The 115,343-nt window shown below is 56.4% G+C and carries 92 protein-coding genes, 1 tRNA gene and 3 pseudogenes (1 of these 96 cut by a window edge); 42 read left to right on the top strand and 54 right to left on the bottom strand.

The annotated features are described in order from the left end of the window. The first annotated feature begins 137 nt into the window (after positions 1–137). The gene (locus JTM80_RS05270) at positions 138–1,172 is read left to right on the top strand and encodes a hypothetical protein (RefSeq protein ID WP_205370728.1); all 1,035 of its coding nucleotides are present in this window, start codon (positions 138–140) and stop codon (positions 1,170–1,172) included. A gap of 127 nt (positions 1,173–1,299) precedes the next feature. Here JTM80_RS05270 and JTM80_RS05275 read toward each other — a convergent pair whose 3' ends face one another. Further along, positions 1,300–2,154, bottom strand: coding sequence for a M56 family metallopeptidase (locus JTM80_RS05275; RefSeq protein WP_172354599.1), 855 nt, complete (start codon positions 2,152–2,154; stop codon positions 1,300–1,302). Then, positions 2,145–2,570: a BlaI/MecI/CopY family transcriptional regulator gene (locus JTM80_RS05280; RefSeq protein WP_172354597.1), complete on the bottom strand. Its 426-nt coding sequence runs from the start codon at positions 2,568–2,570 to the stop codon at positions 2,145–2,147. Before JTM80_RS05280 ends, JTM80_RS05275 begins: the two co-directional genes overlap by 10 nt. Before the next feature lie 505 nt (positions 2,571–3,075). On the opposite strand from JTM80_RS05280, the gene JTM80_RS05285 reads away from it, so the two are divergent. Continuing rightward, positions 3,076–3,612 carry a pentapeptide repeat-containing protein gene (locus JTM80_RS05285; protein ID WP_205370729.1) on the top strand — a complete coding sequence of 179 codons (537 nt, stop codon included), beginning with the start codon at positions 3,076–3,078 and terminating at the stop codon, positions 3,610–3,612. Between the two features lie 151 nt (positions 3,613–3,763). On the opposite strand, the gene ilvD is transcribed toward JTM80_RS05285, so the two are convergent. Then, positions 3,764–5,449 carry a dihydroxy-acid dehydratase gene (gene ilvD, locus JTM80_RS05290; RefSeq protein ID WP_172354593.1) on the bottom strand — a complete coding sequence of 562 codons (1,686 nt, stop codon included), beginning with the start codon at positions 5,447–5,449 and terminating at the stop codon, positions 3,764–3,766. A gap of 386 nt (positions 5,450–5,835) precedes the next feature. On the opposite strand from ilvD, the gene JTM80_RS05295 reads away from it, so the two are divergent. Beyond that, positions 5,836–6,675: a pentapeptide repeat-containing protein gene (locus tag JTM80_RS05295; protein ID WP_172354591.1), complete on the top strand. Its 840-nt coding sequence runs from the start codon at positions 5,836–5,838 to the stop codon at positions 6,673–6,675. Between the two features lie 149 nt (positions 6,676–6,824). On the opposite strand, the gene hmpF is transcribed toward JTM80_RS05295, so the two are convergent. After that, positions 6,825–8,585: a pilus motility taxis protein HmpF gene (gene hmpF, locus JTM80_RS05300; RefSeq protein WP_172354589.1), complete on the bottom strand. Its 1,761-nt coding sequence runs from the start codon at positions 8,583–8,585 to the stop codon at positions 6,825–6,827. A gap of 1,427 nt (positions 8,586–10,012) precedes the next feature. Between hmpF and JTM80_RS05305 the strand changes: the two genes are divergently transcribed. The 9 genes and pseudogenes from JTM80_RS05305 to JTM80_RS05345 all read left to right on the top strand — a co-directional run bounded on the left by JTM80_RS05305 (position 10,013) and on the right by JTM80_RS05345 (position 23,700). Continuing rightward, complete coding sequence (locus JTM80_RS05305; RefSeq protein ID WP_205370732.1) at positions 10,013–11,326, top strand: response regulator; 1,314 nt, start codon at positions 10,013–10,015, stop codon at positions 11,324–11,326. 259 nt (positions 11,327–11,585) lie between these two features. Beyond that, positions 11,586–11,951: a response regulator transcription factor gene (locus JTM80_RS05310; protein WP_068508027.1), complete on the top strand. Its 366-nt coding sequence runs from the start codon at positions 11,586–11,588 to the stop codon at positions 11,949–11,951. A 35-nt stretch (positions 11,952–11,986) separates the two neighbouring features. Then, complete coding sequence (locus JTM80_RS05315; protein WP_172354585.1) at positions 11,987–12,517, top strand: chemotaxis protein CheW; 531 nt, start codon at positions 11,987–11,989, stop codon at positions 12,515–12,517. An 88-nt stretch (positions 12,518–12,605) separates the two neighbouring features. Continuing rightward, a complete protein-coding gene (locus tag JTM80_RS05320) occupies positions 12,606–15,512 on the top strand; it encodes a methyl-accepting chemotaxis protein (protein WP_205370733.1) in 2,907 nt (968 codons plus the stop codon). A gap of 162 nt (positions 15,513–15,674) precedes the next feature. Next, positions 15,675–20,966, top strand: coding sequence for a response regulator (locus JTM80_RS05325; protein WP_205370734.1), 5,292 nt, complete (start codon positions 15,675–15,677; stop codon positions 20,964–20,966). A 144-nt stretch (positions 20,967–21,110) separates the two neighbouring features. Further along, positions 21,111–21,611 carry a helix-turn-helix domain-containing protein gene (locus JTM80_RS05330; RefSeq protein ID WP_172354232.1) on the top strand — a complete coding sequence of 167 codons (501 nt, stop codon included), beginning with the start codon at positions 21,111–21,113 and terminating at the stop codon, positions 21,609–21,611. A 20-nt stretch (positions 21,612–21,631) separates the two neighbouring features. Continuing rightward, a complete protein-coding gene (locus tag JTM80_RS05335) occupies positions 21,632–21,805 on the top strand; it encodes a hypothetical protein (protein WP_205370735.1) in 174 nt (57 codons plus the stop codon). 74 nt (positions 21,806–21,879) lie between these two features. Continuing rightward, positions 21,880–23,192: pseudogene (locus JTM80_RS05340) on the top strand (NF041680 family putative transposase). Between the two features lie 118 nt (positions 23,193–23,310). Further along, a complete protein-coding gene (locus JTM80_RS05345; protein WP_172357732.1) occupies positions 23,311–23,700 on the top strand; it encodes a transposase in 390 nt (129 codons plus the stop codon). A gap of 131 nt (positions 23,701–23,831) precedes the next feature. Here the strand turns inward: JTM80_RS05345 and JTM80_RS05350 are convergent, their stop codons facing one another. Both JTM80_RS05350 and trpD read right to left on the bottom strand, forming a co-directional pair. Continuing rightward, positions 23,832–24,263 (bottom strand): DUF4279 domain-containing protein, encoded by a 432-nt coding sequence (locus tag JTM80_RS05350; RefSeq protein ID WP_172357730.1) that lies wholly within the window; start codon positions 24,261–24,263, stop codon positions 23,832–23,834. Positions 24,264–24,671: 408 nt separating this feature from the next. Further along, positions 24,672–25,790, bottom strand: a complete 1,119-nt coding sequence (gene trpD / locus JTM80_RS05355) for an anthranilate phosphoribosyltransferase (RefSeq protein WP_172357728.1) — start codon at positions 25,788–25,790, stop codon at positions 24,672–24,674. Positions 25,791–26,220: 430 nt separating this feature from the next. Between trpD and JTM80_RS05360 the strand changes: the two genes are divergently transcribed. Both JTM80_RS05360 and aspS read left to right on the top strand, forming a co-directional pair. Next, a complete protein-coding gene (locus tag JTM80_RS05360) occupies positions 26,221–26,937 on the top strand; it encodes an alpha/beta fold hydrolase (RefSeq protein ID WP_172357726.1) in 717 nt (238 codons plus the stop codon). A gap of 587 nt (positions 26,938–27,524) precedes the next feature. Then, positions 27,525–29,312, top strand: coding sequence for an aspartate--tRNA ligase (gene aspS / locus JTM80_RS05365; protein WP_172357724.1), 1,788 nt, complete (start codon positions 27,525–27,527; stop codon positions 29,310–29,312). Between the two features lie 131 nt (positions 29,313–29,443). On the opposite strand, the gene JTM80_RS05370 is transcribed toward aspS, so the two are convergent. Further along, complete coding sequence (locus JTM80_RS05370) at positions 29,444–32,722, bottom strand: AAA family ATPase (protein ID WP_205370736.1); 3,279 nt, start codon at positions 32,720–32,722, stop codon at positions 29,444–29,446. 625 nt (positions 32,723–33,347) lie between these two features. On the opposite strand from JTM80_RS05370, the gene JTM80_RS05375 reads away from it, so the two are divergent. After that, on the top strand, positions 33,348–33,794 hold the full coding sequence (locus JTM80_RS05375) for a Fur family transcriptional regulator (protein ID WP_172357720.1): 447 nt from the start codon (positions 33,348–33,350) through the stop codon (positions 33,792–33,794). Between the two features lie 161 nt (positions 33,795–33,955). Here JTM80_RS05375 and JTM80_RS05380 read toward each other — a convergent pair whose 3' ends face one another. Then, on the bottom strand, positions 33,956–34,894 hold the full coding sequence (locus JTM80_RS05380; RefSeq protein ID WP_172359019.1) for an aldo/keto reductase: 939 nt from the start codon (positions 34,892–34,894) through the stop codon (positions 33,956–33,958). 261 nt (positions 34,895–35,155) lie between these two features. On the opposite strand from JTM80_RS05380, the gene JTM80_RS05385 reads away from it, so the two are divergent. Both JTM80_RS05385 and JTM80_RS05390 read left to right on the top strand, forming a co-directional pair. Next, positions 35,156–36,343 carry a glycosyltransferase family 4 protein gene (locus JTM80_RS05385; RefSeq protein WP_205370737.1) on the top strand — a complete coding sequence of 396 codons (1,188 nt, stop codon included), beginning with the start codon at positions 35,156–35,158 and terminating at the stop codon, positions 36,341–36,343. A gap of 265 nt (positions 36,344–36,608) precedes the next feature. Beyond that, positions 36,609–38,084 carry a phospholipase D-like domain-containing protein gene (locus tag JTM80_RS05390; RefSeq protein WP_205370738.1) on the top strand — a complete coding sequence of 492 codons (1,476 nt, stop codon included), beginning with the start codon at positions 36,609–36,611 and terminating at the stop codon, positions 38,082–38,084. 44 nt (positions 38,085–38,128) lie between these two features. Here the strand turns inward: JTM80_RS05390 and nusA are convergent, their stop codons facing one another. The 11 genes from nusA to JTM80_RS05440 all read right to left on the bottom strand — a co-directional run bounded on the left by nusA (position 38,129) and on the right by JTM80_RS05440 (position 48,333). Then, positions 38,129–39,673 carry a transcription termination factor NusA gene (gene nusA / locus JTM80_RS05395; protein ID WP_172357714.1) on the bottom strand — a complete coding sequence of 515 codons (1,545 nt, stop codon included), beginning with the start codon at positions 39,671–39,673 and terminating at the stop codon, positions 38,129–38,131. Between the two features lie 150 nt (positions 39,674–39,823). After that, entirely contained in the window at positions 39,824–40,288 is a 465-nt protein-coding gene (gene rimP, locus JTM80_RS05400; protein ID WP_172357712.1) for a ribosome maturation factor RimP, read from the bottom strand. Positions 40,289–40,553: 265 nt separating this feature from the next. Next, complete coding sequence (locus JTM80_RS05405; RefSeq protein WP_228721643.1) at positions 40,554–41,819, bottom strand: metallophosphoesterase; 1,266 nt, start codon at positions 41,817–41,819, stop codon at positions 40,554–40,556. A gap of 14 nt (positions 41,820–41,833) precedes the next feature. Further along, positions 41,834–42,829 carry a phosphate ABC transporter substrate-binding protein gene (locus JTM80_RS05410; RefSeq protein WP_205370739.1) on the bottom strand — a complete coding sequence of 332 codons (996 nt, stop codon included), beginning with the start codon at positions 42,827–42,829 and terminating at the stop codon, positions 41,834–41,836. A 462-nt stretch (positions 42,830–43,291) separates the two neighbouring features. Then, positions 43,292–43,555, bottom strand: a complete 264-nt coding sequence (locus JTM80_RS05415; RefSeq protein WP_205371278.1) for a DUF6439 family protein — start codon at positions 43,553–43,555, stop codon at positions 43,292–43,294. 184 nt (positions 43,556–43,739) lie between these two features. Next, a complete protein-coding gene (gene uraD, locus JTM80_RS05420) occupies positions 43,740–44,243 on the bottom strand; it encodes a 2-oxo-4-hydroxy-4-carboxy-5-ureidoimidazoline decarboxylase (RefSeq protein ID WP_225906766.1) in 504 nt (167 codons plus the stop codon). 162 nt (positions 44,244–44,405) lie between these two features. Further along, positions 44,406–45,371 carry a GNAT family N-acetyltransferase gene (locus tag JTM80_RS05425; protein WP_172357708.1) on the bottom strand — a complete coding sequence of 322 codons (966 nt, stop codon included), beginning with the start codon at positions 45,369–45,371 and terminating at the stop codon, positions 44,406–44,408. Between the two features lie 318 nt (positions 45,372–45,689). Next, positions 45,690–45,815 (bottom strand): hypothetical protein, encoded by a 126-nt coding sequence (locus JTM80_RS22955; RefSeq protein ID WP_255548878.1) that lies wholly within the window; start codon positions 45,813–45,815, stop codon positions 45,690–45,692. 460 nt (positions 45,816–46,275) lie between these two features. Further along, the gene (locus JTM80_RS05430) at positions 46,276–46,425 is read right to left on the bottom strand and encodes a hypothetical protein (RefSeq protein WP_172357706.1); all 150 of its coding nucleotides are present in this window, start codon (positions 46,423–46,425) and stop codon (positions 46,276–46,278) included. A 347-nt stretch (positions 46,426–46,772) separates the two neighbouring features. After that, on the bottom strand, positions 46,773–47,318 hold the full coding sequence (locus JTM80_RS05435) for a hypothetical protein (protein WP_228721642.1): 546 nt from the start codon (positions 47,316–47,318) through the stop codon (positions 46,773–46,775). Positions 47,319–47,481: 163 nt separating this feature from the next. After that, positions 47,482–48,333: a hypothetical protein gene (locus JTM80_RS05440; protein WP_172357704.1), complete on the bottom strand. Its 852-nt coding sequence runs from the start codon at positions 48,331–48,333 to the stop codon at positions 47,482–47,484. A gap of 272 nt (positions 48,334–48,605) precedes the next feature. Here JTM80_RS05440 and eat point away from each other — a divergent pair, with 272 nt between their 5' ends. Continuing rightward, on the top strand, positions 48,606–50,144 hold the full coding sequence (eat, locus tag JTM80_RS05445) for an ethanolamine permease (RefSeq protein ID WP_172357702.1): 1,539 nt from the start codon (positions 48,606–48,608) through the stop codon (positions 50,142–50,144). Positions 50,145–50,252: 108 nt separating this feature from the next. Here eat and JTM80_RS05450 read toward each other — a convergent pair whose 3' ends face one another. The 6 genes from JTM80_RS05450 to JTM80_RS05475 all read right to left on the bottom strand — a co-directional run bounded on the left by JTM80_RS05450 (position 50,253) and on the right by JTM80_RS05475 (position 57,387). Continuing rightward, complete coding sequence (locus JTM80_RS05450) at positions 50,253–51,551, bottom strand: adenylate/guanylate cyclase domain-containing protein (RefSeq protein ID WP_172357700.1); 1,299 nt, start codon at positions 51,549–51,551, stop codon at positions 50,253–50,255. A 204-nt stretch (positions 51,552–51,755) separates the two neighbouring features. After that, positions 51,756–52,298, bottom strand: coding sequence for a cofactor assembly of complex C subunit B (locus JTM80_RS05455; RefSeq protein WP_172357698.1), 543 nt, complete (start codon positions 52,296–52,298; stop codon positions 51,756–51,758). A gap of 490 nt (positions 52,299–52,788) precedes the next feature. Continuing rightward, the gene (locus JTM80_RS05460; RefSeq protein WP_068514009.1) at positions 52,789–53,163 is read right to left on the bottom strand and encodes a PadR family transcriptional regulator; all 375 of its coding nucleotides are present in this window, start codon (positions 53,161–53,163) and stop codon (positions 52,789–52,791) included. 608 nt (positions 53,164–53,771) lie between these two features. After that, positions 53,772–54,377, bottom strand: coding sequence for a response regulator transcription factor (locus JTM80_RS05465; RefSeq protein WP_205371283.1), 606 nt, complete (start codon positions 54,375–54,377; stop codon positions 53,772–53,774). Positions 54,378–54,607: 230 nt separating this feature from the next. Then, entirely contained in the window at positions 54,608–56,050 is a 1,443-nt protein-coding gene (locus JTM80_RS05470; protein ID WP_205370740.1) for a di-heme oxidoredictase family protein, read from the bottom strand. A 20-nt stretch (positions 56,051–56,070) separates the two neighbouring features. Next, positions 56,071–57,387 (bottom strand): imelysin family protein, encoded by a 1,317-nt coding sequence (locus JTM80_RS05475; RefSeq protein ID WP_225906767.1) that lies wholly within the window; start codon positions 57,385–57,387, stop codon positions 56,071–56,073. Between the two features lie 166 nt (positions 57,388–57,553). Here JTM80_RS05475 and JTM80_RS05480 point away from each other — a divergent pair, with 166 nt between their 5' ends. Beyond that, positions 57,554–58,252 carry a Fe2+-dependent dioxygenase gene (locus tag JTM80_RS05480; protein ID WP_172357696.1) on the top strand — a complete coding sequence of 233 codons (699 nt, stop codon included), beginning with the start codon at positions 57,554–57,556 and terminating at the stop codon, positions 58,250–58,252. Between the two features lie 49 nt (positions 58,253–58,301). Here JTM80_RS05480 and JTM80_RS05485 read toward each other — a convergent pair whose 3' ends face one another. Beyond that, a complete protein-coding gene (locus JTM80_RS05485; protein ID WP_172357694.1) occupies positions 58,302–59,354 on the bottom strand; it encodes a Fe(3+) ABC transporter substrate-binding protein in 1,053 nt (350 codons plus the stop codon). A gap of 592 nt (positions 59,355–59,946) precedes the next feature. Between JTM80_RS05485 and JTM80_RS05490 the strand changes: the two genes are divergently transcribed. From JTM80_RS05490 to JTM80_RS05510, 5 genes are all read left to right on the top strand, one after another. Then, on the top strand, positions 59,947–60,855 hold the full coding sequence (locus tag JTM80_RS05490) for a hypothetical protein (RefSeq protein WP_172357693.1): 909 nt from the start codon (positions 59,947–59,949) through the stop codon (positions 60,853–60,855). Between the two features lie 201 nt (positions 60,856–61,056). Beyond that, positions 61,057–61,533, top strand: a complete 477-nt coding sequence (locus JTM80_RS05495) for a cupin domain-containing protein (protein ID WP_172357691.1) — start codon at positions 61,057–61,059, stop codon at positions 61,531–61,533. 224 nt (positions 61,534–61,757) lie between these two features. Beyond that, a complete protein-coding gene (locus tag JTM80_RS05500) occupies positions 61,758–62,930 on the top strand; it encodes a HAMP domain-containing sensor histidine kinase (RefSeq protein ID WP_172357689.1) in 1,173 nt (390 codons plus the stop codon). Between the two features lie 328 nt (positions 62,931–63,258). Next, positions 63,259–63,402: a hypothetical protein gene (locus JTM80_RS05505; protein WP_172357687.1), complete on the top strand. Its 144-nt coding sequence runs from the start codon at positions 63,259–63,261 to the stop codon at positions 63,400–63,402. Positions 63,403–63,610: 208 nt separating this feature from the next. Next, on the top strand, positions 63,611–65,314 hold the full coding sequence (locus tag JTM80_RS05510) for an EAL domain-containing protein (RefSeq protein WP_172357685.1): 1,704 nt from the start codon (positions 63,611–63,613) through the stop codon (positions 65,312–65,314). A gap of 417 nt (positions 65,315–65,731) precedes the next feature. Here the strand turns inward: JTM80_RS05510 and crtR are convergent, their stop codons facing one another. Then, positions 65,732–66,748, bottom strand: a complete 1,017-nt coding sequence (gene crtR / locus JTM80_RS05515) for a beta-carotene hydroxylase (protein ID WP_172357683.1) — start codon at positions 66,746–66,748, stop codon at positions 65,732–65,734. A gap of 857 nt (positions 66,749–67,605) precedes the next feature. On the opposite strand from crtR, the gene phoU reads away from it, so the two are divergent. Continuing rightward, positions 67,606–68,187, top strand: a complete 582-nt coding sequence (gene phoU / locus JTM80_RS05520; RefSeq protein WP_255548879.1) for a phosphate signaling complex protein PhoU — start codon at positions 67,606–67,608, stop codon at positions 68,185–68,187. A gap of 382 nt (positions 68,188–68,569) precedes the next feature. On the opposite strand, the gene JTM80_RS05525 is transcribed toward phoU, so the two are convergent. Further along, the gene (locus JTM80_RS05525) at positions 68,570–68,767 is read right to left on the bottom strand and encodes a hypothetical protein (protein WP_172357679.1); all 198 of its coding nucleotides are present in this window, start codon (positions 68,765–68,767) and stop codon (positions 68,570–68,572) included. 305 nt (positions 68,768–69,072) lie between these two features. On the opposite strand from JTM80_RS05525, the gene JTM80_RS05530 reads away from it, so the two are divergent. Genes JTM80_RS05530 through JTM80_RS05540 form a run of 3 tightly spaced genes read left to right on the top strand, consistent with a single transcriptional unit; the run spans position 69,073 to position 72,034 of the window. Next, a complete protein-coding gene (locus tag JTM80_RS05530; protein WP_205370742.1) occupies positions 69,073–71,466 on the top strand; it encodes a ribonuclease R family protein in 2,394 nt (797 codons plus the stop codon). Positions 71,467–71,470: 4 nt separating this feature from the next. Beyond that, a complete protein-coding gene (locus JTM80_RS22960; protein WP_205370744.1) occupies positions 71,471–71,602 on the top strand; it encodes an AAA family ATPase in 132 nt (43 codons plus the stop codon). Positions 71,603–71,620: 18 nt separating this feature from the next. Beyond that, positions 71,621–72,034: a hypothetical protein gene (locus tag JTM80_RS05540; RefSeq protein ID WP_205370746.1), complete on the top strand. Its 414-nt coding sequence runs from the start codon at positions 71,621–71,623 to the stop codon at positions 72,032–72,034. Between the two features lie 30 nt (positions 72,035–72,064). On the opposite strand, the gene JTM80_RS05545 is transcribed toward JTM80_RS05540, so the two are convergent. The 8 genes and pseudogenes from JTM80_RS05545 to JTM80_RS05580 all read right to left on the bottom strand — a co-directional run bounded on the left by JTM80_RS05545 (position 72,065) and on the right by JTM80_RS05580 (position 81,196). Continuing rightward, on the bottom strand, positions 72,065–73,174 hold the full coding sequence (locus tag JTM80_RS05545; protein ID WP_172357675.1) for a D-alanine--D-alanine ligase family protein: 1,110 nt from the start codon (positions 73,172–73,174) through the stop codon (positions 72,065–72,067). Between the two features lie 128 nt (positions 73,175–73,302). Beyond that, positions 73,303–73,788: a transposase gene (locus JTM80_RS05550; protein WP_172357673.1), complete on the bottom strand. Its 486-nt coding sequence runs from the start codon at positions 73,786–73,788 to the stop codon at positions 73,303–73,305. Between the two features lie 181 nt (positions 73,789–73,969). Continuing rightward, a pseudogene (locus JTM80_RS05555) lies at positions 73,970–75,282 on the bottom strand (NF041680 family putative transposase). A 375-nt stretch (positions 75,283–75,657) separates the two neighbouring features. Continuing rightward, the gene (locus JTM80_RS05560; RefSeq protein WP_172357671.1) at positions 75,658–75,963 is read right to left on the bottom strand and encodes a helix-turn-helix domain-containing protein; all 306 of its coding nucleotides are present in this window, start codon (positions 75,961–75,963) and stop codon (positions 75,658–75,660) included. A gap of 148 nt (positions 75,964–76,111) precedes the next feature. Beyond that, positions 76,112–76,708, bottom strand: coding sequence for a DJ-1/PfpI family protein (locus JTM80_RS05565; RefSeq protein ID WP_172357669.1), 597 nt, complete (start codon positions 76,706–76,708; stop codon positions 76,112–76,114). A gap of 300 nt (positions 76,709–77,008) precedes the next feature. Then, positions 77,009–78,301 (bottom strand): methylglyoxal synthase, encoded by a 1,293-nt coding sequence (mgsA, locus tag JTM80_RS05570; RefSeq protein WP_172357667.1) that lies wholly within the window; start codon positions 78,299–78,301, stop codon positions 77,009–77,011. 262 nt (positions 78,302–78,563) lie between these two features. Next, positions 78,564–80,798: a glycoside hydrolase gene (locus tag JTM80_RS05575; RefSeq protein ID WP_172357665.1), complete on the bottom strand. Its 2,235-nt coding sequence runs from the start codon at positions 80,796–80,798 to the stop codon at positions 78,564–78,566. A 167-nt stretch (positions 80,799–80,965) separates the two neighbouring features. Further along, the gene (locus JTM80_RS05580; RefSeq protein ID WP_068511468.1) at positions 80,966–81,196 is read right to left on the bottom strand and encodes a NifU family protein; all 231 of its coding nucleotides are present in this window, start codon (positions 81,194–81,196) and stop codon (positions 80,966–80,968) included. Between the two features lie 272 nt (positions 81,197–81,468). On the opposite strand from JTM80_RS05580, the gene JTM80_RS05585 reads away from it, so the two are divergent. After that, the gene (locus JTM80_RS05585; RefSeq protein ID WP_205370748.1) at positions 81,469–82,236 is read left to right on the top strand and encodes a hypothetical protein; all 768 of its coding nucleotides are present in this window, start codon (positions 81,469–81,471) and stop codon (positions 82,234–82,236) included. A 30-nt stretch (positions 82,237–82,266) separates the two neighbouring features. Further along, complete coding sequence (locus tag JTM80_RS05590; protein WP_172357663.1) at positions 82,267–82,821, top strand: DUF4231 domain-containing protein; 555 nt, start codon at positions 82,267–82,269, stop codon at positions 82,819–82,821. A 271-nt stretch (positions 82,822–83,092) separates the two neighbouring features. On the opposite strand, the gene JTM80_RS05595 is transcribed toward JTM80_RS05590, so the two are convergent. The 6 genes from JTM80_RS05595 to JTM80_RS05620 form a co-directional block, all read right to left on the bottom strand. Then, complete coding sequence (locus tag JTM80_RS05595; protein WP_172357661.1) at positions 83,093–83,737, bottom strand: HAD-IA family hydrolase; 645 nt, start codon at positions 83,735–83,737, stop codon at positions 83,093–83,095. 262 nt (positions 83,738–83,999) lie between these two features. After that, on the bottom strand, positions 84,000–85,190 hold the full coding sequence (locus tag JTM80_RS05600) for an NAD(P)/FAD-dependent oxidoreductase (RefSeq protein ID WP_205370750.1): 1,191 nt from the start codon (positions 85,188–85,190) through the stop codon (positions 84,000–84,002). A 72-nt stretch (positions 85,191–85,262) separates the two neighbouring features. Beyond that, positions 85,263–86,444 (bottom strand): ABC transporter permease, encoded by a 1,182-nt coding sequence (locus tag JTM80_RS05605; RefSeq protein WP_172357657.1) that lies wholly within the window; start codon positions 86,442–86,444, stop codon positions 85,263–85,265. Then, positions 86,441–87,754 (bottom strand): efflux RND transporter periplasmic adaptor subunit, encoded by a 1,314-nt coding sequence (locus JTM80_RS05610; protein ID WP_205370752.1) that lies wholly within the window; start codon positions 87,752–87,754, stop codon positions 86,441–86,443. Before JTM80_RS05610 ends, JTM80_RS05605 begins: the two co-directional genes overlap by 4 nt. A gap of 188 nt (positions 87,755–87,942) precedes the next feature. Beyond that, positions 87,943–88,167, bottom strand: coding sequence for a hypothetical protein (locus tag JTM80_RS05615; RefSeq protein ID WP_228721640.1), 225 nt, complete (start codon positions 88,165–88,167; stop codon positions 87,943–87,945). A gap of 55 nt (positions 88,168–88,222) precedes the next feature. Continuing rightward, positions 88,223–89,038, bottom strand: coding sequence for a YaaW family protein (locus JTM80_RS05620; protein WP_172357653.1), 816 nt, complete (start codon positions 89,036–89,038; stop codon positions 88,223–88,225). Positions 89,039–90,102: 1,064 nt separating this feature from the next. On the opposite strand from JTM80_RS05620, the gene JTM80_RS05625 reads away from it, so the two are divergent. Both JTM80_RS05625 and JTM80_RS05630 read left to right on the top strand, forming a co-directional pair. Beyond that, positions 90,103–90,495, top strand: a complete 393-nt coding sequence (locus JTM80_RS05625) for an AbrB family transcriptional regulator (protein WP_172357651.1) — start codon at positions 90,103–90,105, stop codon at positions 90,493–90,495. Between the two features lie 558 nt (positions 90,496–91,053). Continuing rightward, positions 91,054–92,367: an NF041680 family putative transposase gene (locus JTM80_RS05630; protein WP_205369514.1), complete on the top strand. Its 1,314-nt coding sequence runs from the start codon at positions 91,054–91,056 to the stop codon at positions 92,365–92,367. Positions 92,368–92,550: 183 nt separating this feature from the next. Here JTM80_RS05630 and JTM80_RS05635 read toward each other — a convergent pair whose 3' ends face one another. After that, entirely contained in the window at positions 92,551–92,832 is a 282-nt protein-coding gene (locus tag JTM80_RS05635; RefSeq protein ID WP_172357649.1) for a hypothetical protein, read from the bottom strand. A 413-nt stretch (positions 92,833–93,245) separates the two neighbouring features. Beyond that, positions 93,246–94,832 (bottom strand): hypothetical protein, encoded by a 1,587-nt coding sequence (locus JTM80_RS05640; protein ID WP_205370754.1) that lies wholly within the window; start codon positions 94,830–94,832, stop codon positions 93,246–93,248. A 213-nt stretch (positions 94,833–95,045) separates the two neighbouring features. On the opposite strand from JTM80_RS05640, the gene rplU reads away from it, so the two are divergent. Both rplU and rpmA read left to right on the top strand, forming a co-directional pair. Continuing rightward, the gene (gene rplU / locus JTM80_RS05645) at positions 95,046–95,459 is read left to right on the top strand and encodes a 50S ribosomal protein L21 (protein ID WP_172357645.1); all 414 of its coding nucleotides are present in this window, start codon (positions 95,046–95,048) and stop codon (positions 95,457–95,459) included. Positions 95,460–95,540: 81 nt separating this feature from the next. Continuing rightward, positions 95,541–95,813: a 50S ribosomal protein L27 gene (gene rpmA / locus JTM80_RS05650; RefSeq protein ID WP_205370756.1), complete on the top strand. Its 273-nt coding sequence runs from the start codon at positions 95,541–95,543 to the stop codon at positions 95,811–95,813. A gap of 223 nt (positions 95,814–96,036) precedes the next feature. On the opposite strand, the gene fabG is transcribed toward rpmA, so the two are convergent. Next, entirely contained in the window at positions 96,037–96,786 is a 750-nt protein-coding gene (gene fabG, locus JTM80_RS05655; protein ID WP_172357641.1) for a 3-oxoacyl-[acyl-carrier-protein] reductase, read from the bottom strand. A 275-nt stretch (positions 96,787–97,061) separates the two neighbouring features. On the opposite strand from fabG, the gene trxA reads away from it, so the two are divergent. After that, positions 97,062–97,379 (top strand): thioredoxin, encoded by a 318-nt coding sequence (trxA, locus tag JTM80_RS05660; RefSeq protein WP_172357639.1) that lies wholly within the window; start codon positions 97,062–97,064, stop codon positions 97,377–97,379. On the opposite strand, the gene JTM80_RS05665 is transcribed toward trxA, so the two are convergent. The 4 genes from JTM80_RS05665 to JTM80_RS05680 form a co-directional block, all read right to left on the bottom strand. Next, positions 97,376–99,073, bottom strand: a complete 1,698-nt coding sequence (locus tag JTM80_RS05665; protein WP_172357637.1) for a glycosyltransferase family 39 protein — start codon at positions 99,071–99,073, stop codon at positions 97,376–97,378. The genes trxA and JTM80_RS05665 overlap by 4 nt on opposite strands. After that, positions 99,070–100,263 carry an aminotransferase class V-fold PLP-dependent enzyme gene (locus JTM80_RS05670; protein ID WP_172357635.1) on the bottom strand — a complete coding sequence of 398 codons (1,194 nt, stop codon included), beginning with the start codon at positions 100,261–100,263 and terminating at the stop codon, positions 99,070–99,072. The genes JTM80_RS05665 and JTM80_RS05670 overlap by 4 nt, the downstream gene beginning before the upstream one ends. An 18-nt stretch (positions 100,264–100,281) precedes the next feature. Beyond that, positions 100,282–100,353 (bottom strand) — tRNA-Asn (locus tag JTM80_RS05675). Positions 100,354–100,540: 187 nt separating this feature from the next. Then, positions 100,541–101,110 carry an NYN domain-containing protein gene (locus JTM80_RS05680; protein WP_172357633.1) on the bottom strand — a complete coding sequence of 190 codons (570 nt, stop codon included), beginning with the start codon at positions 101,108–101,110 and terminating at the stop codon, positions 100,541–100,543. 366 nt (positions 101,111–101,476) lie between these two features. Here JTM80_RS05680 and JTM80_RS05685 point away from each other — a divergent pair, with 366 nt between their 5' ends. Then, complete coding sequence (locus JTM80_RS05685; RefSeq protein WP_172357631.1) at positions 101,477–102,043, top strand: DUF3172 domain-containing protein; 567 nt, start codon at positions 101,477–101,479, stop codon at positions 102,041–102,043. 105 nt (positions 102,044–102,148) lie between these two features. Here the strand turns inward: JTM80_RS05685 and JTM80_RS05690 are convergent, their stop codons facing one another. After that, a complete protein-coding gene (locus JTM80_RS05690) occupies positions 102,149–103,558 on the bottom strand; it encodes an amidase (RefSeq protein ID WP_172357629.1) in 1,410 nt (469 codons plus the stop codon). Positions 103,559–103,887: 329 nt separating this feature from the next. Between JTM80_RS05690 and JTM80_RS05695 the strand changes: the two genes are divergently transcribed. From JTM80_RS05695 to JTM80_RS05715, 5 genes are all read left to right on the top strand, one after another. Further along, positions 103,888–105,402 (top strand): DnaJ domain-containing protein, encoded by a 1,515-nt coding sequence (locus JTM80_RS05695; RefSeq protein ID WP_172357627.1) that lies wholly within the window; start codon positions 103,888–103,890, stop codon positions 105,400–105,402. Positions 105,403–105,591: 189 nt separating this feature from the next. Continuing rightward, the gene (locus JTM80_RS05700; RefSeq protein WP_205370758.1) at positions 105,592–106,089 is read left to right on the top strand and encodes a GbsR/MarR family transcriptional regulator; all 498 of its coding nucleotides are present in this window, start codon (positions 105,592–105,594) and stop codon (positions 106,087–106,089) included. Positions 106,090–106,214: 125 nt separating this feature from the next. Then, on the top strand, positions 106,215–107,546 hold the full coding sequence (locus tag JTM80_RS05705; protein ID WP_205370760.1) for an efflux RND transporter periplasmic adaptor subunit: 1,332 nt from the start codon (positions 106,215–106,217) through the stop codon (positions 107,544–107,546). A gap of 9 nt (positions 107,547–107,555) precedes the next feature. Beyond that, complete coding sequence (locus JTM80_RS05710) at positions 107,556–108,773, top strand: ABC transporter permease (RefSeq protein WP_205370762.1); 1,218 nt, start codon at positions 107,556–107,558, stop codon at positions 108,771–108,773. A 125-nt stretch (positions 108,774–108,898) separates the two neighbouring features. Further along, a complete protein-coding gene (locus JTM80_RS05715; RefSeq protein ID WP_068511525.1) occupies positions 108,899–109,618 on the top strand; it encodes an ABC transporter ATP-binding protein in 720 nt (239 codons plus the stop codon). A gap of 176 nt (positions 109,619–109,794) precedes the next feature. On the opposite strand, the gene JTM80_RS05720 is transcribed toward JTM80_RS05715, so the two are convergent. The 4 genes and pseudogenes from JTM80_RS05720 to JTM80_RS22615 form a co-directional block, all read right to left on the bottom strand. After that, positions 109,795–111,171, bottom strand: coding sequence for a UDP-glucose/GDP-mannose dehydrogenase family protein (locus JTM80_RS05720; protein ID WP_172357621.1), 1,377 nt, complete (start codon positions 111,169–111,171; stop codon positions 109,795–109,797). Positions 111,172–111,435: 264 nt separating this feature from the next. Then, on the bottom strand, positions 111,436–112,398 hold the full coding sequence (locus JTM80_RS05725; RefSeq protein WP_172357620.1) for a UDP-glucuronic acid decarboxylase family protein: 963 nt from the start codon (positions 112,396–112,398) through the stop codon (positions 111,436–111,438). A gap of 465 nt (positions 112,399–112,863) precedes the next feature. Continuing rightward, a complete protein-coding gene (gene psbM, locus JTM80_RS05730) occupies positions 112,864–112,980 on the bottom strand; it encodes a photosystem II reaction center protein PsbM (RefSeq protein WP_068511535.1) in 117 nt (38 codons plus the stop codon). 379 nt (positions 112,981–113,359) lie between these two features. Further along, positions 113,360–113,653, bottom strand: a pseudogene (locus JTM80_RS22615) (2Fe-2S iron-sulfur cluster-binding protein); the annotation flags it as partial. Between the two features lie 278 nt (positions 113,654–113,931). Between JTM80_RS22615 and psbB the strand changes: the two are divergent. Continuing rightward, positions 113,932–115,343: the 5' portion of a photosystem II chlorophyll-binding protein CP47 gene (psbB, locus tag JTM80_RS05740; protein WP_172357619.1), read on the top strand. It continues 121 nt past the right edge of the window; the window shows 1,412 of its 1,533 coding nt (coding positions 1–1,412); its start codon is at positions 113,932–113,934; its stop codon lies beyond the right edge, outside the window.

The raw sequence follows: 115,343 nt of genomic DNA on the forward strand, positions 1-115,343 counted from the left end.
CGCAAGGGTTGCTCTACCTCTGAATCAAACTCTTAGCAAAAACTCCTATGACTATGCAGCGCCACTCCTCCAGTGAGTCACAGCTTTCCTGTCCGGGCTGCGGTGCGTCGCTAGAGTTTAATCCTAAAAGAGGACAGATGGAGTGTCCTTACTGTGGTCGGCGAGAGGCGATCGCCCGAAACAAGACCTCCCTGCTGGCAGAGCAATCCTTTGAGGCTCACCTGAATGAAAAGCATACTCAACTGGCCGCTCTGTCCGGGCAGGCAGTCGAAGTGCAGTGTCCAGGGTGCCGCGCTCGGTTTACGTTTGAACCGCCGACGGTGGCCGGGAAATGTGCGTTTTGCAACACCAATATCGTGGCGCAGCCCCGTACTGCTAGCCCGGTGGTCACTCCTGGAGGGGTGGTACCGTTCACGATTGGCCAAAGGCAGGCCCGAGAGAAAGTGAGCGAGTGGCTGCGCCAGCGCTGGTTTGCGCCAAAGGGGCTGAAGCGCTTGTCTCAACACGCGGGGTTGCAGGGCATTTATTTGCCATTCTGGACCTACGATTGCAAAACCTGTAGTCAATATCGCGGGAAGCGGGGCGATCGCCACACAAGGACTGAAACTTATACCATGACTGATAATGATGGGAGAACCATTACAGACACTCGCGAAGTCGTAGAAACCCATTGGACTCGTGTATCAGGAAGCGTGGATTATGCCTTTGATGATGTTCTTGTGGCAGCGGCTGAATCAGTTGACCAAAATCACTTGCGAGCTGTTGAGGGATGGGATTTGTCTGAATTAGCGCCCTATAACGCTTCTTACTTGTCAGGGTTCAAGGTACAGCGATATCAGATTAATCTCAAAGAGGGTTTTGAGCGGGCAAAGAAAAAGATGGAGACTGAAATTCGTAGGGCTGTAGAGTGCAAAATTGGCGGCGATGAACAGTGTATCGATTCCCTCTCCACCTCCTATTCCCTCTCCACCTCCTATAGCGACATTACCTTTAAGCACATCCTTCTGCCAGTATGGACGGGGGCCTACGAGTTCAAAGGACGGCGCTACACAATCGTGGTGAACGGGCAGTCTGGAAAAGTCTGTGGCGATCGCCCCTTCAGTTGGCTCCAGATTGCGTTGGCGATTCTCGTTGCAATCGTCATACTCGGAATTTTAGTCAGTGTTCTGTAGCCAGGAGCAAGTGTCGGAACAGATAGAAACTGACTAGAAATAACTGACTAGAAATTGCCCAACTCCAAAGTAGCTGACATGCCATCTTGTGGGCATCACTGCCGCAAAGCAAGTCCCCGAGCAAGATCTAGTGATGTATCAATAGCGTGCAGAGGGGAAGACCCGATGCCAGGAGCCACAGCCAGGGGAGGCGATCGCGCTCTGGGAAACTTGCCAGGTTACCCTCGGCATCGGGCAACAGCGCCTCAATCCGCTCCGCCAGACGGCAGGGTGATGTGGCTTCGCCAAAAGCCGCGCAGGGAAAGTCAACCTCTGTCAGCGGCGACCTCACCACCTGCACCAGCGACTCTGCTAGCAGCAGCGGGTCAACATGCTGAGCCGCCCAGCGATCGGCGCGGAGTTCTCGCAGTCGCAGCAGTTCTTGCCAGAGGGCTTCAGTGTGGGGAAGCCAGGCCGTAAGACCGCGCAGCCAGCCCAGCCAGAAAAACCAGAAGGTGTCGCGATAGTGGGTGTGGGCCTGTTCATGGGCCAGCACAGCAGTAACTTGCTCGGCAGAGAGCGTTTCTAGCAACCCCCGACTAACGACCAGTTCGGGTTGCCAAAAACCAACCTGCGCCGCAAACAGAGCAGGCGTGTCGAGCAAACGAGCAGCAAGCCCGTGGGTTTCCACAAACGGCAGAGTTTGCAACGTGCGGCGCAATCGCCCCACCTGCCTGCCCAGCCGCAGCAGCATTCCGCCTGCAAGGGTCAAACTGCCGACAGCTAGAACCCAGCCCAGAGAGCCGACGGACAGCCCTAGCATATGCCCCTCGCGGCCCATGCAAAAAACGGCGACGACCGTACACAGCAGCAGCAGCGGCGCAAATAGAAACGGCCCCAGCGCCGCAGTCCACCGGTGGGCAGGCGCGACAGAACGGTGCTTAGCAATCAGGCGCGAGAGGATAGCCAGGGCGATCGCCCCCAAAATCAGCATCAGGTGCATGACTCCCCCTCCCGCTTTTGCCGTGCGGCCTTCAGCCGTTGAGTGATGGCATCCAACTGTTCCAGGCTGGCAACATCTAGGTCATCTGCAAAAGCCGCCACCACGTCGGGACTGCTGACGGACAAGAAGCGATGCAGATGCTCGTGTGCCTGGAGCATCTGCGCCTCTTCTCGCGACACTAGCGGCCGCCAGTGAAACGCCCGCCCGTGGCGATCGCACGCCAGCCAGCCCTTGCCCGTTAGCCGATTCAGCACCGTGGTCACAGACGCATACGCCAACTCCCGATTTGGGTCTGCCAAGATGCGATCGTGTATCTCCTTAACCGTTGCCGATTCTAGCTGCCACAGGATTTCTAAGATCTCGCGCTCCAACGGCCCCAGAGAAAGCTGACGGGGGCGAGGTTCGGGTAATGCCATACGCACCTAAATTTAGAAGTCTAAATCTGCTGATGTCAAATGATGTTAAATGCTGTCGAACAGTGTTGAATCAGAGTCGAGCGAATGCCGAAATGATCTTGAGAACACCTTTACCGTCCTCAGTTTAGCCTAAAAACTATCTCCGTTTTGTCAACGGGATGTCAGGACTTCGGCGCAGTATCGCTGCTGCAAATTTGCAACAAATTAAGCCAAAGATGAGCTTGAAAACAGATATTTTTGGGAGGAGCATTCGGAAGACAAGTGGTGGCTTGCGCTATTGATCTGAGGATAGTTGACAGAGTTTATTGCATAAACTTATAGCTTGTATAGGAATAGATAAACTCACTAAGAAAACTAAAAGAAGATTAAGTAATCTATTGATCGGTTAGGAGTGTTTGTAAACTCTTGTAAAGGAGTGAACTGAACTATTGCAGGCAGTTTCAGCGCTGTGGCGATCGCCGTTGCAGCGCTGGGTTCTGCTGGATAAATGCCTATTATGGAACGAATGTCAGTTGAAACGCTTTTAGCGGAATATGCTGCGGGAAGACGCGATTTTAGCTATCTCGATTTAAGCCAATCTGACCTATTTGAATGCAATTTACAAGATATCAATCTCCAGGGCAGCAACCTCAGACAAGCTTATTTGGCCTATGCCAATCTCAGTCGCGCAAACTTGCAGGGAACTCAACTGCAAGCTGCGGAATTGGGTAATGCGCGGCTACAATCTGCCAACTTAAAACAGTCGTCGCTCGATCGGGCAAACCTATCGCGCAGCATTCTCTGCTACGCAGATTTGGCGGAGGCATCGCTCCAGGAAACCAATTTCCAAAGTGCTGACTTGCGCTACTCTAACCTGGCTGCGGCAAACTTGCAGGCGGCAAACCTAGTGGGGGCAGACCTCCAGCAAGCCAAGCTAGAGGGGGCGAATATTGGCCAATGTAATTTGTTTCGTGCCCAGTCGGCAGATCTGGATGGGGCGATCGCCGATAGAGGCACGATTTTTCCAGATGGGCATCGGGGGAGTGATGGATCGATGGGTTGATTGGAAGATCTCCAACCTGCATCACTCCCAGCCTTTCTAAGTAGGTAGACATTAATAAACATAAAATCCAAAGACCCTGCGCCGCCCGCGCAGCGGGCGGCGCAGGGTTCAGGATCTGTTTTTTAATCTGGTCTATCTATTTAGAACAAATCTAAAACAAATCTAAATCGGTCACTGCACCCTTGCTGCTCGACGAAACCAGCGTGGCATATTTGGCCAAAACGCCTTTGGTATAGCGCGGCTTGGGTGGCTGCCACTGGGCGCGGCGCTGAGCCAGTTCCTCATCGGAGACGTTGAGTTGCAGCAGGCGAGCGTCTGCATCGATGGTAATGCTGTCACCTTCCTGCACTAGGGCGATCGTACCGCCGACATAGGCTTCGGGGGCGACGTGGCCGACCACCATGCCGTAGGTGCCGCCAGAGAAGCGTCCGTCGGTGATCAGCCCTACAGAATCGCCCAGCCCTGCGCCAATAATGGCAGACGTGGGAGCCAGCATTTCCCGCATTCCAGGGCCGCCTTTCGGCCCTTCATAGCGAATTACTAGGACATCGCCTGGATTAATTTTGTTGGCCAAGATCGCGTCCAGACACTCCTCTTCAGAGTTATACACGCGGGCAGGGCCGGTGATTTTGGGCTGCTTGACCCCGGTGATTTTGGCGACTGCCCCTTCGGTAGCCAAATTGCCCTTGAGGATGGCCAGGTGTCCGGCAGCGTACATGGGGTTGCTCCAAGGGCGAATCACGTCCTGATCGGGGCGCGGCTCGTCGGGAATATCCCTCAGACGCTCGGCAATGGTTTCGCCCGTAACGGTAATGCAGTCGCCGTGCAGCAGTCCGTGATTCAGCAGCATTTTCATGACCTGGGGAATGCCGCCGGCCTGGTGCAGATCGGTGGCCACGTAGCGGCCAGAGGGCTTCAGATCACACAGCACGGGCACGCGCTGGCGAATGCGCTCGAAGTCGTCGAGCGTCCACTCGACCCCGGCAGAATGGGCGATCGCCAAAAAGTGCAGCACCGCATTGGTGGAACCGCCCACGGCCATCACCACCGAAATCGCATTTTCGATGGACTTGCGGGTGATGATGTCTCGCGGGCGCAGGTTTTTACGAATCGCCTCCACTAACACTTTGCCGGCCAGTTCTGTGTTCTCTGCCTTTTCGGGGTCAACTGCCGACATGGTGGAGGAATACATCAGGCTCATGCCCATCGCCTCAAAGGCCGACGACATGGTATTGGCTGTATACATGCCACCGCAGGAACCTGCACCAGGACAGGCGTTGCGCTCCACCGACATCAGCCGCACCTCGTCGATACGTCCGGCGCTATACTGCCCCACAGCTTCAAAGGCGCTGACAACCGTTAAATCTTCTCCTTCCAAATGTCCCGGCTTGATCGTGCCGCCGTAGACAAACACAGCAGGAATATTCATGCGGGCCATGGCGATCATAGCACCGGGCATGTTCTTGTCGCAGCCGCCGATCGCCAGCACGCCGTCCATGCTCTGAGCGTTGCAGGCGGTTTCGATCGAGTCGGCAATTACATCCCGCGATACCAGGGAGTATTTCATGCCCTCAGTGCCCATCGAGATGCCGTCGCTGACGGTAATCGTGCCGAACAGTTGCGGCATTCCCCCCGCTGCCCGAATGCCTGCCTCTGCTTTGGCTGCCAGCGGCGCAATGCCCATGTTGCAGGGGGTAATCGTGCTGTGGGCGCTGGCAACCCCCACAATCGGCTTGTTGAAATCGTCGTCGGAAAACCCGACCGCCCGCAGCATTGCCCGATTGGGGCTGCGCTGCACACCTTGCGTAATCACCTGACTTCTGAGGGTTTCAGACATTCAACTGGTTCCTTAAGACTTCAAAACAGTTCGGTAACGTCAACTCCGTTGATGCGGGGTTTACATTTCTGTAGAAGCCTCATAGCGCAAGGCTTCCACAAAAATATTCAACCTTTTAATGAACCGGAGTTGATATAAAACCATTCGGTATGAGGCGACACCGGAACTTTTATTTTCCCAAACCAAGGGACAGTTTTGGCGGAAGATCCGCATCTCCCTGACAACAGAATGCAGAAGAATGCAGATTCTCGGCTGCTGGCGGGCACTCTAAGAGAATCAGTTCCCTGAATAGCCTGCTCAGCAGTTCATGCTAATCCGCTGGCTCCAGTCACCGATGGGCGATCGCCCAACCCACCCGCCTGCCTACTGCTATGATGTTAACCTTCATGAACGTTGATGAACTCCTGAGCCACTATGAAGCGGGGGCACGAGATTTTCGCGAAGCCAAACTCAGTCAGTTCAACCTGAGCGATCGCGATTTGCAAGGCATCAACCTGCGGCGGGCAAACCTCAGCGGCGCAAATCTACGGGGTGCAAACCTGCGGATGGCAAATCTGCGAGAGGCAAATCTTGCTGGGGCCGATCTTCGAGGCGCAGATTTGACAATTGCCAACTTAATTGGCGCAGAGTTATATCAGGCGGATTTGAGCAAAGCGACATTGACCGATGCCGGCCTGCGGAGCGCAAAACTCACAGAGGCAACCTTGGTTCAAGCCGTGCTGATAGGTGCAAACCTAGCAGAGGCGCTGCTAGATCGAGCCAATCTGACCGAGGCCAACCTGAACGATGCCAGCCTCAACCGGGCGAAACTGATTGCGGCCAACCTGACTCGCGCTACGCTGGAAAATGCGAATCTAACCAATGCTATTTTGAACGAGTCGCTCATGGAGCTGGCAAACCTGACGGGGGCTATTTTGCACGGAGCCAGCCTAGAAGAAGCCGACCTGCACGGAGCCGAGCTAAGCCGCACCCGCCTCAGCAGTGCCAACCTGATCAACGCCAGCCTCAGCCAGGCGAATGTGCGCGGCGCAAACCTGAGCTGGAGTTCGCTGCGGGGCGCAAATTTGTGCAAAGCGAACCTGTATCGCGCAAAGCTAAACTGGGCGAATCTGAGCGAAACGAATCTGAGCGAGGCGATGCTGATCAGCGCAACTGTTTTGCAAACCAATTTCCAAAACGCCAATCTGCGCGGGGCGATTATGCCCGATGGTTCATCACATGGTTAAAACCTTATTCTGACTGCTTCGCGATGCCAGCGTGAGAGGGGTTTGCGGTTAGAAGCGAACTAGAAACAGACAAGGAGCAATCCTGGGCGATCGCTCCTCGTTTCAAGGCTTTAATGTAAGTTTCAAAGCTTCAATGAGACAGATGCAGATTAGGTAATCACAAACTCCGGCGTGCGCTGCTCGGTCAGGCTGCTAATGGTTTGCCGCAGTTCGGCGATCGCCTGGAGTTGATAGTCGCTGGTCTCCTGAAACTGGTTCAGAATCTGCCCAATTAACTCCAACTTCTCGCGGACACCGCCCGTGCCACCCTGAGCCAGGGCCAGCGCCTCCTGGTAGGCATTCACTTTGCCCCACTGCTCGCCCACAGCGGCTTTCTGTGCCAACACCTGCTGCTCTAGTTCCATTGCCCGATTCCAGCGATCTTCCTGCGCTTGGGATTGCTGATCGACTGACTGCTGAGCCTGTTCGACGGCGGCTTGCAGTTCTTGCACCTGGGCTTCTGCCTGCTGAAGCTGGGCTGCTAGCTCCTGGCGCAGGGTCTCAAGCTGTGTCAACACGGGCGCAATATCGACAGTCTCTTCTGATGCGTCCGCGGTCGCTCGTCCCTGGCGCTTGTCCAGCACAGTCTGATGCTGTTTTAATACGGCCTGGCGCTCTTGCAGGTTGCGGCGCTGTCCGACCAGCGTCTCCTCCAGCATCCGGTAGCGATCTTGCTCGTCGGTGAGTTCAGCTTCCAGACGCAGGCGATCGTACTCGCTGGCTTGCTGGATCTGCTGCTGCAAGTTCTGTATTTCCTCTTTCTGTGCCGTTAGCTCCTCTTCCTGGCTATTGACAAAGCGAGACATTTTTTCCAAGTCATTGGTCAGGTCGCGGACGATGTTTTCCAGTTCCTCAATAGGCATGGATTCCAGACCGCTGACATCGACCTTTGCGCCCACGGTAAAGCGATCCGACACATCGGCGAGCTGGCAAAACTGCTGGTGCAGGCTGTCCTGCTGTTGCAGTTGGGTGGTGAGGATTTGCACCTGCTCTTGTTTGAGTTCGAGCGATCGCCGCAAAGCTGCCAGTTCATCCCGCGCCTGATCCAAACCCGCTTTCGACTGTTGCCACTCTTGCCAGAGGGCTTGCACCTGCTGCACCTGCTGATCGAGCGCGTCCTGCGCCTGTTGAGCGGCGTTGCGCTGTTCGTCCAGCATTTGATAGTGCTGATCGAGCGTGGTTTGCTGCTGATTTAGCAGGTCAAAGGAGGTCGTCACCTGCTCTCGGACTGCTTCGGTCGGGGCGATCGCCCCTGCCAGTCGGTTCAGCAATTCTTGCAGTTCCTGGGCTTTTGCATCATCCAGCACGGCCGCTTGGGTGAATTGTGCCTTTTGCTCATCTAGCCGGCCCATCTCGCCCCGAAGCTGGGCCCAAGCTCCTTCTAGCTCCTGGTTTTTACGGTCAAATTCTGCCTTCAGAGCCTCGACTTCCTGCCGCTTGCTTTCAATCTCTTGGCGTTGCTGCTCCAGTCGCTCAAAGTCTTCCTCCATTTCCTGAAGCTGCTCCTGTCGGGCTTCCATCTCCATTTCCCGACGGTTTAGCTCTTGGCTTTGGTAGGTCAGCGATTCTTTCCACTGCTGAATTTCTTCTTCCTGGGTTTTGTAGCGCTCCTGCGCCCGCGAAAAGTTTTGCAAAATCGCAACCAATTGGCGACCCGCTTCGGCGTGGCGCTGCACCTGCTTAGTGCCGCTTAGTTCCACCATCACCAACACGCCGGCCCCATAGGTCACGTCGTCGGGCGCAGGGATGACCTCTTCACCCGGCACCGCGCTCCAGCTATTTTCAGAGCGCTGGCAGGCAAGCAGCCGCAGCTCAGCCTTACTGCTGCCAATAACTCTGCTTTTTCTCTGTACTTCCGCTAAATACAGCACGCCAGTCGTCCCCTTACTTGTATCGTCTACGGTTTGGTTTACATCAGGCAGTTGCCAGCAGTGGCAGGATCGAAACCCGTCAAGATGATGATTGGGTTTATGTTGGGCGATTCACTCAAATGAGCGCTACAGCGTATACGTAGTTACACAACAATATGTAGTTACACAATATGAGCCTAAATAATATGAACCTAAGGCGGACTGAAGCGACTAGGCTTGGGTGCAGTAGCGGGCGATCGCCCCGTCCAAAAAACAAAGACCAGGAAAAATCTCACCCTGTGGGGCGGCATATCGACCCTGAAACGCCAGAGAGCTTGCCGAACAAGCCGCCCATCTGGCTCAACTCATCTGACTCAGCACCCACGCGCCCACAAGCCACTGCTCCAGGTGGGTTTAATCAAGATAAGACGGCTGTTTCCATCCCTATTTCCATCAAATGTAGCATCATCATCTCCTCTGAGACTTGATTCTAGTTTGCAATCCAGAAAATGCAAGCAAAAAATGCAAGCAAAACTAAGTGGATCAGTCCAATCCGTGTCTCTACCGCGTTCAGAGCTAATTTATGAAGCAAATCTTAAGAAGCCTGAAACTCTTGGCATGTGTGGCTTTGAGGTCATGTTTGCCCAGGAAAAGCGGTTTCTCGGAAATCCTTGATTAACAAGGCTTTCAGGCTCCTTTACAAATTAGCTCTCAGACTCTATACGGGGAAATGAGAACCGGGACTCTATAGGGACTCTAGAGAAGAACTCTAGCCGACTCTAACCTAGGACTGAACCCCAGAGCGCTGAAAATTCAGCGAGAGGAACCCGGAAAAACCTGCCCCTCCTTAGAACAAACCCACCAAAACAGACCCAACAAGCCAAACTCTGGCAAATTTGACAAACCTAGCGGATTTATCCTGTCCCAACTGACTATATCGGAGTCATGGACTGGGCCTCCTTCGGTGCGGCTGGTCTGAGCTAGCTGGATCGCTGGGATATCTGGCGATCGCCCCAACGCCTATCCGGGCTTGTGCCTATAAGACTTGCTCTAAAATCTAGCTTCCCTGCCTCCCCCTATTGCTCCCTGCCCTCGGCGCAAAGCCTGAATTCCTGATAGTCTAGAGTGCCCAAGTCAAGGCTGGATTAACGCCTCCGGATAAAATCTCAGCCAATCAGCGAAGCTCAGAATTCGGCAGCCTCACCCGCTAGCAGCGCCAAGACAGTGGAACAATACAGACATTCGCCAGATATTCTGGGGTTTGTCTACTTTGACAGGCAATTGGGGAATCATACTGGATGACAAAGGCAGAAAAACATTGGGCATCATGTCAGAATTGACTTTCAACGGTTGACCCAGGCTCACCTCAGCGCCTGCCCAAAGCCGCGAACCGCCCGCAGCAGACCAGCCCAAGCCCAGCACTGACCTTGAGGGGGTGATTTGGCGATATGCAGGGGAACTTGAATGAAATTGATATCCGCAGCATTCTCCAGCTCGTGGAACTGGGTCAGCGCACGGGCGAACTGTTTGTAGAGTCCTACGGGCTGGGTGGAATGCTGCCAGGAGGCGACACCAATACTGCGCCAATCGTCCTGCGAAACCGTCTCGCCAAGACCACACCCTCGCAGTCCTGGTTTGTCTTTTTTCTAAACGGTCAAATCATCTACGCAGGCGATGCCCGGAGCGATTTGTCTCGCTTGCGCGATTACCTCCGTCGCTATCAGTTGGAAGCATCGCTGAATGGGGTAGACACTGGAGGGGCGATCGCCACTACCAACACCCCCGAATATGGACACCTCTGGGCTCTGCTGGAGCAGCGCATCCTCACCCCCGCCCAGGCCCGCAGCATCATCCACAGCATGGTGCGCGAAACCCTGTTTGACCTGCTCAGCCTGCACCAAGGCAGCTTCATCTTTGAAATCGGTTCTCCCCTCGCCCCCCAACTCACCACGCTGGAAATTGGCCCACTACTTGCCCGCATCATGACTCAGGTACAGTCCTGGAAAAAGTTTCATCCTCATATCCAATCCCCCGATCAAGGGCTGGTTGTGGTCGATGGCGATCGCCTCCGCGACTCCGTAAAAGAAACCACCATCGCCGCCCTCAGCGACTGGATGGACGGACAAACCTCCATCCGGCAAATCTCTCGCTACCTCAACCGTGACCTCATCACCGTCGCCAAAGCCCTCTACCCCTACATCAAGCAAGGCATCGTCCAGCTTGCCACCCCGACCCCCAACACCCTGCCCACAAAGCCCAAGCCCACCATTCAAACCCCCGTCCCCCGCATCGTCTGCATCGATGACGGCACCTCCATCCGCAAAGCCATTGAGTCTATCCTCCGCAGCCACGGCTACGAAGCCACCTCCATCGGCAACCCCCTCAAGGCCCTCAGCCTGGTCTTTCAGCTCAAGCCCGACCTCATCCTGTGCGATATTTCCATGCCCGAACTGGATGGCTATGAAATCTGCGCCATGCTCCGCACCTCCACTGCCTTCCGGCAAACCCCAATCATCATGCTCACCGGACGCGACGGCTTTATCGATCGCGTCAAAGCACGCATCGTCGGCGCAACCGACTATCTCACAAAACCCTTCGGCGAACAAGAACTACTCACACTGGTCGAAACCTACATTGGCCCAGGGCTAGAAAACCCGCCCAACGTTGAAAGACTCCTGGCAGAAGACTTAGAAAATGCGTTAGAACTTGATATCAAACCACCCCCTACCGATGCTTCTTCATTTCCACCCCATCCCGCTTAACCCGGCACAGGAGCCTGCAAAACACCCGTGAAGCAGAGGGTTGCCAATATTTGCCAATGTAGTTTGATGTTTTGTCAAAATTCTGCCAACACAGAGGTCAGGTGTTTTGCAAATGCCAACCTTCGCTATCTTTAAAGGGCACCGCAATAAAAGGGCATTATTTTTATTAGTAAGTTTCCTAGTAGGCTTCTAGAATCCACTCAGTGTTTACCCCAGCGGTTTTCGCGAAATCAACACTATGGTTGCAAAGTAAGGCGTTATGAGTAGAGTTTTGGTTGTAGAAGACAGCGTGACCCAGCGGGAAATGATTACTGACCTGCTAAAAGGCAGCGGACTCGATGTTACCGTAGCTAGCGATGGTGTAGAAGCGCTAGAACAAATAGAAGGCCATAGCCCTGACCTAGTGGTTCTCGACATCGTAATGCCCCGCATGAACGGATACGAGGTCTGCCGACAAATTAAAGCCAATCCCAAAACTCAAAACATCCCCGTTGTGATGTGTTCCTCTAAGGGGGAAGAATTCGATCGCTATTGGGGCATGAAGCAGGGTGCAGATGCATACATTGCAAAGCCGTTCCAACCAACCGAGCTAGTGGGCACGGTCAAGCAATTGCTGCGGGGATAGCTCAGATGAACCAGGTAAAGATAGGTTAATCGTCCATGATAGGCAATCCAGATTTTTTCACAGGCAGAGGGCAGGATCAGGTCGCAGAGTTTCAGGAGCTAGACAGTCCTGAAGGAGAACTACACCTGCGATTTTTTATGACTTCGGGTGACGAGTTTGCCCTGCCTGCGGTAGGAATCAAAGAAGTGATTGCTTCTCCGCCCGATCGCATCACGCCCATTCCGAATGTCTCTCCCCTGCTGTTGGGTACTCTAAACGTGCGAGGGCGCGTTGTTTGGGTTGCCGATCTAGGTCAGTTTCTGGGAGACTCCGTGCCACTGAGTACCGATCGCTCAGAAATCTACGTCATCGCGGTTGAAGACCAAGACACCATGTTGGGGTTGGCCGTTGACCTGATTAACGGCATGGACTGGCTTCCCCTTGACGACATTCAGGTGCCAACCAACCTGCCCGACGGCATGGCTCCCTTTATTCGAGGCGAATGGGCCGTTGGAGACGCTCAAGATCGCCATTTAAGACTGCTAGATCAAGTCGCAATTCTGAGGTCGGCCCGATGGGCTGCTTGACTCAGCTTCAATCAGTTCGATAACTCACTCGACAACCCATTAGACCGAGGCACATTCGGAGACGCGCACAGGCTTAAGGAGAAGGCACATGGGATCAAGCACTGGATACGCACAGGAATATCAGCAGGCTGAAAGAGCCTATATGCAAGGAAAATACGACGATGCAGCAGCGGTGATCGATCGCCTTGTAGAAGACTATCCCGATGACCCCAATGTGCGGCTATTGCGCGGACATATTTACTGCTATGGCCTCCAGCAATACGACATTGCGCGTGAACAGTACGAGTTTGTGCTGTCGCTGACCAACGACCCAGAGTATGTCGATTATGCCAACAGTGGGTTAGAAACAATCCAGCAGTATAGCGATGCTGGTGCGACGGTTGCCCCAGATGCCGGATTTGACGACATTGACGGTGATTTTGTTAGCACAACTGACTCCCAAACTTACTTTGAAGAGGGTGGCGATCTAGGCGACTTGGATAATGCTTTTAGCTTCGATGGGCTGGACTTCAATGGTGCAGAAGACCCATTTGCCGGCCCTGAAGCGATTCCGTCGCCCTTTGACAACCCATTCGCAGGCGACAACGCAGGCGATGGCTTTGGGTTGAATGACCCCTTTGCGGCATCAGATGATCCCTTGGCTGGGCTGGCGAGTTCAGCAGATACAGGGTTAGGGCAGCCATCGCCCTATGTCTTTGACGATCCCGAACAGTCGATGGAGAACTTTGCAGCGGCTGGATTCGACGATCCGGCGGCGGATGCAGACTTATCTTTTGATTCGGGGTTAGAGGACGAGGTGTTTGAATCTTTTCCATCGCCTTCTGCCAGCGGCGGTTTTGCTATGCCTGCTGAATCGACTGGGGAAGAGACTCTATTCATGATGTCGGATGAATTTGAAGCCTTGTCGTCTGAAGAAGATGGTGAAGCAACGTTTGGGCATGGTCAGCCGCAAGAGGATGACCCGTATGCTGCCCCAGATTATGGAACGCCAGATTACGGGGCATCAGCTTATAGCGCATTGAACCATAACCCATTGGACTATGGCATGTCGGATTATGGTACGGCAGGTTATGCTTCTCCGTCTCATGAGACAAATGGCTACTCGATGCCGAGCTATGGCAACGGCAGCAGTAGTTTTTCGGCAGATTTGGATGACCATACCTTTGTGGACAGTGGCAATAGCTATGCGCTGGACGACCTGGATAGCCTGGACGATTTCTCAACCAGCGAAGACCCCCACAGCGGCAGATCGGTTGGAGGGGCGGATTTTCTAGATGAGTTTGAAGAGTTCGATGATTTGGGTAGCCTGCCCGATTTCGATATGTCTGACCATTCGGCTGGCTTTACGAGTCCTTCGGTCGGCGGCGAAAGCTTTTTGGTTTCCGGGCGTGCGGGCATGGTGTCCAGTGAGAGTGGGTTTGACTTGACTGACGGGGGAGCCGATCAGTCGGTGATTCGAGAAGACGAAATCTTCAGCTTTTCTGGTGTATCGGATGCGCTGCCGACCTTTACTCAGGGCGATGGGCGGAGTGTGGAGGCTGAGGTGGCTGAGCAGCAGGGCTGGCTAGCTCCCTTGGCAAACGCGCCGCTCGACAGCAAGAAGTGGCTGATTGGCTTGGCGACGGGTATCACATCGGCGATCGCCGTGGCGACGATCGGCTTCCTGGCATCCAACTTTCTAGTGCCCGAAGAAGACCGCCCGACCATTATTCCAGCAAGCCAAAAGATGGGGCTGGTGATGGCGGTGGCGGCGGGTCTGGTTGGTGGCGGTACGGCAACGGCTCTGAGCGCTGCGTCGAATCGTCAAATCAAGCGCTCGGTGAGCGATTTGCAGGCGCAGTTCAGCGCTGTGTCGCAAGGCAATCTGAACGCTCGTGCAACGGTTTACTCCGAAGATGAACTGGGCCAACTCTCGTCTGGGTTTAACCAGATGGCGCGGGTGATTTTGACGACCACTAGCGAAGCCCAGCGCAAAGCGGAGGAGCAGGAGCAAGCGAAGGAAGACCTGCAACGTCAGGTGATTCGCCTGCTGGATGATGTGGAAGGCGCGGCACGGGGCGACCTGACGGTGCAGGCAGAGGTGACCGCAGACGTGCTGGGTGCAGTTGCTGACTCGTTTAACCTGACCATTCAAAACCTGCGAGAAATCGTGCAGCAGGTGAAGCAGGCGGCGCGGCAGGTGACTAAGGGATCTACCGAGAATGAGATTTTTGCGCGATCGCTCTCTTCTGATGCCTTGCGGCAGGCGGAAGAGCTAGCCGTCACGCTGAACTCTGTGCAAATGATGACCGATTCGATTCAGCGGGTAGCAGAGAGCGCCCGCGAAGCCGAAGAGGTGGCTCGTTCTGCCTCTACCACTGCGCTCAAGGGCGGAGAAGCGGTGGAGCGCACCGTATCCGGCATTCTAGAAATCCGCGAAACAGTGGCAGAAACGACTCGCAAGGTGAAACGCCTGGCAGAATCGTCCCAGGAAATCTCCAAGATTGTGGCTCTGATTTCCTCCATCGCTTCTCGCACCAACCTGCTGGCACTGAACGCCAGTATCGAGGCGGCGCGGGCAGGCGAAGCAGGACGCGGATTCGCAATCGTGGCAGACGAGGTGCGCCAGCTTGCCGACCGGGCCGCCAAAGCATCGAAGGAAATTGAGCAAATCGTGCTGCAAATTCAAAGCGAGACTGGCTCGGTGATGACCGCGATGGAAGAAGGTACGCAGCAGGTGATCGAGGGCACCCGGCTGGCAGAACAGGCAAAGCGATCGCTCGAAGACATCATTCAGGTGTCGAACCGCATCGACGTGCTGGTGCGCTCCATTACCACCGACACCATCGAGCAAACCGAAACCTCCCGCGCCGTGGCTCAGGTGATGCAGTCAGTGGAATTGACCGCCCAAGAAACCTCTCAAGAAGCACAGCGCGTGTCGGGTTCGCTGCAAAACTTGGTGGGCGTTGCCCGCGACCTGCTGAACTCGGTGGAACGGTTCCGCGTTGAAAAGTAGTGTCTTCTGCGTCTTCTTGACTGGCTTGCTCGGCACTTGATGGAGCTTTGGATAGATTCGGGTACATTAGGTTAGATTTTGAGGGGATACGCCCTCTTGCATTTTGAACCGCTCACCCCATCTTCATTTCGCGCATTTCCCCCATTTAAAAGGAACACCGCTATGCTGTCGGAACAACAACAGCGCATCCTGGGCTACTTCATTGAAGAAGCAAAAGACCATCTGAACACCATCGAGCAGGGGTTGCTGAATCTGCAAGCCACCATCGAAGACTCGGAGATGGTCAGCGAGGTGTTTCGTGCAGCGCACTCGGTCAAGGGCGGCGCGGCAATGTTGGGGCTGGACAGCATTCAAAACACATCCCACCGCCTGGAAGACTACTTCAAGGTGCTGAAAGAGTGCCCGGTGCAGGTTGACCAAACTCTAGAAACTCTGCTGCTAGGCGTATTTGACGCGCTGCGAGAACTGTTGGATCACCTCCAGGGTCCCTTTGGGTTGACCGATGACAAATCTGCCGAGGTGATGGCTGGGGTGGAGCCAATCTTTGGGCAAATCAACGAACATTTGTCTCGTTTGGTGGCTCAGTCGGGTGGCACGCCGCCGGAGGATGTGGAGCTATCGGTTCCTGCTGCCAAGGCAATGCCTGCCCCTGCGCCACAGCCTGCGATCGCCGAGGAAAGCGCCCTGCTCCTGATGTTCCAGAGCGACGTGCCCGCTCGCCTGCGAGAAATGCTGCAACTCTTCAAGCAGGCAGACAGTGATGCTACTCGTCAACAGCTTCAGTCCCTCTGTCGCACGCTGAGCGGCTACGGCGATCCGTTTGACTTGCCTGCCTGGGCGGAGCTGCTCTCTCTGGCAGAAGGGGCGATCGCCCATCCCGACAACGAGTTTCGCACCCTTGCGCCCGTCATCATCAAAGACATCAAGCAGGCGCAGGAACAGGTGCTAGCGAGTCGCGCTGCCGACATCACGCCCAGCGAAGCCCTACTCCAACTCCAGCCCAGCGGCGACGACCTGCTGCTGGAACCTGCTGCCGACTGGCTATCGGTGCCGCCAACCACCGATGGTGGCGTGGATGCAGCCGAATTTGGCTTGCCCGATGCCGAAGTGCTAGATATACCCAACGCGCCTCTAGATCTCGATCCGCTGGACTTTGATGCGGCGTTTGGTGCGGCGGCGGATGAGCAGGCAGGATCGGGCGATCGCACGAACGATTTTGAACGGTCATTTGACACAGCCGATTTTGACTTGCCGGATACATCCGCTTCGGATGCACCAGACCTCTTCGCTTCACCGGATGACAGTGCCTTAGGCCTGGATGCGTTGGATGGGCCCAGCGGCTTAGAAGAACTAGATTTTGCCGCAGCCGATGATCCCACAGGGGACGAGCAAAACGGGCCAGAAGTCGGCATCGCAGAACTCAACAGCCTGGCTGACCTATTTGAAAACGAAGCCCCTGACCTAGGAATCATCTGGCAGGAAGAAATCTTGTCAGAAGTCGAGGTGGAGCTACCCGAACCGCTAGAGCCTGACCCCTCTAGCGACTTCTCGGACCTGCTGTTTGGGCAAGACACTGCTGGCGAACTGAGCGACTTAGAACTAGAGCTAGAGGGCGGGCTAGAATCCTACGGCGCTGGGGACGATTCCGGCAGCTTTAAAAGCGCGGCCGACGATTCAGACGACGATCTTTCTGCAATTCTGAATGCTGCGGCGAACAGCGTGGCTCAGATGGATGACTCCTCAGAATCTCTGTTTGGAGCGCAGCCAGAACCGCAATTTACCGATCCTGATGCCTCTGCAGTGACTGGAGAGGCATCTCTGGATGACCTGCTGGATGGCGACCTATTTGCTGAAGAGTCTCCAGTCCCAGACTTTTTTGGACTAGACGATTCGGATAATGGCTTGCTGGAAGAACTCACTAGCGGGCCAGAAGACAGCTTCTTGGACTTGTCTGAAGTATTAGAACCTGACCAGCATCTAGACGCATTAGACGACTTCTTTGCAGATTTGGGCAGCGATTTAGAGCCAGAAGCGCTAGCCGAAGTCAGCGAAGACGCTGAGGCTGGGAGGGATTCGGCAATCCTGTTTGAGCCGCCTACCGCGGATGTGGCTGAGGATGCATCCGATGCATCGGATGTATTAGATGCATCGGATGTATTGTCTGATGCATTGACGGAGAATCCGTCTGCTGCCGAAGATCCTTTGGCGATGGACGGTTCTGATCTGAGCGACCCTGAAATGGGACTCGACCTGAAGGATAATTTCCAGGAAGACGCTGCTTCTCAGCCAACGTCCTGGCTAGATGCGCTGGATTCTGAAGATGGGCTGGCGGCGCTGACTCCGGCTCCAGCGATGTGGGATGTGGAGGCCGATCAGGACATGACGGCTGATTTGTGGGGCGCTGAGCCATCAGCCCAAGCGATTTGGGACAGCCTGGATAATCTACCGGAAGAGGAAGCACCCTCTCCAGCAATCAACCCAACGGCTGACTCAGACGTGCTGGAGGTCGAAGATCTGGGGGGCTTTGACCTAAGTGATGCAGACGTAGAACTCCTAGAAGAGCCTACTGCTAGCGCTGATCTCGATGCGACTGAAGATGTTTCTTCACCAGAAGATGAGTTGGCCCTGATCGATCTGGGACTGGACGAAGCTCTGGGCACGGAGGCGCTGGATGGAGACGAACTGTTTTCAGGGGTAGATGCCGAAGCCGCTGGCAGTCTGGATGCCTTGCTGGAAGAGTCGCAACTAGAGGAGCCTCAGTTAGAAGTAGAAGATCTGCAAGAGTTACAGACAAGCGCAGAACTTGCAGCAGAACTTGCGATTGAAGAGTCGATCGACGACGGAGCCAGCGCTTCTGCTGAGGAGCTTCCAGTAGAAGAACTTTCAGTAGAGGGGCTTTCAGTAGAGGAATTTTCAGTAGAAGAACCCCTGATCTCCAGCAAGCCTTTGGAGGCGATCGCCCCCAATCCCGAAACTGCGGCAGCCGTAGCCGACTTTGGCGACCTGGATTTGCTGTTGGGCAATGCCGACGAAACCGTCACGCCAGATTTTGGGCTTGACCTCAGCAAAGCCAGCCTGTTTGAAAACGCATCAGACCCCAACAGCGATTTTGCCGACTTGGAAGACCTGCTGGCAGATTCTAGCATGGTTAACGAGGACAGCGTTGGGGATGAAGTAGATGCCTTTGCCGATCTGGATGCGCTACTAGAAGAAGAAATGGCAACAACTGCCTCTGAAACGCCTATTTCAGGGTTTGGCGTGGAAGAGGCGGACGACTTTGCGGATTTGGAAGCGCTGCTCGACGGAGATGTAACTTCTGTTCCGCCTACTGCTCCTCCAATTCCCAGCGAGGACGAGGCAGATGAGTTTGAGGACTTGGAACGGCTGCTAGAAAACGCCGATCAAACCCTGTCCGACATTCCCACGATGCGGGCAGTTCGGAATGCTGCTGCGGCTCGCCGGCCCGCAACGCGCCGCAACGCCCCCACCCTGACTGACCAAACCATGCGCGTGTCAGTCAAAAACCTGGACAACCTCAACAACCTGGTGGGTGAACTGGTCGTCAACCGCAACAGTCTGGAACAAGCTGAGGAACGGCTGCGGCAGTTCCTCGACAACCTGCTCTATCAAGTGCAGCAGTTGAGCGATGTGGGTCAGCGGATGCGCGACCTGTATGAGCGATCGCTCTTGGAAAGCTCTCTGCTCTCTGGACGCAAGACCTCTGCCTTTACAACTCCTGGCAGCGCACCCAGCAGCAGCCAGAGCAACCACGCAACGGGCGTGAGCTTCGACGCGCTGGAGATGGATCGGTTCACGGGCTTCCACACCCTCTCACAGGAGATGATCGAGCTAATCGTGCGGGTGCGAGAATCGGCCTCGGACATTGACTTTGTGGTGGACGAGACAGATCAGATCACCCGCAACTTCCGCCAGATCACCACGCAGCTTCAGGAGGGGCTGACCCGCACCCGAATGGTGCCCTTTGCCCAAACCGCCGATCGCCTGCCCCGTGCGGTTCGCGACATCTCTCTGCGCTGTGGCAAGCAGGCAGAACTGGTGTTGGAGGGACGCGAAACCCTGATCGACAAGATGATCTTGGAGCAGCTTTATGACCCGATGACGCACCTGGTCAACAACGCCATTACCCACGGCATCGAGTCGCCCCAGGAACGGGCCGCGATGGGCAAAGCACCGACCGGGCGAATTACGGTTCGCACTTTCCACCAGGGCAACCAGACGGTGATTTCGGTCAGCGACGATGGAGCTGGAATTGACCCGGAACTGGTGAAACAGAAGGCGATCGCCCGTGGGCTAATCACGCCTGCCGAAGCTAAGAATATGTCTCGGCTGGATGTGTATGATCTGCTATTCCACCACGGCTTCAGCACCCGCGACAAAGCCGACGATTTGGCGGGGCGCGGCGTGGGCATGGATGTGGTTCGCACCAGCCTCAACGAAATTCGGGGCGTGATCAACATCGACTCCTCTGTCGGGCGCGGCACGACCTTCACCATCCGTCTGCCGCTGACACTGAGTATCTCCAAGGCACTGTGCTGCATCAGCAACCGCGCCCGCATCGCCTTCCCAATGGACGGGGTGCAGGATATGCTGGATGTCCCGCGCGATCGCATCCAGATCAATAGCGAAGGTCAATCCTGTATCCCGTGGCGCGAACAACTGCTACCCTTCCAGCCGCTGTCGAACCTGCTGAAATACAATCGCAGCCTGGGTCGCGGCAGCGTCTATGGCGGCAACCAGGAAGACGATATTGTGTCGGTGGTGGTGCTGCGGAGCAACGCGGGCAGCTATCTGGCACTGCAAGTCGATCAGGTCTTGGGCGAACAGGAAATTGTCATCAAACAGCTCGAAGGGCCTGTGCCCAAACCGTTGGGCATTGCTGGGGCGACGGTGCTGGGCGACGGACGCATCATGCCCATTGCCGACGTGCTGGAACTCATCGACCTGTCGATGGGCCGCATCCGTCGCGAGGCCGGTAGCTCCCTGTGGGAAGTCAGCGAAGAGCCACCCGCTAATGCCGCCGATGCAAAGCAGGAACCCACGGTGCTCATCGTGGACGACTCCATTACCGTCCGCGAACTGCTGTCGATGACGTTTGCCAAGATTGGCTATCGGGTGGAGCAGGCTCGCGACGGGCAGGAAGCCTGGGAGAAGCTCCGGTCTGGCTTGCCCTGCGACTTGGTGTTCTGCGACATTGAGATGCCCCGCATGGACGGTCTGGAACTGCTGTCTCGAATGCAGAAAGACACGCACCTGACCCACATTCCTATTGCCATGCTGACATCTCGCGGAGCCGACCGCCACCGTCAAATGGCTATCCAGCTTGGAGCCAAGGGTTACTTTACCAAGCCCTATTTGGAGGAAATGCTGCTTGATGCGGCGCAGCGGATGCTTAAAGGCGAAGTGCTGGTGACAGCCAGCGGAGATAGTAACTAAAGACAGTAACTAAACAGCAACTAAGTAGCCAAGCTAGGCGCTTAAACGCTTAGTCAGTTTCTTGCGGCAGATTCAGACTTTGCTGATCTGATATCAAATCTCCAAAGATCTGCTACATGTAAGAAGACGTTAGAGCGAGCCGCCATGAGTGGAGTCCTCAAAATCGATATCGCTGAAACAGCAGAAGAACTAAAAGCCGTCTTGGAACAACAGCAACGGTCATCACAGCGCCGTAAAGTACAGGTGTTGTGGTGGTTAAAAACCGGACAAGCGAAGAGCGTTGAGCAGTTAGCCCAACTGAGCGGTTGCCATCGCACGACCGTGTCTCGTTGGCTGAGCCAGTATCGACAGAGTGGACTCGAAGCGTTGGTGAAGGTGGCATCTCGCAGTGGACGACCGCGAGCGATTAGCGGTGAAGTCCTGGCATCTTTGGAGCGGGAACTGCAAGATCCAGAAGGCTTTAGCAGTTATGGAGCAGTGCAGCAGTGGCTCGCAGCGGTGCATGGTCAACCCGTCCCCTACAAGACGGTGCATAAGACGGTGCGCTATCGGCTCAAAGCGAAGCTCAAAGTGCCCCGTCCGGTGTCAAAGAAGCAGACTCCTGGGGCGTGCGAGTCCGTTCAGCAAACCTTGCAGCCCAGATAAGCCAGTCGATTCCGCCAGCCTTGAGACAACGCTACGGGGGGCGAATCCGCTATTGGTGCAGCGATGAGAGCCGCGTCGGACTGCTGACGGTTCAACATCGCAAGTTGACGGGCTTTGGGGTGCAGCCGATTGGTTCAGTTCAATGGGACTTTGTGTATCGGTGGCTGTACGGTCTAGTCTTTAGTTTGGACTAATGGTGAAGAGGAAGGCAGTCAATGAGAAGCACCGACTGCCGTAAGGTCAATGAAGTACAACCAACATTGACCCCATGATTTTCAACGAACTTCAGCAATTTCGCCAAACGTTGTATGCCAGCTTGGGAAACGCCAGAGATGCCCTGTTTGATCTGATGGATGCCGTGTTAGTGAGTGCGTGCATCGTGTCGTTTGTGAGGCTATCGCAGAGTCCTGTCTTTCGTCGCCAGTGGTCGAGCCCCTATGAAGCGTTGCGCGATAGCCGCCTACCCCGCTCAAAGGTGCTGAAGCTGTTGGTGCAGCAGATACCGACTCAGCAGCAACCGTTGTTGGCAGGTGATGCGAGTCGGTGGAACCGTCCTGCTGCCAGGCGTTTGAAAGACCGCACCTTATCAGGCAGAACAGGACATGCCCCGATAGCCGGACAAAACTACAGTACCTTAGCCTGGATTGCTGAAGACAGGGGCAGTTGGGCATTACCATTGCGGCATGAGCGCATCACCAGCTTTGAAACACCCGCCAGTAAAGCGGCATTCCAACTCAAACAAGTGACTCGGCAGTTAGCGGTGCGTCCGTTGGCGATCTACGACCGAGGGTACGGCAATGCCAGTTTTGTCAACCAAACGGCAGGGATTGAGGCAGACTTGCTGCTGCGGGTTACATCCAATCGATGTGTCTATGGCGCGCCCCCAGCGTATCGAGGGCGAGGCGCACCTGCCAAGCATGGACATAAGATGAAACTCAATGACCCTGACACTTGGAGTGTCCCGGTCGAAACCGTTGAAGTCGATGATCCCAACTGGGGACGAGTGCGGGTCAGTCGTTGGAGTGCATACCATTTCCGCAAATCCCCAAACGGGCAATGGAAGTGTTGCGCGTGGAGGTGCTGGAGACACAGAGCAGCACGCGACGCTTGGCTCCTTTGTGGTTAGTTTGGCTGGGTGAGCAGATGCCTCCGTTAGAAACCCTGTGGTTGCACTACCTCCGTCGCTTTGCCATTGAACACTGGTATCGCTTTGCCAAGCAGAGGCTATATTGGACACATCCCCAGTTCAGTTCTGTATCGGCAACCGAACAGTGGAGCAGCCTGATGCCGTTGCTCAGTTGGCAGTTGTGGTTAGCGCGAAAGGACTGTACTGACCACCCCTTGCCCTGGCAGGCACCGCAAGAAACGTTGACTCCGGGTCGGGTCGCACAAGCGTTTGCAGGCATTTTGGCAGCGATTGGCACCCCTGCTCCTGCGCCTAAACCTCGTGGTAAATCGCCAGGACGAGGCAAGGGGCACAAGCCAACTCCTCGTCCCTGCTATCCGATGGTCAAAAAACGAGCCTCGAAACGCAAGACATCCGAACAATCCCTGAACAGTCCGGTTGCAACAGCAGCTTAACTGCGAGCAGGATTGTATCCAATTCCTTAAGTTCAACTGTTATGAACGGTTGAGCAGATTCTTTATGGCATCCTGTTGAGCATTATTGTGATGCCAGTTAGTCCAAACTAAAGGTCTAGTGGAACCGCTGAGCGGTGCATCGTGGATAGTCGAGTTTTCTCATCTCGACAGTTCCTGTTTTGAGGCGTTTTTGCACAGCTTTGCGGCTCAGTTCCCCGATGATTTACATCTGATTCAGGTGGATAATGCCGCAGCCCATACGGCTCAGACCCTGACGATACCGGACAATGTCATCTTGGTGTTTCAGCCGCCTTATTGCCCTGAGGTCAATCCCATTGAGCGGGTCTGGCGGGAACTCAAGCGGGAGCTAGCTTGGGTTCACTTTGATGATGTTTGCCAACTCCAGCACGCCATCAGCCAGTGGGTTTGTCGCCTTTCGGCGGAGTCGCTGCGATCGCTGACTCAGTGGGATTGGATTGTCGATGCTCTATGTGTAGTGGGTATTTAGAGAATTGATATTACGCACTTGCGATAAGCTTTTTGGGCTTTGAACGATTTCTCGCGGGCTGCGCCCGCGAGAAATCGTTCAACTGCGTAAGTCCTAATGTTGATAGATGTGTTGCCTAACCCGGTCTTTCCTCAGCGACCGCTGCGAACCAGCACTTCATAGCCACAGTCCAATTCCAGATCGGCAATTTTCTGCATCTGCTGGGGCGACATGACCGGGCCGCTGTGCCCATCTACCGATTCCCAAAAACAAAATAGATCTGTCCGTGCGCCCATCTTCTGTAGCTCTCTTAGCGCCTCAGACCGGGGTGCCAACTGCTGCAAAATCCAGTCGATGTGATGGCGCGAATCGTTGGAATCGACCGCATCTTTGGACGACAGAAACCAGCCGTTGAGCGAAGCAATGTGGGCCGGCTTGCCGGGGTGACGCAGTTTGCCCTGCCACTGGCACAGCGTCGGCTGAATGCCCAAACGTTCCGTGACTTCGGTAGGGTCTAGATCGCCGGGATAAATCCGTAGAATTGCGTAGGTTCGCTTACAGGGGGTAGGGGGAGCAGCATACATGGAGGAGGCTCAAAAAGGTCAAGGATGGGCTGAAGATCAACTGCATCGTAGATGTCCCTGAAGAGCGCCGGAGAACCGTTGCGGAAAAATGCAGGGGCTATATCTTTAATATTCTGCTAGATCTCTCCGTATTATTGCGGGGAAACGGGCGATCGCCATCAAATCGCAACAAAATAATTAAGAATCTGTAAAGAAGCGATCGCCCTTCCCGCCTGCGCTCATCGATTTGCCCCGATTCCTGCTCATAGCGGAGTTCCCAGCGCGATCGCGCTAGGGGTTCAGAAAAATGGAAAAACGAAGAACGAAGAACGAAAAACGAATGCAGAAGGTCTACAATCCAGAGCGCACTGGGGGTTATGCCAGAGGTATAGAGACGTGGCTCCAGACCGCGAAATCTCTGCCCTTTCACTACCCTTTCAAAAAGTCCACCAGTGCCTCGACCTTGGCCCAAGCGGCTCCGCTGCTGAGAATGTCCTTTGCTTGCACGATACCCAGTCGCAGCGTGTGATCGAGGTCGTCGGTTGCGTCAGCGATCGCATTGCCTACCTTCAGCGCCAAGGCTGCGTTTAGCGCCACCACATCCTGCTGTGCCGCAGTGCCTTTGCCCTGAAGCACGTTCCGCAAAATTTCTAGATTCTCCGCCACTTCGCCGCCGCGCAGGGCACTGGTGGGCGCAGATGTAAGGCCCAGCGCTTCGGGATTAACGGCGTGCGATCGCACGGTTCCACCCGACAGCACCGCCATGTCCGTCCAGTCTGCCAGCCCTGCCTCGTCTAGCTTTTCGCGCCCGTGCAGCACGATCGCCTCTTCCCGTCCAAGCTGCTGCAACGCCTGTGCCGCCGTTTCCACCAACTGCGGGCTGAACACACCCATCACCTGCCCCGTCGGCTGGAGCGGGTTTACCAGCGGCCCCAGCAGGTTGAACACGGTTCGTACCTTCAGCGTCTTGCGGATGGGCGCGACGGCCTTCATCGCCGGATGCCAGCCGGGGGCAAAGAGGAACGTAATGCCGACTTCCCGCAAGGCCGCCCGAATTCGCTCTGGCGGTGCGCCCAGGTTCACGCCCAGCCCTTCCAACACATCCGCCGACCCGACACGACTGGAGGCCGCCCGGTTGCCATGCTTAGCCACGGCCACCCCTGCCGCCGCCGCCACAAAGGCCACGCAGGTTGAGATATTAAACGTAGATGCACCATCGCCCCCGGTGCCGCAGGTGTCGATCAATGGCGCGGGCAAGCCTCCATCCACCGTCTTGCCGAGGGACTGCGCCTGAAGCACCCGCGCCATGCCGGCCAGTTCGCCTGCCGACACGCCCTTCGCCTGGATTGCCGCCAGAATCGCTCCGGACAGCGCGGGCGCAATCGACTCCGATAGCCAGCCCTCCATCAGGTCTGCGGCCTGGTCTGCATCGAGCGATCGCCCGTCGAGCAGTTGTTGCAGCAGGGGCGACCAGTCGCGGTCTGTGGCCAAGGGACTAGAGGAAGCATCGGTCGTGCTGGTTGAGGAGGGGGATGCAGCGTTGCTCATAAGTATCGTTCGGCGGTTGTCCTTGTGCAAACTAGATTACTTTACACCGTCATCCCAGGGGCGATCGCGGCTAATTTGTGGTGCAGCTTCGCAATACCGCAGCTTCGCGATGTAGACCCAATATAAGGAAGCTCAACCTTGAGAGAACAGTTTCCACATAGTGGCTTGTCTTACACTTATGGCACTTATGGCAAGTTCAAAATAACCAGTTCAAAATAACTAGTTCAGGACTTACGCACTTGCAATGAGTTTTCTGGGGTTTGGATGATTTCTCGCGGGCACCGCCCGCGAGAAATCATCCAACTGCGTAAGTCCTACAGTTCACAAAAGTAAAAATTCCTGGCGCTGTGATTCTGGCAAGACTTTGCTGGGTCTTATACGCTTCAAGATACGCTTCAAGATACATTGATATGCTTTGGGAGAAGCCTTTATGAGTGTATTTGTATTAGTTCACGGGGCCGGATCTGGCGCGTGGGTGTGGTACAAGGTAAAGCCGTTGCTGGAGCAGCACAGCCACACGGTGATTGCACCCGATCTGCCGGGACATGGCAAAGATAAAACGCCCCTTGCTGACGTGACGCTAGCCGCCTACGTGGAGCGAGTTTGCCAGATCCTGAACGAACAGCCAGAACCCGTGGTGCTGGGAGGGCACAGCATGGGCGGCGGGATTATTACTCAGGCAGCAGAATATTGTCCCGACCGGATTCGCACGCTGGTATATCTGGCGGGCTACTTGCCAGAGAATGGGCAGACTATGCTGGGTATTAGCCAGGAAGATACTGAAACGCTGCTTCTGGCAAATGCCGTCTTTTCAGAAGATCAGCTTGCGGTGTCGTTTCGTCCAGAGGCGCTGAAACAGGTCGGCTATGGCGATTGCTCCGACGAAGATATGGCGCTGGTTCAGGCGCTGCTAATTCCTCAGGCAGCGGCTCCCATGACCATACCGATATCCACCACGCCTGAACGGTTTGGGCAGGTGCCCCGTGTTTATATTGAATGTCTGCAAGACTATACGATCGGCCCGTCCACCCAGAAGCGGCTCTATACAGCGCTTCCCTGTAAAAAGGTGATCTCGATGGACACTAGCCACAATCCTTACCTGTCTGCCCCCCAGACGCTTGCTGAACACTTGCTTGCCCTGGCATAAGTTCGCGCTAACATACATTTGCAATAGCATACGTTTGCGCTGGAAGACACTGCCTCACCGCCATTGTGCATTGGTTGGGCGATCGCTCTGGAGATCGCTCTACTGTGCCTGCTTGTTTATCCCCTCAACCCTTCAACGAGTTGAGCAATTTCAGAAACAAATTAAGAGCTAATTTGTAAAGGAGCCTGAAAGCCTTGTTAATCAAGGATTTCCGAGAAACCGCTTTTCCTGGGCAAACATGACCTCAAAGCCACACATGCCAAGAGTTTCAGGCTTCTTAAGATTTGCTTCATAAATTAGCTCTAATGCCAATCCCGCGGCACTGGCTGACCATCTCTAGATGAAAAATCACCTAGACCCTGAAGAATAAAAGCGACAAGTTTCAACTTAGGCGAGGTTTAGAACCCGTACTGCCCTTATCCCTCCCGCGCAAGACTGGGCATGAGGGCATTTCAAAACCATCGTCAATAGCGGCCCGAATGCAGGATAATGAATAGGTTTTAGTTGGGGCATTCCGCACGATCTTTCCCGGTCTGCCCGACAATGCTGCAACCCTGATTCATCTATTCCTCTAAATCCTGACTTCCATGCGTACTCATTACTGCGGTCACCTGCGAGCAACTCACGTTGGAGACACTGTTACCCTTTGTGGCTGGGTGGATCGCAGACGAGATCATGGCGGCGTGATTTTTGTCGATTTGCGCGATCGCACGGGCATTGCCCAGATTGTCAGCGATCCAGAACGCACGCCCGAATCCTACAAATTAGCCGACAGCCTGCGAAACGAGTATGTGGTGAAGATCACGGGCCGCGTCACCCAGCGCCCGCCAGAATCGCTCAACCCCAAGCTGGCCACAGGCGAAGTCGAAATCTATGCCGACCAAATTGAAGTCCTCAGCGCGGTGCGAAAGCAGTTGCCCTTCCAGGTGTCTACTGCTGAGCAAGAACCCGTGCGCGAAGACCTGCGGTTGAAATATCGCTATCTGGATCTGCGGCGCGAGCGGATGAGCCGCAACCTGCAACTGCGCCATGAACTCATCAAAACCTTCCGCCGCTTTTTGGAAGACGAAGCCCACTTTATGGAAGTGGAAACACCCGTGCTGACCCGCTCTACCCCGGAGGGAGCGAGGGACTACCTCGTGCCTAGCCGCGTCAATCCGGGCGAGTTTTTTGCGCTGCCCCAGTCGCCGCAGTTGTTTAAGCAAATCCTGATGGTGGCAGGGTGCGATCGCTACTATCAAATCGCCCGCTGCTTTCGCGACGAAGACCTCCGCGCTGACCGCCAGCCCGAATTCACCCAACTGGACATGGAAATGAGCTTCATGACCCAGGACGAAATTCTGTCGCTGAACGAAGAAATGGTCTGCCAGGTGTTCAAAACCCTGAAGGGCATTGACCTGCCGCGCCCCTTCCCGCGCCTCACCTACGCCGAAGCAATGGGCCGCTACGGCAGCGACAAGCCCGACACCCGCTTTGGGCTAGAGCTAGTGGACGTGTCGGACGTGGTGCAGGATATGGGCTTCAAAGTCTTTGCCGATGCGGTGAGCAAGGGCGGCATTGTGAAAATCTTGCCGATTCCCGGTGGCAATGATGCGATTTCCAACGTCCGCATCAAGCCTGGTGGGGATTTGTTTAACGAAGCGACGACAATGGGCGCGAAGGGCTTAGCCTTTATCCGCGTTGGTGAAGATGGCGAAATTACAACGATCGGCGCGATCAAAGACAACCTCACCGACGAGAAAAAAACGGAAATTCTCCAGCGGACAAACGCGAAACCTGGACACCTGCTGCTGTTTGGCGCAGGCGACACCGATACCGTAAACAAAACGCTCGATCGCCTGCGGCAAGTAGTGGGCAAAGAACTGGGGCTGATTGACCCGGACAGGATTAATCTGCTGTGGGTCGTGGATTTTCCGATGTTTGAGTGGAACGCCGAGGAAAAGCGCCTCGAACCGCTGCACCATCCCTTCACTGCGCCCCACCCTGAGGATCTGGACGATCTGAAAACCGCCCGCGCTCAGGCCTATGACCTGGTTTACAACGGCTTTGAGGTGGCCGGCGGCAGCCTGCGGATTTATCAGCCCGATGTGCAGCAGCAGGTGTTTGAGCTGATCGGCATTGGGCCCGACGAAGCCCGCGAAAAGTTTGGCTTTTTGCTAGAAGCCTTTGAATACGGCACGCCGCCGCACGGGGGCATCGCCTACGGGATTGACCGCTGGGCCATGCTGCTGTCGGGCGAAGAGTCGATCCGCGATGCGATGGCCTTCCCCAAAACCCAGCAGGCCCGCTGCCTGATGACCAATGCGCCTTCGCCCGTGGACGACAAGCAGCTCAAGGAACTGTCGATTGCGAGTACCCACAAGCCCAAAAGTTAGAACTTTGGGCGCATCTGGCTGGATTGTTGCACCTAAGCTGCATCTAAGTTGCATCTAAGTTGCACCTAAAACGCTGCACCAAAAGTTGCACCTAAAACGCACTTAAAACACTTCCCTTAAAACACTTCCACCTAAAACGCCAGACTCAGAGCCGATCCCTGGTCTGTCTTTGTTACCTCGATGTGGGTTTGGAAGGCTTCCTTGAACCGGGGCATGTGGGTGACGGTGAGGATGCAGGCAAAATCGGGGGCGATCGCCTGAATCGCGGCAATCAGGCGATCGCAGCCTGCGTCGTCCTGCGTGCCAAAGCCTTCATCCACAATCAGCATTTGCATCGCCGTGCCCGACCGCTGCGACAACAGCCGCGCCAGCGCCAGCCGGATCGAGAAATTCACCCGGAAGGCTTCGCCGCCGGAATAGGTTTCGTAGGGGCGCGTGCCGTTGGCATCGGCAATCAGGATATCCAGCGTGTCGATCAGGCCTTGGGGACTGCTGGATTTCCCCTTCCGGCGGGCCCGCTGCGTCACAAACCGAATATGCAGTTGATGATTGCTCAGCCGTCCTAGAATCTGGTTTGCCTCTGCCTCTAGCTGCGGCAGCACATTTTCGATCATCAGCGCCTGAATGCCGTTTTTTCCAAAGGCTTGGGCTAGCTCGTGATAGACCTGGCGCTGGCGCTGGAGGTTGCGCTGCTGAATCAGCAAATCTGCCTGCTGCTGCTCTAGGGCTGCAAGTTGCTGAATCTGCTGTTCCAGCCGTCCCAAATTGGCCAGCCCCGCATCAAGCTGGGTGCGCCGCTGCTGGATCTGCTGTTCTAGGGTGGCGATCGCCCTTGCGGGGTCGGGCGTGGCCTCGATTTGCTGCACCAGCGCCCGGATGTCTGCGGAGAGCGTGTCTAACAAGTGCGATCGCTCTGTCAGCCGCGCCGCCAGATCCTTCACCTGCTGCTGCACCTGGGGATATTGCTGCTGCGCCTGCTGAAGCTCCTGATGGCGCAACTGCCACACCTGCGCCAGCCGCAGCGCGTTTCGCAACGTGGTGTGGCGCTTCAGGTTATAGGCGATCGCCTCGATTTGCTGCTCCAAGTCGCGAATCTGCCGCTGCAACACCGACTGGTTCAGCAATTCCGCCCGCTGCTGTTCTACGGTTGCCAGTTGCGCCTCCAACTCTGGCTGATGAGCGAGTAGCTGCTGGAGTCGCTTTTGCGCCTGCTTTAGCTCCGCGTGTTTGATCTCTGCCCAGCGCCAGCGATCGACCTCGCCCCGCGCCAGGGCATGGTCGCGATCATCATATTGAAGCTGCGCCAGGGTTTCATCCAGCAGGCGCAGCTCTTCGTGCAGGTCAGGAGCATAGTCGCCCGTTTGCAGCGATCGCCCCAGATCCGCCTCCTCCTGCGCCAACTGTTGCAGCCGCGCCTCAACAGCCGCCCTGTCCTGCACCTGCTGCTGAAGCTGGCCTTGCAGTTGCAAAACATCGCTATAGTCCGCCAGTTCCTTTTCTAGATCACGATATTCCTGACGCAACACCTGAATTTCGCGCTCCGAAACGGCAAGCTGTTCTCGAATCACCCAAAGCTGGTCATAAAGCTCCTGCTTTTCGGCGTGATGCCGCTCCATCACCACCGCCCAGTGATGCTCATCCAGCGGGCGATCGCACAGGGGACATGGCGGAAAACAGCCCTGGGAACTTGGCTGCTCCTGGCTATGAACCACTAACGCTGCATCCGGCAGCGCCTTGAGCGTCGTTCGCTTTGGCTTTCCGCGACGTTTTCGGATTCCCGCCGAATCAGAACGCTCCGACTCCAGGGGGACAGAAGAGAGTTCTGAAGATCGTTCAGAGGCTCGTTCAGAGGCTCGTTCAGAGGCTCGTTCCGCAGAAGTCCGCTGCGGCTCTAGAGAAGAGCCAGGCTGGGCGATCGCACCAGGCATCTGCTGCTGAAGCAACGCCATTTTATTGTCCAGCCCCGCCACCTGCGCCTCTAGTTCGCGCTGACGTTCCTGGAGCCGTTCCATAAAGGTACGCCGCTCCATGCCTTTCTCGCGCAATTCCTGCTGATAGCGACGGCGATTTTCCAAATACGCGCTCCGTTCCATGATCGCGGTTAGCGCCTGACAAGCCTGAGCCTGCTGACCCTGCTGCTGAAGAAGCTGTTGCCGTGTCGTTTGATATTCTTCTAAACGGGCCTGGAGCCGTGCCTGGGCGCGATCCAATGTGGCACGAATCTGCTGCTGGCGCTGCATCAGGGGGGCAGCCTGGGACTGAAGCTGGTCTAGCTGCGCCAGCCGCTTTCGCGCCATTCGTAAGTTTTCTAGAGCAGTGTCGAGGTCAGGCGCTTTTGCCAGAGTGTGCTGCAACTCCTGGATCTGCTGCTGGAGGGTGTCGCGCTGAGCCTGGAGGCGCAAGTGCTGATCTTGCAATGCGGCAAGCTGGGTATTCAGTTGCTGCTGGAGTTGGTCGCGCTGGGCGATCGCCGCTTGGTGAGCATGAAACTTGGCGGACTGGATCTCTTCCTCGGTTTGCAGGCTGTGAAACTCGGTATAGCCTGCGGTAATTTCGTCTGCCTTGGAGAGGGTCGCTTCGAGCGATCGCAACTGCTGCTGCGCCGCTGCCAAGTCTTGTTGGAGCCGCTGGCCGTCTTGCCGCAACCGCTGCTCTTGCTGCTGATGCAGGTGCAACTGCTGAGTCCAAGTGCGGCGCTGCTGTTGCACAGCTTGCAGTTGGTGTAGTGCATCGGTGTCGCTGGCTTGATCTCGCTGCCAAGTGTCGATAGTCGCCCTCAGCGCTTCGCACTCTGCCGATAGAGACGCGCCCGCCTCTAGCTGCTGTGCCAGGGTTTCTAGCGATCGCTCCAGCACGTCTAGCTCTGCTTTGGCCAGGCGCGATCGCTCTCGGGCCGTTTCCGCCGCCTCGTCATACTGATCCAGCTTCAGCAAGTCGGCAAGAATCTGCTTGCGCTCGCCTGGCCGTTTGAGCATGAACTCGTCTGCTCGCCCCTGTCGCAAATAGGCCGAGTTGACAAAGGTTTCATAATCCAGCCGCAGGTGTTGCAAAATCAACTGCTGCGTTGCCCGCATTCCCCGCTCCGTCAGCGGCCGGAACCCCGTCGGCGTTTCGATCTGAAGCTCCAGGCTGCTGGTCTGCCCGCGCACCCGCGTCCGCAGCACGCGATAGGTCTGCTGGCGACAGCTAAAGGTAAACTCCACCTGGGCTTCGGTTTCGCCCTGGTGAATTACGTCGTCTTCATGAGTTGCGCGGCTTTCGCCCCAGATTGCCCAGGCGATCGCCTCCAGCAGCGACGACTTGCCCGCTCCATTTTGCCCACACACGCACGCTACATGCAGCCCTCGAAAGTCGAGCGCCGCCTGCCGATAGCTGAGGAAATTCTTGAGTTTTAATTGCAGCGGAATCATGAACCCACGCCCAGCCCTGATCCCAGTGTAGCAGTACGGGCGATCGCAAGTACAGATGCTCAAAAATCACAGGTTCGGCAAGCCCCAGCTTAGCCCGACCAAAATCCGAAATCGCCAGTCCCAAATCGGATGTTGGCGGCCCCAGTCCTGCAATCCTGGCAGAAGCAGCATTGAGGAAACTCTGACTTGGGATAGTCGCGGCGATCGCCCTTTTCCCTCGAAATTCTGCCCCTATGGACAGTCTTGACAGTTTTAAGTTAAAGTTGTAGTGAGTTTGCATAAGAGGTGGGAGCCTGCTGAAAGCCTCACTGCCCAGACGTTCCTTGCTCAGCAAGTCAGCCCAGGTTAATGAGAATCGCAGGGCGGCTGCCCTCATAGGGTACGTTCCCCAGTAGATTTACCAGTAGATTTACCAGTAAATTTATCAGCCAGTTCTCCGCTCAGGTTCCTGATCAGCCTCCCAGTATGAGATGTATCAACAGCGACTCGAACCTCTGGACTAGAATTAAATAAAGCCGGATCAAAAAAGCCAGATCAAATCATCTCAAATTATCCATTCATCATCCGTTAACGCCATCTAACGCCATCTTGATAACCCGCTGGTTAAAGCTGCCACGTCGAGACTATGAATCCTGAAACTGCTGATCGCAAGCCCATTCGCTCGCTAGAAGACGCTCTCAATCGCTGTCAGCTTTTGGGAATGCGCCTCAGCAAGCAGCGCCGCTTCATTTTGGAGTTGCTCTGGCAGCAGCAGGAACACCTCTCGGCCCGCGAGATTTATGATCGCCTCAACCAGCAGGGCAAAGACATTGGCCACACTTCTGTTTATCAAAACCTGGAGGCGCTGTCTGAGCAGGGTATTATCGAATGCGTCGAGCGCTCCGACGGACGGCTCTACGGCAACATCAGCGATCCCCATAGCCACGTCAACTGCCTGGATACCAACCAAATCTTGGATGTCCATATCGAGCTACCCGCTGAGCTGATCGAACAAATTGAGCAGCAAACGGGCGTGAAGATCACAGGCTATTCCATCGACTTTTTTGGCTACAAGCAGCCCCAAGAGTCTTGAGTGTCGGGGTGTTGGGGTGGTGAGGCGAGAAGCGGAGAAAGAAAAAACGAAAAATGAAGACAGAAGAACGAAAAACGAAGAGAGAAAAACGGTATCTCTTCGTTCTTCGTTCTTCTGTCTTCATTGTTCTCTCTTCTCTCTTTCCTCCCTCCACCGCTCCGTTACTGCCAAGCCTGGGCGATCGCCCCTTTTTCTTCCTCACTCAGCATCCAGCCCAGCGCTCCGGCATTTTGGGCGGCTTGGCTGGCGTTCTTTGCACCCGGAATCGGCACCACATTGCCCTGAGCAATTAGCCAGTTGAGCGCCACCTGCGCCGGAGTGCGGTCATATTTCTGCCCAATCTCTTTGAGCAAGCCCACCTTTGGCGCGAGTTTTTCCAGACCCTCCCGGCTAAAACGCGGGTCGAGCCTGCGGGCCCCCTGGGGTGGCGTGTCGGTTTCGGGTGTGTATTTACCCGTCAGCAACCCCTGCGCCAGCGGACTGTAGGCCAGAATCGTCACGCCGAGTCGCCGAGCCGCATCCATCACACCGTTGCGCTCGATCTGCCGCGCTAGCAGGGAATATTGCACCTGGTTCACCGCTAGGGGCACGCCGCGCTGCGCCAGCAGGTCATACGCCCGCTGCATCTGCTCAGCGGAGTAGTTGCTCACGCCGACAGACTTGATGCGACCCTGCTGCACCTCATCAGCCAGGGCATTCATCAGCGTTGGCTGTCCCATCAAAAAGTCGAAGGGCCAGTGAACCTGATACAAGTCCACCGTGGGCACTTGGAGCCGCTTGAGGCTGGCAGTTAGAGCATCGGCTACTGCACTTCCCCAAATCCGCCAGGGCAGGGGAAAGTATTTTGTCGCTAAAACCACGGGCTGCTGGAGTTCCTTTGCAAAGCGCCCAATCAGCCGCTCGGATTCGCCAAACCCGTAAATTTCCGCCGTATCGAAGAAGTTCACACCAGCCTCGATCGCAGCTTTAAAGGCATCGCGCAATGCGGCTTCGTCGTAGTCGCCGCCATATCCCCAATAGAGCTTGTCTCCCCAGGCCCAGGTGCCAATACCAAGGGCAGGAACCGTGGGGCCGCTGGGGCCGAGGGTGAGGGTTTGCATTGCATCAGTCATGGGTTCAGGTCGTTTTAGGCTGGTTGCAGGCGTGGACTGGAGGCAAGATTCGGGGGCAAGATTCGGGGGCAAGATTCGGGGGAATTCTGCCAGCCCGTTATCTTGAGTGTATCGTTACATTTCGCAACTTCGGGGCAGTGGGATTTGAATAGAGTCGAGCATTTGTAAATGGACTTAACGTTTGAACTATTGAGCGGGGTTAAGCTGTGTAAAATTGGTGGAACTTAGGCGATGTGAATGGATGGGGCAATGAAGATCCTGGTTCTGGCATGGGAGTTTCCGCCGCGCATCGTGGGAGGAATCGCTCGCCATGTCTCGGAACTGTTTCCCGAAATTGTGAAGCTGGGGCATGAGGTTCACCTGCTGACGGTGGAGTTTGGGCAAGCGCCCCACTATGAGGTAGTGGAAGGGGTGCGGGTTCATCGCGTCCCGGTGACGGGTGGACACGACTTTTTTCATTGGGTGGTGAACATGAACGAGAGCATGGGCCGCCACGGCGGGAAACTGCTCTCAGAAGATGGCCCCTTCGACCTGATCCACGCCCACGACTGGCTGGTGGGCGATGCGGCGATCGCCCTCAAACACGCCTTCCGCATTCCCCTGATCGCCACCATCCACGCCACCGAAGCCGGTCGCCACAACGGGCTGCACAACCCCACTCACCACTACATCGCAGGCAAGGAAAAGCTGCTGGCCCACGAGGCCTGGCGGCTGATTGTCTGTACGCAATATATGCAGCGGGAAGTGGAGCGTGTGCTGCATTGCCCCTGGGACAAAACCGATGTCGTGTTCAACGGCATTCGCCCAGAGAAAAAGCCCGCCCGTGATGAGTTTGACTGGCAAACCTTTCGCCGCCGCTATGCCACCGATGACGAACGCATCGTCTACTACGTCGGGCGCATGACCCACGAAAAGGGGGTTCACAATCTGCTCAGTGCTGCACCCAAGGTGATTTGGGAGATGGGCGGCAATGCCAAGATTATCCTCATCGGCACGGGCTATACCGACCATCTGAAGCGGCAGGCGTGGGATTTGGGCATCTGGCACAAGTGCTATTTCACTGGGTTTATGTCCGATGCCGACCTAAACCAGTTTCAGGCGATCGCCGACTGTGCCGTATTTCCCAGCCTCTACGAACCCTTCGGCATTGTGGTGCTGGAAAGCTTCGCCGCCCGCGTGCCCGTCGTGGTGTCCGACACGGGCGGTTTGCCGGAAGTGGTGCAGCACCGCAAAACGGGCATCGTCACCCAGACCAACAACCCTGATTCCCTTGCCTGGGGCATTTTGGAAGTGTTGCGCCATCCCGAAGAATCCAAAGTGCTGGTGGAAAATGCCTACATCGACCTAGTGCAGCGCTTTCGCTGGGAAGACCTGGCCGCCCAAACCGAAGCCATCTATCGCCGCGTCGTCCGCGAACGCAAGACGGTGCATTGGTAGGCGTTAGCACCTGCTGGCTGTCGGGAAACTTAGGGTTCAGGGGGTTAGGGTATGGGGCATATCTATTCTCGATTTCGGAGTTGGGATTTTAGAGTTGCGATTTTGGGTCTGCAATTTTGACTTGCGATTGCGATTTTGGAGGGCTGGTCAAGCGTCGGCAGGGCTTCCAGCAATTGCATTCGCAGCCCCACTTTCGCAGCGCCACTTCGGAGAATTGATAGGAGTCCTGCATCCCTGATCCCTGACACCGTTCAGGGCCATTTCGATGACACGATCCAAAAGACGTAAGCGCTGGCTGCTGCTGCTTCCGGCGGGGCTGCTGCTGGTGGCGGGGCTGAGCCTGTGGCGGCGAGGAGTGGCGCAGGCCCCGCTGCTGGAGCCGTTGCCGCAAGATCCGCTGATTCAGGCCTATTTCAACCAGTCGCAGGCGGCGCGTTATCAAGACCCCTATCGGGGCGTGGAGCGGCTGGGGGACGATCTGGAGCAGGTGATCGTGGACGGCATTCTGTCGGCGCGGCGATCGCTCGATGTGGCAGTGCAGGAATTGCGGCTGCCGCGCATTGCCGAAGCTCTGGTGCAGCAGCATCGGGCGGGGGTGCGGGTACGGGTGATTGTGGAAAACAACTATCGGCGGCCGCTGAGCCAGGTGTCGGGGGCAGAGACGGGGCGGATGTCGGAGCGCGATCGCACTCGGTATCAAGAGGCGCTGCGGCTGATGGACGAAAACGGCGACGGTCGCGTTTCGCCCCAGGAGGCAGCGCGGCGCGATGCCCTAGTGATGCTGGAAACGGCCGGCGTACCGCTGATCGACGACACGGCGGATGGCTCCAAGGGCAGCGGGCTGATGCACCACAAGTTTGTCGTGGTGGATGGTCAGGTAGTAATCGTCGGGTCGGCAAACTTCACGACCTCGGACATTCACGGCGACTTTGGCGCACCAGACAGCCGGGGCAATCCCAACCATTTGCTGCGGATTCAGAACATCGCGCTGGCGCAGATTTTCACCGACGAATTTAACCTGATGTGGGGCGATGGGCCCGGCGGCCGCCCCGATAGTCGCTTTGGGCTACAGAAACCCGCGCGATCGCCCCGTTCAGCGTTGCTTGCGCCGACCTCGCGGGTGACAGTCCAGTTTTCGCCCACCTCGCCCACCCAGCCCTGGCAGATCAGCGTTAACGGGTTAATTGGGCGGGCCCTGTCAGCTTCGCGGCGACAGGTGGATCTGGCGCTGTTTGTGTTTTCTGACCAAAACCTGGGCAGCACGCTGGAAGCACAGCATCAAAAGGGCGTTCAGGTGCGGGCGCTGATCGACCCCGGCTTTGCCTTCCGCTATTACAGCGAGGCGCTAGACATGATGGGCGTGGTGCTGCCTGATTCCCAGTGTCGGATTGAGAAGGGGAATAAAACTTGGGAGAGGGCGATCGCCACCGTGGGCATTCCCACCCTGCCGGAGGGCGACCTGCTGCACCACAAGTTCGCCGTGATCGACCAGCAGCGCGTCATCACTGGCTCCCAAAACTGGAGCGCCGCCGCCAACCACAACAACGACGAAAACCTGCTGGTGATCGACAACGCCACCGTCGCAGCCCACTTTCAGCGCGAGTTTGAGCGGCTGTACGCTATGGCGGAACTCGGTATTCCTGGATGGCTTCGGCAAAAAGCACAACAGGAGCAGACCCGCTGTGGGCTTGCTCCTGCGAGTGCCAGACATCGCTCTGAAGAAGATTTAGATGCGGAATAGAAGCGGAATCAAAGCAATCTCTCAGAGACAGGCGTTAGACCCGATCAGGCCTTGTCGTCCTCTTCATCCAAGTCGTCTTCATCCAAGTCCTCTTCATCCAGGTCGTCGTCTAAGTCTTCTTCGTCTAGTTCTGCTGCAAGGTCAGCTTCATCTTCTGCCACCGAATCATCTTCTAGCTCGTCTTCTAGCTCATCTTCGGCTAGAGCAGCGGGTTCGTCGTCGGCTAGCTCGTCTACTGCGTCCTCATCTGCGGGGGCATCGGTTTCTGGGTCTGCTGCGGGGGCGATCGCCGCTTCCGTCTCCACAGCCTCTTCGACCTCTAGCGCTTCGTCATCGTCTTCTTCGTCATACTCTTCCTCTAGCGCTTCCTCTTCTGCCCGTTTGGCTGCGGCGGCTTCCTCTGCTAAACGGCGCTGTTCTGCCAGTTCAGCAATCTTCTGGTTTTCGGCTTCATAGTCATACTTCGCCGTGTCCTTGATGTCGATCTTCCAGCCCGTCAGCCGCGCCGCCAGCCGCACGTTCTGCCCTTCTTTGCCGATTGCCAGACTGAGCTGATCTTCCGGCACTAGCACATGGGCCTGACGGCTTTCGGGATCGACCAAGCGCACCTCATCCACCCGCGCCGGACTCAGCGCATTGGCAATGTACGTTGCAGGGTCGGGCGACCAGCGAATCACATCAATCTTTTCGCCGCGCAGCTCGTTCACCACCGCCTGAATCCGAGAGCCGCGTGCGCCAATACAGGCTCCCACTGGGTCTACGTCGCGCTCCAGGGTATCCACAGCAATTTTGGTGCGCGGGCCGACGGAACGCGAGGGCGGATTGGCTTCCCGCGCCACCGCCACGATTCGCACGATCTCGTCCTCAATCTCCGGCACTTCGTTGGCAAACAGGTCTACCACCAGCCCTGCGTCGGCCCGCGATACCAACAGTTGCGGCCCGCGATGGGACCCTTCCGACACGCGCTTCAGCAGCACCTTAAACACAGCATTGGCGCGATAGTTGTCGTTGGGAAGCTGGTCGCGCTTCAGCAGTTCCGCCTCCACCTCCGGCTGTCCAAACCCGCTGCTCACTGCCATAATCACCGACTGTCGCTCAAACCGCAGCACCCGCGCCTGGGGCAGCACGGTTCCTTCCAGGTCTTGGAATTCTTCCTGCACCAGCTTGCGCTGCTGATCGCGCAGTTTTTGTGCCAGGACTTGCTTGGTCTGGATCGCCGCCATCCGCCCAAACTCGTTCTGATCCGGCGTTACGTCCAGCACCACCGTATCGCCCAGTTGCGCTTCTGGAGCCACTTCCTGCACTTCTTCCAGGGCAATCTGGTGGTCGGGGTTGTCCACGGTTTCCACGATCGCCTTGGTGGCCAGCACTCGAAACCCTTCGTCTTCGATGTCTAGCTCCACCTCAAAGTTGTTGAAATATTCTTCGTCAAAAATCGACGTATCGGGTCGGTGCGTCCGGCGATAGCGCTCATAGCCCTTCAGCAGCGCCTCCCGCAGCGCCGCCTGCACTGCGTGTTTCGGCAGGTTGCGCTCGCGGCTGATGCCGTCAATCATTTCTTGTAAACCGGGCAGGGTAACCATGGACATGATTCAGTTCTCCGTGGGTATTAAGTTTTGGAAGTTTGAGTATTTTGGGAAGTTTGAGTATTTGAGGAGGAGACCGGCGGCTGAGTGTTCTTGTGTGTCAAGTACCAAAAGAATCCATCGCACAAATGGTAGATGCATACAGAACAGACGTTATCCTCGCTTCTCATCTAGCTGCACCTTGCTGACCAGATCGCGAGGAATGGCGATCGCCCGTCCCTTCTGGCTCAGGTGAATTGCGTCGTCGTCTCGCTTGATCAGTTGACCGTTCCAGGTAGTACGTCCCTCGTAGGGGGCACTGGTAGACACAATCACCGCAAAACCTTTGAAAGAGATAAACTCCCGGTCGGTGGTGAGCGATCGCGAGATGCCCGGACTCGACACCTCCAGCACGTAGGCATCGGGAATCAGATTTGCCTCATCCAGCGCCACCTCCAGCGCATGGCTCATGCGTTCGCAGTCCTCCAGCCCCGTGTCTTGCTCCAGGTTGCGGATATCGATCCGCAGCACGGGCGGGTTTTGGTTGGTGTGAAACACGGCTCCGACCACTTCCAGCCCTAGCGGTTCTGCGACTGGCGAGGCCAAGGCGAGAATGTCGGGGATGAGTGGGTGTGCCATAGGAAGGAGTAGGGGAATTGGGATTTTGGATTTTGGATTTTAGGTTTTGGGTTTTGGACTTTGAACCTTGGTTCTTGGTGTTTGAATTCCCGGGGAACTCAAAACGAACATAAAAAAAGCGGGTGCGGAACCCACTTCTGACAACGTTGCGTCCTGAAGATGATGCAGGACGTAACGCCTTCATCATGCTGCTAGTGTAGCGCAATTCAGAAATTGGCGGCAGACTTCGTTACCTAGCGCAAAGTCCTTGCCCCACGCGGGATTACTACGCCGCACAAGCTTGCTCACCCAGTCGATTGATGCAGAGCGCTTTTTCGGCGGCCGTTAGCTCCTGCAATTTCACGTCGCGCCGCAGTAGTAGCCCATTATGACCCACCAAAAATCGGGGCAGGCTTTCCGGTTTTAAGACCTGAAAGGCCTCCATGTCGTAGGTGGTGTAGGTTGTCTTTTCGGCGTTGTTAAAGTTGATGTCTACAACGGTCAGGGTTTTGCGGGGTGGCAGGTTGTGGTCGATGTATACGCGGCCACCCGACCCCAACAAGCCGGAGTAGAGCAGTTGCAGCTTGCCCCGGTGGGCGGGATAGTAGGCGTGGTGGTGGCCGCTGATGTAGGTGTGGACGTTGTATTTCTCTAGGAGCGATCGCAGTTGGTCGGCGTTATCCAGCACTTCACCGGGTTTGTCGCGGCCCTGGGCAATGCCATACAGCGGCAGATGTCCCAATACGATTCTTAACTGGGCAGACTGAGCCGCTTCGCTGGAGAGTGCCTGCTCGGCCCATTGCAGAGTTTCGGGCAGAATTTTGCTGCCAGAGCCGTCCCACACCAGGAAAAACACGTCGCCCTTCTCGCTACGAGTGGTAAAGCTGTAGGAGAAGGGATAGTCAGCGCGATCGCCAAATTTTAAGCCCGGACTGTGGGCCGGGTTTTTCCAATACTTTGCTGCCGCATCGCGCTCCCGCTGAAACCGAAACCCGCCCGCACCCTGCGCGTTTGACGCATCATGGTTGCCCAGGGTGAAGCCGAAGGGAACGCCAAACCGCCGCAGCGGAGCCGCCACATGTTGATCAAACGCCTGCCACATGGCAGGAAAGGCTTCGTCGGGCAGGGTCGCTTTTTGCCCGGCGATCATGTCGCCGCCGCACAGCACCAAATCGGGCTGCCAGAAGGGAACGAGGGCGATCGCCCGATCCACTTCCTTGGAGTAATGCGTCGAGCCGTAGGCCTCGTTCAAATCGCTGATCACCACCAGCCGCACATCGCCCCTCGGCGGGTTGGGCAAATCCGGCAGCCCATCCAGCACCGCCTGAGTTTCTACAGGCAGATCCGGCGAGTCGGATGGCACGGTCGAGCGGACAGGTGGCGAAACCCGCAGCGCACTAGGAACTTGCGTCGTTGGGGACTGCGTGGCCTGGAGCGACCTAGGCTGACAGGCATACAGCCCCAGCGCCACCCCCAATCCCAACAGAGCCAATAGCCCCCAGCGGAAGGGCAGGGTTCTCCAGCTTGCGCCGCGCCAAAATCTCATGTTCATCTCGTAGTTGGAGATTATTGCAATGGGATAAAGCCGCTCTGCTGCACGATTTGCTGCCCCGAAGACGACAGCGCCATGTCGATAAACTGCTTCACTGCGGGGCTGGTTTGCCGCCGAGCGACCAGAAAGACAATCCGACTGATGGGATAGGTGCCGTTTTTCACAGCGGCAATGTCTGTCGGCTGCACGCCGTCAATCGGCACAATTCGCACCGTTTGCTGATTCACCACCTGCTGCACAGTGCTATAGCCAATGCCGTTATTGCCCAGCGCCCGCAGCATTGGCGTGGTTTCGTCGCGAGGCAGCGTGGTGAAATTGGGTCCCTCTGGCGCAAAGTCGCCGCCCAGCAGCACCACGTCCTTAAAGAAGCTCTGGGTGCCGCTGTCGTTGGCGCGATTGATTACTTTAATCGGCGCATTGGGGCCGCCCACTTCCGACCAGTTGGTAATCTGCCCCTGATAAATCCGCTTTAGCTGGTCCAGCGTTAGCCCGCCGGTGTAGGGGTTGTCTCTGCCCACCACCACCGCCAGCGCATCACGAGCAATCGGCACGCCAACCAGCCCAGACTGGGCTTCCGCCGCGTTCAACGGGCGAGAGCTGGCCGCCAGGACAACGGTGCCATTAGCGAGATTCTGAATTCCCGCATTCGTTCCGTTGGGGCGGCCGTCGGGTACGCCGTAGGTCGTCGGCAAGCCCGGATTGGTCTGGGCATAGGCAAGCTGGAGCCGTTTCATCAGCGACACCATTGTCACGCTGCCGTCAATCGTCAGCACTGCCGGATCTGGGACGGAAGTCTCGAGATTTGTTGCACCGCCCGCAGCGGGCGGCGGAGAAGCGGGGTTCAGTGAGGCGGGATCGGGTGCATCAGGGCTAGTGGCTATGGGCGAGTTGCCGCCACCATTGCCGTTCAAAAACTGCCTGCCAAAGAACCAGAGTCCGCCGCCGATCAGCCCAACGGTAACCATCAGGGCGACGAGAAGTGCAGCAATATCGTTTTTCCCTTGAGACATAGATTGCGGGGATCAGGGATGAGGGGGACGTTGCGATTAAGGCTGGGAGAGGAATGCCGAGCTTTCTAGATGCTTAGAGTCCAGGTTATGGAATCTAGAAATGGCGATTCGCGAAGCGATCCCTAAGGGAATCGCCTCTAGTCTACTCAACGAATTCCACAACTGAACATGTCAATAGACTACAGCGACACATTACAGCGATATATTAGGGTGTATCCCACTTTTGTAACCCTCACCCTAAATCCCTCTCCCAAAGCGGGAGGGGGACTTCCAATCCGGCTCCTCTTCTCCCAAAAAGGGAGAAGGGGCTGGGGAATGAGGGCAACTTACAGAACTGGGATACGCCCGACACATTACGCGACATGGTATAGCAGCAGATCACAGCGACAGACTACAGCTACCTACAATCCCCTGCACCCCAATTCTGGAATGCTCCGCGTCCCTAGTCACCCCTGCCCTCCTCTACCGTCCATGCGTCGGACAAGGCGGTGCAGAAATCGACCGATCTAGCCAGCCCGCCGCCTGCTGCAACCTCGCCAGCGCTTCTTCCGGCTGATCCTTCAGTAGATATACCAGCGCGGTAGAAGCCTGCTCTAGGGCGCGGGCCTTGCGGTTTGCCTTGAGGCGATGCCAGTCATTGGGGGCGATCGCCATTCGCTGCAAAAGCGCCTGCGCCAGTTCCAAATCGCTAAACTGAGCCAAGTCGCGGGTTGCAGGAGAGAGCATCGGTTCATTAATCAGCGGCTCACCTGAGTGCAGCGGCTCCGGAGGGGTCTTTGTAGCGGTCTCAGTCTTCCCAGAATCAGACATCGCAAGTTTCCTAAACGCTTTATCTCCAGCCTAACCGCTTTGCGACCGCAAGACAGCGCAACTGGAACTGGTCAGCGTTGCCAAAACGCCAAAACCCAGTTCACGCTTCTGCACCAACCGTCGCATCGAGGCGAAAGCGGGCGATTTTGAACACTTCCTGGAGGGCAGTTTGCAGTTCGGCTGCGCGGGAGTTTTGCAGCCGTTCCTCAAAGGCCGCGAGAATGCTGGCTTTGGTGTGCGATCGCACGGCAATGATAAACGGAAAGCCAAACTGCTCAGCGTAGGCTCGATTGAGCCGGTGAAAGCGGCTGTATTCCTCCGGCGAAAGGCGATCCAGCCCTGCGCTTGCCTGCTCTTGCACCGAGGCTTCGGCCATAGCGGTGCGGCTGCCCAGGTCAGGATGCGCCCGCAGCAGCGCCAGTTGCGCCTCGGTGCTGTCTGCCTGCACGACTGCGACCATTGCCTGATGCAGGTCGTCCACGGTGTCGAAGGGGCGCTGATGCCACGCTTTGGCGGCGATCGCCGGAGTGTTTTCAAAAATTGCCCCCAGCGCGGCTACAAACGCCTCCTGGGACATAGCGTTGAGTTCAGATAAAGACAGCATTTGGAGCGGTAGAGTGCGGAGCAGTGTGATGGTAGCACTGTTTGGGAGCGGTGGAGGGAGGAAGAGGGAAGAGGGAAGAGGGAAGAACGAAGAACGAAGAGAGAAGAGGTTCCGGTTTTCGTTCTTCGTTTTTCTTTCTCCGTTTCTCGCCTCCTCACTCCGTCACCCCATCACCTTCGCGTAGCTCAACCATGCAAACTGGGGCACAAATCCGACTGAGTGGTAAAGGTCGTAGGCAGCGTTGGGGTTTTGGGTATCTACGCCCAGCAGTGCTGTGTCCATGCCTTCGGCTTTGAGCCGATGCAGACCAGCAAGCAAGAGCGATCGCCCCAGGCCCCGCCGTCGAAAGCCGCGACGAGTTCCCAGCGAGCTGATCCAGCCTTCGCGACGGCCAAAGTGGGCGTTGGTGGGGATGCTGATGCAGCATCTGCAAAAGCCGGCCAGCGTGCCATCGGGCGACACGGCGATCAGATCCAGATCGGGTCGATAGTCCGCCTCGCCCAACCGATGTTCATGCTGCTCCACCGTCAGCGGGTGAAAGCCCCAGTGATCGATAAAGGTCTGGTTGTACAGATCCACCCAGTCTTGGGCAGGCACGCGGCGGGTATTGTCGATGATCTGAAACCCGGCGGGCAGTTGCGCGAGGGGAATAGGGTCGAGGAGCGATCGCGCTTCGGTGAGAAAGCGACGCTCGTATTCAAAGCCGCTGCGTTCAACTAGAGCGAGGCGATCGCCCTCCGTATCGCGGCTGTGGACATAGAGCTTGGTGGGCAGGTTGCGGGCCTGGCCGATTTGCAGCAAGCGGCTTTCGCCCCAGCGCAGCATTTCGGGTTCCAGTCGGCTGTGCCAGTCGGGATGCACCCGCAGTGACAAATGCCGCTCCAGAAAGCCGTCAATGGGTTCCTTCGCGCCCCAAAGCGAAGCCACACCCACCAACTGACCCGTTGTGTCTTCCCACAGGCGGCGATCGCCCACTGGGTCAAAGCTGGGATGGGTAGCATCGTGGGCCAGCTCCTCGGCGGTAAAGAAATACTCGCAATAGGTGGCGGCTTCGCAAAGATTAAGGAAATCCGCTAAGCGCTGATAGTCGGCCTGGCCGCTGACCGAGCGCTCCGTCAAAGTCATCATGTCAAAAACTCCGGGTGATGGTAAACAAAACGCCATCCATCCAGCAGGCTTTTTTCACAGGACTGACGCACTTGCGATCAGTTTTCTGGATTTTGGACGATTTCTCGCGGACTGCGCCCACAAGAAATCGTCCAACTGCGCCCGTTCTAGTTCAGCCAAAAGGTGGGCATTAGGAATGCCTGAGAGCCTGATCAACGCACGCATCTGGTACGTTAGGCATCACGCTAAAATGCAGGCTCTAGAACAGTCTTCGCTGCTGATAGTGAATGGCTCTGGGCCGGTTAACTAGCTCTCTGGTTTGAATGTGTTGCTGATGCTCTAGCGAATCGGGGGCTGCGTCAGGTCGAGCAGGGGCAGCGGGCGATCGCTCTGGTAGAGCCTTGTCTGGAGGCGGCGCAGCGACATCGGGCATCGCCGCCGAAATGGGTAAAGGTTGAGAGTCAAGAAACATCGGTTGCACCTCCGGTTTTTAGAAATTCTGTGGAAATGGCGTGAAATCGCGAGAAAACCGCGCAGTGCAACTCAAGGGTTCACCGCGCTCTCTTAGCCTGTAAAATTCATGGGTGCTTCAATACTACTTAAACTACAGTATGCTACAAGATTGGGCAGGTCTATCCCCCGATCGGGTAGTATGAGATTTTGGATTGGCGATTTTGGATTAGCGGACATCCGCCAAGCTGGCATCCATCCGCCGCGACTCAATCCGCGCCCTTGCAGACCAAAATCGGGTTCCGAGAGCGTCGCATCTACGACCCAGCCCAGAACCCGATTGAGACGGTATATTCAAGATGCTTGATTCGGACTTGTAGATTTAGGAAATCTATCGGTCTTGCTGAAAACCTATCGGTCTTGCTGACCCAAAAATTGATTCCAACGAATTGATTCCAACGAACGGCTCGACGAATCAAGCAGAACCCCGTCGCTTCAGGGAGGCAATCATCTGCTGCTTGACAGCACCCGCCCACTCGTCAAAGTTAAACTCTTCAGCCGGAGGGGTTGCAGGCACTTTTGGAGACAGCGGTTGCTTTGTGTCTTTGAGGTTTTGGCGGGCCATAAGGATCTCTCCAGCGGTAGCGATGTTAAATGAAATTACCAAAGCGGAAAGTTCTATACCTGTATCCGCAGGACGATCTGTAGCTATAGATACAGAACTTTTCTTCGATCATAACCCTATGCTGCCCAGCGGGTCACTGCCTCTAGCTTCTCAAATCTTCAAATACCCCAAATTCCCCCGACCGGGTGACTCCACGCCCCGCAGTGGCTAAACCTTGGCCGAACTTTGGCTGAACTTTCTTCGGCAGCTTGGCGGAGGGCGATCGCCCTGATTCCCCGCCAGCCAGCCTAGGCCAGGATTTCAGGCATCTATTAACCTGCTGCCCTTCAGCTTTCTCTAGAACCAACCTAAAACCGATTGAGAAAATGCCGCATCCGCACCTTGCTAGAGACATAGGGCGGAAACTGGTAATGCTCTGCTAGCAGCCAGGCCACCATCAGCAGGTGGGCGGTAAACGTAATGCTGACCCAGACCACCGGAAACCATGCCCAGGGGCTACCGGGCAGCGGTGGAAAGGTATAAGACGACAGCCAGACAATTCCTGTGGGCAACACCACCAGCACCACCGCCACCAGCCAGACAAAGGCAGTGAGGTTGGGGTCCGTTTGATAAGCAGATTGCCAGTTCCAGCCCGTCCAGCGCCAGGTCATGGGCTGTACGCTGTCTGCTACCTGCACCGACTGATCCGCCAGATTCGCCGTAAAAATATGCCGACAAAAGTTGCAGGCGAAGGCATCCATCAGCGCTAGCCCAGTGATTTCGCCATGCCGACAGACAGGACAGGTGTAGCGATCGCCAAAATCGAGCGATCGGGTGCGTGGGCCAGCCTTCTGGGAACTCATGGGCGATCGCTTGGAATGCCCGCTATCCGGCGAATTTAGACCTGGCATCATGGGCGACACTCCGGGCGACAGGTGCAGGGTTGAAGGCTGGAACGTGATGCTGGAACGTGATGCTTGAATGCTGAATGCTTGAACGCTAAACGTCGAAACCCAAACGCCTGTGATGACTGGCGCTCGTGATGACTGGATGCTTGCTAGATACTTTCTGGATACTTTAACGATAGCTCAACAGCGCCGTGCGATCGCCCACCGTGCGGACAATCTCTTGTCCATTGTGTTCCAAAATCACGCGGGGTTCTTGGCCATTCATTTCTACCCGCTTAATTAGCACTGTGCCACCCGCGAGGCGATCGCCCACCGACGCATAGCGGCTCCCCTCTCCCGGCACTTCGACGATAATGCTGTATCGACCGCCCATTTCCATCGCGCCCCTGATCTGGATGCTCTGGGGAATGCTGACGGGGGGCGCGGCGGGCACGGGCAGAACGGCAGGCGGGGCAGCAGCAACGGCGATCGCAGGCGGTACGGCAGGCACAGGCACCAGCGCAGGCAGTTCAGGGATAACCTGGGGCTGGGGTAGCTCCGCCGCGATCGGGCGATCCTCCGGCGGCACGGGCGGAATGGCGGGCTGCCGAATCACCACGGGCGTTTCGCCTAGCGACGCAAACGGGTCGCTACGCCCCGCGCTGACCTGGGGTAGGCGGCTGGGCACAGTGGTCGAGGAAATCAGCCCGGTGGCCAGCTGTCCTGGCGGTAGGGGCTTAGTGGCAGCGGCGCTGGGGGCAACGGGCACAGTGGGCGAGGCAAACATTTCAGATGGGGTTGCCGTGGGTGTTGTGTCTGCGGAACCCTCGGCGATGGGCGATTCGGCAACGAGGCCTGCTGCAGGGTCTGGGTTGGCTGCCTCAGGCGCAGAGCCTCTGCCGCAGCTTGCCATCAGCAGTCCTACACTGCCTGCGATCGCCCAGGCAACGCGCCCTGGTCGAAATCCATGCTGAACTATGCCTTGAACTGTGCTGTGCGGAGAACCCCTGTCTGAAGAAACGTTGCTCGCCGAATTGCTCATTGCCGAATCACTCCTCACCATTGCCCTGCCTGCTTGCAGATTCACAACTCCAAAGCATAGCGCCGATTTCTCTGGGGCGATCGCCTAAATTATTAAAGAATTCCAGCGCTGAAGAATTCCAGGAAACCCTTTTGCTGCAAGAGTGCCGTTGCACCGACCTTACCTTTTCGGAATGCGGCGCAAGTCGGAATGCGATGCAAGATCGCTACGAACTCGCGCCGTCCCTGCTTGTGTGGTATTAAATCGCTGTGGACACGTTTTGTGAGGCAGGGATGGCAGGTCAAATTCCAACCGATCGAAATCCAGGACATCCCGCAGACGAGGGAGCGCTGGAGGCCTGGGTGAGCTATGAACCCGTCGAGGCGGCCTATTTTCAGAAGCGACAGCTCCGCCGCAGCGTGGGCTGGGGGCTGCTGTGGGCGCTGGGGGTGGGCGCGGTCATTTCGGGCAATTTTTCGGGATGGAATTTTGGGCTGGCGGCTGGCGGCTTTGGCGGCATGGCGATCGCCACCCTGCTCACGGCAGTTCTCTACATCTGCCTGGTCTACACGATTTCGGAGTTATCTGCGGCGCTGCCCCACGCGGGCGGTTTCTATTCCTTTGTGCGCCACGCCTTTGGGCCGCTGGGCGGCTTCCTTTCCGGCATCACCGATTTGATCGAGTACCTGATTACGCCAGCGCTGATTGCATTTTTCATCGGCGCGTATTTAAACAGCCTGTTTCCCGCCGCGCCGCCGCCCATCTGGTGGCTGCTGTTTTACGCCATCTTTGTCGGCATTAATATCCTGGGTGTTGAACCCAGCCTGAAGGTGGGGCTGGTGTTCACGGTGATCGCCCTGGCGGTGCTGGTAGATTTCTACCTGGGAGCAGTGCTGAGCGGCAAGTTTCAGCCGGGGCTGCTGCTGAATATTGCCCCTACTGAGGGAAATCCCGCCTGGTTGCCCAACGGGGTCGGCGGCATTTTTGGCGCAATTCCCTACGCCATCTGGTTCTTTTTGGCAATCGAGCAGTTGCCCCTGTCGGCGGAGGAAGCGACCGACTCTCGCCGCGACATTCCCCGCGCCCTGCTATTGGGCATTGCGACGCTGCTGGTCTTTTCGCTGCTGACGCTGGTGCTGAATTCTGGCGTGCCCGCGACCCTGGTGACGGCGGATACCAACGAAACCTTTGTCGGCGCAGCGGCGATCGCCCGCACCACCGCCCCCCTGGCTGACGGACTGCGAGCCGTGTTTGGCGAAGGCACGGTGGCCACGCGCACGCTCACATTTCTAGCGCTGACGGGGCTAATTGCCAGTTTCCACGCCGTCATCTACGCCTACAGCCGCTCTCTGTTTGCCCTGTCGCGGGCGGGCTATCTGCCGCGCTGGATTTCCGTCACTAGCCAATATCGGACTCCGGCGATCGCCCTGCTGGTGGGGGCGGCAGTGGGGCTACTCTGCATCGGGCTGATTGAACTGGCGGGTCAGGCCATCGGCCCGGCACTATTGAATATGGTCGTCTTTGGCGCGGTGCTGTCTTACATTCTGGTGTTCGCCAGCTACCTCAAGCTCAAGCGCGATCGCCCAGAGCTCTATCGTCCCTACCTCAGCCCCCTGGGGTCGGCAGGCGCTTGGGTAGGGCTGATTCTCTCTATCGTGGCGCTGGTGGCCAGCCTGGCCGATCCAAACTATCGCCCCGGGATTCGGGGGGTGCTAGTGGTAATCGCCATCCTGCTGGCTTATTTTTTCCTCTATTCGCGCCGCAGGCTGGTGTCTCGTGCCCCAGAGGAGGAAACAGCGCTGCTGCTGCGGGTGCTGCATGAATTGCGATGAGGGCGGTTTTAGATTTTGGATTGGCGATTTTGGATGACTGGGCAAACTGGACAAGCCAGATTGAGACGATTCAGATTGAGACGATCCAGATTGAATCGTTCAGCCAGCCTAATCCGCATGGCGCAGGAGCAGGTAAGTTTTCATTTGCCCTTTGCCCTTCACGTAAATCGTGCCGCGTTCTTTGAATTCGTAGCGATCGCACAGCCGGACATACACCGCCTCTGTTACCTGGATCATGCCCGGAAGCCCCTGCGACTCCATGCGGCTGGCGGTGTTTACCGTGTCGCCCCAGAGATCGTAGATAAATTTCTTCACACCGATTACGCCCGCCACGACGGGGCCCGTGTTAATGCCAATCCGCATGTTAAACGGCGTGTTGTTTGGCGTTTTGAACTGGGCGATCGCCCGCTGCATGTCCAGCGCCATATTGGCGATCGCCTCCAGATGGTCGGCCCGCTCTACGGGCAACCCGCCAACCACCATATAAGAATCACCAATGGTTTTGATTTTCTCCAGCCCATGCTGCTCTGCCAGCAGGTCAAATTTGGAAAACACCTGATTCAGCAGCCACACCATCTCCTCCGGCGGCACGCCCGCCGACAGTTCCGTAAACCCGACAATATCGGCAAACAGCACCGTCACTTCGGGAAAATGCTCGGCGATCGTGCGCTGGTCTTGTTTTAACTGCCGCGCGACCGACTCCGGCAAAATATTCAGCAGCAATCGCTCCGACTTTTCTTGCTCTGCCTCCAGCGCCCGCCGCGCCCGAAACTCCGCCCGCTGCAACTGCTCATAGAGAAACACCGACAGGTTACAAATCCCGCAAAACCAGAGCAAATAGAGCCACAGCGTTGCGTCCCACATTGACCCGGCGGTCTCACCCAGCCCCAACAGCGAGTTCACAATCAGGTAGTAGCCCAGCAAGCCGACTTGAGTTATCAAATGCAGCGGCCAGCGTACGGGCAACAGCGTCGCCTGCACCAAAAACACTAGCGTCCAGGCAAACACACCGGGAAACGCCACGCCTCGCAGCGTTGCCCAAATCTGCTCGATCAGCGTAATCGACCAGGAACAGCCCAAAAAAATCAGCGCCGGATAGCGCCGCCCAATCTTGCCCCGATGGAGAATCAGGCACAGCACCAGCCCTAATAAGGATGCACCCGCCATCGCAAACCAGCTTGGCGGAACCGTGCTGCGATTGACCAAAACCAAAAGCACCCGCAGCAGAATAAACGTGAGATAAGCCAGAATCCCAATTCGCAGCGACAAACTCAGCCGTCGCCGCATAAAGCCCTGCTGCCATTCCAGATAGGCAGGATCTTCATTGCCAAGGTCTGAGGGAAAGAGGGCTTCCCGAAATACGCTGGGCAGTTGGTGGAGGCGTTGAGTCAGCGACGAAAGGTTCACAGAACGCGGCTGGGGGAGGGGAGGTTCGGGGGACGGAGACTCAACAAAAACTTAATGAGTATTGGCAGATGAGTATTGGCAGATGAGTATTGGCAGTAGGTGGGCGGCCAAATCATAGACGCTTAAATCACAGACGCTTAAATCTACAGACGCTTAACTGTAAATGCTGATCCCAATTCGGTTTGGATGAGGAATTCGCTTGAGTTATTCGCTCAGTGGCATCAGCCGCAGGGCTTGCTGAAATTCAGCTAGTTCGTCACGATGCCCAGTCACCACCAGCAGCGGCCCACGAATTTCGAGATCGACCTCCGGGCCCGGTTCAGTAATTCTCAGGGATACTTGCTCAGAGCGGGTGGACTTTTTCCAGTAGAATACCCCAGCGAGTGGAGCCAGCAGCACCAATCCTAAAAACAGGTTGCCGACCGTGGGAAACAGAAACGAGAGGACGAGGGACAGGCACAGCAGCCCTACAGCCGCAAGCGCCGAGAGGAAAATGGCGAGAAATGTGCTGGCGCGAACCAGCCCCTCATAGGTCACCTGATTTTGAGCAGCATCTACGGCGGCGATGCGATAGGCCCGCTGGGTGAAGTATTGCTGGATCGCTTCGAGTAGGTCTTCCTCTGGGCGATCGCCCACCAGCCTCGCCACCTCAATCCGATCTTTGGTAGAAGCTCGAATAAAGAAAAATAAACCTATTGCGAGTAATACGGTCAGCAGCGCGGTAGACGACAAGACCGGAAGTTCCATACACCTTAGCCAGGTTCTCTCTAGGGACATTGCTGTGGGGATTAGATCCACCCCCTTTAATGTACGAAAGATTGTGCCTCGATGGGTGATCTGGCCACAGCTCGCAGTCGGGTTGACGTGGCAGGAGTCAAAACAAATGCAAAATGCAGAGTAGCCGTCTGTGCAGCCACTCTGCAAGCATTCTCGCAACCAGGCGGAATGTGTAAGAGCTAATTTGTAAAGGAGCCTGAAAGCCTTGTTAATCAAGGATTTCCGAGAAACCGCTTTTCCTAGGCAAACATGACCTCAAAGCCACACATGCCAAGAGTTTCAGGCTTCTTAAGATTTGCTTCATAAATTAGCTCTAAGAGATCTCAAGTAAAAATCGCAGGGGTAATGATGATTGCCTAACTAAGACATAAGCTGAATAAGAGCAATCAATTCATCATCAATCAATTCATCATCAGTCAACCCGCCAGACCCCTACACAGCGACGGGATGCTCTGCTGAACTAGTCGGATACGCCCACAGGAACGGTAGCGTTGTTCTGGGTGTAGCTTTCCCACAGGCGGGACAGTTCCTCAGCGCGATCGCGCCATTCTGGGGTAATTTGATACATCCGGCGAGGGCGACCCCGACCTTCTACCTTTTTCCAGTAGCCGATCACAGCGGCTCCATCTTCCAGAAACTTGAGGGCGCTGTAGAGGACTGTATCCGACAGCCGATAGGCCGGATATTCCGTCTCTAGCAGGCTAATGAGTTCCGTGCCGTAGGAGTCCTGCTTGAGCAGCACAGACAGCACGTAGCACACCGCCAATTCCTTATTTAGGTAGAACGGTGGCGGATTCTTGAAAAACTTGTAGATTTCGTCGAGTGTGGTTGTCATAAGGCTCAGCCCAATCACGCAAAACTAGGGTTGTGGATGACTCTCCTGAGAGAGCCTAAAGATACGTCGGAAGAGTGAAGTCTCGCTAAAAGAGACCAGTGGGAGTACGCTCGCCTTTGCCAATGCGCTCTAGGAACTAAAAGCACGTCGCCTGCCAAAACTACAGGCATAGACAAAGACCACAGGAGGGAAGACAGATGAGGGCGATCGCAGTTTGCCCATTGTTGTAGCCAACGTTTAAGTAGACAGCGTTTAATCCTCAGACAGTTCCAAAAAAACCGCTTTAGTGTCACAAGTTTATCGGCAATATCCGCAGGGCGGCTGTGCTTAAAGTGACTCAGTACAATCTCATCTGCGACCCCAATCATCGAGTAGAACAAAAATACAGACCTCGCTTGTACACCCCTCGCTAATAAAGTGTGAAGCCGTTTTATTACAGGCAGATTACGAGGTGTGCATACCGATGATTCTAGCCAGCCAGACAAAAATTGGCCCTCATTCTCCGGAGGTATTTGCTCTCAAGAGCAAGTATCTGGATATTGAATCTTAATATCATAAGATGACATCCTACAATTGGGTGATTTCAGAAATCTTAAGTATCAAATTTGCTACACCAGGCCGGCCCTAAGGGCCACAACTGCGGCCTGCACGCGATCATCCACCGCCAGCTTGTTCATAATGCCGCGTACATGGGTTTTCACTGTGTTAGGGCTAAGGTATAGCGCAGTGGCGATTTCAGGATTGCTCCGCCCTTCGACCATCAGCTTTAGAACTTCTAGCTCCCGCTGAGAAAGCTGGCCAACGGCGATCGCATCTGCGGCACTGGTGGGCGATTTGAGATGATCCATCACCAGTCGGGCCACCAGCGGGTCGAGATAGCTGGCACCTTCCCGTGCTGCCTCAATGGCCGCCAGCAGTCGCTCGACGGTCGTTCCTTTGACGCAGTAGGCATCGGCTCCGGCTGACAGCGCCGCGATTACCTCGTTTTCGGTGGTGTGCGACGTGAGCATGACGATCCGCACGTCGGGCAGGGATTCCTTAATCTTCTGCGTCGCGGCGATGCCGTCCAGACGGGGCAGCCCGATGTCCATCACCACAATGTCAGGCTTAAGTTTTAGCGCCTCCTCTACCGCAAAGTAGCCATCATCCGCTCGCCCCACGACCTGGATGCCTGGCTGGTTGCTCAAAGACTGTTCCAGCCCCAGTTGCATCATGGGATCATCTTCTACGATCAAAACCCGCACCAGTGTCTGACCTGATGCCTGACTTGAGGCTTCACTCACGCCAACTTCCTCCCTCAATCGCCAAAGTTCTTTGCCAAATTTCTTTGCTAGATTCCAAGACTAAGCCTAAACCCAGGCTGGTGACAGGCGGGCGTTCTCGTAAAAAGATTCTCGTAAAGAGATTCCCGCACAAACATTCCCGTACCAGTAGTTTAACGGCCTTAGCGCGAATTGAGGAACTTTAATAGTGCAGCGCGATCGCCCTCTGGCATAGTTCTAAATGCCTCACGAGCGGATGCTGCCTCGCCCCCGTGCCACAGGATGGCTTCTGCTAGCGTGCGGGCGCGACCATCGTGCAAATAGCCAGAATAGGGCAAAACTGTTTGCACCAGCCCAAGCCCCCACAAGGGCGGCGTGCGCCACTCCTGCCCCGTGGCCCGAAAATCGGGACGATGGTCGGCCAGCCCTTCGCCCAGATCATGCAGCAACAGATCGGTGTAGGGATGGATGGTCTGGTTTGCCAGCGCCGGAACTTGGTGCGTCCCGGTGCGCAGCGTTGGCACATGGCAACCCGCACAATTCGCTGCATTAAATAGGCGCTCTCCTCGCAGCACTTGGGGATCTTGTCGCTGCGTGGGTGCGGGCACTGCCAGCGTTTGCACGTAGACTGTATTGGCCTTCAGCGTGTGGGCATCAATTTCGTAGGAGCCGTCGGGTTCCGGAAACAGGGGATTGGTCACGCCCATATCGTTGATATAGGCAGAGGCCCCTTGCTGAAGCAGGGTTGGATTATTGGCTTTCCAGCCAAAGCGTCCTAGCACCTCAGCGTGTTGTTCCACATCCCAAACAGCATTCGGACGACCCGAAATGCCGTCCCCATCTCTGTCGTCGGGATCGGCTAGCGCCAGAATTTCTGCTTCGGGAACGGCTTCTAGCAAGCCCAATCCAAATACGGGCGACGGGATGCGGGGCGACACAAGGATGTGCGACGGCAGGGGATCGCCGCTGGGCAGCGTGATCTCAAACTGGGGCGATCGCAACGAGTAGGGCGTTCCGTCGGCATAGGTTCCGGGTTGCTCCTGCCAGCGCAGCTTGACCCGCGCTTCGGGCACGTAACCATACACTGCCTGATCCTGAATCTGCGTGCCAATGCCCGGAACAGGCGGCGCGTTGCCCAGGCTGACGGAAGCCTCCAGATGAGCGTTGGCACGTAGCACCGGCGCAGCCTCGGTCGGGGCAGGCAGCACAGGGTCCGGCGAATTGGGCAATCCCTGACGAGGCAGGCTGACCCGCAGCAAAAGCTGTCCGGGAATAGGCATTCCCCGCCCATCTCGAATGTGGCACCCGGTGCAGGACGTGTTGTTGAACAATGGCCCCAGTCCACCATTGACCGGGGCGGGCGGCGTGACAAAGGCGGCCTCAAAATGGCGATCGCCCACTTGATGTAACGCCAGCCATTCGGGGCTGAGGTTGGGCGCAGGTTGCGAATAGCCCTGAGAGGTGCGGTTTTGAACCGTGGTGTCGCCCCCCGCCAGCAGCAGCGGCGACTGGGCCCAGCCAGCGCCATGCAGCAGCAGCGAGGCCAGTATGCCTGCAATGACAGAAAGGAGGGCGATCGCCCCAAATCGCCCCCTAGCACGACGCAACCCAGCAATACAAGCCATCAAACGAGCCATCACTCAAATCACTCCTGCACCAGCGGCATGATCCACTGCTCAAACACGCCTCGCAGCGTCAGCAGCGAATCTCGCGCCGCCGCGATCTGGGGCTTTGCGGCCGGGTCACAAAGAGTCGTCTCGATGGGGCCTGGAATGGCCTTGACTGCAGATTCCGCAGCCAGCAGATATTGCCGCACCTGAGTATCCAGGCTGGGATCAATGCTGGCGACATAGCGGCTGAGGCTGTGGCGGCCGGGGCGGCTGGCGCTGCCTGCAAAATAAGTCAACTCCACGCTGCGGAGGTTTTGATAAAAATCCTGAAGCGAACTGTGGCTAAAGCGGCTTTCCAGCAAGAAAGGATTCTGAGCATCCAGGGCTTCGCCAATTTTGACCGCGCCCAGCTCGTCCAGAATGTCGATGATGCCCTGCACCAGTTCGGTCGCCGCTGCTTGGGGCGTGGGATATGCAGTGCTGCGATCGCCCGCCTCCACAAACTCTTTGCGATAGGCCGGATAGCCCTCCACGCCCTCAGCCCAGCTTGCCAGCAAGTTCTCGGCTGTGGCTGCAAAATCTGCCCCGATCAACTGCAAATATTCCAACTCGCGGGGCGTGAAATCTGTCAGCCGCTTGTCGTTATTCCGCCCAAACAGCAAAAACTCGATGGTATGAAAGCCTTTTTGAGACGTTTGCAGCGTTTCCAAATACTCAGGCGTGAGGGCATCCTGGCTTTGCAAAATGGCCAGTACGTCCACTTCATTTACCGGCCAGTCATCCAGTCCAGCGTCATAACCCAGCGATGCCGCCGGGCCAAAGGCAAACGCTTCGCTGCTTTCCCAGGGCAAACGAGCCGCCAGCCAGGCCTGTCGGGTAGCCTGCAAGTTTGCCTGGGTGGGGCGGGCAGCAAACTGGGCGATCGCCCGATGTAGCCGTTGTGCTGCACGGTTCAACTCGCCATAGGTGGGCAGCAGCACAGTATCCACGAAACTGGTAAGTACCTGGCGATCGCCAAAGGGCAAGGCTGGCACCGTTGCCGCGCCATACACCCGCACAGGGCTGCTTACAGGCTGTGCCGCTCCCGATTCGCCCCCCTCGCCGCCGCCCTCCACAGCAATTGCAGCGCAAAAGCCGACCGACTGGGGCGCGATTCCCTCACCGCCTTCGCCCCCTTCACCGCCCGCCTGAGCCACACTCAAGGGAGCCGGGGCAACAGGATGAGGCTGCGTAGCGATCGGGCGATCGCCCGTGCTAGCTGACTCTGGGGTGGGGTCGGCAATCGCCTGAGTGCTAGCCTGTGTGATGACAAATGCACCAACGCCGACCCAAAGCTTCATCCGTCCGTTCATGTATCGATTCGTAAGGGCTTTCAACTGAGTAACTCCTATGTCATCTTCAGAAAAGGAGCAAAGATATCCTGAAATCGTTCTTCTGGGTCTATGCTCCAATGCTCAAACTGCAATCGCGCTCGCTTGCCCAACCTTGACCCCACCTTGACCTATCTGCTGCACCGCCATGATCCTTTGCATTGATGCCATATTGACCGATGAAGAGCTAGAAACCATCGCCACTGCATTAAAGGCAGCTTCATTTGTAGATGGCAAAATGACTGCTGGCTGGTATGCCAAACAGGTCAAACACAATACTCAACTCGAAGCTGGAGAAATCGCAGAAACCGTGCGATCGCTCGTTCTGGGGGCACTACGGCGCAACGCCCTGTTTCAAATGTCCGCCTATCCGAAAGTCATTCGTCCGCCGCTAATCAGCCGCTACGAGGTCGGCATGGGCTACGGCACACACGTAGACAATGCCCTGATGGGTAGGAGCGCCCTTTTCTCTGGTGATTCTCAACAAACAGACCTGATGCGAACGGATCTGTCGCTCACGCTATTTCTCAACTCGCCAGACGACTATGAGGGTGGAGAACTGGTCATCGAAGACACGCTGGGACATCACCCCTTTAAGCTGGCAGCGGGAGCAATGGTGCTGTATCCCGCCACAACACTGCATCGGGTAGAACCCGTGACACGGGGCACGCGGCTGGTTGCGGTAACCTGGGTGCAAAGCCTGGTCAGGAATGCGGGCGATCGCGAGCTGCTGTTTGAGCTAGATACCGCCCGCCACTCCCTATTTCGGCAGCACGGCAAAACGCCAGAATTTGACCAGATTACGAAATGCCACGCCAACCTGCTGCGCCGCTGGGCTGAGCCATAGCAGACAGCTAGCACAACCTGCAAACTGCCTGCTTAGAGTTCAAAAACCCCTATTTCCAGCCGCCCCGATCCATGATCCGCAGCGCTTCGGCGTTGTTGCGTCCATAGATAGCTGCGTTCAAGTTATCCTCCCTGAAACTGCCAAAACCCGCGACTACTGAATCCAGCGCCACGCCCGACAGCACGGGATATTCATTGTTGCCCTTAGCAAACACTTCCTGAGCCTGGGGGCTGGCTAGGTGTTCGATGAACCGGATTGCGCCTTCCCGATTCTTGGCAGTTCTCAGCACACCCGCGCCGCTGATGTTGATGTGAACACCGCGATCGCGCTGATTAGGGAAGAAAATGCCCACCTTGTTCACCACGTCCTGATCCGCAGGCTCGCTGGATTTAACCAGACGGGCAAGATAGTAAGTGTTGGCGATCGCAATATCGCCCTGCCCTGCTGCCACTGCTCGTATCTGAGCCGTGTCGTTACCCTCAGGCTGTCGGGCAAAGTTGGCCACTAGTCCCCGCACCCAGGCTTCCGTTTCCCGCGGCCCATGCGCGTGCAGGATCGACCCTGTGAGCGATTGGTTATACACATGGGTCGAAGTCCGCGTCAAAATCTTGCCGCGCCACTTGGAGTTGGTCAAATCTTCGTAAGTAGAGAGATCAGCCGGATTTACACGCTCTTTGCTGTAGAACAAAACCCGTGCCCGCTTGGTCAACCCAAACCAATGGCCATCTGGCTCCCGCAAGTAGCCCGGAATCGCTGAATCTAGCACACTCGACCGAATCGGCTGCAATAAACCCTCTTCTTGAGCCCGCCAGAGACGGCCAGCGTCTACCGTGATCAGCACATCCGCGGGACTATTTGCCCCTTCACTCTTAATCCGCTCAATAAGCTGATCTGCTTCGGCTTCTACCAAGTTGACCCGAAAGCCTGTAGCTTCGGCAAAGCTCTGGTAGAGCGCGTCGTCAGTGTCATAGTGGCGAGACGAGTAAAGATTGACAACCCCTCGGCTTTGTTGAGCATTAGCACGGCGGCCAAATTGCCCAACAGTGGCGGCGGCTAGGGCGCTACCTGTGGCGATAAACACTCGCCGAGTCATTTTTCCCATAGAGACTTCTACTCCTGAAAGATGAACAGAGTTTGATGATGGCTGTATCAAGCTGTGGGACAGGGCTTTTTTATCTGCGGTCTGAAATCAGGCAAGCCAATGGACAGTCTCTCTGCCTGGTTTTTCCTGCCTATTCTTTCAACTGACTCGTTCTCTTAGGTCTGTCTTGGATGAAGTGCCCTTCGGGAACGCTGGACCCTGCCCAAAAACAGATTGTATTGTACACTTAATGCAATAGATTCTCAATTGATCTCTAAAAATAAACGCAGTAGATGCACTTCATTCTGGAGAATTTTTTTCGGTAAGTTGAGGGTATATGCTCCAGCATGCCCTTGCTATGAAGAATCAAGCTATATCCTTGCAAAAAACTTTCTAATATTTGTCGATTGGATACTATAGCAAGCTATAAAGATTATCATTAACTTGATTATCATTAACTTGCAGACCGTTTTACAGCAGTCTGCAGGTTTACCTGCGATCGCCTCTCAGTCTGCACCTGTATCTGTGTCTGTATCTGCAACGAATATCTGCAAACAAATATCTGCAACGGATTTGTCGTATCTACCTGCTGCCTGTGTCTGTCACCCTTCCTATGCCTAAAACCCGCACCCAGCGCGATATGCCAGCACTGATGCGGGTTCTGTTTCGCCCGTGGCTGCTGATGTCGCTAGTGCTGCACGCGGGGCTGCTGGTGCTGCCGCTGCTGCCGGGTGGCTCCGGAGCCGATCCATCCCAATCTCTAGAAACCGACAACTCAGCCCCTGACCCGCCAGAGCTTTCAGTTTCCCTATCGCCTACGCCAGTGATGAATCCTTCGGTCACGCCGCCAGTAGCCCCGCCGTCTCCCTCGCCGAGCGCAACGCCCGCCCCCGTGCCCAGACCCGAACGGGTTGCCGTGCCGCGTCCGCCTGCCACAGCGAGATTCCCGCAGGAATCGCTGCGCGAATCGCCCGCCCCCGCCCCGGTTCCTGCGCCGTTGTCCCAGCCGACCACAGCCCCAACTGCTAGCCCTGCCGCACCCGCCGCCTCACCAGAACCCACTGCCGCCTTGCCCCCAACCCCTAGCCCGACTCCGTTGCCCACGCCCAACCCCGAAGCGTTACCGCAGCTTCAGGAGCCGCCCAGCCCAGTTCCCTACGCAAACTTTCCCCATCCAGCAGGGGCAAGCAACAACTGCAATGGGTTTCTGAGCTGCTGGCGGCTGTCGGATGCAGATGGGCGACCTGTGCAGGCGATCGCCCGCGATCTACAAGCCATGCTCCAAGAGCAGGGCTATCAAACTCAGCGACTAGAACCAGCCGACGACACGGGTTCTAGCCTGTATCGAGTAACCCCTCCCGACGAGCCGCCCTACTATGTCAACGTCATTTCGACGTTTAACCAGGGCACGGTCTATCTGCTGACGGATGAACCCATGACCGCTGCTGAAATTGCCGACGTGCGAGAGGGTCGCGCCCCTGCCCCCGAATCGCCCGATGCGCCGCTGCCCCCATCCAACTGAAATCCTCCCTTCGGGTGATTCCACCTTTGTCGCAAGACAGGCAGTATAAGGGCACCTTCCTCTCTTGCATGAGCCTTGCTACTCATGCTCCACATCCCCAGATACTTTTCAGTCCTTGCCTGAGGAGTGTCTGGGCTTTCCAATCTTTCCACATCACCTCAACTCAACCCTGCATCTAACCCTGCGTCTAACTCTGCATCTATGCACATCGACCCTGAGCAGGTTCCTGCAAAAACTGGAACCGTCTATCCAGAACCATTTAAGGCGCGGTTGGCAGGCCGCAGCAAGCGTCGCCTGGGAGATGCGGCGGGGCTAAAGAACTTTGGGGTGAACTGGGTAGCACTGGAGCCAGGAGCAATGTCGGCGTTGCGCCACTGGCATCAGCGCCAGGATGAGTTTATCTACGTGCTGACAGGCGAAGTGGTGCTGATTACCAATGCAGGCGAACAAGTGCTGAAGGCAGGAATGGCGGCGGGTTTTCCCGCAGGTGAGGCAAACGGACATCATCTGGTGAACCGCTCGGCGGCCCTGGCAACGTATCTCGAAGTGGGCGATCGCACGCCAGATGACCAGGTTACCTATCCCGACGATGATTTGGTCGCCGCTGCGGGGGACGCGGGCTGGATCTTTTTCCACAAAGACGGACAGCCCTACTCGTCTTCTATGTCCAGTGTTTAAGCGTCAAGTGTTTGAGCGAGTTCAACAGGGCGATCGCAAACCTTGTTAAACGAAATCTTTCATTTGGTTGCCAAGTACTGATTTTGGTAATCTCTGGGGAATGCTAATAGTTATAGCCATAGTCACTTTTATAAGGACAAGGTGTTGTTTTGGGCTGCACGACCATCCCACAACCATGTCCCAAGGTAGCTAGCGCCATACCCTAATTTTTCGGACGGTTCCCTGTGAAAACTGATTTACCAGACGCTTTCTTGCAGACGCTGCAAGATCCCGATACGCAGTGCAACCTGCTGCAATCGGTGGTGCTTCATGCCAACGACTCGATCGTGATTACCAACGCGGAACCGCTGGATGCGCCCGGCCCGCAAATTATATTCGTTAACGATGCCTTTTGCCGCATGACGGGCTATCGGCCTGAGGAGGTGATTGGCAAAACACCGCGTATTCTACAGGGGCCCAAGACCGATCGGGCTGCCCTTGATCGCTTAAAGGACTCGCTGCGGCGATGGCAGCCCTCTTTGGTGGAACTGCTGAACTATCGCAAAGACGGCAGCGAATTTTGGGTTGAAATGAGTCTGGTGCCTGTGGCCAATGCCAATGGCTGGTATACCCACTGGATTGCGATTCAGCGGGAGACGAGCGATCGCAAACGCCTGGAAACCGAACTGCTGAGAACGCTGCAAAAAGAGCGAGAACTCAGCGAACTGCGATCGCACTTTGTCACCATGACCTCCCACGAATTTCGCACGCCGCTGACGGCGATTCTGACGGCGGCGGAAATGCTGGAACACTACGGTCGCCACTGGACGGAGGACGATCGGCTAGAGCAACTGCGGCTGATTCAGGTAACCGTGCATCGGATGACGCAAATGCTAGACGACATCCTGCTGCTAGATCGGGCGGATACCACCGACCTGCAACCTGCACCCACCTGGTTTGATCCGGTAGCTTTTTGTGAGGCGCTGGTGAACGAATGTCAAACCACCAGCGGCCGCAACCATCGCTGGGAACTGATCAATCACCTGACCCAGCACAAGGTTTATCTCGATCAGGCGCTCTTGCAACAGGTGTTGCTCAATGTGCTGTCGAACGCGGTCAAATATTCTCCTGCCCATAGCCAGATTACGCTAGAGATGCGCGATCGCCCCGGAGGTATACAGTTTTCCGTCCGGGACGAGGGCATTGGGCTAGACCCACAAGACCCACCCCGACTGTGTGACCTGTTCTATCGGGGCAGCAACGTCGGCACGACCCCCGGCACTGGGCTGGGGCTGGCGATCGCCAAGCGATGTCTGGACTTGTGCGGCGGCGAAATCAGCTTTGAAAATCTGCCTGAGGGAGGACTTCGAGTGGCGATCGCGCTGCCCTTTCACAAAACACTGCAATCCAGCAGATAGAGCGTTAAAAAGCCTGGAATTTGGGCATCCTGAGAGAGTCTGAGTCCACACTTGGTTAACAATTTTAACCTTTATTTAACATTTGGTTTTCTACCGCTGAATGCTTAAACATTCAGCATGAATTGAAGTCTTAGAGGATGTTTGAAAAGTCCTACTGTTTGTAGCAAAGCGTGCAAGATCCCCCTAAATCCCCCTTAAAAAGGGGGACTTTAAGGCGGTTTCTCCCCTTTTTAAGGGGGGCTAGGGGGAATCTCTGAGTGCTTAACATTACAGGCGATACCTTTTCAAACACCCTCTTAAAGGGCAAATCTGAATCTGCCTGTAACCCATGAATCCGTTCTCAGCAGGGCTGAATCTCCAAACTGGGGCGATCGCCGATCGGGGTAAATCGGGCAATCACCGGGGCAATCATTCGGGGCAATCACCGGGGCAATCACCGGGCGATCGCTCTAGTTCGAGTCTGTTGGTCTGAACATTTGCTCTAAAACACTTGCACGGTTCAAGCATTTTGCATGGGCCGAGGCTGTGACACCGCTTTCGGCACAGGCAGCAGCCGATTGGACACAAACCCATCCAGTGTGCATCTCCAGTAATCCACTCGCAGGAATCCACTCGCAGTCACCCACTCGCAGCAACCTACAACATACCCCACTCATTCACTTAGGCCCTTCGGTTCAGTTATGGCAAAGATTTTGGTCATCGAGGATGACTTAACCATTCGCACTGCGCTCCTAAAGATGCTGAGCGCAGAAAATTACGAGGCGATCGCCGCTCCAGAAGGGCAAACCGGGCTAAGTCTCGCCCAAGGACACCGGCCAGACCTAATCCTGTGTGACATCATGATGCCCGGCTGCGACGGCTATGAAGTGCTGACCCAGCTCCAGCAAAATCCAGCAACGGCTGGCATTCCGTTTATCTTTCTTACGGCCAAGGCAGACCGTCAGGATATCCGCCAGGGCATGGCGATGGGCGCAGACGACTATCTCACCAAGCCCTTTACCCGGCAAGAACTGATGGAGGCGATCGCCACTCGGCTGAGCAAACACGCCAGCATCATTCAGCCCTACATCCAGGAAATGAAGCAGGCTGTTGATCGGCTCAACCAAATTGCCTACCGCGACCCCACCACCCAACTGGCCAACCGCATCCTGTTTCACCATCATCTTCAGGAGCATCTGGAATCGGCGGATGGGCTGGTGGCGCTGCTGCTGCTCAAACTCAACGCCAGTATGCCCGACGGTACACCGCTGGACGGAGCGATGACAGAATCCCTGGCCGCAGCGACAGCAGACCGCCTGCGTGAGGCGATTTCCCCAGAAGAGGCGATCGCCCGACTCAACAGCAACACCTTTGGCGTGTTTCAGGCTGTTGCTCACCGCCGCGATGCTGCCACGCTAGCCCAAACCCTGCTCAGCAGCCTGAACGAACCCTGCCTAATCGACAACGACACCTTGCAACCCCAGCTTTGCGCTGGCATCGCCCTCGCCCCCGACAACGGAGCCACCGCCAGCGAAGTGATGGAACATGCCCGCCAAGCCCTGCAAACCGCCCATCGGCAGCCCGGCCGCTATCAGTTCTATAGCCTGGAAGTCGATGCCTGGAACAGCCAGCGAATCTGGGTACTCCAGCATATTGAACAGGCGATCGAGCAAGACGAACTGCGCCTGCTGTACCAGCCCCAGGTCAACTTGATTAGCGGGCGCATCATCGGGGCAGAGGCGCTGATACGCTGGCAGCATCCCGACGTGGGCATGGTGCATCCTGCCCAATTTTTGGCGGTCGCAGAAGAAACAGACTGGATCGTGAAAATTGGCGAGTGGGTGCTGAAGACAGCCTGCGCGTCCGCTGTGCGGTGGAAAGAGGCCGGGCATCCTGGCATGAAGCTGTCGATCAACCTGTCGGCGCGTCAGTTTCGCAAGCTCGACCTGCCAAAGGCGATCGCCCAGGCGACGGCACAAACCGGGTTCGACCCGCATCTCTTGGTGCTGGACATCACCGAGGCAACGCTGCACGAAAATCGGGGCGTTGATGGAAAAACCATGCAGCAGCTTCAGCAGCTAGGGGTGCAACTGGCCCTGGATGACTTTGGCACAGGCTATTCCTCGCTTTACCATCTACGACAACTGCCCCTCGACTGCGTGAAAATCGACCGCACCTTTGTAGCCGATTTGGGAGAAGACGAGGATGCGCTGTCGATTGCAAAAGCGATTGTGGCGATCGCCCAGTCTCTCCAAACGCGGGCGATCGCCGAAGGAGTAGAAACCGACGCTCAGCTTAGCCTGTTGCGGCAAATCGGCTGCTACGCAGCCCAGGGAAATCGCTTCAGACCACCGCTCTCCGCCAGCGATCTCCAGCAGTTGCTCCAAACCAACCCGCGCCTCTAGACAAACGTGCAAGCAGTCTAGCGGAAATGGGTTAGCGCCAGGTAGCGCATCAAAACCCAACGGAGCAGTGCGTTACGGCTCTGCCTAACAGTTCAGGGTAGTCCTAAAAAACGTGAGTTTCGGTTAAGGAAAACGCCCCAAACCTGACTGGAAAGGAGCCTTAGCTCGTTGCCTATGTTTTCAATCTTCTCAATAAGGCTCATAGCTGAGAATTTTCTCAATTATGCCGCTTATTGACAGAGCCTCGATCGGTTGCAATATACAGAACTATTAGAAAACAAGGGTTTCGGCAATTTCTTATCCGAAACTCACGTTAAAAGCGTCCTAAAAACGTAGGAATGGGCGGCGAACCACGCTACCCGCCCCTATTCCCAAATTATCCTTCGAGCATTGCCAGCTTTGCCAACATCCAACAAGCTAGCGGGGCGTTGTGGCCAGGGGCAGACTTTCCGAAAGATCCTCCCCTTCACTTAGCCCCCGATCCTGAGCGGAGTCGGCCAATATGGCTCCTCCGCTTTCAGGAGCCTTAGGAGCCTCGCTAGCATGGGCAGCCCCATGATGAAAGCGAATGCCCAGAAACAGATCGTAGACAAAGTTTAGAAAATCCTTCACCTTGAGCAGCCCAAGGGACTGGTGACAGCCCTTCGCATCCAGCAGCGGCCGGGTCGCATAATACGCCGCTTGGTAATTATACCAGGGGATAGATGGCCAGAGGTGATGAATCAGGTGATAGTTCTGACCCATGATCAGCACGTTCAGCAGCGCCCCAGGATAAACCCGCGCATTTTTCCAGCGGTTGCGCTCCTGGAACGGACGGTGGGGTAGATAGTCAAAGAACAGCCCCAGAGCAAGCCCCACGACCAGCGCCGGAGAAAACCAGAAGTTCATCAAGTAGCTCAGAAACCCATACTGCACCGCGTAATAGATCAGCAGCGCAACCGTGAGGCGGGCTAGAAACCATTCCAGAAGCTCGTACTTGCGCCAGAGCTTCCGCTTGAAGAAGAAAATCTCGTGATAGAAGAATCGTGCAGCAATCAGCCACAGTGGTCCACCCGTAGACACGAAATGGTCGGGGTCATTCTCTGGGTCATTCACGTTTGCGTGATGCTGCATGTGCACTCGCGTAAAAACCGGGAACGAGAACCCCAGCATGAGCGCACTGCCATGACCCAGCACCGCATTCATCACGCGATTTCGATGCGCGACGTTGTGCGATGCATCGTGAATCACGGTTCCCACTAGGTGCAGCGCTACAACATTAAGCACAAAGCACACCCACCCCAACCAATGCCAGCGCCAATACCCACAAACCGAAAGCGTTGCCAAAGCCACTGCAAGCAAAAAGATGAGCAGGGTTGGGTTGAATTTGCCGGGTGGGCCGAGAAGCTCTCTCGGGACGGTCGCGATTGTCAGGGGCTTAACGGCCTCCGACATGATACATTCACTCCTCGATAAGTATCCTTCGGTAGTATAAGCCACCTAGCCGCAAGAATGAAGTTTTGTGAAATTAGCTCATCTGATTCATAGGTTAACCGCCTATCGCACTCCTTAATACGTATTGATTTAGTACATATTAATACATAGAAATACATAGACCCTGACCCTGCGAGTCGGCTCCTGCTAGTCCTCGCGTTTTCCAAGCGATCAAGAAAAAGAAGCCCAAATCGCCTGAAAGGGCTGCCCGAAAAAGTGCCTGAAAGGGCTGCCGCTGGCATGACAGCCGATACAGGGGTTACGCTGGGTGTAACTTGGCAGTTGGCTGAAGGTTGGAGGAAGTTTCGGAGGCGATCGCCCCCTGTTTCTCTTCTATCGCTCCCCCATCCGCCGAACAGGTCAGTTTCTCCAAGCTACAACGTGTAGCCGTGTAGCAAGGTCGGGACTTACGCACTTGTGATGTACTTTCTGGGTTTTGGACGATTTCTCGCGGGCTGCGCCCGCGAGAAATCGTCCAACTGCGTAAGTCCTAAAGGTGTAATAGGCTGTTTACAGTTGCCTCAAAGCCTTAATCCATAAAGGCTGGAGTGGTCAAGCAGTGAACAGGGGGCAACTGCAACGCAGGGCTGGTGCGCTACTAAACTGGCAGAACTGGCAAAGATAGCTATACTGAGTCTACTGCAAGCAGACTCTCCATATGGGAAAGCGCGGTTGGCTTAGTACTCGCCGATTACTTAGTATTCGCCGATTATTAGTATTCGCCGATTAAAGGTTGGTTTACACCCTTGGATGTTTCAAGAACAACGCGAGCAAATTTTGAACGGCAGATCCGTGGGCTACAGCGCGACGTACTTCGCATGGGCGCACTGGTAGAGCATTCCTGTCTGCTAGCCCGAAAGGCGATGTTTGAGCGCGATCTGGACGCCGCTCGGCAGATCGCCATTCAAGACAAGCAAATCGACCAGTTTTATCGACAGATCGAGCAGGATTGTGTCAAGCTGATGGCGCTCCAGTCGCCTGTCACGCAAGACCTGCGGTTGCTGAGTGCGCTGATGCAGTTGGTGCGAGATTTAGAGCGCATCGGCGACTATGCCAAAGATTTGGGTGAGGTGGCCGTCAAGCTATTTCCCTATCCAACCCATCCCTGTATGGGGCAAATCCAGATTATGTCCGACCGGGCGCGAGCCATGCTGGCCATGAGTCTGGCGGCGTTGTCGAACCTGGATGCTGAATCTGGGCTGGATGTAAAGCATCGAGATGATGCAGTGGATTCTGACTATGAAGAGGTGTACGACCTGCTGGCGCACCAAACCAATGTGCAGGGCGTGATTGAACCCTACGTACTAATGGTGCTGGCGATCCGCTATCTGGAGCGAATGGCGGATCATGCGACCAATATTGGCAAGCGGGTCGCCTATGTGGTGACGGGAAAACGCTGAATGCCCAAACCGCAGGATTGCTGGATCGAGCAGCGCCCAAGACTAGCGCCCAAGATTAGCGCCCAGAACCAGTACCCAAGACCAGCACCCAAAACCAGCGCCCAAAACCAGCACCCGAAATTTGTTTGACACATGCGACTTGATAGGAAAGTATAAATACAATAGGTGGAATGTGGAAAACAACGGAGTTTCCACGTTTGCATCTGTTCTCTACCTGAGCGAGCGTATGTTTGAAGCGCCAACGCTTTCCTCGCCCTGCGTTGGGTGATGTTGGCGCTGAGCATCTTGGGTGAACGCCTGGGATTGTTAGGCTTGGGCTATTCTGGCGGCTATCAAGTGAACGTTTTATGTCAGGGGCGATCGCGCTTTTAGGGTTGCGCTCTTAAGGTTGCGCTCTTAGTCTGACGGCCCGTTTTGCACCCAGTCTGCAAAATGTCTGGAATAGCTGGAATAAAATGTCTGGAATCTCTAGAGCAGCGTGGGCAGCCTGAGTGGACTGGCAACCGGACTGGATTGGCAAGCCGTTGCATAGGTCGCAGCCGCAGCCGCAGCGATCGCCCGTCAGCAGTTGCGTATCCATCGTATGGGTTCGAATCAGAGTTGCTTCAGGGCTTGTATAGGCTGTAGCCATCGCCAGCGCTATACTGCGGATGCCGTCTCCGGGTCATGAGCAGGTTCCTAAACTGCAAACCCGTTTCACGATGCGGTTGACGCAAGATGCAGAACGAAATGACCGCTAATCAGGCTTGAGGACTATCATTAACAGCGTTCGGTCGTGTTTGCCGCCGCAACCGGGCGTTTTGCTTGGAACGCCGAAGCGGGCTTCGACCGGGCAACGTTGCACCCTACCCCTCCCAGGACTAGACGCAAGGATTAAGACGCTACATGGACTTTTCGATCGCCTCACTGCTCTCCAACTTCCCAGACGACAAGCTGGTCGCTCCCAAGGCCCTGGAGAAAAAGCTGAACTGTGAAGATGATGCCAGCCTCCGCCGCTTGCAAATTGCGCTGGATGCCCTAGAGAAAATCGGCATTTTGGTTAAGGAGCGGGGCAAATATCGCCGCGTCTTTGAGGATGACGTGGTGGAAGGGAAGTTGCGCTGCTCTAGCAAGGGCTTTTGCTTTGCAATTCAGGATATTGAAGGGTCGGAGGATATCTACATCCGCGAGAGCCAATTGAATACTGCCTGGAATGGCGATCGCGTCTTGGTGCGCGTGACCAAAGAGGGCAGCCGCCGCCGCAGTCCAGAGGGCGAAGTCCGGCTGATTTTAGAACGCTCCAATTCCTCCGTGCTGGCGCGGGTGAAAAAAACCGAGGACGGGCAGTATCGCGCCCTGCCGCTGGACGATCGCCTCTTGTTTGAGCTAGAGCTAACGCCCGATGGCGAACCATTAGAGGAATCCGTCGATCAACTGGTGCATGTAGAAATTGCCCGCTATCCCCTGGGTCAGCATCCGCCCATTGGTCGAGTGGCTCAGATTTTGGGCAGCGATGCCCAGGCGGCCTCGGATATCGACATTGTGTGCTGCAAGCATGACCTGCCGCGCGGGTTTTCGGAAGCGGTGCTGGAGGCAGCCAAAGCACTCCCGACCAAGCTCCGCAAAACGGACTTGAAAAAGCGGCTGGATCTGCGGGAACAGTTGACTGTCACAATCGACGGGCCCGATCATCCCCATAGCCCAGCCATCGACGATGCCCTGAGTGTGGAAAAAGTGGGCGACGATGAGTGGCGCTTGGGGATTCACATTGCCGACGTGTCGTACTACGTTGCAGCGCGATCGCCCGTCGATCTGGAAGCTCAGAAGCGCGGCACTTCGGTCTTTTTGGGAGAACTCGTCGTGCCTATGCTGCCGGAACATCTGCACCGCTGCTGTTCGCTGCTGCCCGGTGAAGACCGTCTGGCGATTTCGGTGCTAGTGACCTTGAACGCAGCAGGCGAAGTGCAGGATTTCGAGATTCAGCCCAGCGTGGTGCGGGTAGATCAGCATCTCGACTATCAGCAGGCCCAGGCGGTGCTGCTGCGAGACGACCCAGAAGCCGCTGCCGAAGCCCGCTACCCGCTGCCCTCTGCCAAGGAGCTAAAACACCTGGAACCCGTGTTTGAACTGGTGGACAACCTGTTTGCCATCAGCCAGGCTGTGGCGGCGCAGCGGTTGGCGCGGGGCGCGTTTGACCTGAACCTGCCGGAGAGCATCTTTCCCGACGAACACAACCCCGAACTAGGCAAGTTCCTCTCGACCAATTTCCAATACGACGACGAAGGCGAACTGGGCGCAATGGTGGTGTCGTCGCTGCTACCCGCCCGCACGATCGTAACGGAACTGATGCTGCTGGCGAATCAACTGGTGGCGCTGCATTTACAATGCCTCCAGGTTCCCGCCATCTACCGGGTTCACCGCACGCCCGACCCCTCCGACGTGCAGGAATTGGTAAAGCTGGTCAACAACATGGACATCGAATACCAGCTTGAAGACGAAGAGGTCGTCCATCCCCGCGATTATCAGCGACTCACACAGCAATTTGCAGAGTCCCATGCCGAGCGGGTGCTGACCTATCTGCTGCTGGAGACGCTGAAGCCTGCGGTCTATAGCACCACGCCGGGGACTCACTTTGGGCTTGCACTGGACAATGGCTATACCCATTTCACCTCGCCGCTGCGCCGCTATCCTGACCTGCTGGTGCATCGGGCGCTGCACGCGGTGTTTGAGCATGGGCGCGATCGCAAATCTACCCGCTCCAAGGACAAGGTGAACCTGTTTAGCAGCGAATGTCACGGCGCAATCGACTGGAAGGTGCTGCCGCCAGAGGTTCACGACGAGCTAGAGGAATATTTCAACAGCATCGTCAACCACCTCACCGAGCGCGAAAAGCTGGCGCAGGAGGCAGAATCTGACCTAGAGGGGCTGAAAAAAGCCGAGTATATGCAGGAGCGCACCGGTGAGACCTTCCACGGGCTGATTACGGGGGTGCAGTCCTATGGTTTCTTTGTGGAAATCGAGGAACTGCTAGTGGAAGGGCTGGTTCACGTCAGTTCCCTGAAAGACGACTGGTACGAATATCGCTCGCGTCAGCAAAAGCTGGTAGGCCGCAAGAATCGCAAGCAGTATCGACTGGGCGATCGCGTCGAGGTGCAGGTCAAGAGTGTGGATTACTACCGTCAGCAGATTGATCTAGTCGCGGTCGGCGGTGGTAGCGAAGCCACCGACGACGACGAGGACTTGCTAGAAACCGAGGCCGACCTGCTGGAAACAGAAGATCTATCTGAGGAGGAAGAGTAGGTCGATGCACCGCTTTCAGCGGATAGCGATTGTTGGCACGAGCGGAACAGGCAAAACCACGCTGGCGCAGCAAGTAGGACGACAACTCGGCATCGCCCATATCGAGCTAGATGCGCTGCACTGGGAGCCTAATTAAACCGCTGCACCGTTGGAGGTGTTTCGGGCGCGGGTTGCTGAGGCACTGGCGGGCGATCGCTGGGTGGCTGATGGCAACTACAGTAGCGTCCGCGATCTGGTTTGGGGGCGGGCCGATACTATCGTGTGGCTGGACTATCCGTTTGGGCTGGTGCTGTGGCGATCGCTCCGGCGGGCAATTTGGCGCAGCGCTTCGGGCGTAGAACTCTGGAGCGGTAACCGCGAAACTTGGCGGCAAACCTTTTTCAGCCGCGACTCCATTTTGCTGTGGGTGCTGCGAACCTATCATCGGCGACGACGCGAGTATCCGCTGCTGCTTTCTCAGCCAGAATACGCCCACCTTAGCGTGGTGAGAGTGCGATCGCCCCAAGAGACCAGAAGTTGGTTAATCGGGTTAACAGGTGACGGAGTGATCGGTGGTGGATTGCAATGACTCCAGCATAACCACCTGACCACTGGCTCCCTATCGCTCCTCCAGCGCCAGTTTCACCAGCCGATTAACTAGTTCCGGGAACGGCACGCCGCTGGCGGCCCAGAGCATGGGATACATGCTAGTGGCGGTGAAACCGGGCATGGTGTTGATTTCGTTGATGAAGACCTCGCCCGTAGACTCGCAATAGAAAAAGTCCACCCGGGCTAGGCCAGCTGCGTCTACGGCTTCAAAGGCGCGAATCGACATATCCTGTATCTGGCGGGCGATCGCCTCTGGCAAGTTTGCCGGGATGTGCAGATCTGCCAGACCTTCGGTGTATTTCGTCTCGTAGTCGTAAAAGTCGCTGCTGTAGGTAATCTCGCCCACAACTGATGCCTGGGGATGGTCATTGCCCAGCACAGCGCACTCCAGTTCGCGGGGTGAGGGCGCGGCCGCTTCCACAATCAGGCGGCGATCGTAGCTGGCGGCACTGTCTAGGGCGGCCTCAAGCTGGGCGCGGGTGCGGGCCTTGGCAATGCCGACGGAGGACCCCAGGTTAGCAGGCTTGACAAAGCAGGGATAGCCTAGTTCGGCTTCGATTTCATCACACAGCTTGGGAAAAATGCAGGGGTTGGAATAGACCTGCGATCGCCGCACGACCTTATAGCCCACCTGCGGCAGCCCCGCCTGGGCAAACGCCATTTTCATGGCGATCTTGTCCATCCCCAGCGCCGACCCCAGCACCCCCGACCCCACAAACGGAGCCTGCATCAGCGTCAGCATTCCCTGCACCGTGCCGTCTTCGCCGTTAGGCCCGTGCAGCACGGGAAACCACACGTCCACGCCGCTCACCTGCGCCGTCGATTGCCAGCGTTCTACCGCCGCCACCGTTGGCGCTTGCAGGGCGCTGGTTTCGCCCGACGGGTCTGCCGGAGCGTCCGAACTGCCCAATTTCAGCGGCACCCCCGCTGATAGAACGTGAATGGCAGACTCTCCCGCCAGCCAGCGGCCGTCTTTCTGGATATACACGGGCGCAAGCTCGTAGCGGTCTGCGTTGGCGGGGTCGCTCAGTCCACGGGCGATCGCCTGCGCCGAGCGAATCGACACCTCATGCTCACCCGAACACCCACCAAACAGCAGCCCCACCCGCAACTTTGCCATTGCCCTGCCCTCGTTTGAAACTTGCAGAATCCATTAATCGGAGATAGCGTATCATCTTCGCGGCGGTTTTAGGGTGATGACGCGCCGAGCGGACGAGCGGATGGGTTACAGTAGACCTCCTGCATGAATCAGGAAGCGTGTGCCAGTTCGTAGTTGAGCAACCCTGCAATCAAGTTCAAGCGCAAGCCAAAGCGTCGTCTCCGGCTGCGATAGCGCCCTGAGAAGATGCGAAAGATCTTGAAGCGACGAATCACATGCTCTACTTTCACCCGCAGTCTCGCTAATGCCCGATTGTGTTGCTTCTCGTCCTCGGCTAACGGTTGGTTGCGCGGCTTTTGGGTGGGCGTACAAGCTCCAGCATGACGCTTGGCAAACCCTTGATACCCGCGGTCAGCTAAACATAACTGCGACGATACCCAGGGCAGGCGACTTCGTTTGAGCAGCTTGAAGTCATGCGTCTTGCCTTTGTCGATTGCAGTCGCAATCACCTGCCCGTTCTCAAAATCCACCAACAGTTGCGCCTTCAGGGTATGGCTCTTCTGCTTGCCACTGTAGTCACGTTTCTGTTTTTTTTGACGTTCAATTTCAACTTCACCTGCGTCTACGATAAACACTTTCCATTCCCATCCAGGCTGGTACCACTGCCGTTGGCTGGGCAAGCGAAACTTGCCGCACTTGATTACTTTAGTTTGGACTAACTGGCATCACAATAATGCTCAACAGGATGCCATAAAGAATCTGCTCAACCGTTCATAACAGTTGAACTTAAGGAATTGGATACAATCCTGCTCGCAGTTAAGCTGCTGTTGCAACCGGACTGTTCAGGGATTGTTCGGATGTCTTGCGTTTCGAGGCTCGTTTTTTGACCATCGGATAGCAGGGACGAGGAGTTGGCTTGTGCCCCTTGCCTCGTCCTGGCGATTTACCACGAGGTTTAGGCGCAGGAGCAGGGGTGCCAATCGCTGCCAAAATGCCTGCAAACGCTTGTGCGACCCGACCCGGAGTCAACGTTTCTTGCGGTGCCTGCCAGGGCAAGGGGTGGTCAGTACAGTCCTTTCGCGCTAACCACAACTGCCAACTGAGCAACGGCATCAGGCTGCTCCACTGTTCGGTTGCCGATACAGAACTGAACTGGGGATGTGTCCAATATAGCCTCTGCTTGGCAAAGCGATACCAGTGTTCAATGGCAAAGCGACGGAGGTAGTGCAACCACAGGGTTTCTAACGGAGGCATCTGCTCACCCAGCCAAACTAACCACAAAGGAGCCAAGCGTCGCGTGCTGCTCTGTGTCTCCAGCACCTCCACGCGCAACACTTCCATTGCCCGTTTGGGGATTTGCGGAAATGGTATGCACTCCAACGACTGACCCGCACTCGTCCCCAGTTGGGATCATCGACTTCAACGGTTTCGACCGGGACACTCCAAGTGTCAGGGTCATTGAGTTTCATCTTATGTCCATGCTTGGCAGGTGCGCCTCGCCCTCGATACGCTGGGGGCGCGCCATAGACACATCGATTGGATGTAACCCGCAGCAGCAAGTCTGCCTCAATCCCTGCCGTTTGGTTGACAAAACTGGCATTGCCGTACCCTCGGTCGTAGATCGCCAACGGACGCACCGCTAACTGCCGAGTCACTTGTTTGAGTTGGAATGCCGCTTTACTGGCGGGTGTTTCAAAGCTGGTGATGCGCTCATGCCGCAATGGTAATGCCCAACTGCCCCTGTCTTCAGCAATCCAGGCTAAGGTACTGTAGTTTTGTCCGGCTATCGGGGCATGTCCTGTTCTGCCTGATAAGGTGCGGTCTTTCAAACGCCTGGCAGCAGGACGGTTCCACCGACTCGCATCACCTGCCAACAACGGTTGCTGCTGAGTCGGTATCTGCTGCACCAACAGCTTCAGCACCTTTGATCGGGGTAGGCGGCTATCGCGCAACGCTTCATAGGGGCTCGACCACTGGCGACGAAAGACAGGACTCTGCGATAGCCTCACAAACGACACGATGCACGCACTCACTAACACGGCATCCATCAGATCAAACAGGGCATCTCTGGCGTTTCCCAAGCTGGCATACAACGTTTGGCGAAATTGCTGAAGTTCGTTGAAAATCATGGGGTCAATGTTGGTTGTACTTCATTGACCTTACGGCAGTCGGTGCTTCTCATTGACTGCCTTCCTCTTCACCATTAGTCCAAACTAAAGTGATTAAGTAGTTGAGTGGACTACAGCCTTCAAACCCGCTTCCATCCAAATACTTCAGGCAAATCGCACCGGCAACTGCCCATGCTTTGAGTAATTGCCAGTCGGCTTGCTTGGCTTGCTGGAACTGAGGCGATTTTGGCTCAGGAGGGCAGTACCTCAGGCGTTTCCAAACATAGTCCTTTTTTTCAAGATACGTCCGAGTTGCTTGCTACTGAGGACTACACCTCGCTCGGCAGCCAAGCGTTCACACAACTGCACACTGGTGTAGCTACGCCGGTCTTGCAGTCAAGTTTCAACCGCTTCGATATCCGTGTTTTGCCACTTGGTTTTGCCCCCACGCCCTGCTGCTTCCCACAGCCCACCGAGGCCACCCTTGCTCCACCGTTGAAGGGTTTGGCGCACCGTATGCTCACACTGATGGAGGTGTTGAGCAATCTGTAGCGTTGTCCAACCACTGGCATTGAGTCGCAAGGTGATAACTCTAAGCTTAATCCGACGGGCAATCCCATCAGCCAAGCTCAACTCGTACAAGGTGCGGTCTTCTTCGGCACTCAGTTCAATGTGATGAGCCGCAGGCCTAGATGCACTCAAAATCAACTGACCGATCTTATAACTTTTCCTGTGCTAGCTACTTAGCTCAAACAAAATAGCTGAGACAAAATAGCTCAGAGGCGATCGCCCCTGAGCAGTGAAATCTCCTAAATCTCATCAGAATGCTGCGACTCAATACCGCAAAGCACTACACCCGCAGCAATTCTGCATGTTCAATGCGAGTGCCCAGCACCTTGAGAAACTCCGCCAGCCAGCGCGGATGGGCAGGCCAGGCAGGAGCCGTTACCAGATTGCCGTCTACGACGGCCTCCGTCACGGGAACGTCAACATACTGACCGCCCGCAGCAGTCACTTCTGGGCCGCAGGCAGGATAAGCCGAGCAGCGTTTGCCACGCACGGCTCCAGCAGCAGCCAAAAGCTGTGCCCCGTGGCAGATGGCGGCAATGGGTTTGTTGGCATTGGCAAAATGCTGGACGATGTTGATGACATCCGCATTCAGCCGGATGTATTCTGGAGCGCGGCCGCCGGGAATCACCAGCGCGTCGTAGCTGGCGGGATTTATCTCGGCAAAGGTGGCATTGAGGGTGAAGCGGTGTCCTGGTTTTTCGGAATAGGTTTGGTCGCCTTCAAAATCGTGAACCGCCGTGCGGACAAACTCCCCCGATTTTTTGTTGGGGCAGACGGCATGAACCGTGTGCCCAATCATTTGCAACGCCTGAAAGGGCACCATGACTTCGTAATCTTCTACAAAGTCTCCCACCAGCATCAGAATCTGCGCGGCCATGGTCTGTCCTCCTGAAAGCTGTTCGATATTGTTCGATATGGACATATTTTTGACCTTACGCCGTTGATCTGGTTCTGTGTCGCTAGGGCAACAAAGCGTAATTCACAAAATGTATCGCTGTATTGCTACATGCATGGCCACATGTATCGCCTATCGCCATGTATCGTCTATCGCCACATAGCGCCACGTAGCGCCATGTATCGCCTATCGCCATATATCGCTATGTAGCGCCATGTAGCGCCGCTCAAGTCCGCGCCTTGCTTGCCAAATAGCTTACTTGCCAGCCAGACAATCTGTTTGCTAGCCAGACAGCGCATTCAAGAAGCCAGGTTTGGGCACCAACACCGTTAGACCGTTTGGAATTGTTTCGACTTCAATCGGCGTGGTGCCAATGATTTCGCCATCGAGAACCACTTTTTGCGGCGGATTAGTGGTCACTTTCAGGCGAGACACGCGCCCATGCACCACATTGGGGCGCTGCGGAGTGCCGCCGACCAGTGCCGTTCCAAAGATTTGCAGCATGGTGGCAATGCCCTGGATCTTGTTCTGCGCCGAGGCGATCGTCACGTCTAGCAGCCCGTCATCGAATACCACTTGCCCTGCGCCCTGCGCCAAGACGGAGGTGGGCGGCGCTGCATTGGCGATGGTAATGGCGTGCGCCTGAAAAGAATAGACCTGTCCATCAGCTTCCAGTTCAGCATCGAAGAGGGATTGCTGATCCATCGCTTCCCAGCCCGCCATCAAATAGGCCAGCACGCCCCACTGGTCTTTGAGTTCACGACTGGAGCGCTCGATGGTTAGCGCTTCGTAGCCCACGCCTGCTAGCAAAATCATTGGCAGCCCGTTGCAGCGGGCGACATCGACCGTGCGGGTGTATCCGCCTGCGATCGCCTGACAGGCACTCCGAATGGGAAACACTCCGGGCAAACCCAGCGCTGTGGCGAAGGCATTAGCTGTGCCTTTGGGAATCACGCCCAGGGGAATCCCTGTGCCAATCAGCGCCTTGGCCACCGCTGACACGGTGCCATCGCCGCCCGCTGCAATGATGACATCGGGATGGCTGGCGATCGCCGCTTCGATATAGTCCGCCGGGTCTTCCTGTTCCGATGTGGTGTACACATGCAGCGTCATGTGTGGCTCTAGCAACTGGCGAATCAGCATCAGGTCTTGGTCTGGAGAGCCGCGTCCTGCTGCGGGATTAAAGACCAAATGAGCAACGGGAATCTTGGTGAGGTGGAGGGCGATCGCCTCGGCCGTTGCCAGATTCGTCGCCAGCGGCACATTGTGAACGTTGCAAATCCGCAGGAGCGCCTGAATATCCGGCTCATGGGGCTGGGCATAGAGCGGATCGACTAGAAAAATCACCGCCAGCACCTTGCCCTCACATACCTCCGCCGAGATCTGCGCGTCGCCGCCTAGCGGCCCCGACAGCATTCGCTCCACCATCAGACTCGTTGCGTCCTGAATGCGCTGCCCCGTCGTACCCGTGGCAACCAGCCGATGCCGACTCAGCATAGCCTGATGCCGCTGAGCAAACTGAACGATGTCGTCTTTTTTGGAGTCGTGGGCAATGAGGGCGATCGTGTTGGGCATTGATGAAGTGGATGAATTGCTGGAGCGATGGCGCGAGGGAGTGTTGGAGTCGCTTCCTCAATTTACCGTGAATTTACCGTGTTACTCCAATTTACCGTGCTACTCCGCTCCCCCATCACACTGTCACTTTGTCACTCTATGAGGACTTACGCAGTTGGACGATTTCTCGCGGGCACAGATCGCAAGAAATTGTCCAAAACCCAGAAGATTTAATCGCAAGTGCGTAAGTCCTATCTATGTCCTCCATCACGTCCAATTCTCACTACGGCACTTGCACCGGAATCAAGGCATTCTCCGGCAGGTTTGCCACAAACCGGCCCTCGTCTGCTAGAAACACCACCACGCGCAGGGCCCAGTCGGGTTCTACGTCGCGCAAGTCGGCCCAGGGCACAGCGACCTCCAGGCAGGTGTCGAGGGCAACCTGGGCCTGGGTGGGGCAGTTGTGCCACTGGAAGTGGTCACTGGCTTCTTGCAGCCAGCGATCGCCCGTCCGCAGGTTGATCCCCAAATGATGGTGGAACAGATAGTTCATCGGCGCTTCGTCGGGCAGATCAGCCAGTGGTGCAGGGCTATTGTGCATCGTGCGATTGGGATAGAACCACAGCAGGTGTAGCTCTGGCGGAATGTCCACGCCGATCTGCGTACCGCTGGCAAAGTCTACCCGCAGGTAAAAATTCAGATGATCTACGCCATACCAGAGGCGTTGCACCTTGCTGCTGCGGTGCATGGTGCCGCGTGCGCCGCCGACCTCGATGCGCCCCGCCTTGTCCCAGTCCTGTTCGTCGGCGCGGCCGTCAATCATGGGGCTGATGAAGCTGTCGGGGCCGTGGCTGCGGGCGCGGGCGTGGTCTTCGACAGGGCGGCGCACGTCTGGCGGTACGGGTTCGTTGAGGGCGACATACAGCGCTGTCAGGTGTTCGCGAAACAACTGGTCAAACATGGCATCCTGATTGGAGGAGTGCCCCTCGCCAAACCACCAGAACCAGTCAGATCCTTCGGCGGCGTAGAGCGCTTCCCAGGCTTCAGGGTTGGTTTCTTCGGTGGCTTCGGGATGGGCGGCCAGCACAGCGCGAGCCTGAGTCAGCAAATCCCAGGCGCGATTTTTGGCAGGGTCGCCAATCCAGGTCGTGAAGTTGCCGTCTACCCAGGAGCCGCTGTGTAGTGTATCGGCGGGCAGGGTTTCTGTCGTGGGGAATTGGTCAAGAAATTCAGCGACGGTAACGAGTTCGATTTCGCTGTGGTCGCTCAGCTTTTGATACAGCGCTTCCAAAAAGGGCTTGCCGTCGAGCGGGTAGTATTCCCAGCAGTTTTCGCCATCCAGGGCAATGGTGACAAGCCAGGGCTGTTCGAGGGTCGTTGTGCCGTCGGACTGGTGGGATTTCAGCGTGTGGGCGATCGCCTCTAGATGGCTCACTAGGTCGTTTGCGGCCGCGTCTGGCTCCATCACGCCATAGGTAAAGCCGATCAGGTCAGACAGACGGTGATCACGGAACACAATCGAAAGATCCCCATTGGGCGTTTCCAGGCGATAGGGGCGGTAGAGTTTTTCCGGTTCCAGCACGTTGCCATGCCCGTCGCGATGGAAAAAGTGCTTCAGCGTCCAGCCCAACACGGCTTCATCCGACACCAGCCATTCAAACTCCTGCGCCGCCACCTCCGGCAGAATTGCGGGACTGACCGACTGCTCCGACGGCCACAGCCCGCGAGGTTTGCAGCCAAACCGTTCCCAATACATCTGCTTGGCCCGCGCCAGGTGGCGGGGAATGTCTTCAGGCCACTGAAAGCGAAAGTTGGGCAAGGTCATATCGGGCACGGCCACCCGACCCGCATTGGTATCCGCCAGCAAAGGCAGGATGGGATGCGTGTAGGGCGTGGTGATCACCTCAAGCTGCCCCGTTTCCTGCATCTTGCGGTGGTGGGGAATAATGTGGCTGAGGATTTCCTTTTGCTTGGAATAGATTCGCTGGCGATCGCTCAGGGTAAACCCGCGCCCTTGCTCTAGCCACTGTGAAATGTCTGGATCGCCCCAAAACAGCGGATCAATCCACGCCAGGTTATGCCACGCCAGCAGGTCGCTATAGTCCTGCAAGCTCCAGTGTTCCAAGCACCACTCGCGCCCGTTGTCCTGCCGCTGATAATACAGTTCGGCGTAGCGCGGATGCGGGTCAATCAGCGTGCGGTGGTTGCCATCGAAGAAATGCTCGATAATAAACTGCTTCTGCTCTTGATCGAGGGTGTCTTCGGGGGATAGCGCCAGCGTCAGGTACGGGTCAAACGCCGTTCCCGCTACATAGTCTTCGATCTGCATCATCAGCGAAGGCACCAGGTTCACCGTTTGATGGAGCTTGGGAAATTGCTCCAAAATCAGGATCAAATCCAGGTAATCCTTTGTGCCGTGCAATCGCACCCAGGGCAAACGATATTGTCCGGCAGTGCGGCTTTTGTAGAGCGGCTGATGCTGATGCCAGATAAAGGCGACGTAGAGAGGGTAGGGCATATCAACGTTCAGTAACGTTTAGTAACGTTCGGTAATGTGCGGTGGCGAATCGGCGCGAAAGCAAAAGGCAGGGAACCCGAATCGTCCCTGCCTCAGAGTCTACCAACACCTGGATCGGTGCGGTGTAGCAAATTTTCAGAATTTTTTTATGGTTTTAATTCAAGGTGTTACAACACCTGTTCGACTTCAACAATTTCGGGAATGCTTTCGCGCAGCTTGCGCTCGATGCCCATCTTCAGCGTCATTGCAGAGCTGGGGCAAGAGCCGCAAGCCCCCTGGAGCCGCAGCTTGACGATGGGCCCGTCCAGTTCTACCAGTTCTACATTACCGCCATCGGACATGAGGTAAGGGCGCAGTTCGTCCAGCACCTTTTCTACGTTGTCGGTTGTCAGTTCCATAGTTGTCACTCGTTTTTACCTGAAGAGGCGATCGCCCAGAAGTATTTATCTTTATTGTAGGTGACTGGAGGAAGTCGCTTCTGGTCGCTTCTGTATCTTTCTGGCGCAACTGCTGCTCTCCAGACACCCACTCAGGTTTTCAACCAAGGGGGTTCAACCCCTCATCTCCGTAGATCTTCAGAGGCTTCTATCCTTCCGGGTTTTCTAAAACTATTAATAAAGGGAGTCATTTGAACTCCCAGGTGCGATAGTAAACACGGAGCCTGCCATCGATGATTTCAAGCGTGTACAAGATGGAAAACCGCTTCGATATCCAATTTGAAGATGGCGCTGTGGCGGCTGTTCTGCGGGCTGAGGCAGATCGCGAGTTGCCTCTGGTGCTTGACCAGTTGGGCTTAGTCAAAAAGCGGCCTGTGCTGGTGGTGGTAGGTGGCGCAGGCAAGCTTAGCCGCGAAGATCAGGCACAAGTGCGATCGCTCTTTGTAAAAGTTTTAGCGCCCCTAGCGGAAACCCTCGGTGCAGCCGTGATTGATGGCGGCACAGACACAGGCATTATGCGGATGATGGGGCAGGCGCGTCGCCGCACCCACGGCAGCTTTCCGCTCATTGGCATTGCGCCAGAGCAGATGGCGATTTTGCCGGGGGGACGTGCGTCCCACCCTGATGCCGCCAATCTAGAGCCAAACCATACGCATTTTGTGCTGGTGCCTGGTCGCTATTGGGGCGACGAGTCTGCCTGGATCGCTCGACTGGCCAGCGCCCTGTCCGATGGTTTTCCTTCGCTGACGGTGCTGATCAACGGCGGCGAAGTCACCTGGAGTGATGCGTCGCACAACGTGGGGCAGGGCCGTCCGTTGCTCGTTGTGGCAGGTAGTGGCCGCACCGCCGACGCGCTGGCCGATGCGCTGGCTGGAAAAATCACTGATGAACGCGCCCGCAAACTGGTGGCATCGGGGCTGATGCAAGCCGTCGATCTGCGTAGCTCAGAAAAGTTGTCCTGTGTGATTCACGAGATTTTATCGAGTAAAATCCTCTCATGAGGACTTTAGCTCCACAACCCAGGGTGCATTATGGCTAGCAAAGACCCCTACCGCGAGCAGCTTAAGCAAGACTTTGGGAGCTTGTTTAACACCTTGGAGCTAGACGAAGCCCAGCAGCACTACCTGCGATCGCGCTGGCTGGATCAGGTGCTGTGGATGGAGAACAAGGCCGGCAGGGCACGCGATCGCTACTATCGGCTGCGGCTGACCACGATTATTGGCGGCGTGCTGGTGCCAGTGCTGGTGAGCCTGAATAACGTTGATAACCGCAGGGCGGATGCCATTATCCGCTGGTCTACGGTAGGCATCAGCACAGTGGTTGCGGCCTGTGCAGCAGTCGAGGAATTTTTCAAGTACGGCGAGCGCTGGCGACACTACCGCCGCAGCGTAGAGTCGCTGAAAACACAGGGCTGGCAGTTTTCTCAACTGACCGGGCTATACACACAATACCCGACCCATGAAGAGGCGTTCGACTTCTTCGCCAGCCAAGTCGAGGATATTATCCAAAAAGACGTAGAAACTTACTCAACGACCGTTGCCACTGCCAAGAGACACGAAGACTCTGCCCAACAGAGAGGGTTCTAAGAGCGAGTTTGAAAAGGTATCACCTGTAATGCTATAGCACTCAGAGATCCCCCCTAGCCCCCCTTAAAAAGGGGGGAAACCGCCTTAAAGTCCTCCTTTTTAAGGGGGATTCAGGGGGATCTTGCACGCTTTGCTACAAACAGTAGGACTTTTCAAACATCCTCTAAGAGCGATTCTCGGTTTTAGATTTGCGATTTTTGGGATTTTCGATTGGGATTTTCGACTGGATGGAGCAGCCATACAGCTCGCAATGTAGCCATGTGGAGAGGGGCTATTCCCGCTTCAGCCAGATGCCCCGCAGCCCCGCCCGCGTCGCGCCTTCATAGTCTTCTCTGAAACTGTCGCCGACGTGCCATGCGGCATCCGGCGGGCAGTCGTGCTTTTTCAGCGCCAGTTGAAAGATTTGGGCATCTGGCTTGGATACGCCTGCTTCGGTGGAAATCGTGACTGAGGAGAAGTAGCTGGCCAAATCCAGCGCTTCCAGCACGCTGTGAATCCGGGAGTCAAAGTTGGACAGCACACCCAGTTCCACACCGCGATCGCGCCACTGATCTAGCGTGGCCAGCGTGTCGGCATAGACAAACCACGGGTCTGCGGCAGCGAAGTGGTCGTAAAGCGCACTGAAGAAAGCAGAAAAATCCGCAAACTGGTTCAGCACGCCAACTTCTTGAAACGTCTCAGCGGCGATCGCCCACCACCAGGCATATTCGCGGTCGGGAATCTCCGTCGGGTCGGTTCCTGGAAACGCCATCGGGGTTGCTGCCTTAAAGCTTTTGAAAAACGCCCGATCCACCGCCGCTGCATCCACCGTCACCCCAAACCGCTTGGCCAGATCGGCATACACCGCACCCACACTGCCGCGAACACCAAACAGCGTACCAACTGCATCAAAGAAAATGACCTTGGGGAGGGGCATTGGGGGAGGGGAGGGGGGGATGAAAGGAGGAAGAACGAAGAGGGAAGAACGAAGAAGGAAGAACGAAAAAGGAAGAGGGAAGAACGAAGAGGGAAGAAGGAAGTGTGAAAGTTGGGGGTTGGGGTTGGCGGATTAATGCGCTGGGGAGAGACGAGCGAAGCAGCCCCAAGGGGCGCTAAAGCAGGAGCTGGAAAGAACACAGAACAGAATCTCTTCTTTTTTCGCTCTTCTCTCTTCGTTCTTCCTTCTTCCTTCTTCCCCTTCAGCTTGCCAGCAGATCCCGAATCGGTTTCGTGATCCAGTTCAGCCCTACTTTGATTTGATGGTCGAAGGTGGGCATTCGATAGAGGTAGGCAAGGCGACGAAAGAGATGCGCGGCGGGGCCGTCGAGGGAAACGCCGAGGCCCGTGAGGGTGGCTTCTGTGGTGCCAAGAGAGAGCATCTCGCCTAAGTGCTGATAGCGGAAGGGCAACAGGGGGCGATCGCTCAGAGAGGCCCACACATTCCACCCCGCATAGTCTGCTGCCTGAAACGCGGCCTGAGCCGTTGCAGGCACTTTTTGCCCGTCGGCATCCTTCATCTCGGCCAGGTCGCCCAGCGCAAAGATTTCAGGATAGTCTACCACTTGCAGGGTCGGGGTGACGAGGAGTTGCCCGCGCTCGGTCTGGGGCAGAGGCAGGCTTTTCACAAAGTCTGGCACTTTGTTGCCCACCGTCCACATCACAATGTCTACCGGAAGGGTGTCCACCTTGCCGCGATAGTCTAGCGAGATGCTGTCTGCGGTCACCTCGGTCACCTGGGTTTCCAGATCGATCCAGACTCCGCGCTTTTCCAATGCTTTTGTCGCAGCGTCGCGGTTAAAGCTGGGAGAGTTTCTCAAGATCTGGTCGCCCAACTCCACGAGGCGCACCCGGCCGCGATCGCCCAGCCGGTCTGCCAGCTTGCAGGCCAGTTCCACGCCGCTGTAGCCCGCGCCCACAATGGCCACACGAACCCGGTCAGCGGGAGAGGCTTCGAGGATTCTTAGCCGCTCTTGCAGCCGATAGGCATCGTCAATCGAGCGGAAGGGAATGGCGTGTTCTGCTACGCCAGGAGCCATCGTCAGGGGCGTTTCGCCGCCCAGCGCCAGCACGAGGCGGTCATAGTCCAGCGTTGCGCCATCCTGAAGCTGAACCTGACGCGCGGTGACATCGATGTGGGCAACGGCTCCCTGGCGAAACTGGATGCCTGTGTTGGCCAGCAGTTCAGAAAACGGAGGGGCCACTTCCCAGGTTTGCAGTTCCCCAGTCACCAGTTCGTAGAGCAGCGGCAAAAACAGGAAGCGATCGCGCTGATCTACCAGCACAATCTCTGGCTTTGCGTCCGTCCAGGGCAACTGGCTGAGGCGCAGGGCAGTGTATAGCCCTCCAAACCCGCCGCCCAGAATGCAGATTCGATCGGAACGTTGGGTCATACGTAAACGTTAAAATCGGGCATCACCCTTAGGATATCGCAGGTTAGGATTTTAGCCTGAATGCCCAACCGCTTATTCCCTGAGCGCGGTTACCGGGTCGAGGCGGCTGGCGCGCAGGGCAGGAAACAGACTAGCTCCGATGCCAACGAGCAGGGCAGAACTCATGGCTACCGTAGCAGTGCGGGGGTTGAATTGGTAGGGCAGATCAAACTGTTGGGCGACGAGTAGCGTGAGTCCGTGAACCGAGGCGATCGCCACCAGCCCCCCCATCGAACTCAGCAGCACTGCTTCCAGCACAAACTGCACCAGAATCTCCTGCTGGGTTGCGCCAATGGCACGGCGGATGCCAATTTCCGATGTGCGCTCGGTTACGGCAGCAATCATGATATTGGCAATGCCAACCCCGCCCACCAGCAGCGAAATTGCGCCGACAGCCGCTAGGGCTCGGGAAGTCAGCTTCAGCAGGTCTTGCTGCTGCAAGATCTCTTCAACGTTATTCCAGGTGTAAAATCGATGCCCCCCGTAGCGCTGTTGCATCAGCGTCTTCATCTGATCTTCCAGCGGTTTGATCTGGTCAAGCTGCTTGGGACGAACGCGCACGGCATCCATGCCGCGATCGCCCGTGAGCGCACTATAGAACGATAGCGATACCAATAACAGACCGTCTCGATTCGTGCTTTCGGGATTGACTTTGCGATGGATTACGCCGACTATAGTGAACGGCTGACGATTCACATAAACCTGCTCTCCGACCGCCGGGGTGTCTTGAAACAGGGATGCCGCTAGCATCTGATCGATCACGGCAACCGGACGGTAAGCCGCCAGATCAGCGGACGTAAAAAATCGCCCTGCCTGCAACCGATTGCCAGAACTGCGGAGATAGTCGGTGTCTACTGCAACGAAGCTGGGCCGGGCGCGGCGATCGCGGAATAGCGCCTCTCTCGGCCCGTCCCACTTTAGCCCGCTGACCACGGCCGCCTGAGGCAAGCGCTGCTGCAAGTAGGCAATATCGCTCTGCTGAAGCGACACCCAATCATTGCCACCCATCCACTCTGGAATCGCCGTCACCTGGGGAGCTTCCTGGTCGGTCAGGCGGCGGGCAATCACGGCGCGGCTAATGTCGCCGACGTTTAGCGTGGCACTAACGGCAGCAACACCCATCAGCGTGCCCAGGGTCGTCAGGAGCGATCGCACGGGGTTGCCGCGCAGCGATCGCCAGGTCAGCATCAGCAAATCTCCTGGCGCAAGGCTCACGGTTCATCCTCCGTCGATTCCGGTTCCGCGTTGCCGCCAGATGTATCTAACGAGTTTGCAGGCACAACGGGCATTCCCGGAGTCAGCAGCACGTCCGGCGGCGGCACAATGACGCGATCGCCCGGCCGCAGTCCCCTCGTCACTTCTACCTCCGTCAGTCCCTCCAGCCCCAGTTCCACGGGCTGCTGTTGGGCCCGCCCGTTGCCGTCCATCAGCCAGACGAACGAATTTGCGCCATTGCGCTGCAACGCCTCGATCTCCAGCGTCACGGCATTCTGGCGCTGTTGTAGCACCAGTTCCACATTGACCGAACTGCCAGGAATTAGGGTTCCTGTTGGGCGATCGAGGCGAATCGTCGTCGGCACGGTGGTCTGGGCAGATTGGGAATCACCAGACTCAGAGGCGATCGCCTGCGGATACAACTCCACCACGCGCCCTAGATACACCGTTGGGTCGGGCCCAATCACCGTCACCCGCGCCGTTTGTCCGGGTCGCACCTGCGTCGCATTCAACGTGGAAAGCTGCAACTTCACCAATTCCTGGCGCGGATCGCCCAGCGTCAGCAACTCCGTCCGGCGCTCTACGCCGTCCCCGTCTTTCACGCTCAGCCCCAACACCACGCCGTCCCTCGGTGCCGCAATGATGGTGTCCTGAAGTTCCTGCTGGGTGCGCCGCTGCTGCAACTGCAAACTCTGGAGTTCTAATCGAGCCGTCTTTACGGCCGTTTCTGCATCCCGCAGCGCTGCCAGCGATCGCCGCACCTCTGTAGCCTGCTGCTGCACCCGTTCCCGCGAAATTGCGCCTGCGTTGGCCAGCCCTTGCAGCGTCGTCAATTGCTCCTGGTCGGCGCTCAGTTGTGCCCTGGCTTCGTCAATTTGCATCTGGCTGCGGGCCAGGGTTTCCGCCTGCTTTGCAGCTTGCAATTCCTGCTCTAGCAGGGCCGTTTGGCGATCGGGATTCCGCAACACGATCAGCGTTTGCCCCTGCTCGATGCGATCGCCCGGAGCCACTAGCACTTGCTCTACTGCCCCTTCCAGCGGCGACAGCAGGGTTTGCTGCCCGCCCAGCTCCAGCGTGCCGCTTTCGTTAATGACGGTTTCTACGGTATCCCGCTCTATCGTCAACAGGCGCACCGCTACTGGCTCGGCCCCCCGACTGGTCACCCAGGCATACACTGCCCACCCGCCCAAACTCAGCAGCGCCAATGCGCCCGAAGTTAAAATCAGACGCGATCCAGTTTTGAAGCGATAAACCGACTTTTCAGGAGGGGTAGACCGGGCGGGAGATGCAACCGGAGGAGGCTGGAGCATAGCTGTAAATCTAAAGGGCGATCGCTCTAATGATATCTCTATCCGATATCACACGAGAGTATTTACTAACTACACAAAAAGCAGCCAGGATTCCGGAGCTAGGGCCAATGGACGGAAGGGGGTAGAACCAGAAAGCCGCGTCCTCCGGCAATCCTGCTACGATCCCACGCCCTCAAGATCCTATCACCTCAAGATCCCATCACCTCAAACCCACTCACCTCCAAAACCGGGCCAATCATGGCAATCGACATCACATCGTCGCGTACCTTGCCCGTCACGCGCACCTGCTGACCCGCCTTCAGCAAGCCCTCTGGCGCGTTTTTCATGATCTCATAGGTGCCCTGCTCGGTCTTCAGCGCCCACGCGCCCATGCCGAGGGTAGATTTTTCAACAGTTCCTTCCAGGGTCAACATGATGGCTTTAATGATGGCTTAGATAACTAGGTCTCTTAACGGGGAGGGTGCAGGTCTAGACGGGGCATTCGGCGGCGCGAATCAGGCGGATTTGGGCCAGGGTGAAGACGACAGGGATGACGCGGGCATAGTTGGTGGCGATCGCCCGCCAGCCCAAATCTGCAAAGAACCAGGCCCACAGCGCTGGCCCCAGCACCGCCAGCACCGAGCGCACAGCCCCATATCGAGCAGCGCTGGCGGCCATGCCGCGATAGGCAGCCCGCACCGCAACCTGATTGGCGATCGCCCCGCCGGCCTGTTTTGCTGCTTGATAGGTCGCCGCGTGTAGCGTAAACTGACGCGCCATCATTTGCAGCAGCCACGGCCGCACCACCGCACTCAGCGCCAGCGCACTACCGCCCTTCATCAGCAGGCTGGATGGGTTGGTTTGCAGCGACGGCGGAAGTTGGCGAGTTAGCTCAGAATGGGACAGCGACTCCTGCAATTCGCTGTTTAATACCCGCTGCTCAGCCGGGGGCAACTGCTGCCACGCCCGCTGGAGCAACGTCAGAAAAATCTCCGCTTCTAGCTCAGCAGTAGACAGGCTGAGGGAATAGGGGATTCGCAGATAGCGGCAGATCTGGATCAAGACCTGGCGATAGGTGACGTGGCGCGTCTTGCCCTGCAACACCGTCATCCCGTCCGCCGCCAAAAACCGAAAGCGCTGCTCCAAATCGCTCAGCCAGCGATCGCGCTCCTGGCTACACACCGCCACGGGGTCGGGCGTATACACATAGTCCAGCGGGTTCAGCTTGCGGCAGAACAGGATCTCAGTCAGCACTTCCAATTCCTCTTCGGTCGCCAGTTCCAACGCTGCCCTTAGCTCGTCCACGCTGCCTCCTCCCCCACGGTTCAACAAAGAGTCCGACAATACAAAGTCTGACAAAGAGTTCTACAAAAAAGAGCCTGACAAAGAATCCTAACTAAAGAATCCTAACTGCGGTTGCACTGACCTGATTCTATCTGGCAGGCTCCGGTTTTGGCGTAGTTCTATGAAGAATTGCCAAACCCCTGGATATTAACCGTGCTGCATGGGACGATTCCTCCCTCACCTCCTCGCGCCCTAAGTATGCGTCTGCCCTGAGCTAGGGAAGGGGGCGATCGCGCTGGGACACATCCCAGTTCTGCAAGTTTGCCCTCATCCCCCAGCCCTTTCTTCCCAAAAGGGAGAAGGGGAGCCGGATTGGAAGTCCCTCTCTCGCTTTGGGAGGGGATTGAGGGTGAGGGTTACAAAAGTGGGATGCACCTTCGCGCTGAGATTGCTAGTAGTGACTCCGCTCATAAAGCCAGTCGATTCCGTTCAGCCAGTCAGTCATGCAAGTAAGCGGAGATATCTGCCTCAGAAGCTATCTTGATGCACCGATCTTAAGCCGGTTTCTGATTGCTACCCCCAGGCTGCCCACGGTCCTCCTGAAGATGACCAAACGGGTTAGATTCAATTTGCCTACAAGCCCTGTCAAAAAAGTTGGTTCCAAACTCGTTATTTGATATAAACTCATCGTCTATGTAGATGGGTTAATGAATGGCTCATCTATATGGACAACTGCTGACAAGCAATGGTTTGGCTAAACATTTAGCCGCGATCAGAAGGTGAAATCGCTCTAGCGCCAGAGTGAAATGAGCTTTCTCGAACGCTGCTTAGAAAAATGTATGGCTTTATCTATCTCGTTGTAACATGGGGGCAAGCTACAGCGTTTCTGAGGCATGTCTAAAGCAAGTGAAGGATGTGAATATCATGATCCTTGCACAGGGCATAGAGGGTATGCTTCAGCTAGCAGGCAAACGCTGTGAAGTCAAAAGCTAGAGCAATGTCCTGAATAGAAGTACCAGATGAATGGGGTCTTCGGCTAGGCAAGGCGCAATGTTTCTAAGTCGCTCGTTTTAGAGTTTAAGTGAATGAGTAGAAAAAAGAAGATCGAGCCACTGACAGGAGAATCTCTGTTGGCTAAGGTGAAGCAACTGGAAAATCTTACCAAGGAAGAGAAGGCTAGGGAGTGCGGATACTATACCGTCACTAAAAATGGTGTAGAGCGGGTCAATATGATGAAATTCCTGAATGCGTTGATTGATGCTGAGGGAATTGAGCTAGACAGCAAATCTGCGACAAATGGTCGCGGCGGACGCAGCGCTAGCTATCGCATTACGGTGCAGTCTAACGGAAACTTGCTGATTGGCTCTGCCTACACTAAGCAGATGAATTTGCAGCCCGGAGACGAGTTTGAGATTTCTCTTGGGCGAAAGCATATTCGCCTAAAGCAAATCGATGAAGACGGCGTAGTTGAAGAGTAGCCACAGGTTAATCAATCAGGGTTTCCTGACACCGAACTTCCTGACCGTGAATCCTCTACCCAAGATTTCGGGTCGTCAGGCAGTTAGGTCAGGTGCTCTCTATGCACACTTCGATCGCATACTTCGATTGATAAAGGGTTGATAAAGGATTGATGTGATCAGGCGCATTCCAGTTCTGCAAGTTTGCCCTCATCACCCCAGCCCCTTCTCCCTAAAATGGAGCAGGGGAGCCGGATTGAAAGTCCCTCTCCCGCTTTGGGAGAGGGATTTAGGGTGAGGGTTACAAAAGTGGGATGCACCCGATGTGATCAAGGGTTGATCAACAAGGTTTCGGCAATATACCTTGCTCAATACCCTTTGTTCAGTCGTCCCTGGGATCGTTTCTATTAGTGCGGCAGATGAGATTTCTCTCGCTCATTTGCCGCATTTTCATTGCCATCATTGCGAGGCGATCGCCGCCCTATCTAACTTTAGTTTGGACTAATGGTGAAGAGGAAGGCAGTCAATGAGAAGCACCGACTGCCGTAAGGTCAATGAAGTACAACCAACATTGACCCCATGATTTTCAACGAACTTCAGCAATTTCGCCAAACGTTGTATGCCAGCTTGGGAAACGCCAGAGATGCCCTGTTTGATCTGATGGATGCCGTGTTAGTGAGTGCGTGCATCGTGTCGTTTGTGAGGCTATCGCAGAGTCCTGTCTTTCGTCGCCAGTGGTCGAGCCCCTATGAAGCGTTGCGCGATAGCCGCCTACCCCGATCAAAGGTGCTGAAGCTGTTGGTGCAGCAGATACCGACTCAGCAGCAACCGTTGTTGGCAGGTGATGCGAGTCGGTGGAACCGTCCTGCTGCCAGGCGTTTGAAAGACCGCACCTTATCAGGCAGAACAGGACATGCCCCGATAGCCGGACAAAACTACAGTACCTTAGCCTGGATTGCTGAAGACAGGGGCAGTTGGGCATTACCATTGCGGCATGAGCGCATCACCAGCTTTGAAACACCCGCCAGTAAAGCGGCATTCCAACTCAAACAAGTGACTCGGCAGTTAGCGGTGCGTCCGTTGGCGATCTACGACCGAGGGTACGGCAATGCCAGTTTTGTCAACCAAACGGCAGGGATTGAGGCAGACTTGCTGCTGCGGGTTACATCCAATCGATGTGTCTATGGCGCGCCCCCAGCGTATCGAGGGCGAGGCGCACCTGCCAAGCATGGACATAAGATGAAACTCAATGACCCTGACACTTGGAGTGTCCCGGTCGAAACCGTTGAAGTCGATGATCCCAACTGGGGACGAGTGCGGGTCAGTCGTTGGAGTGCATACCATTTCCGCAAATCCCCAAAACGGGCAATGGAAGTGTTGCGCGTGGAGGTGCTGGAGACACAGAGCAGCACGCGACGCTTGGCTCCTTTGTGGTTAGTTTGGCTGGGTGAGCAGATGCCTCCGTTAGAAACCCTGTGGTTGCACTACCTCCGTCGCTTTGCCATTGAACACTGGTATCGCTTTGCCAAGCAGAGGCTATATTGGACACATCCCCAGTTCAGTTCTGTATCGGCAACCGAACAGTGGAGCAGCCTGATGCCGTTGCTCAGTTGGCAGTTGTGGTTAGCGCGAAAGGACTGTACTGACCACCCCTTGCCCTGGCAGGCACCGCAAGAAACGTTGACTCCGGGTCGGGTCGCACAAGCGTTTGCAGGCATTTTGGCAGCGATTGGCACCCCTGCTCCTGCGCCTAAACCTCGTGGTAAATCGCCAGGACGAGGCAAGGGGCACAAGCCAACTCCTCGTCCCTGCTATCCGATGGTCAAAAAACGAGCCTCGAAACGCAAGACATCCGAACAATCCCTGAACAGTCCGGTTGCAACAGCAGCTTAACTGCGAGCAGGATTGTATCCAATTCCTTAAGTTCAACTGTTATGAACGGTTGAGCAGATTCTTTATGGCATCCTGTTGAGCATTATTGTGATGCCAGTTAGTCCAAACTAAAGATCTAATGCGCCCTATCTAATGCCCGATCTGATGCCCGCTGATGCCCCAATCTTGATGCACGAATCGTCTTCAGGCTGCACTCAGCAAAACGGATCTGCCCAGCAGTCGATACAGGCGGACTTGCTGCTTAGTTGCTTGGGTAATCGCAAATAACTCAATGCCCCAATGGGCGGCGTATTCTTTTGCGAATCGTCTTGCTTGCTTGGCAGATTCGGCTTGAATGAGCAGTTCATCGGCTAGCTCGGTTGTGCCCAAGTAGGCAAACTCTGCCAGATACACTGCGGCTGGCTGTTTGACGCTGGGTTTAACACTGGGTTTGACACTGGATAAAAGCGTTTGATGTTGGGGCATGGCGTGTATTGCAGAACTGTGGGGGTTATCTTCAAAGATGCACTTTGACGCACTTTCAAAGGTGAATCTCTAAGGATGCAATGTACGCTAGACCAGATCAGTTGGGTCTAACATCCTGGAACCAGAGAGTTTGAACAGAGTTTGAGCGGATTCAGGCTCTAGATTTCCTGAACCTGTGTCATGAGAAGCCAGTAGGATTGCCCAGTAGGATTGCGAATTTTACAGTTTGGCTGTAACGAATCTCTAGGTCTAGTGTGCCCGGTTTCCCGGAGATGGCAACAGGGGCGATCGCCCTCCTCCACCCGAAATTTACAGAAGGCGATCGCCCTGCAGGCCGTTACTTTACACAGACGGGCTTCACAAATCCGATAAACCGCTGGAAAAACTGCTGTGAACCCCACAACGCTCTCAGATTAGGGCTGGGGCGATGGCCAGGGAATACTCGGATCTTGGGCTAGGTGACGAGCGACCGCTGCGGCACCATCTTGATTCAGGTGGCTGGGGTCGGCGAAGTATTGATTGCGCGTGGGCCAGAGTAGGCTCAGGTCGCGGAAGAGAAACCGCTGCTGGGTGGCGATTTGCTGCATATGCTGGCGAAACTGCTGCTCGCGGCGACGACGCAGCGGGTCGAGGTAGTCCTGAGTCAGCGGCAGGCTGACGAATACAAGGGGAATCTGGCGATCGCGCACATAGCTGGCCAGCGCCACCGTCGCCTGGGTCTGGGAGCCAGTAAGCTGAAACGGCGTGTAGTTGCTGTCGTATTGGCCCGCAACGCGGGGAAACTGGCGGTAATACATGGCGGGGTTGAACTGGGTGGCGATCGCCTCGAAGCCATCCGCCCGCAGTCCCGAATTTGCAGGCACATCGGGCAACACCACCACCGAGGCTACTTGGCTCGGCGCGGGCAACGTTGGATCGAGAAAAGATAGACAGACGGGCGACTCCGCTAGCAGCGCATCCCCCGGAAACGCCCGCTGTGGATCGGTCAAATCAGGAACCCCCTGCAACGGTGTCAGCGTGGACTGAAGATCCAGGAAAAAGTTCGCCGCGTCGGGATTCGACCAATCTACAGAGGAGGATGGAACAGGCTCTAGGTGAGGCGTTTGACCTTTTTCTTCTTTTCGATCGCCTCCAGAAATTTGCTCCGTGACTTGCCCTGTGACTTGCCCCGTGACTTGCCCCGTGGTTGCAGCGGGCGATCGCGCGGTCGTGGGGACGGGGGTCGATGCTTGCGCCGTTGCGCCGAGGACCGCTGGGTTGCCCACAGGCTTTGCCAGTACCGGAATCGGCGGAATCTCCAGGCAAATTTCGGGCGGCTGCTCGGCGATCGCCTGCGACGCGGGCACAGGCTCCGGCGGAATCGTCCGCACACGCGCCGCCAACTGGCGATAGCCTGCTGAAGATGCGATGCCGTTAAACGTCACGTCTGCCTTGGCGCTATTAAACGCCCGCAGCCCGTCCGCCCAGATAATCAGCCGCGGCAGGCGGTCGGGCGGCAGCACTTGGCGCACCACCAGATCCATGACGCGAGCCGTCGCGCCGTTGATGCTGAAATTGTAAATCCGCAGGTTGGGGCGGCCCCGTTCTGCGAGTGCCTGTCGCAGCACCGCCGGGTCGATGCCCTGCAACGCCCGCGAACTGCCGATGATCAGCACGTCAGGCGTGCCCTCGGTCATCACATAGTGCGAATAGAGCCGAATCTGGTGGTCAAGCCGCTGGCTGTTGAAGGAAGGGAAATTCGGTAAATACTGGGGCGATTCGGGCGGCGGATCTGTCGAAGCGGGGGGCAAGCTTACCGTAGACAGCAGCGGCATCAGTGGCGGCAGGGGGGCGATCGCCTCCATCTCAAACGCCTCCACAGGCAAAATCGGCATCGACCACAGCGGCACCACCAGCGCCGACCCCGCTGCCCAGCCCAAGTGCCCTTTAACCGAGTGCAGCTTTATAAGCCGAATCAAGCCGTTTTTTAAGCCGCGATAGATGAAATTGCCAGCAACCATAGCGCTGTCATGTTCAGACGCGATTCTTCGCACCGCATTACTCATTTACTATAGATCCCCTGGTGGAAACGAAAGCGAACTTGACACTTTGGCAGATTCTTGGCGAGAATAGTTAACTGTTATTCATGCGCTCGGATCAGGTTCCAAACAGCACAAAGGACATGGCTTAACGCCTTTCCCTGGTGCGGCCTGTACGGCGATCGCTTTACGAAAATGACCTACGCAATTGTCGAAACGAGTGGAACCCAACTGCGGGTAGAGCCGGGCCGGTTCTACGACGTGAACCGCCTGGATGTGGGCGAAAACGAAAAAGTCACCCTGGATCGGGTGCTGTTTGTTGAAAACGACGGCGAAATTTCGGTGGGGCAGCCTTTGGTGGCTGGGGCAACCGTCGAAGCGACTGTCCTGCGCCATCTGCGGGCCCGCAAAATCATCGTCTACAAGATGCGCCCCAAAAAGAAAACCCGCAAGAAGCAAGGCCATCGCCAAGATCTGACCCGCCTGATGATCGACGCGATCAACCTGGGCGGCACGACTCTGGCCGCTGCAAAGAAAACAGAAGTTGTTCAGGCGACTGAGCTGGTGGAACCTGCCCCGGAACCTGCGGCAGACGACGCAGAAGCCTAGAGGGTAAGCTGGAGCGCAGTTTCTAGTTTTGAGACGTGAGTTTGTGGATTGAGTTTGTTGATTTAGAGAAGGGCAGGAATCATGGCACACAAGAAAGGAACTGGCAGCACTCGCAACGGCCGCGACTCTAATGCACAGCGCCTTGGCGTGAAGCGCTACGGTGGACAAACCGTGACCGCAGGCAGCATCCTGGTGCGTCAGCGTGGCACCAAGGTTCACCCCGGCTTCAACGTTGGCATCGGCAGCGATGACACCCTGTTTGCGCTGATTGACGGCGTGGTGACGTTTGAGCGAAAGGGCAAGAGCCGCAAGAAGGTGAGCGTGTATCCGGCGGCGGAAACCGCGTCTGCCTAGTGTGATCAGTCGTTGAGCATCAAGTTAAGCATTGAGATAGGATTCTGGCGGGGCGATCGCCCTTTGCTCGGTTCCCTCTATTAACCTAGAAGCCTCTGAGGTCAAGCGTCGTCCTGTCGCTCACTCCCTCAGAGGCTTTTGAATTGAGGCTTTTGAATTGAAGCCTAGTCCCGAAGGTGGGGCGCTAATTTATTGCGCTAATCGGGGGTGCTAATCTAGGGCGCTAATCCATCACCATGCCGCCATCCACATTCAGCACTTGCCCGGTGATGTAGGCGGCGGCGGGGTCAGCCGCGAGAAATCGAGTTGCACCTGCGACCTCTTCGGCCTGGCCATAGCGCCCCAGCGGAATGAACTTCAAAATATCCTCGCTGTTTAGCCCGTGGGTCATGTCAGTGGCGATGAACCCAGGGGCGATCGCATTCACGGTAATCCCACGCGGGGCCAGTTCCTTGGCGACACTCTTGGTAAAGCCAATCACGCCTGCTTTGGCGGCGCTGTAGTTCGCCTGGCCGGGATTGCCCATCAGCCCCACGACCGAGCTAATGTTGATGATCCGCCCAGACTTTTGCTTCAGCATGATCTTGCTGGCGGCGCGGGTACAGAGAAACACGCCCGTCAGGTTCAGGTCGATGACGGCCTGCCAGTCCTCTGGCTTCATCCGCAGCAGCAGCGTGTCGCGGGTAATGCCTGCATTGTTTACCAGCACATCGACCCGCCCCCATTTCTCCATGACGGCGTTGAACAGCGCATCCACCTGATCCGCCTTCGACACATCGGCTTGCAGGGCAATCGCCTCGCTGCCTGCGCCCGCAATCTCCGCCACCACCGCATCGGCCGCCCCGCTGGAACTGGCGTAGTTGACGGCGACCTTTGCGCCCTCTGCGGCCAGGGCCAGGGCGATCGCCCGTCCAATTCCCCGCGATGCGCCCGTCACGATGGCGACCTGTCCTGCTAACCGTTGTATTGTCATAGCCGTTTCTCGAAAATCCAGAGTTCATCTTATCCCACAGGCGTTACGCCGTTAAGACCTGCTTTCTGGGGGGTTGTCTGGATGTCTCGCAGGCTGCACCCGCAAGACGTAACTCGTTCTAAGGCGAGTCCCGAAATCCAGAAGCGCGGGGCGGGGGCAATCCTGGCGAGAAAACCCGCCATGCATCGCCAGAAAACCGCCCCCCGTAGCCCAAAATCCTCACTAGGATGGAGGAAATAGCAGCCCCCAAGCCCTATTTAACGGAGGATGCGACGATGGCCGTCAAGAAAGCCTTTGGCAGTTTTCAAGAGATGATCGATCAGTCGGAGAAGCCCGTGCTGGTGGACTTTTATGCGACGTGGTGTGGCCCCTGCCAGATGATGGGCAAAATTCTCGAAGATGTGAACGCCCGGATGAAATCCAAGCTGCGGGTCGTGAAAATCAACACCGAAGCCTATCCAGATTTGGCCTCAAAGTACCAGGTCTACGCGCTGCCGACGCTGGTGCTGTTTAAGCAGGGGCAGCCTGTGGATCGGATTGAGGGTGTGTTGACTGCGCCACAGCTCATGCAGCGCCTTGCCGCAAAGATCTAGCCCTCGCAGCGGAGGTGGTGCAGCCGATAGCCGTCTTCCGTGCCGTCGTCTAGCACGGTGCAGTTTTGTTGTGCCAGTTCCCGAAGCAGCGCCGGACGCTGGGGAATTTCGATATTCAGCAGCCAGAGGTCGAACGGGCGGGGCTGGGGTGCGACAGCGCTGAGAATACTGGGGGCGATCGCCGCTCTGGGGGACTCCTGATGCGCCAGCAGAAAACGCGGTTCGGGGCCATCGGCAAACTGCGATCGCCATGACCACGCCACGCCCATCAGCCGACCCGTTTGCCCATGCGTGCGGTGGGCGATCGCCACCAGAGCGGGAAAGCGGGTATTCTCCCGAATCCGCTGAGCCAGCAGGTCGGGCCGGTGCGTTTTTTGGAAGCCCAGGTTCGCCAGCACCGTAAGGCTGCCCAGCAGCCCCAGCAGGGCTACCAGAAGAATTACCCGCCGCTGCCCCTGTTGCCACAGGGCCGCGAATCCTCCTGCAACCAGCACCATGACCGCCGGGTAAACCACAAACTGATAGCGAAATGCCACGGTCAGGTCGCGCTGAAAGCCATAGGTGATCAGCAAAAACAGGGCGATCGCACTTAGCACCACGCCCCCCAGCGGCAGGACGGAATCAGGCGTTTTCTGAACCTGGAGCCGCAGGCCAGCCGTGAGTTTGGCAGCCGTCCACAGCGCCAGCCCCACCAGCGCCAGCACCGAGGCATAGGCGACAGTCGGCGGCGTTGCTTGGACAGGCAGCAAATAAAGCATACTGACCAGCCCGCTGAGCAATTGCCCCAGGGGAGTGAGCCACGCCAGCCCCGTGCGATCGCGCCGCACGATCCAGCGGGTTAGCTCCGATTCTTGCGTGCCCTGAAGCGTTGGCAGCCACACCAACCCACTGAGCAGCGTGCCCCCCCCCACCGCCAGCACTCGCCGCCAGCCCGCATTCAGGCGAAATTTGCCCTGCCGGAGTTGAAAGAGCGCCAATCCGACTAGGGTCAACGCTTCGGCAGCAAGGGCGATCGCCACAAAATAATGCGTCGCCAGCCCCAGCCCGTTCACCAAAATCCACGCGCCGCAGAGCCAGAGCGCTGGCACTCTCTCGGTTTGCAAAGCGCGAACGGTCGCCAGCAGGCAAGCCAGGGAGGCCATCACCCACAGCACAGGCAGCGTGTAGTGCCGCGCCTCCTGCGCCAGATACACGCCAAAGGGCGACACCGCCATGAGCAGGGCAGTCAGGTGGGCAGCGGGGCGAGTGCGAAAGGCCAGCCAGCCCAGCCCAAAGGCAGCGGGAATCGTCAGCGTGCCGAAGAAGGCAGAGAGCGATCGCACGCCCCACAGCGAGACATACCCTCCATCGGGAGAAAACAGCCGCAGCCAGAGGTGCGTCAGCGCAAAATACAGCGGCGGATGGTTGCTCTCGCTCAGCAGGGTTTGCACTACATCGCCCTCGCCTGCATTGGGATTGGGCACGAGCGGCTGCATCAGGTCTGATAGAGAAATCACGCGGTCTAGCGGCACGGTGCGGAAGCTGTTGCCCAGGCTAAACACCATCGTGGAAAATTCGTCCGTCCAGGGGGCTTTGTCCGACAGGCGGGCAAACCGCAGCGCCAGCCCCAGCAGCGTCCACCCCAACAGCCAGAGGAGCGATCGCCCCTGGGTGGCAAGTCGATTTCTGAACATGGCATCAGGGCGATCGGTCACTGGGGTTTGGCAAGCAATAGCGCAAGGACATCTGCCAACCGATCATAGTCTGCGGGCGTGTTGTAAAGCTGCGCCGACAGGCGAATCAGCCGATTAGACACGCCCTGCCAGGGGATCACGGGAATTTCAATGGCGTGGTCTTCTACTAGCGCCCGGTAGAGTGAGTCGGCATCGCCCTCCGGCAGGGGCAGCGTCGCCATCGAGCCGATCATCTCGTCGGGACAGGGCAACCCCAACCCCAACCGCTGGCTCAGCCGTTCTCGCGCCCACAGCGCCAGCGCCCGGTTTTGCGCCATGATGTCTGCCCAGCCGCCGGGCAGCAGCGTCGCCAGGTACAGAATCGCCGTGCCCACGCAGAGAAACGGCGTGGGGTCGCCTGTGCCTGTCCAGTCAAATTCCAGATGAAAGAAGGGGCGATCGCGCCGGGGAGAATTGGCTCCGTGGCTAATCACCAGCGGCCGAATGCAATCGCGCCGATCAGCCCGCACATAGAGAAATGCCGCTCCTTTGGGCGCACAGAGCCACTTGTGGCAGTTGCCTGTGTAATAGGCCGCACCCAGGTCGTTCAGCGCCAGCGGAATCATGCCAGGTGCATGGGCCCCGTCTACCAGCGTGTCGATGCCCTGATCCGCAAGCGCCCGAATCAGCGGCGAAATCGGCAACACCAGCGCCGTCTGGCTAGACACATGGTCGATCAGCAACAGCCGGGTTCGGTTAGAGACCTTGCTCAACACGCGCTCGACCACCTGTGCGGGGCTGCTCAGCGGAAAGGGAATGTCTGCTACCACGACCGTTGCGCCGCTCCGCTGGGCGACAAACTCTAGCGCATTGCGAGAGGCGTTGTACTCGTGGTTCGTGGTCAGCAGTTCGTCGCCAGGGCGAAACGAGAGCGATCGCAGCACGGTGTTCACGCCCGTCGTGGCATTGGGCACAAAGGCTAAATCGGCGGGACTCGCCCCCACAAACGCCGCCAGCACCGCCCGCGACTCGTCTAGCAAGGGTTCGAGCGATCGCCCAAAGAACTGCACGGGCTGCGCCTCTAGCTGCTGCCGAAGCGCCTGCTGCCGCTGCTGCACGGCCAGCGGACACGCGCCAAAGGAGCCGTGGTTCAGGAATGTAAAAGCAGGGTCTAACCCCCAGACCTTTCGCCAGCCCTGACTCGACGCATCAACCACCGCAGAAGAGAGCATGGCACAGGATTCAAAAAACTCCCCAGGCTGGATTCGAACCAGCGACCAATCGGTTAACAGCCGACCGCTCTACCACTGAGCTACTGAGGAACGCGAATCTCATATTAGCAGATCAAAACGGCCGATTGGCAAGGGCGAACCGCAGTTTTTTTGAGATTTTTTTGGAGGAGTGTTTTTGGAGCCATTGGGAAGAAGGGAAAATGAAGAACGAAAAACGAAGAAAGAAGAACGAAAAGAGAAGCGGGAGAGATGGAGGCTTGGGGTGCTGAAAGGCAATTTAGGGCTGTTCAGGCTCCAACTCCCCAAACCGGAGCCGAGAGAGTTTTTCACGCGCCTGTGGGTCGAGGGAGTTGGCCAGGAAGCGGCCGGGCGATCGCCCCTTGGTAAACTGTCGCTGCCGCACCCGCCGCTCTGCCGCCTCCACGTCCGAAAGGAGCCGTTGGGCGGACATCAGTTCTGCGCCGTAGCCAATGACCGTCTGCTGCTGCGCCCGGTCAGAGGTGGCCACAATCAGCCGCTGCTCATATTTCCGCAGATCGTTGCGAAAGCGAGAGCAGGCTAGTTCGATAAAGGTATCTGCCGTTTGCTGAAAGTCGGTATAGCAGATGCAGAGATTTTCGGTGATAATTTCGCGGCTGCCCGGCGTGTCCTGATATTGCGCGTCGAACACGACCTGCGTGTTAAAGCCCTGAAAGGCGCTGTAGCCCACCAGCGATTCCACCAGCCCGCGCCGCGCTTCTTCTAGCCCGTGGCGATCGCGCAGTTGCCGCAGCACGTCCCAGGCTCCAATCACGTTGTAGCCATCGACGAGCAAAATTGCCTGATATACGGGGCGGCGACGGGGCATGGCAGAGTGCGGAGTGCGACAGTGGCGAACCAGTGACGAACGAATGGCGAACCAATGGCGAACGAGTGGCAAACCAGTGGCAAACCAGTGGCAAACCAGAACGCAGCGTTAAATCATTCCAAAGCCGTGATAGCCAGGTATTACCTCTTCTTATATGATGCCCGGTTTTGTTGCAATTCGTAAACCGCTGCCGTTGTTTCCTAGAATCTCGAAACTCTCGACTTGCCCCTTTCCCCAAACCCTGTTTTTCGATTCCTGTCCCCGTGCCTGTCGATTTCCCAAGCGAGGCACTAAACTGGATGAAAGGATTGGGCAAACCACCAGTCCTCGCTTCTTCAGTCCTTGTGCTTTTCCAGATATTTCCCTATGGCACGTAGACCCAAGGCACCCCAGCGTCCCCCCTCTTCCCGCTACATGGATGACGAACCCAAGCGATCGCCCCTCGGCTCAGCCATTAACTACGGCACAGCCATGCTGATGGCTGCCGTGTTGATTCTGGGCATCGGGCTTGGCATTGCCTTTAGCTCGACAGCAAACTTTGGCACTGAGAACGTCGCCTCGCGGGAAGTGATCGACCGCAGCGCCCCCAATGCCGATATCTGCGTGCAATACGGAGCCAGCGCCATCACGATGGATATGCGGGCGTTTTTGACGCTAAACCCGTTTAGCGTGTACGTGTCGCGTCCGGTGATGCAGCCCGGCTGCGTGCTGCGGAGTAGCAACTGGTCGATTTTGGAAAAGGCGAACGTGGTAAACGCGCAGGAAGTAAATGAGTGCCGTCGCCGTTTGAATACCTTCGGCTTTACGGGCGACATCCAGAAGGGTGGCGAGAATGTGCGCGTCACCTGCATTTACCAAAACGACTCTGCCCAAAACCTGTTCCTGGATCAGTCTGGACTTACCGGCACGCCACGAGAAACCGGTCGGTTCTAGGTTCGTCGGAGTCTAAGCTCGAAAGTCTCCAATTCAGAGCATTGTTTGCGGGGCTGGCCAAGGGGTCAGCCCTGCTTTACAGCAAAATTTGCAGGAAAACCCGTTCTAGGTGGTGGCGATCGCCGGCCGGTGCTGAATCCACGGCTGGTCTTGCTCTAGCTGTGCTGCCAGGGAAATGAGCGTCACTTCGTCGGCGGGTCGCCCCACAAGTTGAACACCGATAGGCAATCCGGTTTCGGTGAATCCCGTCGGGAGGGCAATGCCCGGTTGCCCAGTCGCGTTCAAGATGGGGCTGGGCGCAACCCAGTGGACGATGTTTTGAAACATTTTGTGGGCAGGCAGGCTGGCCCATTCCCCCACGCGAATCGTGGGGTGGAGAAACACGGGAAACAGGGCGGCATCGTAGGGCAACAGCGTTGCGACAATCTGGCGAGCGGCGATCTGCATCTGGTTCACTGCGGTCAGGTATTGTCCGGCACTGCGTTTGCGCGATCGCCAGTAGAGCCAGCGATTCAGCTTGCCCATCACAAACCACGGCACGCCGACGTCTACGCCCGTTTGCCAAACAGCGATCAGCGGCTCCACCAATTGATTCAGGTCAATCTGCACAGGTTCGACCGTGTGGCCCAGCGCCTCCAGTTGCTTTGCCGTGTCCAGCACGGCCTGGGTGCAGGCGGCATCGGCAGCCCCGATGGGCGAAAAGTCCGTAGTATAGCCAATCCGCAGGCGACCGGGCGATCGCCCTACTGCTGCCAGGAAACTGGGTTCGGGATCGGGCAGCCAGTAGGGATCGCCCACGGTATAGCCCGCCATTACGTCCAGCAGGGCTGCGGCATCTGCCACCGTGCGGGCGATGGGGCCATCGGTAGACAGCCCGTTCATGCGATCGCCCACCGGAGCTAGCGACACCCGCCCTCGTGCGGGCTTTAGCCCCACCAGCCCGCAGCAAAACGCGGGCCCGCGAATCGAGCCGCCGCCATCTGTGCCCTGGGCGATCGCCGCCAAACCCGCCGCCACCGAGGCCGCCGCGCCGCCGCTAGAGCCACCCGGTGTATAGTCCGGATTCCAGGGATTGCGGGCGGGTGGAAAGCCGCGTGGCTCCGTAAAGGGCGTGGAGCCAATCTCTGAGGTGGCTGTTTTGCCCAGAAGCACGAAGCCCGCCTGCCGCAGCCGCGTCACCACGCCCGCATCTTCGGCAGCGACTCGATTCTTTGCCACGCTCAAACCATAGCTACAGCACTCACCCGCCACCGGGGTCAGATCTTTAATAGAGATAGGAACCCCCAAAAACGGCGGCAGTTCACTGGGGTCTGCCTGGAGGAGCCGCTCGGTCTGGTCTTTTGCCGTGGCGATCGCCGCCTCGGCCATCACGGTGAAATAGCTGCCCAGCAAGGGATTGAGCCGCTCGATCCGCTCCAGGTATAGCTCTACCAATTCCAGAGGCGACACCTCGCGGCTCCGAATCAGACGGGCCTGTTCTAGCGCTGGGGTAAAGGCAAGGTCAACGGCATTCATGGGTGGCGACGTTCAGTAAGGAGCGACTTCTGATGACTCTAGCAAGGCCGCTCCCAAATTCCTGCAACAGCAGGACAGATTTTCTCATAGCCCACAATTTGCGTCTGCTGTCCTACTTGCCCTATCTGATACTTGCCCTATCTGAATTGAGCCATTGCGCTTGTTCAGATTACTCGCTCCTGATTGCCCGCTCCTGATTGCCCCGTTCTGATTTCCCACTCCTGATTGCCCACTCACGATTCCTGTGAATACTAGACCATGCCACCCGATCGGCAACCCCTGGCAGGACAACCCGCAGGTCATCCGTGTGCCAACTGAAGTATCGAAATATGGCAGAAATTCAGTCCTATTACGAGCGTCTTGATCTCAAAGTTGGCGCATCCGAAGCCGACGTAAAGGCCGCCTATCGGGCCCTGGCAAAGCGCTGGCATCCCGATCAGTTTCGTGATCCTCAACAAAAGAAACAGGCCGAAGAGGAACTCAAAAAAATCAATGAAGCCTATCAAAAAATCAAGGCGTTTCTAATCGAAAATCCCTCTCCTCAAACCGAGGCAGGAGGACAGTCTCAAGAGCGCGAAAACTCAGACCCAACCGCAAATCATTCGTCATCTAAATCCTCGTCGGCACAGACCAAAATCTACACTTCAGGGGCATCGGCCGCAGAAGCGCTTTACCAGATGGGGGCTGAATTGACCAAGGCCGGAAAATATGAAGAGGCGATCGCCCATTTCAGCAGCGCTATCAAGCTCAATCCCAACTATGCAGAAGCCTATCGACATCGGGGCTTTGTCTATTCTTTGATGGGGTTAGAGCTAGGGGCAGAATCAGACCTGAGAAAAGCAAAAGCACTAGGACTTACGTCCCAAAACCGTACCTCCCGATCGGATCGAACGGCTCAATCTGAACCCGAAATTGTTTCCGAAGTTCTGACTCCAGAAAACTCCAAAAGTCAAATTTGGCAGTGGGTTCATCCCCTGGAGCCACATCATGATGAAGTCACAGGTCTGTTATTTTCCCCAAATGGAAAGAGCCTGATCAGCGCTAGCAAAGACGGATCAATTCAGCTTTGGAATCCGCTAAAAGGCACCTTATTGGTTACATTAGAAACCCGATCAGCGGCAATCGCCTCGCTGGCTCTTAGCGCAAATGGCGAAATTCTAGCCAGCGCTAATGCCATGCCTGAAGTCAAACTCTGGCATTTGCGGACGGGCGCTTTGCTCAAAACGCTCAGACCCAATGCAGAGGCGATCGCCGACATCACCTTTCATCCGCATCAGCCGATTCTAATCGTCGCCAGCAAAGACGGCAGCATTACCTTTTGGGATTTGCGATCGGGCAAGTTGGTGAAAGGCTTGAACTGGCAAAAAACATCCGTTTCTGCCCTCGAAATTAACCCCGACGGACGCACCCTGGCGATCGCCAGCGGCAACGGTTCTCTGGTGCTTTGGAACCTGAGCTTGAACCGCCCGATGCGGACGCTGGATTGGCCCTGCGGTGGCATTTCAGCGATGACCTTCACGGCAGATGATTCGCGGTTAATTTTGGGCTGTCAGGATCGCACCCTGCGAATCTGGGACAGGGTGGGCGATCGCCTTGTGGCAACGCTTGCTGGTCACGCGGCCGCCGTCACGGGCATCTCGTCGGGTCATAGCCGAAACGCGGTGGCTAGTGGTGGCGATCGCACGGTTCGCCTGTGGAATGTAGAAACCAGACAGCTTCTCGCCGTGCTGGACGGGCACGAAGCCGCCGTCACCGCTGTTGGTTTTCTGGAACCGCAGCGCATCCTGGCCAGCGGCAGTGCCGACGGCTCGATCCTGATCTGGCGCAGAACAGACGAGCCGTGATCCCATTGCTGCCAGCAAATTCCTCCGGTCAGGTGAGGATATCCGGAGGAGCCGTCAGGAATGTCTTCAGGTTAAAGTGAAGCTATGGGGAGAAATGCTTACCTTCCTAATTATTTATTCAAAAAGTTCAGTGATTACTGAACATTCCAAACTGAGGGCGATTCGTGTTAAGTATCGTTAAGATCTAACGTGAGGTGGAAGCCGTTGAACCGAGAGCAGCCGTTCGAGCATACGCATTTTGTCGAAGAAGTGGGGCTGATGTTTGAACTGATTGGGCTGCCCCGCATGGCCGGGCGCATCTTTGGCTGGCTGCTGATTTCTCAACCGCCGCACCAGTCCAGTGGCGAACTGGCGGAGGTGCTGCAAGCCAGCAAAGGGTCCATTAGCTCGATGACGCGCCTGCTGATCCAGCTTGGGCTGATTGAGCGACTGCCGCTGCCGGGCGATCGCCGCGATTTTTTTCAGATCAAGCCCCACGCCTGGTCACAGCTTCATGAACAGCAGCTTGCCCGCATCGCCGCCTTCCGCAAGCTCTCCGAACGCGGCCTCGACCTGCTCAAAACCCAGCCGCCCGAATCCCAGCAGCGCCTCCGCGAAATGCACGACTACCATGCCTTTTGGGAGCAAGAGCTGCCCCGTGTGCATCAGCGCTGGATTGAGCATCGCCGAAAGATGGCGGTGGAGTAGTAGCAGATGACCAAAATGAGAGGACTGCTAGCCCCCTTTTAATTTTGTTTCTCATCCCCTCTGCGAATCTCTCAATCCTCCCAATTCCAACACCCCCAATCCCTAACCCAATCCCTAAAATGACCATGCGACTCCCTATGATCGGCAAAGTTCAGCCCAGCAATCCCTGGCTGTGGGGATTGGTAGCGGCGGGTTTGATTGGCACGGGTACGACGGCGGCGCTGGTGGCGCGACAGAGTGCGACGATTCCTGATGTGGCGGCGCTGACGGTGCCCGTGGAATCGCAAGCCCTGACGGTGCGAATTACCGCCAACGGCAGGGTGCAGCCTGTGCAAACGGTGAATATCAGCCCCAAGGCGACGGGTATTTTGCGAGAACTGCTGGTGGAACAGGGCGATCGCGTCCGGGAAGGGCAGATCATCGCCCGCATGGAGAGTGAAGACGTGGCGGCGCGAATGATGCAGGCGCGGGCCCAGGTTGCCGAAGCGCAGGCCCGACTGGCAGAAGTGCGATCGGGCAATCGTCCCGAAGAAATTGCCCAGCGCCAGGCCGAAGTGGAGCGGGCCCGGGCCCAGGTGCGCGATGCCGAAACCCGCGTGCAGTTGGCGAATCAGCGGCTAGAGCGGAACCGATCGCTGGCCAGCCAGGGCGCAATTTCCCGCGATGCGCTGGATGAAGTGGTGCGTGAAGCCAACAGTGCCCGCGCCAACCTGGAGCAAACCCAGGCCAGCCTGCGGGCCGCGGAGCAGAGCCTGAATCTGTCTCGCAACGGCAGCCGCGCCGAAGACATTGCCCAGGCAGAAGCCCAGTTGGCCAGCGCCTTAGGCAATCTCCGCAGCGTAGAAGTGCAGCAAGAGGACACAGTGCTGCGGGCCCCCTTTGACGGCATTGTGACTCAGAAATATGCGACGGAGGGGGCGTTCGTCACGCCGACGACTTCGGCTTCGGACGCAACTTCTGCTACTTCGACCGCGATTGTGGCGATCGCCAGCGGGCTAGAAATCCTGGCAGATGTGCCAGAGGTAGACATCGGGCAAATTCGCCCCGGCCAAACGGTAGAAATTCGTGCCGATGCCCTGCCTAATCAGGTGTTCACGGGTGAAGTGCGGCTGGTGGCTCCGGAGGCGGTGGTGCGGCAAAACGTCACCTCCTTTCAGGTGCGGATTCGCCTGCTGACGGGGCAAGACAGGTTGCTGTCGGGCATGAATGTGGATCTGGACTTTTTGGGCGATCGCCTCGATAGCGCGGTCGTGGTTCCGACGGTGGCGATCGTCACGAAGGATGGGCAGAACGGGGTGCTGGTTCCCGGTGAGCGAAATCGACCCGAATTTCGCCCTGTTACGCTGGGCACTGCCGTCGGCAACCAGACCCAGATTCTAGACGGCATCGAACCGGGCGATCGCGTCTTTATCGATTTGCCCCCGCAGTATGCCCGCGAGTGGATGCAGCCGCAATAGGGAGGATCTATGGACTTACTCGAAAGCACCGCAATGGCGGTGAAAACCCTCAAAGCCAATAAGCTCCGCAGTGCGTTGACCATGCTGGGCATCATCATTGGGAATGCCTCGGTGATTACGATGGTGGGCGTGGGCCAGGGGGCGCAGCGCTATGCGTCCGAACAGTTTGAGTCGCTGGGGCCGAACGTGCTGTTTGTGATTCCCGGCAGTGACTCGTCTCGTCAGCGCACGCTAGAAACACCGCGCACCCTGACGCTAGAAGATGCAGAGGCGATCGCCTCCCAGGTTCCCACGGTCATCGGCGTTGCGCCCCAACTGCAAACCCAGCAGACCGTCACCCAAGGCAACCGCCGCACCAGCGCCCTAATCGTGGGCACGACTCCTGAATTCAGCACAGTGCGGAGCTTCCCAGTGGCACGGGGTCGCTTCCTCACGGATATGGACGTGCAGCGGGGAAACCGCTCGGTGGCGCTGGGGGCTGACCTGGCCCGCAGCCTGTTTGGCGACGCTGACCCGCTGGGGCAAACGATTCGGATTAAAAATCTCACCTTTCAGGTCGTGGGCGTGATGGAGGCGAAGGGCGCATTCTTAGGTAATAACCAGGATGACGTGGCCTATATCCCCATCACCACCATGTCGTCGCAGATTACAGGCAACTCGTCGCCCTACGGCACAGAAGTCACCTTTATTTCCATCATGTCGCGGGATGAGCAGTCCATTGGTGCGGCCCAGTTTCAGGTGACGAATCTGCTTCGATTGCGCCACAGAATCGTATCTGAAGATGACTTTACGGTTCGCAGCCAAAAAGACGCGCTGGAGATTGTGGGCAATGTTACCGGGGCGCTGACCATCATGCTGGCGGCGATCGCCGGAATTTCGCTCCTCGTCGGCGGCATCGGCATCATGAACATCATGCTCGTCTCTGTCCGCGAGCGCACCCAGGAAATCGGCCTCAGGAAGGCAATCGGCGCATCCCAGCAAGACATTCTGGTGCAGTTTATGATCGAGGCAACCATCCTGGCCGTGCTGGGCGGCGTGGCAGGAACCCTGATCGGCATCGGCGGTGTGTCCCTAGCCGGTGCGCTGACCCCGCTCAAGGCGGGCGTTTCTCCCACCGCCATTCTTCTAGCGGTGGGTGTATCGGGTGGCATAGGCCTCTTCTTCGGCGTGGTTCCCGCCCGCCAGGCCGCCAAGCTTGACCCCATTGTTGCCCTCCGCAGTGCCTAACTGTGCCTAACTGTGCCTAACTTATGCCTACTTAACTGTGCCTAACTGCGCCTAACTCGTGTTGGCGTGGTAGGGTTCCGGCTCCACTGCGCCAACACCTCACCTTCCTAAAATCCCCTTTTCCTATGCAGCCCATCATCCGCCTCGAGCACATCTCCAAAGTCTACGGTTCTGGCAATACGGAAGTCCGCGCCCTGTCGGATGTGAACCTGACGGTCGAAGCAGGGGAATATTGCTCCATCATGGGGCCCTCGGGTTCTGGCAAGTCCACGGCGATGAACGTGATCGGCTGTCTCGATCGCCCTACGTCTGGCAGCTATTACCTGGACGGAACCGATGTGGCGGGTTTGGATGATACGGAACTGGCCCACGTCCGAAATCGCAAGATTGGCTTTGTGTTTCAACAATTCCACCTGCTGCCGCAACTCACTGCCATCGAGAATGTGATGCTGCCAATGGTTTATGCAGGCGTGCCTGTACGCGAGCGCCAGGAGCGGGCCGCCGAAGCGCTAACCCGTGTGGGTCTGGAAAACCGCATGAACAACCGCCCCAATCAGCTTTCGGGAGGACAGCAACAACGGGTGGCGATCGCCCGCGCTATTGTAAACCGTCCTGTCTTGCTGCTAGCCGACGAGCCGACGGGTGCCCTCGACTCACACACCACTCAAGAAGTGATGAATATCTTTCAGGAGCTAAATGCAAGTGGCATCACAGTGGTCATGGTGACGCATGAACCAGAGGTGGCTCGACTCACTCGCCGCGTGGTCTGGTTCCGCGACGGGCAGGTCATCCATGCCAACATGGCTCCGTCAGACATCGCTCAAGTGTCCGTTGCGCCTGTCTAAGCGGTTCTCACCCGGGGCGAAACCTGAAATTGCACCTGACAAGAACCCAGTACAAAAAAACAAAAAGACCTTGCGAGAATTCTCAGCAAGGTCTTGATGCTTTCTAGCTTGATTGGAGGTTCAATCGGGCAGGATCAGCTGCGAACTAGCTGGCGGCCGACTCCCTCATCCCAGATCTAGCGACCAATGCCCACATAGCGGAAACCAGCTTTCTCAATCGCTTCTTGATCAAGATAGTTCCGTCCGTCGATCAGGATGGGGCTGTTCATCAGGGTTGCCATCTTGGTATAGTCGAGCGTCTTAAACTGGCTCCAGTCCGTCACTAGCACCAGCGCATCGCAGCCATCCGCCAGACGCTCCGGATCGGTTTCCACAATCACGTTCGACAAGCCGTGGCGCATTCCGGTCTGAGATACCAACGGATCATACGCTTTGACCTTTGTGCCCAAACGAGTCAGATGCTCGATGATAGTCAGCGCAGGCGCATCGCGCATGTCGTCGGTGTCAGGCTTAAAGGTCAAGCCCAGCAGGCCCACCGTCTTGCCCTTCAGAATCTTCAGCACTTGCTGGAGTTTCTCAACCGCAATCAAGCGCTGGCGGTCGTTAACGCTCACAGCAGCCTTTAGAAGCTGAGCTTCATAACCGTAATCATCCGCCGTGTGAACCAACGCCGCAACGTCTTTGGGGAAGCAAGAGCCGCCCCAGCCGATGCCTGCTTGCAGGAACTTGCCGCCGATGCGCGAGTCCAGACCAATGCCTTTGGCGACCTGGGTTACGTCCGCACCCACGCGATCGCAGATATTTGCCACTTCGTTGATGAAGCTAATCTTGGTTGCCAGGAATGCATTGGCAGCGTACTTCACCATCTCTGCCGAACTGAGGTCAGTCACGACCACGGGCACCGTCGGGCCAGATTTGTCTTCCGCAAACTGACGAGCCACAATCGGCGCATATAGTTCCTTCATCATCGAGATGGCGCGGGAGCTATTGCTACCTAGCACAATCCGATCTGGGTTGAAGGTGTCATACACCGCGCAACCTTCTCGTAGAAATTCGGGGTTGCTGACTACATCGAAGGCCACATCCGGCTCTGCCACCGCCACGCCACCGCCAGCCGTAGCCACCTGACGCTCTAAAACGCCATCCATAACAATCATACGAACCCAGTCGCCGGAGCCAATCGGCACTGTTGACTTGTTCACAATCACCTTGTAGCCGCTGTTCAGGTGTGCCCCAATCCCACGCGCCACGGCTTCGACATAGCGGGTATCGCTCTCTCCGGTCGGTAGCGGAGGCGTACCCACTGCAATAAACAAAATCTCGCCATGTTCCACACCCTTGGCCAGATCAGTGGTGAACTCAATCCTGCCTTCCTGAATGCAGGCGGTCATTAGCTCAGAGAGTCCAGGCTCGAAAATGGGCGACTGCCCGGACTTCATCAGCTTGACCTTTTCTTCGTTGTTGTCCACACAAATTACGTCATGCCCAATGTGAGACAAGCAAACACCTGTCACCAAGCCGACGTAGCCTGTACCGATAACACACACGCGCATGGGCAGTACCTCATTTATTCAACTGCTGACGATGGACAAGGGAAACGCATCTCGAACAACAAATCTCGAGCAATAAAAATTCCTACAAGATGCAGTCAAAAGCGCTCCAGATCTAAAACGCCCAGGTAGGACAAGCTGTGTAGCCCATCAAAGCTACCGTGAGGCAGGATCAAAGGACTTGGCGGGGCACCCCTCTACAAGACTGGCTCGTGAACCCAGTAAGAGGCTTCAGAGATTCTGGGGAACCCTGGGCAACCAGCCCCGCTAGTGTGAGGAAACCGAGGGAACTTTAGCGACGCGATCGCCCAGACGAGTCCGAAAATCCTCAATCGTAAGCCGTAGCCCGTCTGCCAGAGGCACCGTCGGCTGCCAGCCTAGATGCGTCTTGGCACGGGTAATGTCGGGCTGACGACGACGAGGATCGTCCTGGGGCAACGGCTCAAACTTGAGGGCTACGTCAGGGTTGATCATGGATTGCACCGTTTGAGCCAGTTGCAAAATGGTGTACTCCTCAGGATTCCCCAAATTAACCGGGCCCATAAAATCACCATTCATCAGGCGAATCAGTCCGTCTACCAAGTCTGAGACATAGCAGAAGCTCCGGGTTTGCGACCCGTCGCCGTAGACCGTTAGCGGCTTGCCTTTCAGGGCTTGCACCACAAGGTTGCTAACCACCCGACCGTCGTTTTCCAGCATCCGGGGGCCATAGGTATTGAAAATCCGAGCAACCCGAATTTCCACATCGTTCTGGCGATGATAGTCAAACGCCAGCGTTTCTGCGACCCGCTTTCCTTCGTCGTAGCAACTGCGAATCCCAATGGGGTTCACATTGCCGCGATATTCCTCCACCTGGGGATGAATTTCTGGGTCTCCGTAAACCTCAGAAGTGGATGCCAATAGGAATCGAGCTTTGATCCGCTTGGCCAGCCCCAGCATATTTAGAGTTCCCATGACGTTGGTCTTAATCGTCTTTACGGGGTTGTATTGATAGTGAACCGGGGATGCGGGGCAGGCCAGGTGATAGATCTGATCGACTTCTAGCCGGATGGGTTCAGTGATGTCGTGGCGAATCAGCTCGAAAAACGGACTATCGATCCAGCGAAGAATATTTCGCTTGTCACCTGTATAAAAGTTGTCTAAACAAATCACCTCATGCCCCTCTGCCATGAGGCGATCAATCAGGTGAGAACCAATGAACCCTGCACCACCCGTCACTAAAATTCGCATAGTTACCACCGTATAAGTGTGTACAACTCCAAACGCACTACAGGCTGTCTAAAACTAAAGTATCTGGCACATGACCCAATGTGAGGCAAGCTTCCCGGCGCGGGTCACAGTATTTTCACGGAAATGTGAAGCTAGCTAAACAAATATCGCATAACAGAAATAAAATGATCTGCTTTTGTAGATACAACCTCTTCTCTAGCGCAACGCTCTATATCTAAGGGGTAACCCCAAATCCTAAGTTCGATGTGCGCTAAGAGTTCTGAAGCTGAGTCTGCGGCAAATTTGAGGATTTTAGAGGATTTGGAGGATTGATCTGTAGGAATAGGCTGGGCGATCGCCACTAATTCGCCCCTAGTTTTGCCCCTAGTAAAGCCCAGAGGTTTCACAACTCCCTTTACAGACCAAACAAAAAGCGGACAGGAAACTCTGCCCGCTTTCATCAATCAAAGAATCTGGTGCCCTCACCTATTTCGACTGTTTACCCTCGCGGCTAGCGGTCTGAATATAGAGAATCAGCAGGAAAACCGTTGGAACCAGAACGAACAGCAAGCTCGCAACAAACCCAAGATCATTGACAACCATAGTGCTAGACCCTCCACGCAAATCCAGAGATATAAACTCCTAAGACTACAGAATATCACTCCACCGCCTAAGCACATCAAGCCAACAGGGCTACGAAGACGCTGGAATTGTGAAGGTCTGACCCTTTGGTTACTCAGGTCTGCAAACTCTTAGATCTGCAAACCCTATGGATTCAGACGACTTCCAGTTTCCCTGTTGAGGGATTCGTCTCCTCAGCACTGGAACCGGATACCTGCTCTTCTGCCAACACTTCCAAATCTGGCTCAGATGCTTCAGAAGATGAACCGGGTTCAGAGGATTGGGTCGCCCCCACTGCGCCACCTTCCAAATCTGCCTGAGACGGTGAACTGGGCTGATACTCCACCGTCTCACCGGGCTTGGGCTTGGTCACGACGCTGACCGGCCCATTTACCATCGTCTGGCAGGCGAGTCGATAGCCTGCGGGTTTCTTTCTCAGCTTCTGGTCTTCAACTGGAGTCCGCGGGGAAAGGTTTTCCCCGCCTTCGACAATCTCCACGACGCAGGTGCCGCACTGACCGTAGCCTCCACAGTTCATCATTTTGCCCATGAAGGTGTAGAGGTCGATACTGTTCTCAAGCGCCTTCAGCCTCAGATTCGCTCCGTCGGCAGCAATAATCTCTTTGCTTTCTTTAACAAACTTAATATTGGCCATGTCCGATACCGTCCCTGCGTCTTACGCAATGCGCCTGTAACCAATGCTTGCGTCCCATCCAGGCCCTGGTTACACTTTTTAATACACTTTCATTTTTACAACCGGATTGTCAAACTGTCGAAGTGTCTGGCGATCGCACGTTGTCTTTCGTTGGTTCATAGGACTTTGGGCGGTTTGCCACGGATAATGGTGCTTGATTCTGGTAGGCTTACTAGTATCTTGCAGCTTAATAAAAAGGCTCAAAAAGGCGTTGAAACGTAATAGGAGGAGCGTAGTCGATGGGACTACCCTGGTATCGCGTACACACAGTGGTTCTGAATGATCCAGGACGCCTGATTGCTGTACACCTGATGCACACCGCGCTGGTTGCAGGCTGGGCCGGTTCAATGGCGTTGTACGAATTGGCGATTTACGACCCCAGCGACCCGGTTTTGAACCCCATGTGGAGACAGGGCATGTTTGTTATGCCGTTTATGGCTCGCCTGGGCGTTACTCAGTCCTGGGCAGGTTGGAGCATTACGGGTGAAACTGCGGTCAACCCTGGCTTCTGGTCATTTGAGGGTGTTGCTGCTGCCCACATCGTTCTGTCGGGACTGCTGTTCCTGGCAGCCTGCTGGCACTGGGTCTATTGGGATCTGGAGCTATTTAGAGATCCTCGGACGGGTGAGCCTGCATTGGACTTGCCCAAAATGTTCGGTATCCATCTGTTTCTTTCTGGTCTGCTTTGCTTCGGCTTTGGAGCATTCCACCTCACAGGGCTGTTTGGCCCAGGCATGTGGGTGTCCGACCCTTATGGATTGACAGGAAGCGTCCAGCCTGTTGCTCCGTCTTGGGGCCCTGAAGGTTTCAATCCGTTTAATCCAGGCGGCATCGTGGCACACCATATCGCCGCTGGCATCGTAGGCATTATTGCAGGCCTGTTCCACCTCACGGTTCGTCCGCCCGAGCGTTTGTATAAGGCGCTTCGGATGGGGAACATTGAAACGGTGCTGTCGAGCAGTATTGCAGCAGTATTCTTCGCGGCGTTTGTGGTGGCTGGCACCATGTGGTATGGCAGCGCTGCCACGCCGATTGAACTGTTTGGCCCGACTCGCTATCAGTGGGATAGCGGCTACTTCCAGCAAGAGATCAATCGTCGCGTTCAAGCGGATGTGGACGATGGTCTGACGTTGGCCGAAGCTTGGGAGAATATCCCTGAGAAGCTCGCTTTCTATGACTATGTGGGCAACAACCCGGCTAAGGGCGGTCTGTTCCGCACCGGGCCGATGAACAAGGGCGACGGTATTGCTCAGGGCTGGCTGGGGCATCCTGTGTTTAAGGATGCCGCTGGGCGTGAACTGTTTGTGCGCCGGATTCCCAACTTTTTCGAGAACTTCCCGGTTATCCTGACGGATAAAGACGGCGTGGTTCGTGCAGACATTCCGTTCCGTCGGGCTGAGTCGAAATACAGCTTTGAGCAGGCTGGCGTGACGGCGACGATCTACGGCGGTGCGCTGGATGGTCAGGTGTTTGACGACCCGGCAGAAGTGAAGAAGCTTGCGCGTAAGGCTCAGTTGGGCGAACCCTTTGAGTTTGATCGGGAGCCTCTCAAGTCTGATGGGGTGTTCCGAACCAGTCCTCGCGGTTGGTTTACCTACGGACATGCGGTGTTTGCGCTGCTGTTCTTCTTTGGTCATATCTGGCACGGCTC

It is taken from the genome of Thermoleptolyngbya sp. PKUAC-SCTB121 (genome assembly GCF_016919485.1).
In the GTDB taxonomy this organism is placed as follows: Bacteria; Cyanobacteriota; Cyanobacteriia; order Elainellales; family Elainellaceae; genus Thermoleptolyngbya; species Thermoleptolyngbya sichuanensis.

What these genes read in the sequence shown, in the direction of transcription:
- JTM80_RS05270 (WP_205370728.1), top strand. Translation starts at nt 138, where the DNA reads ATGGAGTGTCCTTACTGTGGTCGGCGAGAGGCGATCGCCCGAAACAAG.
- JTM80_RS05275 (WP_172354599.1), bottom strand. Translation starts at nt 2,154, where the DNA reads ATGCACCTGATGCTGATTTTGGGGGCGATCGCCCTGGCTATCCTCTCG.
- JTM80_RS05280 (WP_172354597.1), bottom strand. Translation starts at nt 2,570, where the DNA reads ATGGCATTACCCGAACCTCGCCCCCGTCAGCTTTCTCTGGGGCCGTTG.
- JTM80_RS05285 (WP_205370729.1), top strand. Translation starts at nt 3,076, where the DNA reads ATGTCAGTTGAAACGCTTTTAGCGGAATATGCTGCGGGAAGACGCGAT.
- ilvD (WP_172354593.1), bottom strand. Translation starts at nt 5,449, where the DNA reads ATGTCTGAAACCCTCAGAAGTCAGGTGATTACGCAAGGTGTGCAGCGC.
- JTM80_RS05295 (WP_172354591.1), top strand. Translation starts at nt 5,836, where the DNA reads ATGAACGTTGATGAACTCCTGAGCCACTATGAAGCGGGGGCACGAGAT.
- JTM80_RS05305 (WP_205370732.1), top strand. Translation starts at nt 10,013, where the DNA reads ATGCAGGGGAACTTGAATGAAATTGATATCCGCAGCATTCTCCAGCTC.
- JTM80_RS05310 (WP_068508027.1), top strand. Translation starts at nt 11,586, where the DNA reads ATGAGTAGAGTTTTGGTTGTAGAAGACAGCGTGACCCAGCGGGAAATG.
- JTM80_RS05315 (WP_172354585.1), top strand. Translation starts at nt 11,987, where the DNA reads ATGATAGGCAATCCAGATTTTTTCACAGGCAGAGGGCAGGATCAGGTC.
- JTM80_RS05320 (WP_205370733.1), top strand. Translation starts at nt 12,606, where the DNA reads ATGGGATCAAGCACTGGATACGCACAGGAATATCAGCAGGCTGAAAGA.
- JTM80_RS05325 (WP_205370734.1), top strand. Translation starts at nt 15,675, where the DNA reads ATGCTGTCGGAACAACAACAGCGCATCCTGGGCTACTTCATTGAAGAA.
- JTM80_RS05330 (WP_172354232.1), top strand. Translation starts at nt 21,111, where the DNA reads ATGAGTGGAGTCCTCAAAATCGATATCGCTGAAACAGCAGAAGAACTA.
- JTM80_RS05350 (WP_172357730.1), bottom strand. Translation starts at nt 24,263, where the DNA reads ATGTATGCTGCTCCCCCTACCCCCTGTAAGCGAACCTACGCAATTCTA.
- trpD (WP_172357728.1), bottom strand. Translation starts at nt 25,790, where the DNA reads ATGAGCAACGCTGCATCCCCCTCCTCAACCAGCACGACCGATGCTTCC.
- JTM80_RS05360 (WP_172357726.1), top strand. Translation starts at nt 26,221, where the DNA reads ATGAGTGTATTTGTATTAGTTCACGGGGCCGGATCTGGCGCGTGGGTG.
- aspS (WP_172357724.1), top strand. Translation starts at nt 27,525, where the DNA reads ATGCGTACTCATTACTGCGGTCACCTGCGAGCAACTCACGTTGGAGAC.
- JTM80_RS05370 (WP_205370736.1), bottom strand. Translation starts at nt 32,722, where the DNA reads ATGATTCCGCTGCAATTAAAACTCAAGAATTTCCTCAGCTATCGGCAG.
- JTM80_RS05375 (WP_172357720.1), top strand. Translation starts at nt 33,348, where the DNA reads ATGAATCCTGAAACTGCTGATCGCAAGCCCATTCGCTCGCTAGAAGAC.
- JTM80_RS05380 (WP_172359019.1), bottom strand. Translation starts at nt 34,894, where the DNA reads ATGCAAACCCTCACCCTCGGCCCCAGCGGCCCCACGGTTCCTGCCCTT.
- JTM80_RS05385 (WP_205370737.1), top strand. Translation starts at nt 35,156, where the DNA reads ATGAAGATCCTGGTTCTGGCATGGGAGTTTCCGCCGCGCATCGTGGGA.
- JTM80_RS05390 (WP_205370738.1), top strand. Translation starts at nt 36,609, where the DNA reads ATGACACGATCCAAAAGACGTAAGCGCTGGCTGCTGCTGCTTCCGGCG.
- nusA (WP_172357714.1), bottom strand. Translation starts at nt 39,673, where the DNA reads ATGTCCATGGTTACCCTGCCCGGTTTACAAGAAATGATTGACGGCATC.
- rimP (WP_172357712.1), bottom strand. Translation starts at nt 40,288, where the DNA reads ATGGCACACCCACTCATCCCCGACATTCTCGCCTTGGCCTCGCCAGTC.
- JTM80_RS05405 (WP_228721643.1), bottom strand. Translation starts at nt 41,819, where the DNA reads ATGAACATGAGATTTTGGCGCGGCGCAAGCTGGAGAACCCTGCCCTTC.
- JTM80_RS05410 (WP_205370739.1), bottom strand. Translation starts at nt 42,829, where the DNA reads ATGTCTCAAGGGAAAAACGATATTGCTGCACTTCTCGTCGCCCTGATG.
- JTM80_RS05415 (WP_205371278.1), bottom strand. Translation starts at nt 43,555, where the DNA reads ATGCTCTCTCCTGCAACCCGCGACTTGGCTCAGTTTAGCGATTTGGAA.
- uraD (WP_225906766.1), bottom strand. Translation starts at nt 44,243, where the DNA reads ATGCTGTCTTTATCTGAACTCAACGCTATGTCCCAGGAGGCGTTTGTA.
- JTM80_RS05425 (WP_172357708.1), bottom strand. Translation starts at nt 45,371, where the DNA reads ATGATGACTTTGACGGAGCGCTCGGTCAGCGGCCAGGCCGACTATCAG.
- JTM80_RS05430 (WP_172357706.1), bottom strand. Translation starts at nt 46,425, where the DNA reads ATGGCCCGCCAAAACCTCAAAGACACAAAGCAACCGCTGTCTCCAAAA.
- JTM80_RS05435 (WP_228721642.1), bottom strand. Translation starts at nt 47,318, where the DNA reads ATGATGCCAGGTCTAAATTCGCCGGATAGCGGGCATTCCAAGCGATCG.
- JTM80_RS05440 (WP_172357704.1), bottom strand. Translation starts at nt 48,333, where the DNA reads ATGAGCAATTCGGCGAGCAACGTTTCTTCAGACAGGGGTTCTCCGCAC.
- eat (WP_172357702.1), top strand. Translation starts at nt 48,606, where the DNA reads ATGGCAGGTCAAATTCCAACCGATCGAAATCCAGGACATCCCGCAGAC.
- JTM80_RS05455 (WP_172357698.1), bottom strand. Translation starts at nt 52,298, where the DNA reads ATGGAACTTCCGGTCTTGTCGTCTACCGCGCTGCTGACCGTATTACTC.
- JTM80_RS05460 (WP_068514009.1), bottom strand. Translation starts at nt 53,163, where the DNA reads ATGACAACCACACTCGACGAAATCTACAAGTTTTTCAAGAATCCGCCA.
- JTM80_RS05465 (WP_205371283.1), bottom strand. Translation starts at nt 54,377, where the DNA reads ATGATGCAACTGGGGCTGGAACAGTCTTTGAGCAACCAGCCAGGCATC.
- JTM80_RS05470 (WP_205370740.1), bottom strand. Translation starts at nt 56,050, where the DNA reads ATGGCTTGTATTGCTGGGTTGCGTCGTGCTAGGGGGCGATTTGGGGCG.
- JTM80_RS05475 (WP_225906767.1), bottom strand. Translation starts at nt 57,387, where the DNA reads ATGAACGGACGGATGAAGCTTTGGGTCGGCGTTGGTGCATTTGTCATC.
- JTM80_RS05480 (WP_172357696.1), top strand. Translation starts at nt 57,554, where the DNA reads ATGATCCTTTGCATTGATGCCATATTGACCGATGAAGAGCTAGAAACC.
- JTM80_RS05485 (WP_172357694.1), bottom strand. Translation starts at nt 59,354, where the DNA reads ATGGGAAAAATGACTCGGCGAGTGTTTATCGCCACAGGTAGCGCCCTA.
- JTM80_RS05490 (WP_172357693.1), top strand. Translation starts at nt 59,947, where the DNA reads ATGCCTAAAACCCGCACCCAGCGCGATATGCCAGCACTGATGCGGGTT.
- JTM80_RS05495 (WP_172357691.1), top strand. Translation starts at nt 61,057, where the DNA reads ATGCACATCGACCCTGAGCAGGTTCCTGCAAAAACTGGAACCGTCTAT.
- JTM80_RS05505 (WP_172357687.1), top strand. Translation starts at nt 63,259, where the DNA reads ATGAATCCGTTCTCAGCAGGGCTGAATCTCCAAACTGGGGCGATCGCC.
- JTM80_RS05510 (WP_172357685.1), top strand. Translation starts at nt 63,611, where the DNA reads ATGGCAAAGATTTTGGTCATCGAGGATGACTTAACCATTCGCACTGCG.
- crtR (WP_172357683.1), bottom strand. Translation starts at nt 66,748, where the DNA reads ATGTCGGAGGCCGTTAAGCCCCTGACAATCGCGACCGTCCCGAGAGAG.
- phoU (WP_255548879.1), top strand. Translation starts at nt 67,606, where the DNA reads ATGGGCGCACTGGTAGAGCATTCCTGTCTGCTAGCCCGAAAGGCGATG.
- JTM80_RS05525 (WP_172357679.1), bottom strand. Translation starts at nt 68,767, where the DNA reads ATGGATACGCAACTGCTGACGGGCGATCGCTGCGGCTGCGGCTGCGAC.
- JTM80_RS05530 (WP_205370742.1), top strand. Translation starts at nt 69,073, where the DNA reads ATGGACTTTTCGATCGCCTCACTGCTCTCCAACTTCCCAGACGACAAG.
- JTM80_RS22960 (WP_205370744.1), top strand. Translation starts at nt 71,471, where the DNA reads ATGCACCGCTTTCAGCGGATAGCGATTGTTGGCACGAGCGGAACAGGC.
- JTM80_RS05545 (WP_172357675.1), bottom strand. Translation starts at nt 73,174, where the DNA reads ATGGCAAAGTTGCGGGTGGGGCTGCTGTTTGGTGGGTGTTCGGGTGAG.
- JTM80_RS05565 (WP_172357669.1), bottom strand. Translation starts at nt 76,708, where the DNA reads ATGGCCGCGCAGATTCTGATGCTGGTGGGAGACTTTGTAGAAGATTAC.
- mgsA (WP_172357667.1), bottom strand. Translation starts at nt 78,301, where the DNA reads ATGCCCAACACGATCGCCCTCATTGCCCACGACTCCAAAAAAGACGAC.
- JTM80_RS05575 (WP_172357665.1), bottom strand. Translation starts at nt 80,798, where the DNA reads ATGCCCTACCCTCTCTACGTCGCCTTTATCTGGCATCAGCATCAGCCG.
- JTM80_RS05580 (WP_068511468.1), bottom strand. Translation starts at nt 81,196, where the DNA reads ATGGAACTGACAACCGACAACGTAGAAAAGGTGCTGGACGAACTGCGC.
- JTM80_RS05585 (WP_205370748.1), top strand. Translation starts at nt 81,469, where the DNA reads ATGATTTCAAGCGTGTACAAGATGGAAAACCGCTTCGATATCCAATTT.
- JTM80_RS05590 (WP_172357663.1), top strand. Translation starts at nt 82,267, where the DNA reads ATGGCTAGCAAAGACCCCTACCGCGAGCAGCTTAAGCAAGACTTTGGG.
- JTM80_RS05595 (WP_172357661.1), bottom strand. Translation starts at nt 83,737, where the DNA reads ATGCCCCTCCCCAAGGTCATTTTCTTTGATGCAGTTGGTACGCTGTTT.
- JTM80_RS05600 (WP_205370750.1), bottom strand. Translation starts at nt 85,190, where the DNA reads ATGACCCAACGTTCCGATCGAATCTGCATTCTGGGCGGCGGGTTTGGA.
- JTM80_RS05610 (WP_205370752.1), bottom strand. Translation starts at nt 87,754, where the DNA reads ATGCTCCAGCCTCCTCCGGTTGCATCTCCCGCCCGGTCTACCCCTCCT.
- JTM80_RS05615 (WP_228721640.1), bottom strand. Translation starts at nt 88,167, where the DNA reads ATGTTGACCCTGGAAGGAACTGTTGAAAAATCTACCCTCGGCATGGGC.
- JTM80_RS05625 (WP_172357651.1), top strand. Translation starts at nt 90,103, where the DNA reads ATGAGTAGAAAAAAGAAGATCGAGCCACTGACAGGAGAATCTCTGTTG.
- JTM80_RS05630 (WP_205369514.1), top strand. Translation starts at nt 91,054, where the DNA reads ATGATTTTCAACGAACTTCAGCAATTTCGCCAAACGTTGTATGCCAGC.
- JTM80_RS05635 (WP_172357649.1), bottom strand. Translation starts at nt 92,832, where the DNA reads ATGCCCCAACATCAAACGCTTTTATCCAGTGTCAAACCCAGTGTTAAA.
- JTM80_RS05640 (WP_205370754.1), bottom strand. Translation starts at nt 94,832, where the DNA reads ATGGTTGCTGGCAATTTCATCTATCGCGGCTTAAAAAACGGCTTGATT.
- rplU (WP_172357645.1), top strand. Translation starts at nt 95,046, where the DNA reads ATGACCTACGCAATTGTCGAAACGAGTGGAACCCAACTGCGGGTAGAG.
- rpmA (WP_205370756.1), top strand. Translation starts at nt 95,541, where the DNA reads ATGGCACACAAGAAAGGAACTGGCAGCACTCGCAACGGCCGCGACTCT.
- fabG (WP_172357641.1), bottom strand. Translation starts at nt 96,786, where the DNA reads ATGACAATACAACGGTTAGCAGGACAGGTCGCCATCGTGACGGGCGCA.
- trxA (WP_172357639.1), top strand. Translation starts at nt 97,062, where the DNA reads ATGGCCGTCAAGAAAGCCTTTGGCAGTTTTCAAGAGATGATCGATCAG.
- JTM80_RS05670 (WP_172357635.1), bottom strand. Translation starts at nt 100,263, where the DNA reads ATGCTCTCTTCTGCGGTGGTTGATGCGTCGAGTCAGGGCTGGCGAAAG.
- JTM80_RS05680 (WP_172357633.1), bottom strand. Translation starts at nt 101,110, where the DNA reads ATGCCCCGTCGCCGCCCCGTATATCAGGCAATTTTGCTCGTCGATGGC.
- JTM80_RS05685 (WP_172357631.1), top strand. Translation starts at nt 101,477, where the DNA reads ATGGCACGTAGACCCAAGGCACCCCAGCGTCCCCCCTCTTCCCGCTAC.
- JTM80_RS05690 (WP_172357629.1), bottom strand. Translation starts at nt 103,558, where the DNA reads ATGAATGCCGTTGACCTTGCCTTTACCCCAGCGCTAGAACAGGCCCGT.
- JTM80_RS05695 (WP_172357627.1), top strand. Translation starts at nt 103,888, where the DNA reads ATGGCAGAAATTCAGTCCTATTACGAGCGTCTTGATCTCAAAGTTGGC.
- JTM80_RS05705 (WP_205370760.1), top strand. Translation starts at nt 106,215, where the DNA reads ATGCGACTCCCTATGATCGGCAAAGTTCAGCCCAGCAATCCCTGGCTG.
- JTM80_RS05710 (WP_205370762.1), top strand. Translation starts at nt 107,556, where the DNA reads ATGGACTTACTCGAAAGCACCGCAATGGCGGTGAAAACCCTCAAAGCC.
- JTM80_RS05715 (WP_068511525.1), top strand. Translation starts at nt 108,899, where the DNA reads ATGCAGCCCATCATCCGCCTCGAGCACATCTCCAAAGTCTACGGTTCT.
- JTM80_RS05720 (WP_172357621.1), bottom strand. Translation starts at nt 111,171, where the DNA reads ATGCGCGTGTGTGTTATCGGTACAGGCTACGTCGGCTTGGTGACAGGT.
- JTM80_RS05725 (WP_172357620.1), bottom strand. Translation starts at nt 112,398, where the DNA reads ATGCGAATTTTAGTGACGGGTGGTGCAGGGTTCATTGGTTCTCACCTG.
- psbM (WP_068511535.1), bottom strand. Translation starts at nt 112,980, where the DNA reads ATGGTTGTCAATGATCTTGGGTTTGTTGCGAGCTTGCTGTTCGTTCTG.